General features: G+C 69.6%; 103 protein-coding genes, 1 tRNA gene and 1 pseudogene (2 of these 105 cut by a window edge). 63 read left to right on the top strand and 42 right to left on the bottom strand.

All coding sequences use genetic code 11. The features are described from left to right. Positions 1-15: the 5' end (the start) of an RNA-binding S4 domain-containing protein gene (locus J2Y46_RS01065; RefSeq protein ID WP_310239627.1), read on the bottom strand. The gene continues 213 nt to the left of window position 1, outside the view; the window shows 15 of its 228 coding nt (coding positions 1-15); its start codon is at positions 13-15; the stop codon falls past the left edge of the window. A 68-nt stretch (positions 16-83) separates the two neighbouring features. Next, positions 84-530 (bottom strand): pyridoxamine 5'-phosphate oxidase family protein, encoded by a 447-nt coding sequence (locus J2Y46_RS01060; RefSeq protein ID WP_310239625.1) that lies wholly within the window; start codon positions 528-530, stop codon positions 84-86. A gap of 183 nt (positions 531-713) precedes the next feature. Between J2Y46_RS01060 and J2Y46_RS01055 the strand changes: the two genes are divergently transcribed. Genes J2Y46_RS01055 through J2Y46_RS01045 form a run of 3 tightly spaced genes read left to right on the top strand, consistent with a single transcriptional unit; the run spans position 714 to position 3,425 of the window. After that, positions 714-1,856, top strand: coding sequence for a 3-oxoacyl-[acyl-carrier-protein] synthase III C-terminal domain-containing protein (locus J2Y46_RS01055; RefSeq protein WP_310239623.1), 1,143 nt, complete (start codon positions 714-716; stop codon positions 1,854-1,856). Next, positions 1,853-2,551 (top strand): iron-containing redox enzyme family protein, encoded by a 699-nt coding sequence (locus J2Y46_RS01050; RefSeq protein ID WP_310239621.1) that lies wholly within the window; start codon positions 1,853-1,855, stop codon positions 2,549-2,551. Before J2Y46_RS01055 ends, J2Y46_RS01050 begins: the two co-directional genes overlap by 4 nt. A gap of 22 nt (positions 2,552-2,573) precedes the next feature. Further along, on the top strand, positions 2,574-3,425 hold the full coding sequence (locus J2Y46_RS01045; protein ID WP_310239619.1) for a DUF6999 family protein: 852 nt from the start codon (positions 2,574-2,576) through the stop codon (positions 3,423-3,425). 10 nt (positions 3,426-3,435) lie between these two features. Here J2Y46_RS01045 and J2Y46_RS01040 read toward each other — a convergent pair whose 3' ends face one another. After that, positions 3,436-4,002: a TetR family transcriptional regulator gene (locus tag J2Y46_RS01040; protein WP_310239617.1), complete on the bottom strand. Its 567-nt coding sequence runs from the start codon at positions 4,000-4,002 to the stop codon at positions 3,436-3,438. A gap of 85 nt (positions 4,003-4,087) precedes the next feature. Between J2Y46_RS01040 and J2Y46_RS01035 the strand changes: the two genes are divergently transcribed. After that, a complete protein-coding gene (locus J2Y46_RS01035; RefSeq protein ID WP_045297832.1) occupies positions 4,088-5,281 on the top strand; it encodes an MFS transporter in 1,194 nt (397 codons plus the stop codon). A gap of 3 nt (positions 5,282-5,284) precedes the next feature. Here the strand turns inward: J2Y46_RS01035 and J2Y46_RS01030 are convergent, their stop codons facing one another. Further along, entirely contained in the window at positions 5,285-6,046 is a 762-nt protein-coding gene (locus tag J2Y46_RS01030; protein ID WP_310239614.1) for an MBL fold metallo-hydrolase, read from the bottom strand. A gap of 82 nt (positions 6,047-6,128) precedes the next feature. On the opposite strand from J2Y46_RS01030, the gene J2Y46_RS01025 reads away from it, so the two are divergent. The 5 genes from J2Y46_RS01025 (at position 6,129) to J2Y46_RS01005 (ending at position 10,043) form a co-directional block, all read left to right on the top strand. Further along, complete coding sequence (locus tag J2Y46_RS01025; protein ID WP_310239612.1) at positions 6,129-6,476, top strand: UBP-type zinc finger domain-containing protein; 348 nt, start codon at positions 6,129-6,131, stop codon at positions 6,474-6,476. A gap of 13 nt (positions 6,477-6,489) precedes the next feature. Then, the gene (locus tag J2Y46_RS01020; protein ID WP_310239610.1) at positions 6,490-8,142 is read left to right on the top strand and encodes an FAD-dependent oxidoreductase; all 1,653 of its coding nucleotides are present in this window, start codon (positions 6,490-6,492) and stop codon (positions 8,140-8,142) included. A 115-nt stretch (positions 8,143-8,257) separates the two neighbouring features. Further along, complete coding sequence (locus J2Y46_RS01015; protein ID WP_310239608.1) at positions 8,258-9,238, top strand: aldo/keto reductase; 981 nt, start codon at positions 8,258-8,260, stop codon at positions 9,236-9,238. 14 nt (positions 9,239-9,252) lie between these two features. Continuing rightward, positions 9,253-9,672, top strand: a complete 420-nt coding sequence (locus J2Y46_RS01010) for a cupin domain-containing protein (protein WP_310239607.1) — start codon at positions 9,253-9,255, stop codon at positions 9,670-9,672. After that, the gene (locus tag J2Y46_RS01005) at positions 9,669-10,043 is read left to right on the top strand and encodes a DUF2255 family protein (RefSeq protein ID WP_310239605.1); all 375 of its coding nucleotides are present in this window, start codon (positions 9,669-9,671) and stop codon (positions 10,041-10,043) included. Before J2Y46_RS01010 ends, J2Y46_RS01005 begins: the two co-directional genes overlap by 4 nt. A gap of 64 nt (positions 10,044-10,107) precedes the next feature. Here J2Y46_RS01005 and J2Y46_RS01000 read toward each other — a convergent pair whose 3' ends face one another. From J2Y46_RS01000 to J2Y46_RS00980, 5 genes are all read right to left on the bottom strand, one after another. After that, positions 10,108-11,004: a helix-turn-helix transcriptional regulator gene (locus J2Y46_RS01000; RefSeq protein ID WP_045297828.1), complete on the bottom strand. Its 897-nt coding sequence runs from the start codon at positions 11,002-11,004 to the stop codon at positions 10,108-10,110. Positions 11,005-11,118: 114 nt separating this feature from the next. After that, positions 11,119-12,801, bottom strand: coding sequence for a CHAT domain-containing protein (locus tag J2Y46_RS00995; protein ID WP_310239602.1), 1,683 nt, complete (start codon positions 12,799-12,801; stop codon positions 11,119-11,121). A 180-nt stretch (positions 12,802-12,981) separates the two neighbouring features. After that, positions 12,982-14,037: a DNA polymerase IV gene (locus J2Y46_RS00990; RefSeq protein ID WP_310241058.1), complete on the bottom strand. Its 1,056-nt coding sequence runs from the start codon at positions 14,035-14,037 to the stop codon at positions 12,982-12,984. A gap of 121 nt (positions 14,038-14,158) precedes the next feature. After that, positions 14,159-15,538, bottom strand: a complete 1,380-nt coding sequence (locus tag J2Y46_RS00985; RefSeq protein ID WP_045297827.1) for a permease prefix domain 1-containing protein — start codon at positions 15,536-15,538, stop codon at positions 14,159-14,161. 1 nt (position 15,539) lies between these two features. Continuing rightward, positions 15,540-15,914, bottom strand: coding sequence for a PadR family transcriptional regulator (locus J2Y46_RS00980; RefSeq protein ID WP_116196997.1), 375 nt, complete (start codon positions 15,912-15,914; stop codon positions 15,540-15,542). Positions 15,915-16,094: 180 nt separating this feature from the next. On the opposite strand from J2Y46_RS00980, the gene J2Y46_RS00975 reads away from it, so the two are divergent. Continuing rightward, positions 16,095-16,847, top strand: coding sequence for a DUF1684 domain-containing protein (locus J2Y46_RS00975; RefSeq protein WP_310239598.1), 753 nt, complete (start codon positions 16,095-16,097; stop codon positions 16,845-16,847). A 90-nt stretch (positions 16,848-16,937) separates the two neighbouring features. After that, positions 16,938-17,975 (top strand): potassium channel family protein, encoded by a 1,038-nt coding sequence (locus J2Y46_RS00970; protein WP_310239596.1) that lies wholly within the window; start codon positions 16,938-16,940, stop codon positions 17,973-17,975. Positions 17,976-18,002: 27 nt separating this feature from the next. Here J2Y46_RS00970 and J2Y46_RS00965 read toward each other — a convergent pair whose 3' ends face one another. Further along, positions 18,003-19,250, bottom strand: a complete 1,248-nt coding sequence (locus tag J2Y46_RS00965) for an MFS transporter (protein WP_310241057.1) — start codon at positions 19,248-19,250, stop codon at positions 18,003-18,005. A gap of 284 nt (positions 19,251-19,534) precedes the next feature. Then, a complete protein-coding gene (locus J2Y46_RS00960) occupies positions 19,535-20,524 on the bottom strand; it encodes a DUF5937 family protein (RefSeq protein ID WP_310239594.1) in 990 nt (329 codons plus the stop codon). 71 nt (positions 20,525-20,595) lie between these two features. Here J2Y46_RS00960 and J2Y46_RS00955 point away from each other — a divergent pair, with 71 nt between their 5' ends. Continuing rightward, positions 20,596-20,982 carry a cupin domain-containing protein gene (locus J2Y46_RS00955; RefSeq protein ID WP_045297822.1) on the top strand — a complete coding sequence of 129 codons (387 nt, stop codon included), beginning with the start codon at positions 20,596-20,598 and terminating at the stop codon, positions 20,980-20,982. Positions 20,983-20,993: 11 nt separating this feature from the next. Continuing rightward, complete coding sequence (locus tag J2Y46_RS00950; protein ID WP_045297821.1) at positions 20,994-21,284, top strand: DUF4287 domain-containing protein; 291 nt, start codon at positions 20,994-20,996, stop codon at positions 21,282-21,284. A 1-nt stretch (position 21,285) separates the two neighbouring features. On the opposite strand, the gene J2Y46_RS00945 is transcribed toward J2Y46_RS00950, so the two are convergent. From J2Y46_RS00945 to J2Y46_RS00930, 4 genes are all read right to left on the bottom strand, one after another. Continuing rightward, entirely contained in the window at positions 21,286-23,235 is a 1,950-nt protein-coding gene (locus tag J2Y46_RS00945; RefSeq protein ID WP_310239591.1) for a beta-L-arabinofuranosidase domain-containing protein, read from the bottom strand. Next, positions 23,232-24,125 (bottom strand): carbohydrate ABC transporter permease, encoded by an 894-nt coding sequence (locus J2Y46_RS00940; RefSeq protein ID WP_084695497.1) that lies wholly within the window; start codon positions 24,123-24,125, stop codon positions 23,232-23,234. Before J2Y46_RS00940 ends, J2Y46_RS00945 begins: the two co-directional genes overlap by 4 nt. 1 nt (position 24,126) lies before the next feature. Next, a complete protein-coding gene (locus J2Y46_RS00935) occupies positions 24,127-25,050 on the bottom strand; it encodes a carbohydrate ABC transporter permease (protein ID WP_045297819.1) in 924 nt (307 codons plus the stop codon). 94 nt (positions 25,051-25,144) lie between these two features. Beyond that, positions 25,145-26,440, bottom strand: a complete 1,296-nt coding sequence (locus J2Y46_RS00930) for a sugar ABC transporter substrate-binding protein (RefSeq protein WP_045297818.1) — start codon at positions 26,438-26,440, stop codon at positions 25,145-25,147. A 176-nt stretch (positions 26,441-26,616) separates the two neighbouring features. Here J2Y46_RS00930 and J2Y46_RS00925 point away from each other — a divergent pair, with 176 nt between their 5' ends. Further along, complete coding sequence (locus J2Y46_RS00925) at positions 26,617-27,648, top strand: LacI family DNA-binding transcriptional regulator (RefSeq protein ID WP_045297817.1); 1,032 nt, start codon at positions 26,617-26,619, stop codon at positions 27,646-27,648. A gap of 226 nt (positions 27,649-27,874) precedes the next feature. Beyond that, positions 27,875-31,213: a family 43 glycosylhydrolase gene (locus J2Y46_RS00920; protein WP_310239589.1), complete on the top strand. Its 3,339-nt coding sequence runs from the start codon at positions 27,875-27,877 to the stop codon at positions 31,211-31,213. 103 nt (positions 31,214-31,316) lie between these two features. Here the strand turns inward: J2Y46_RS00920 and J2Y46_RS00915 are convergent, their stop codons facing one another. Further along, positions 31,317-31,949 carry a DUF1992 domain-containing protein gene (locus J2Y46_RS00915; protein WP_045297816.1) on the bottom strand — a complete coding sequence of 211 codons (633 nt, stop codon included), beginning with the start codon at positions 31,947-31,949 and terminating at the stop codon, positions 31,317-31,319. A gap of 65 nt (positions 31,950-32,014) precedes the next feature. Further along, positions 32,015-32,863, bottom strand: coding sequence for an NAD(P)-dependent oxidoreductase (locus J2Y46_RS00910; RefSeq protein WP_310239588.1), 849 nt, complete (start codon positions 32,861-32,863; stop codon positions 32,015-32,017). Positions 32,864-33,188: 325 nt separating this feature from the next. Here J2Y46_RS00910 and J2Y46_RS00905 point away from each other — a divergent pair, with 325 nt between their 5' ends. Beyond that, positions 33,189-37,832, top strand: coding sequence for a discoidin domain-containing protein (locus J2Y46_RS00905; protein WP_310239587.1), 4,644 nt, complete (start codon positions 33,189-33,191; stop codon positions 37,830-37,832). Between the two features lie 393 nt (positions 37,833-38,225). Here the strand turns inward: J2Y46_RS00905 and J2Y46_RS00900 are convergent, their stop codons facing one another. Together J2Y46_RS00900 and J2Y46_RS00895 are read right to left on the bottom strand one after the other, a co-directional pair. Next, positions 38,226-38,609, bottom strand: coding sequence for a twin-arginine translocase TatA/TatE family subunit (locus tag J2Y46_RS00900; RefSeq protein ID WP_310239586.1), 384 nt, complete (start codon positions 38,607-38,609; stop codon positions 38,226-38,228). Between the two features lie 10 nt (positions 38,610-38,619). After that, entirely contained in the window at positions 38,620-38,850 is a 231-nt protein-coding gene (locus J2Y46_RS00895; protein ID WP_045297813.1) for a twin-arginine translocase TatA/TatE family subunit, read from the bottom strand. Between the two features lie 217 nt (positions 38,851-39,067). Here J2Y46_RS00895 and J2Y46_RS00890 point away from each other — a divergent pair, with 217 nt between their 5' ends. Further along, positions 39,068-41,368 (top strand): beta-L-arabinofuranosidase domain-containing protein, encoded by a 2,301-nt coding sequence (locus tag J2Y46_RS00890; RefSeq protein WP_310239585.1) that lies wholly within the window; start codon positions 39,068-39,070, stop codon positions 41,366-41,368. 25 nt (positions 41,369-41,393) lie between these two features. Next, the gene (locus J2Y46_RS00885) at positions 41,394-43,370 is read left to right on the top strand and encodes an OmpL47-type beta-barrel domain-containing protein (protein WP_310239583.1); all 1,977 of its coding nucleotides are present in this window, start codon (positions 41,394-41,396) and stop codon (positions 43,368-43,370) included. Positions 43,371-43,757: 387 nt separating this feature from the next. Here J2Y46_RS00885 and J2Y46_RS00880 read toward each other — a convergent pair whose 3' ends face one another. After that, positions 43,758-46,634: an immunoglobulin-like domain-containing protein gene (locus J2Y46_RS00880; RefSeq protein WP_310239581.1), complete on the bottom strand. Its 2,877-nt coding sequence runs from the start codon at positions 46,632-46,634 to the stop codon at positions 43,758-43,760. A 355-nt stretch (positions 46,635-46,989) separates the two neighbouring features. Between J2Y46_RS00880 and J2Y46_RS00875 the strand changes: the two genes are divergently transcribed. Then, on the top strand, positions 46,990-50,505 hold the full coding sequence (locus tag J2Y46_RS00875) for a family 43 glycosylhydrolase (protein ID WP_310239579.1): 3,516 nt from the start codon (positions 46,990-46,992) through the stop codon (positions 50,503-50,505). A 426-nt stretch (positions 50,506-50,931) separates the two neighbouring features. Here J2Y46_RS00875 and J2Y46_RS00870 read toward each other — a convergent pair whose 3' ends face one another. Continuing rightward, positions 50,932-53,637: a LamG-like jellyroll fold domain-containing protein gene (locus J2Y46_RS00870; protein WP_310239577.1), complete on the bottom strand. Its 2,706-nt coding sequence runs from the start codon at positions 53,635-53,637 to the stop codon at positions 50,932-50,934. A gap of 218 nt (positions 53,638-53,855) precedes the next feature. Here J2Y46_RS00870 and J2Y46_RS00865 point away from each other — a divergent pair, with 218 nt between their 5' ends. From J2Y46_RS00865 to J2Y46_RS00800, 14 genes are all read left to right on the top strand, one after another. Further along, positions 53,856-58,046, top strand: coding sequence for a beta-L-arabinofuranosidase domain-containing protein (locus tag J2Y46_RS00865; protein WP_310239575.1), 4,191 nt, complete (start codon positions 53,856-53,858; stop codon positions 58,044-58,046). Between the two features lie 434 nt (positions 58,047-58,480). Beyond that, positions 58,481-59,095, top strand: a complete 615-nt coding sequence (locus J2Y46_RS00860; RefSeq protein WP_045297809.1) for a hypothetical protein — start codon at positions 58,481-58,483, stop codon at positions 59,093-59,095. A 132-nt stretch (positions 59,096-59,227) separates the two neighbouring features. Then, positions 59,228-60,280: a hypothetical protein gene (locus tag J2Y46_RS00855; RefSeq protein ID WP_310239573.1), complete on the top strand. Its 1,053-nt coding sequence runs from the start codon at positions 59,228-59,230 to the stop codon at positions 60,278-60,280. Beyond that, positions 60,277-60,702 (top strand): hypothetical protein, encoded by a 426-nt coding sequence (locus tag J2Y46_RS00850; protein WP_310239571.1) that lies wholly within the window; start codon positions 60,277-60,279, stop codon positions 60,700-60,702. Before J2Y46_RS00855 ends, J2Y46_RS00850 begins: the two co-directional genes overlap by 4 nt. Continuing rightward, the gene (locus J2Y46_RS00845) at positions 60,699-61,715 is read left to right on the top strand and encodes a LacI family DNA-binding transcriptional regulator (protein WP_045297806.1); all 1,017 of its coding nucleotides are present in this window, start codon (positions 60,699-60,701) and stop codon (positions 61,713-61,715) included. Before J2Y46_RS00850 ends, J2Y46_RS00845 begins: the two co-directional genes overlap by 4 nt. Positions 61,716-61,961: 246 nt before the next feature. Next, a complete protein-coding gene (locus tag J2Y46_RS00840; protein ID WP_045297805.1) occupies positions 61,962-62,969 on the top strand; it encodes a substrate-binding domain-containing protein in 1,008 nt (335 codons plus the stop codon). A 123-nt stretch (positions 62,970-63,092) separates the two neighbouring features. Continuing rightward, entirely contained in the window at positions 63,093-64,700 is a 1,608-nt protein-coding gene (locus tag J2Y46_RS00835; RefSeq protein ID WP_045297804.1) for a sugar ABC transporter ATP-binding protein, read from the top strand. Further along, entirely contained in the window at positions 64,697-65,779 is a 1,083-nt protein-coding gene (locus tag J2Y46_RS00830; protein ID WP_045297803.1) for an ABC transporter permease, read from the top strand. Before J2Y46_RS00835 ends, J2Y46_RS00830 begins: the two co-directional genes overlap by 4 nt. Then, positions 65,776-66,846 carry an ABC transporter permease gene (locus J2Y46_RS00825; RefSeq protein ID WP_084695491.1) on the top strand — a complete coding sequence of 357 codons (1,071 nt, stop codon included), beginning with the start codon at positions 65,776-65,778 and terminating at the stop codon, positions 66,844-66,846. The genes J2Y46_RS00830 and J2Y46_RS00825 overlap by 4 nt, the downstream gene beginning before the upstream one ends. Continuing rightward, the gene (locus J2Y46_RS00820; RefSeq protein WP_310239562.1) at positions 66,846-67,565 is read left to right on the top strand and encodes an L-ribulose-5-phosphate 4-epimerase; all 720 of its coding nucleotides are present in this window, start codon (positions 66,846-66,848) and stop codon (positions 67,563-67,565) included. The genes J2Y46_RS00825 and J2Y46_RS00820 overlap by 1 nt, the downstream gene beginning before the upstream one ends. Further along, a complete protein-coding gene (locus J2Y46_RS00815; protein WP_310239560.1) occupies positions 67,565-69,163 on the top strand; it encodes an FGGY-family carbohydrate kinase in 1,599 nt (532 codons plus the stop codon). Before J2Y46_RS00820 ends, J2Y46_RS00815 begins: the two co-directional genes overlap by 1 nt. Positions 69,164-69,200: 37 nt before the next feature. Continuing rightward, positions 69,201-70,712 (top strand): L-arabinose isomerase, encoded by a 1,512-nt coding sequence (gene araA, locus J2Y46_RS00810; RefSeq protein WP_310239558.1) that lies wholly within the window; start codon positions 69,201-69,203, stop codon positions 70,710-70,712. Positions 70,713-70,850: 138 nt separating this feature from the next. Continuing rightward, positions 70,851-73,829: an immunoglobulin-like domain-containing protein gene (locus J2Y46_RS00805; protein WP_310239557.1), complete on the top strand. Its 2,979-nt coding sequence runs from the start codon at positions 70,851-70,853 to the stop codon at positions 73,827-73,829. Between the two features lie 133 nt (positions 73,830-73,962). Continuing rightward, on the top strand, positions 73,963-74,907 hold the full coding sequence (locus J2Y46_RS00800) for an aldose 1-epimerase family protein (protein ID WP_310239555.1): 945 nt from the start codon (positions 73,963-73,965) through the stop codon (positions 74,905-74,907). 71 nt (positions 74,908-74,978) lie between these two features. Here the strand turns inward: J2Y46_RS00800 and J2Y46_RS00795 are convergent, their stop codons facing one another. Both J2Y46_RS00795 and J2Y46_RS00790 read right to left on the bottom strand, forming a co-directional pair. Next, complete coding sequence (locus J2Y46_RS00795; RefSeq protein ID WP_310239553.1) at positions 74,979-75,170, bottom strand: hypothetical protein; 192 nt, start codon at positions 75,168-75,170, stop codon at positions 74,979-74,981. A gap of 190 nt (positions 75,171-75,360) precedes the next feature. Beyond that, positions 75,361-76,209, bottom strand: coding sequence for an SDR family NAD(P)-dependent oxidoreductase (locus tag J2Y46_RS00790; protein WP_310239551.1), 849 nt, complete (start codon positions 76,207-76,209; stop codon positions 75,361-75,363). Between the two features lie 101 nt (positions 76,210-76,310). Between J2Y46_RS00790 and J2Y46_RS00785 the strand changes: the two genes are divergently transcribed. The 5 genes and pseudogenes from J2Y46_RS00785 (at position 76,311) to J2Y46_RS00765 (ending at position 78,995) form a co-directional block, all read left to right on the top strand. Then, the gene (locus J2Y46_RS00785; RefSeq protein ID WP_045297796.1) at positions 76,311-76,940 is read left to right on the top strand and encodes a hypothetical protein; all 630 of its coding nucleotides are present in this window, start codon (positions 76,311-76,313) and stop codon (positions 76,938-76,940) included. Between the two features lie 31 nt (positions 76,941-76,971). Then, positions 76,972-77,364 carry an MmcQ/YjbR family DNA-binding protein gene (locus tag J2Y46_RS00780; protein WP_310239547.1) on the top strand — a complete coding sequence of 131 codons (393 nt, stop codon included), beginning with the start codon at positions 76,972-76,974 and terminating at the stop codon, positions 77,362-77,364. 113 nt (positions 77,365-77,477) lie between these two features. Then, positions 77,478-77,550 (top strand) — tRNA-Arg (locus tag J2Y46_RS00775). A gap of 945 nt (positions 77,551-78,495) precedes the next feature. Beyond that, the gene (locus tag J2Y46_RS00770) at positions 78,496-78,759 is read left to right on the top strand and encodes a ribbon-helix-helix domain-containing protein (protein WP_045297794.1); all 264 of its coding nucleotides are present in this window, start codon (positions 78,496-78,498) and stop codon (positions 78,757-78,759) included. Further along, positions 78,756-78,995: pseudogene (locus J2Y46_RS00765) on the top strand (toxin). The gene J2Y46_RS00770 and the pseudogene J2Y46_RS00765 overlap by 4 nt, the downstream one beginning before the upstream one ends. A gap of 797 nt (positions 78,996-79,792) precedes the next feature. Here the strand turns inward: J2Y46_RS00765 and J2Y46_RS00760 are convergent. Beyond that, positions 79,793-80,434 carry a nitroreductase family protein gene (locus J2Y46_RS00760; protein WP_045297793.1) on the bottom strand — a complete coding sequence of 214 codons (642 nt, stop codon included), beginning with the start codon at positions 80,432-80,434 and terminating at the stop codon, positions 79,793-79,795. 359 nt (positions 80,435-80,793) lie between these two features. Further along, on the bottom strand, positions 80,794-81,846 hold the full coding sequence (locus J2Y46_RS00755; protein ID WP_045297792.1) for a hypothetical protein: 1,053 nt from the start codon (positions 81,844-81,846) through the stop codon (positions 80,794-80,796). 469 nt (positions 81,847-82,315) lie between these two features. Between J2Y46_RS00755 and J2Y46_RS00750 the strand changes: the two genes are divergently transcribed. Next, positions 82,316-82,690, top strand: coding sequence for a hypothetical protein (locus J2Y46_RS00750; protein ID WP_045297791.1), 375 nt, complete (start codon positions 82,316-82,318; stop codon positions 82,688-82,690). 94 nt (positions 82,691-82,784) lie between these two features. On the opposite strand, the gene J2Y46_RS00745 is transcribed toward J2Y46_RS00750, so the two are convergent. Both J2Y46_RS00745 and J2Y46_RS00740 read right to left on the bottom strand, forming a co-directional pair. Beyond that, a complete protein-coding gene (locus J2Y46_RS00745) occupies positions 82,785-83,135 on the bottom strand; it encodes a metallopeptidase family protein (protein ID WP_045297790.1) in 351 nt (116 codons plus the stop codon). Between the two features lie 63 nt (positions 83,136-83,198). Beyond that, positions 83,199-83,438 (bottom strand): hypothetical protein, encoded by a 240-nt coding sequence (locus J2Y46_RS00740; RefSeq protein WP_045297789.1) that lies wholly within the window; start codon positions 83,436-83,438, stop codon positions 83,199-83,201. 154 nt (positions 83,439-83,592) lie between these two features. Here J2Y46_RS00740 and J2Y46_RS00735 point away from each other — a divergent pair, with 154 nt between their 5' ends. The 4 genes from J2Y46_RS00735 to J2Y46_RS00720 all read left to right on the top strand — a co-directional run bounded on the left by J2Y46_RS00735 (position 83,593) and on the right by J2Y46_RS00720 (position 87,867). After that, entirely contained in the window at positions 83,593-83,994 is a 402-nt protein-coding gene (locus J2Y46_RS00735) for a hypothetical protein (protein ID WP_310239543.1), read from the top strand. Positions 83,995-84,064: 70 nt separating this feature from the next. Further along, a complete protein-coding gene (locus J2Y46_RS00730) occupies positions 84,065-84,817 on the top strand; it encodes an SDR family NAD(P)-dependent oxidoreductase (RefSeq protein ID WP_045297787.1) in 753 nt (250 codons plus the stop codon). Between the two features lie 199 nt (positions 84,818-85,016). Further along, the gene (locus J2Y46_RS00725) at positions 85,017-85,742 is read left to right on the top strand and encodes a Type 1 glutamine amidotransferase-like domain-containing protein (protein ID WP_045297786.1); all 726 of its coding nucleotides are present in this window, start codon (positions 85,017-85,019) and stop codon (positions 85,740-85,742) included. 118 nt (positions 85,743-85,860) lie between these two features. Beyond that, positions 85,861-87,867 (top strand): ATP-dependent helicase, encoded by a 2,007-nt coding sequence (locus J2Y46_RS00720; RefSeq protein WP_169748679.1) that lies wholly within the window; start codon positions 85,861-85,863, stop codon positions 87,865-87,867. A gap of 150 nt (positions 87,868-88,017) precedes the next feature. Here J2Y46_RS00720 and J2Y46_RS00715 read toward each other — a convergent pair whose 3' ends face one another. After that, the gene (locus J2Y46_RS00715) at positions 88,018-88,659 is read right to left on the bottom strand and encodes an LON peptidase substrate-binding domain-containing protein (protein ID WP_045297784.1); all 642 of its coding nucleotides are present in this window, start codon (positions 88,657-88,659) and stop codon (positions 88,018-88,020) included. A 94-nt stretch (positions 88,660-88,753) separates the two neighbouring features. Between J2Y46_RS00715 and J2Y46_RS00710 the strand changes: the two genes are divergently transcribed. From J2Y46_RS00710 to J2Y46_RS00690, 5 genes are all read left to right on the top strand, one after another. After that, positions 88,754-89,050: a hypothetical protein gene (locus J2Y46_RS00710; protein ID WP_310239535.1), complete on the top strand. Its 297-nt coding sequence runs from the start codon at positions 88,754-88,756 to the stop codon at positions 89,048-89,050. Positions 89,051-89,127: 77 nt separating this feature from the next. Continuing rightward, positions 89,128-89,355: a hypothetical protein gene (locus J2Y46_RS00705; protein WP_045297782.1), complete on the top strand. Its 228-nt coding sequence runs from the start codon at positions 89,128-89,130 to the stop codon at positions 89,353-89,355. A gap of 34 nt (positions 89,356-89,389) precedes the next feature. Then, entirely contained in the window at positions 89,390-89,758 is a 369-nt protein-coding gene (locus tag J2Y46_RS00700; RefSeq protein WP_310239534.1) for an SdpI family protein, read from the top strand. Then, positions 89,755-90,354, top strand: a complete 600-nt coding sequence (locus J2Y46_RS00695; RefSeq protein ID WP_310239533.1) for a nuclease — start codon at positions 89,755-89,757, stop codon at positions 90,352-90,354. The genes J2Y46_RS00700 and J2Y46_RS00695 overlap by 4 nt, the downstream gene beginning before the upstream one ends. A 92-nt stretch (positions 90,355-90,446) precedes the next feature. Then, the gene (locus tag J2Y46_RS00690; RefSeq protein WP_045297779.1) at positions 90,447-90,716 is read left to right on the top strand and encodes a hypothetical protein; all 270 of its coding nucleotides are present in this window, start codon (positions 90,447-90,449) and stop codon (positions 90,714-90,716) included. Between the two features lie 45 nt (positions 90,717-90,761). Here the strand turns inward: J2Y46_RS00690 and J2Y46_RS00685 are convergent, their stop codons facing one another. The 3 genes from J2Y46_RS00685 to J2Y46_RS00675 are packed head-to-tail and all read right to left on the bottom strand — an operon-like array spanning position 90,762 to position 92,221. Next, positions 90,762-91,223, bottom strand: coding sequence for an SRPBCC domain-containing protein (locus J2Y46_RS00685; protein ID WP_045297777.1), 462 nt, complete (start codon positions 91,221-91,223; stop codon positions 90,762-90,764). Positions 91,224-91,233: 10 nt separating this feature from the next. After that, positions 91,234-91,881 carry a dihydrofolate reductase family protein gene (locus J2Y46_RS00680; protein ID WP_310239530.1) on the bottom strand — a complete coding sequence of 216 codons (648 nt, stop codon included), beginning with the start codon at positions 91,879-91,881 and terminating at the stop codon, positions 91,234-91,236. 1 nt (position 91,882) lies between these two features. Then, entirely contained in the window at positions 91,883-92,221 is a 339-nt protein-coding gene (locus J2Y46_RS00675) for a metalloregulator ArsR/SmtB family transcription factor (protein WP_310239528.1), read from the bottom strand. A 213-nt stretch (positions 92,222-92,434) separates the two neighbouring features. Here J2Y46_RS00675 and J2Y46_RS00670 point away from each other — a divergent pair, with 213 nt between their 5' ends. Continuing rightward, positions 92,435-92,962 carry a DUF1269 domain-containing protein gene (locus J2Y46_RS00670; protein WP_310239526.1) on the top strand — a complete coding sequence of 176 codons (528 nt, stop codon included), beginning with the start codon at positions 92,435-92,437 and terminating at the stop codon, positions 92,960-92,962. A 74-nt stretch (positions 92,963-93,036) separates the two neighbouring features. Here the strand turns inward: J2Y46_RS00670 and J2Y46_RS00665 are convergent, their stop codons facing one another. Further along, the gene (locus J2Y46_RS00665; protein WP_310239524.1) at positions 93,037-94,728 is read right to left on the bottom strand and encodes a substrate-binding domain-containing protein; all 1,692 of its coding nucleotides are present in this window, start codon (positions 94,726-94,728) and stop codon (positions 93,037-93,039) included. A 215-nt stretch (positions 94,729-94,943) separates the two neighbouring features. Here J2Y46_RS00665 and J2Y46_RS00660 point away from each other — a divergent pair, with 215 nt between their 5' ends. The 3 genes from J2Y46_RS00660 to J2Y46_RS00650 all read left to right on the top strand — a co-directional run bounded on the left by J2Y46_RS00660 (position 94,944) and on the right by J2Y46_RS00650 (position 97,862). Continuing rightward, the gene (locus tag J2Y46_RS00660) at positions 94,944-96,011 is read left to right on the top strand and encodes a winged helix DNA-binding domain-containing protein (protein ID WP_045297772.1); all 1,068 of its coding nucleotides are present in this window, start codon (positions 94,944-94,946) and stop codon (positions 96,009-96,011) included. Positions 96,012-96,083: 72 nt separating this feature from the next. Beyond that, positions 96,084-97,115 (top strand): alpha/beta fold hydrolase, encoded by a 1,032-nt coding sequence (locus tag J2Y46_RS00655; protein ID WP_045297771.1) that lies wholly within the window; start codon positions 96,084-96,086, stop codon positions 97,113-97,115. A gap of 75 nt (positions 97,116-97,190) precedes the next feature. Next, positions 97,191-97,862, top strand: coding sequence for a class I SAM-dependent methyltransferase (locus J2Y46_RS00650; RefSeq protein ID WP_045297769.1), 672 nt, complete (start codon positions 97,191-97,193; stop codon positions 97,860-97,862). Positions 97,863-97,899: 37 nt separating this feature from the next. Here the strand turns inward: J2Y46_RS00650 and J2Y46_RS00645 are convergent, their stop codons facing one another. Continuing rightward, entirely contained in the window at positions 97,900-98,631 is a 732-nt protein-coding gene (locus J2Y46_RS00645) for an alpha/beta fold hydrolase (RefSeq protein ID WP_045297768.1), read from the bottom strand. A gap of 225 nt (positions 98,632-98,856) precedes the next feature. Here J2Y46_RS00645 and J2Y46_RS00640 point away from each other — a divergent pair, with 225 nt between their 5' ends. Next, a complete protein-coding gene (locus J2Y46_RS00640; protein ID WP_045297767.1) occupies positions 98,857-99,582 on the top strand; it encodes a histidine phosphatase family protein in 726 nt (241 codons plus the stop codon). Between the two features lie 4 nt (positions 99,583-99,586). Further along, a complete protein-coding gene (locus tag J2Y46_RS00635; RefSeq protein ID WP_396653138.1) occupies positions 99,587-100,405 on the top strand; it encodes an NAD(P)H-hydrate dehydratase in 819 nt (272 codons plus the stop codon). Positions 100,406-100,456: 51 nt separating this feature from the next. Here the strand turns inward: J2Y46_RS00635 and J2Y46_RS00630 are convergent, their stop codons facing one another. Further along, on the bottom strand, positions 100,457-100,867 hold the full coding sequence (locus tag J2Y46_RS00630; RefSeq protein ID WP_045297764.1) for a GreA/GreB family elongation factor: 411 nt from the start codon (positions 100,865-100,867) through the stop codon (positions 100,457-100,459). A gap of 97 nt (positions 100,868-100,964) precedes the next feature. After that, the gene (locus J2Y46_RS00625; protein WP_157005434.1) at positions 100,965-101,135 is read right to left on the bottom strand and encodes a hypothetical protein; all 171 of its coding nucleotides are present in this window, start codon (positions 101,133-101,135) and stop codon (positions 100,965-100,967) included. Between the two features lie 104 nt (positions 101,136-101,239). Between J2Y46_RS00625 and J2Y46_RS00620 the strand changes: the two genes are divergently transcribed. The 3 genes from J2Y46_RS00620 to J2Y46_RS00610 all read left to right on the top strand — a co-directional run bounded on the left by J2Y46_RS00620 (position 101,240) and on the right by J2Y46_RS00610 (position 103,916). Next, the gene (locus tag J2Y46_RS00620; RefSeq protein WP_045297763.1) at positions 101,240-101,611 is read left to right on the top strand and encodes a VOC family protein; all 372 of its coding nucleotides are present in this window, start codon (positions 101,240-101,242) and stop codon (positions 101,609-101,611) included. A gap of 107 nt (positions 101,612-101,718) precedes the next feature. After that, entirely contained in the window at positions 101,719-103,320 is a 1,602-nt protein-coding gene (locus tag J2Y46_RS00615; RefSeq protein ID WP_045297762.1) for an L-serine ammonia-lyase, iron-sulfur-dependent, subunit alpha, read from the top strand. A 143-nt stretch (positions 103,321-103,463) separates the two neighbouring features. Continuing rightward, positions 103,464-103,916, top strand: a complete 453-nt coding sequence (locus J2Y46_RS00610; RefSeq protein ID WP_045297761.1) for an Hsp20/alpha crystallin family protein — start codon at positions 103,464-103,466, stop codon at positions 103,914-103,916. A 59-nt stretch (positions 103,917-103,975) separates the two neighbouring features. On the opposite strand, the gene J2Y46_RS00605 is transcribed toward J2Y46_RS00610, so the two are convergent. Then, positions 103,976-104,560 carry a thymidine kinase gene (locus tag J2Y46_RS00605; protein WP_045297760.1) on the bottom strand — a complete coding sequence of 195 codons (585 nt, stop codon included), beginning with the start codon at positions 104,558-104,560 and terminating at the stop codon, positions 103,976-103,978. A 90-nt stretch (positions 104,561-104,650) separates the two neighbouring features. Then, positions 104,651-105,775 (bottom strand): low temperature requirement protein A, encoded by a 1,125-nt coding sequence (locus J2Y46_RS00600; protein ID WP_310239516.1) that lies wholly within the window; start codon positions 105,773-105,775, stop codon positions 104,651-104,653. Here J2Y46_RS00600 and J2Y46_RS00595 point away from each other — a divergent pair. The 3 genes from J2Y46_RS00595 to J2Y46_RS00585 are packed head-to-tail and all read left to right on the top strand — an operon-like array spanning position 105,765 to position 107,520. Continuing rightward, positions 105,765-105,923, top strand: coding sequence for a hypothetical protein (locus J2Y46_RS00595; protein WP_169748677.1), 159 nt, complete (start codon positions 105,765-105,767; stop codon positions 105,921-105,923). The genes J2Y46_RS00600 and J2Y46_RS00595 overlap by 11 nt on opposite strands. Continuing rightward, the gene (locus J2Y46_RS00590) at positions 105,920-106,789 is read left to right on the top strand and encodes an ABC transporter ATP-binding protein (RefSeq protein WP_211255875.1); all 870 of its coding nucleotides are present in this window, start codon (positions 105,920-105,922) and stop codon (positions 106,787-106,789) included. The genes J2Y46_RS00595 and J2Y46_RS00590 overlap by 4 nt, the downstream gene beginning before the upstream one ends. Beyond that, on the top strand, positions 106,786-107,520 hold the full coding sequence (locus J2Y46_RS00585; RefSeq protein ID WP_045297759.1) for an ABC transporter permease: 735 nt from the start codon (positions 106,786-106,788) through the stop codon (positions 107,518-107,520). Before J2Y46_RS00590 ends, J2Y46_RS00585 begins: the two co-directional genes overlap by 4 nt. 9 nt (positions 107,521-107,529) lie before the next feature. On the opposite strand, the gene J2Y46_RS00580 is transcribed toward J2Y46_RS00585, so the two are convergent. Beyond that, positions 107,530-107,970 carry a MarR family winged helix-turn-helix transcriptional regulator gene (locus J2Y46_RS00580; RefSeq protein WP_045297758.1) on the bottom strand — a complete coding sequence of 147 codons (441 nt, stop codon included), beginning with the start codon at positions 107,968-107,970 and terminating at the stop codon, positions 107,530-107,532. 42 nt (positions 107,971-108,012) lie between these two features. Here J2Y46_RS00580 and J2Y46_RS00575 point away from each other — a divergent pair, with 42 nt between their 5' ends. Beyond that, positions 108,013-109,812, top strand: coding sequence for a DUF2207 domain-containing protein (locus tag J2Y46_RS00575; protein ID WP_310239509.1), 1,800 nt, complete (start codon positions 108,013-108,015; stop codon positions 109,810-109,812). Between the two features lie 34 nt (positions 109,813-109,846). On the opposite strand, the gene J2Y46_RS00570 is transcribed toward J2Y46_RS00575, so the two are convergent. From J2Y46_RS00570 to J2Y46_RS00555, 4 genes are read right to left on the bottom strand one after another with little or no spacing between them, the layout of a single operon-like run. Then, positions 109,847-111,328 (bottom strand): cation acetate symporter, encoded by a 1,482-nt coding sequence (locus J2Y46_RS00570; protein ID WP_045297755.1) that lies wholly within the window; start codon positions 111,326-111,328, stop codon positions 109,847-109,849. Beyond that, the gene (locus J2Y46_RS00565; protein ID WP_310239506.1) at positions 111,325-111,738 is read right to left on the bottom strand and encodes a hypothetical protein; all 414 of its coding nucleotides are present in this window, start codon (positions 111,736-111,738) and stop codon (positions 111,325-111,327) included. Before J2Y46_RS00565 ends, J2Y46_RS00570 begins: the two co-directional genes overlap by 4 nt. After that, complete coding sequence (locus J2Y46_RS00560; RefSeq protein WP_045297753.1) at positions 111,735-112,478, bottom strand: LytTR family DNA-binding domain-containing protein; 744 nt, start codon at positions 112,476-112,478, stop codon at positions 111,735-111,737. Before J2Y46_RS00560 ends, J2Y46_RS00565 begins: the two co-directional genes overlap by 4 nt. Continuing rightward, positions 112,475-113,713 (bottom strand): histidine kinase, encoded by a 1,239-nt coding sequence (locus J2Y46_RS00555; protein WP_310239499.1) that lies wholly within the window; start codon positions 113,711-113,713, stop codon positions 112,475-112,477. Before J2Y46_RS00555 ends, J2Y46_RS00560 begins: the two co-directional genes overlap by 4 nt. 181 nt (positions 113,714-113,894) lie before the next feature. Here J2Y46_RS00555 and J2Y46_RS00550 point away from each other — a divergent pair, with 181 nt between their 5' ends. Continuing rightward, a complete protein-coding gene (locus J2Y46_RS00550) occupies positions 113,895-114,263 on the top strand; it encodes a DUF485 domain-containing protein (protein WP_045297750.1) in 369 nt (122 codons plus the stop codon). Further along, on the top strand, positions 114,263-115,343 hold the 5' portion of the coding sequence (locus tag J2Y46_RS00545; RefSeq protein WP_310239493.1) for a sodium:solute symporter family transporter. It continues 536 nt past the right edge of the window; 1,081 of the gene's 1,617 nt are visible here — the first part of the coding sequence; its start codon is at positions 114,263-114,265; the stop codon falls past the right edge of the window. Before J2Y46_RS00550 ends, J2Y46_RS00545 begins: the two co-directional genes overlap by 1 nt.

Genomic DNA, 115,343 nt, shown 5'->3' with positions numbered 1-115,343 from the left:
CGCCGGATTCGTCATCCCCGAATGTTAGCCGACGGATGCATGTCGGGCGGTCGAGATCGCTCGGCGTCGACCCCGCGAAGCGCCTACGCGCCCTCCTTCGACGAGGCCTTGTAGCGGTCAGGCTCCGGAGTTCGTGCGAACCACCGCCCCGTGATCTGCGTCGGCACGATGCGCACCCACCGGTACTTGAGGGTGGGGATCCAAGGGCGGAGCCCGAGCGCGTCGGCCTCGTCGATCTCGCGCTGCAGTTCGAGCCGCTCTGCTACGCCTTTGACGATCACGCTCGAGGCGTACGTGTCGTCGTACTCGTCGACCTCGAACGCGACCCGAGGGTGCTGCGACAGTTCCGCGAGCTTGGAGCCGGGAGCGGTGCGGAACAGCACCCGGGGTCCGTCGATCACGTAGTTCACGGGGAAGATGTCAGGATCGCCGTCCGCATCCAGGGCGAGATGGCCCAGCTCGCCGCGAGCGAGCATGTTCCAGCATTGCTCTTCGCTGAGTGTCACGACCGCATCGTTCGTGTCTTCCATGGCGCCATCTCCGTCGATACTCGTCCGCCGCAGCACGACCCTTCTGCGCACACCTTAGTTCTTCCCGGCGCAAAGCGGACCGGGTCCCTGTGACGGCGATGATGCCCCTGAATCGGACGCCACGGACGGGATGACGGATGCTGCGGGGCACGGCATCCGTGTCTTCCCTTTAGTCTTCTCACCATGGGCGCGACGGCGAATGCCTATCTGACCGGGTTCGGCCGGTACCTGCCGGGAGAGCCGGTCGACAACGACGGCATCGCGGCGCGCCTCGGCGGTGACGACGCGGTCACCCAGCGCATCCGGCGGCGCATCCTCGACTCGAACGGGATCCGGCAGCGGCACTACGCGCTCGACGAGCAGGGCGAGCCGACCGAGCTCAACGAGGAGCTCGCGGTGAAGGCCCTCCGCGCGGCGTTCGACGATCGAGGCATCGACGCCCACGACATCCGCATGCTGGCGTGCGCGACCACGATGGGCGACGTGCTCGTTCCCGGGTTCGCGTCGATGGTGCACGGGCGACTCGGCGGCGGGCCGATGCAGCTGCTGTCGGCATCCGGGGTGTGCGCGTCCAGCCTCGTGGCGCTCGATGCGGTCGTCAGCAAGATCCGGCTCGGCGATCACCCGCGCGCGGCCGTGGTCGGCTCGGAGCTCGCGAGCCGGAGCCTCCGGCAGCGCCGCTACGAAGGCATCCGTGCCGGGATGGACGCCCACTTCCTTCGCTGGATGCTCTCGGACGGAGCCGGTGCGGTCGTCGTCGAGTTCCAGCCCCACCCGAGCAAGCCGTCGCTGCGGGTCGACTGGGTGCGGCACGTCTCGCTCGCTCACGAGCAGGACGTGTGCATGCGAGCAGGCATGGTCGGCGCCGAGCCGGTGGTCGGCGGAACCTGGCAGGACGTCGGCATCGCCGAGGGGGACGCGGCCGGCATGTTCCTGCTGCGGCAGAACGTGAGCATGCTCGACGACCTCGCGGATGCCGGCATCCGGCAGTTCGAGGAACTCGTCGACATCGGGCTCGTCGACGTGCGCCACCTCGACCACGTCGTGTGCCACTACAGCACGAACATGTTCCGCGACGTCGCGTTCGAGGCGCTGCGGCGTCGCATCCCGACGCTCGACACCGATCGGTGGTTCTCGAATCTCGAGACCCGCGGCAACACGGGCTCGGCGAGCATCTTCATCGCACTCGAAGAGGCATGGCACACGGGGCGCTTCGCGCCGGGGGAGACCGTTCTTCTCGCCGTGCCCGAGTCGGGCCGGTTCTCGTTCGCCTTCGCCCATCTCACCGTGGTCGCGCCGCGCGACCAGCAAGGAGCACCGACATGAGCACCACCACGACCGTCTCCGCCGAGACCACCCCGGGTGGCACCGAGACGCTGTTCGAGCGGCTCGCTGGCGTCTGGGTCGAACTCGAGGAGCGTCTGGATCAGGTGCCCGTCCTCGCGCGCCTCGCCGACGGGACGGTAACGCTCGAGGACTACCGACGTCTGCTGTTCAACCTGCGTCAGCAGGTGGTCGACGGGTCGCCCTGGATCTCGCGGGCGGCGTCCAGCTTCGACATCGAGCATTTCGAGCTGCGCGCGGCCGCGATCCGCCATGCCGAGGAGGAGCACCGGGACTACCTGATGCTCGAGCGCGACTACGTCGCGATCGGCGGCTCGCTCGAGGAGCTCCGCCGCGGACGCAAGAACATCGGGTCCGAGGCCCTGTCGGCTTACATGTTCCACTATGCGGGTCAGCCGAACCCCGTCGGGCTGCTGGGCGCGATGTTCATCATCGAGGGCCTGGGCGCGAAGCGCGCGGCGGGATGGGCGGCGCGGTTCCAGGAGGTGCTCGGTCTCGCCGACAGCCAGGTGCATTTCATGCGCTATCACCAGGATGCCGACGCCGCGCACACCGGGGACATGGAGGCGATCCTGACCTCCGGCATCATCGACGACCGCGATGCCGACGACATCGTCCGCTGCGCGCAGGTGGTGGCGCGCCTGTACGCGCTGCAGCTCGAGGAACTGGACCGCTGACGTGGCGGCGCCGCGACCGAGCATGCCGGAGTTCGTGCGCTCCGACCCGAGCATGTGGGAGGCGGTGTACGCGGATCCCTCGGTGCCGCTGGACCGTGCGCTGGTGCGTCAGATCATCAACGACCAGCGACGCCTGTCTCGGCGCTGGCTCTACCCGATCGCGCGGATCGTCTCCCGCGTGCTCGTCGCGGTGATCTCGATCGTGAAGCGCGTGCTGCCCTTCCGATGGATGCCGCTGAGCACGATGGATGCGCTGTGCGTCTGGTTCCTTCGGCGCTTCGTCTCGCCGGGCGCGGTCGAGCTGCTGATCCGGCACTTCGTGGTCGAGACGAACCTGGTGAACTTCATCATCCGCAACACCGCGGTCGACATGGCACCGGTGACCCTCCGGCCGGAGACCCTCGCAGGGCTGGGCGACTCGGCCGTCGTCGAGCACGACGTGAATGTGTACGACGTCCTGATCGCCCTCGACGGTGTTCCGCTCACGCGGCCGCAGACGCTCGACTTCGCGCAGCTCGACATCCCGGCCCTCGACGCCGAACGCCGGCGCCGACGCTACCTTCGGCTCGACATCCAGACCGCGCTGTGCTTCATGAACATCCCCTTCTCGATGGCGCTCACCGTGGAGGAGTACCGGCGGGCGGTGCACTCGATCCGGTTCGACGACTCGTTCCTCGAGATCCTCGCCCTCGTCACCGGCGACGACACGTTCCGCCACTGGAAGCTCGCCGGCATGAGCCTGTGGATGGACTCGAACGTCGACGTTCCGCGCATGGTCTACCGGCACGCGCTCGTGTGCGAGTACGCCCACGCCCAGCTCGTGAAGCTTGCCGGCGGCATCTACCCGCGCGACACCGCGATCGAGCTCGATTGACCCGGCGAGATCAGACGACGTCGCGTGCCGGCTCGAACCGGTCCACGAGCGCCTGCACGACCGCCGCGACGTAGTCGCGGTCGAGCGGCTCACCCTCCCACGCCTGGTGCATCGGGAAGGCCTCTACGAGCGCGTCGAGAGCGCGGGCGGTCGGCTCGGTGAAGTGCAGGCCGAGGCTCGCGCGGCTCACGAGCAGCCAGTCGCGGCAGAGGTCGTGCACCTTCGCGTCGTAGTTGCCGAACGAGTACATCTCGAAGAGCGCGCGCACCTCGTCGGTCGTCGCGTACGACCCGCAGATCAGGTCGACCACCGCCGCGCATGCCTCATCGCGGGACTGCGCGCTCTCGAGACTGGCGCGGTACTGCTGCGCCATGCGGGCCGCCAGCGAGGCGAACGCCTGCTCGAGGATGTCGGACAATCCGTCGAAGTAGTAGGTGAGGGAGCCGAGTGGCACCCCCGCCCGTGCAGCGATGACGCGGTGGCTGGTCTGGTGCACACCGCGCTCGCCGATCACCTCGAGCGCCGCCGCGACGATCCGCTCGCGTCGGTCCGGGTCGTTGGCGCCGCGTGCGACCATCCGAAACCTCATCTCGTCGCGATCAACAGTTGTGTACGATAGTACAGATCGCTTGTGTACGATCGTACATACTTAAAGGATGCCGATGCCCACGTCTCTCCGCGCGCGCCGTCTCGCCCTCGCGACGCTCTTCTTCGTCCCGGGCGTCGCGATCGCGTCGTGGGTGACGCGCACTCCCGACATCCGTGATCTGCTCGGGGCATCGACCGCCGAGATGGGGCTGGTGCTGTTCGGCCTCTCGCTCGGCTCGATGATCGGCATCCTCTCCTCCGGGGCACTCGTCGCGCGGCTGGGCGCGCGCCCGGTGATCGCCGTCGGCGCCGCCGGAATCGTGCTCAGCATGCCCCTCATCGGCATCGGCGCAGCCACCGGGGCCCCGTTCGCCGTGGCCGCCGGACTCTTCCTCTTCGGCGCAGGCATGGGCGGCGGCGAGGTGGCGATGAACATCGAGGGTGCGGACGTCGAGCGCGTCACCGAACGCTCCTTCCTGCCGACATTGCACGGATGCTTCAGCCTCGGCACCGTCGTCGGCGCCGTGGTCGGCATCGTGGCCACGGCCGCCGCATTCCCGGTGGTCTGGCACCTCGTGCTCGTCGGGGCGGCGTCGCTGGTCGCCGTCGTGCTGGCGGTGCCCGCGCTGCCGCCCCACACCGGTCGCGCATACGGCGGCGAGACGACGACGGTGCGCGAGGACCGTCGCGCGCTCTGGAAGGACTCCCGCCTGCTGCTGATCGGCGTGATCATCCTGGCGATGGCGCTCGCCGAGGGAACCGCCAACGACTGGCTCCCGCTGGTGATGGTCGACGGCCACGGGTTCGATCCCGCCCTCGGCTCGACGATCTACGCCGTCTTCGCGGCCGCGATGACGATCGGCCGCTTCGCCGGCGGCTGGTTCATCGAGCGGTTCGGCCGCCCGGCCGTGCTCTGCGCCAGCGGCGTCTTCGCCGCCGTCGGCCTCGCGCTCGTGATCTTCGTGGACAGCCAGGTCGTGGCCGCCGCCGCGGTGCTGCTGTGGGGACTGGGCGCCTCGCTCGGGTTCCCGGTCGCGATCAGCGCGGCCGGCGACTCAGGGCCGGACTCGGCGGCACGCGTGTCGCTCGTGGCGACGGCCGGCTACGTCGCCTTCCTCGTCGGACCGCCCGCGCTGGGCTTCGTCGGGGACGAGTACGGATTGCGCGCCGCACTCCTGATCCCGCTCGTGTTCGTCGTCATCGCCGCGATGGTCGCGCCGCTCATCGGGGGGAGGCGCGCCGCGCCGGTCCTGGTCGAGGAGGCCTGAGGATCAGGAGCCCGCGGCGGCGACCAGGACCTTGAGGCGCTCGTACTCCTCCGTCATCCCCGGGTTCGCGAGGCGCGGGTCATCCGGCCGGCGCGCGGCGACCACATCGTCGAGGTAGCGGCGATCCGCGTCGAGGCGCCGGACAGCGTCGGAGCCGGGCGTGCCGTGGCCCGGGATCACGACGTCGGCCTGGGTGGCGAGCGGTGCGAGCAGGTCGAGCGCCGCGAGGTACGCCGGCAGGTCGTCGGGGTCGAACGGGAGCGGCAGCTCGAGGTCGCTGAGCATGTCGCCGGCGATCAGCATCCGCTGTTCGCGCAGCCACACGGCGGTGTGTCCGGGAGCGTGGCCGTCGTGCACCACCAGCTCGGGGGCGAAGCCTCGAGGAACGGACGAGGGCGGGATCTCAGCATCCGTGCCGTCCACACGACCCATCAGCTGCACCAGCTCGGCCGGGAAATCGGCTCCGAGTGCGGCGACGAGAGCCTCCCGCTCATCGCGCGCGAGCGCCGCCGTCGCCTCCGACGCCGAGCGGGGCGCGGAGCCGAAGCGCGGGTGCCACAGCAGGTGGTCGTGGTGGGCGTGCGTGGCGAAGCCGCCGATGACGCGGAGACCGCGCGCGTCGAGCTCATCGGCGATGGCGTCCAGCTCGTCGGGCATCCACGCCGGATCGACGAGCAGTGCCTCGCCGTCGCGGCACAGCACGGTCGAGGTCGTCGACATCACGCGGCTCGTGGCGACGAGCACTCCTTCGGCGACCTCGATCATCGCGGCCACTCTAACCGACCCCGCTCCCGCCCTGGCGCGTTAGCATCGCACCGACGGAACGCGAGCGACGAGAGGCAGGCGCATGAGCCTGAGCGAGATCGACCCCACCGTGCCGCCCTCGGGTGAGGGCTGCGCCGACTGCGACGACGTGGGCGGATGGTGGGTGCACCTGCGGCGCTGCGCGGTATGCGGCGATGTGCGGTGCTGCGACACCTCGCCCGCGCAGCACGCGACGGCGCACTTCCGCGCGACCGGTCACCGGTACGTCCGCAGCTTCGAGCCGGGCGAGGAATGGTTCTGGGACTACGTCGGCGAGGACTACGTCGACGGGCCACGGCTCTCTCCGCCCGAGTCGCGGCCCGCCACGCAGCCGTCGCCGGGGCCGGAAGGCCGTGTCCCGGCCGACTGGCGCGAGCTGATCCACCGCTGAGGAAGGGACTGCGATGGGCAACGCGAAGATGACGCAGCGCGAGTTCGAGCGCATGATGAAGCCCGCGCTCACCGACGCCCAGTGGGAGCGCCTGCTGTCGTTCGGTGAGCCGCACGACGTCGAGGCGGGCGAATACCTGTTCGAGGCCGGCGACCTGGACTACGACCTGATCCTCGTCGACACGGGTGAGCTCGAGATCGTCCGCGTCGCCTTCGGCTGGGTGGGGGAGACCCACGTGGGCACGATGGGTCCGCGCAGCTTCGTCGGCGAACTCGGCCTGCTCAACGGGCAGGGCGCGTTCCTGTCGGCACGGGCGACGAAGGCAGGACGGATGCTGCGGGTCAGCCGTGAACGGCTTCGCGTGCTGATGGCGGAGGACGACGAGCTGTGCGACATCATCCTCCACGCGCTGTGGGCGCGTCGCGAGATCCTCCGCACCGGTCCCGCTGCGCTGACCCTCAAGCTCGTCGGACCCCGATCGTCGCGCGATTTCCTGGCGCTGCGGCGCTTCGCGGAGCGGGTCGATCTCGTGCACACGGCGATCGAGCTGGCTCCGGGCGACCTCTGGACGCTCGGCGAGCATGGCATCGGCCTCGACGACCTGCCGGTCGCCTTCATCCAAGGTGAGGCGATGAAGAACGCGACGCCCGGCATGGTCGCCGAACGGCTCGGACTGAGCTATCAGGGCCGCGCCGACGAGGTGGTCGACCTGGTCGTCGTCGGCGGCGGACCCGCCGGGCTCGCCGCCGCGATCTACGGCGCCTCCGAAGGGCTGAGCACCGTGCTGCTGGATGCTGTGGCCCCCGGTGGGCAGGCGGCGGCGACGTCGCGCATCGAGAACTTCCTGGGCTTCCCGTTCGGCGTGAGCGGTGGCGACCTCATCGGCCAGGCGTCGCTCCAGGCGCTCAAGTTCGGGGTGCGGGTCTATGCGCCCTGCGAGGCGGCGGACCTCCGCCCGGCGGGGAGGGACCTCGACGTCACCCTCACCGACGGTCGCGTCATCCGCGCGCGCACGGCGATCGTGACCTCCGGAGCCGCATACCGAACGCTCGACCTCGAGCGCTGGAACGAGTTCGAGGGTGCCGGCATCTACTACGCCGCGACGCCGCTCGAGCTCCGGCAGGTGTTCGAGTCGCCGGTGGTCGTCGTCGGTGGGGCGAACTCCGCAGGACAGGCGTCGTTGTATCTCGCCGCGAACGGGTGCCCCGTGCACCTCGTGGTGCGCGGTTCCGACCTCGGCAGCCGCATGTCGTCGTACCTCGTGGACCGGCTGCTCGAAGACCCGCGGATCGACGTGCACACCGGGTCCCGCGTCACGGCGCTCGGCGGCGGGTCGGCCCTGGAGAGCGTGAGCATCGACTCGATCGGCGACGTCGCGGCCCGTGGCCTGTTCTGCTTCATCGGCGCCGAGCCGGCGACCTCCTGGCTGGCTGAGCTCGACCGCGACGCCGACGGGTTCCTCCGCACCGGCACGGACGTCTCGGTGCAGTCGCTGGAGCGCTGGCAGGGGATGGGTCGCGAACCGCTGCCGTTCGAGACGTCCGTACCTCGCATCTTCGCCGCCGGCGACGTGCGCCGCGGCTCGATGAAGCGCGTCGCCGCGGCAGTGGGCGAGGGCTCCAGTGCGGTGGCATCCGTCCACCGCGCGCTCGCCGACATCCGCTGACGCCGGCGGGAGGGGTTCTCGCGGTACCTGGCACACCGGGGTCTCCCGCGAGCAGGCTGTCGGGAGTGAGATGGAGGATGCCGCGGGCGAGCGCTCTGCGACGCGAGGAGGAACCATGCACACCAGACAGCTCGGCCAGGGCCTCGAGGTCTCGGCGATCGGCATCGGCGCCATGGGGATGTCGATGAGCTACGGCCCGAACCCCGGCGACCGCGACGACATGATCGGCGTGCTGCGCTACGCGGTGGATCAAGGGGTCACGTTCATCGACACCGCTGAGGTGTACGGCCCGTACGACAACGAAGTGCTCGTCGGCGAAGCCATCGCCCCGATCCGCGACCGTGTGGTGGTCGCGACGAAGTTCGGCTGGGACATCGTCGACGGCAAGATGGTCGGGACGGACTCGCGCCCTGAGCAGATCCGGCGGGTCGCGGACGCGTCGCTCCAGCGCCTCGGCGTCGATGCGATCGACCTGTTCTACCAGCACCGCGTCGATCCCGCGGTGCCCGTCGAGGACGTCGCCGGCGCGGTCGGCGAGCTCGTCGCGGCGGGCAAGGTGAAGCACTTCGGGCTCTCCGAGGCGGGAGCCGCGACCATTCGTCGCGCGCACGCCGTCTTCCCCGTGACGGCCGTTCAGAGCGAGTACTCGCTGTGGACCCGCGACCCCGAGGCCGAGGTGCTGCCGACGTGCATCGAGCTCGGCATCGGATTCGTGCCGTTCAGCCCGCTGGGCAAGGGGTTCCTCACGGGCACGGTGACAGCAGACGCCACGTTCGGCGCGGGCGAGATCCGCGGCCGTGTCCCGCGGTTCCAGCCCGAAAACCTCCGCGCGAACCAGGCCGTCGTCGACGGCGTGCGCGACGTCGCTGTCGCACGCGAGGCGACGCCCGGCCAGGTGGCCCTCGCGTGGCTGCTGTCGAGGCATCCGTCGATCGTCCCGATCCCGGGAACCCGCCGTCGGGAGCGCGTCGACGAGAACGCCGGCTCGACCGCCGTCGCGCTGTCGGCCGATGACATCGCGACGCTCGACGCGCTCGCCGCGGTCGTGGCGGGCAACCGCTACGACGACGCCGGCATGGCGATGGTCGGGCTCTGAGAAGGGAGCGCACGATGAGCACGAGCAGGCAGCCGCAGGCCGCGACGGTCAAGGGACCCGCCGAGTGGTTCAGCGGCGACGTCTACTTCAACGCGTACTACCGCGGTGAGGAGCCGTCGCGCACACGCTTGAATCTGGTGCGGTTCACGCCCGGCGCACACACGGCCTGGCACCGGCACGCGGTGGGGCAGACGCTTCATGTGACGGAGGGCGTGGGCTGGGTGCAGACGCGCGGCGAGGAGCTGATCGAGCTGCGCCCCGGCGACACCGTGTACACGCCGGCGGGCGAGTGGCACTGGCACGGCGCCGCCGTCGACCAGTTCATGTGCCACCTCGCTCTCTGGGAGGCGCCCGCCCCCGACGCCGCCGAGCCTGAGACGCAGTGGGGCGACAAGCTCACCGAGGCCGAGTACCCCTCGGGAGGCGCGTCGTGACCGCCTGGGATGCGATGGAGCTGCGCCGCATCGGCGCGGCCACCGAGCTGCGCATCTCGTCGCGGCGGCCCGACGGGACGCTGCGCCCCGCCGTCACGATCTGGCACGCAGCCGTCGGCGATGCCCTCTACATCCGGTCGGCGCACGGCCCCGAGAACGGATGGTTCCGCCGAGCGCTGCGTTCGGGCACCGGCCGTGTGACGGCGGCCGGCGTCTCGAAGGACGTGACCTTCGAGCCGGCCGACGAGGCGGTGGCGCCCGCCGTCGACGCCGCCCTGCACGCGAAGTACGACCGCTACGGGCCTGGTCCCGTCGGCGCGATCACAGGAACGGATGCTGCGAGCACGACCCTGCTCGTGATGCCGGCCTGATCGCGGGTCGAAGCGGCCGCGCCCTCGCGGCGGCGCCGAACCCCGCGTCGGCGGTGGCCCTTGCTCAGCGAGCAGCGGCCGCGGTGGCGGACGCGTCGTAGGCCGCGAACTCCGCGGACTGAGTGGCCGCCCACGAGGCCAGGAGCTTGAGCGCATCGGCCGAGGCGGAGTTCGCCGGGGCGGTGTACACGTTCAGCACGAGTCCGGGTTCGCTGGGCAGGTCCATCGACTCGTAGTTCAGCTCGAGGTCGCCGACCACGGGGTGGTGGAGACGCTTGAGGCCGCTGCGGTGGAACTTCACGTCGCGCGAGGCCCAGCGGTCGCGGAACAGCTCGCTCTGCGTCGACAGCTCGCCGACGAGGCGGATGAGGTCGGGGTCGTGCGGGTTGCGCCCCGCCTCCATGCGCAGCATCGCCGCGGAATCATGCGTGATCTGGTCGTAGTCCCGCCAGAACTGGCGGGCCGCGGGGTTCAGGTACGCGAACCGCGTCGTGTTCACGGGACGTCTGGGATCGTCGAACACGGGGGAGTAGAGGGCGCGGGCGAGCAGGTTCGCCGCGAGGATGTCGTGGCGGCCGTTGCGCACCCAGGCCGGAGCCTCGGTGAATGCGTCCAGCACCTGCTGGACGGCCGGTCTGACCGTCGCCGACGGGCGGCGAGCGGGCTTGCGCCCGGGGCCGGCGGCGCGCGCGAGGTCGAACAGATACTCGCGCTCGGCCTCGTCGAGCTGCAGCGTGCGGGCGACGGCGTCGAGCACGCCCTCCGACGCGCCGGCGAGATTGCCGCGCTCCAGGCGCACGTAGTAGTCGACGGAGACTCCCGACAGCATCGCCACTTCTTCGCGGCGGAGGCCGGCGACCCGGCGGTTGCCGCCGAACGCGGGCAGCCCCGCCTGCTCCGGAGTGAGCCGGGCGCGGCGGGAGCTCAGGAACTCCTTGACTTCGGCGCGGATGTCAGCCATGACTCCACGCTACGTCGCAGGATGCCGCGGTGACAGGCTCTGCGAGTGCCCGTCAGGGCGCCTGTGCGGGGTCACCTGCCGCCGCGGGCGTCGGGGCGTCGGGGCGTCGTCCGGTCAGCCGAAGCCGTTCGAGACCTGCACCGTGATCACCTGGTCGAAGCCCAGGGTGGTGCCGGCCGGTGGGTTCGTCGAGACGACGGTGTTGCCTGTCTGGTCGGACTCGACGTATTCGGCGGCGATGTTGACGAACCCGGCCTCGCGGAGCGTGTTGAAGGCGAAGTCGACAGCGGACCCCGTGACGTCGGGCACCGTGCCCTCCGTGGGCACCTCGTCGGGTGGTGTGTCATCCGTCGGCGTGACCCGCGAGTTGCCGGGGGTGCCCGGGATCCACGGCAGATCCACCCCGAACACGTTCTGGACGACGAGAGAGCCGAAGAAGACAACCACACCCACCGCGAGTACGGCGACGACTGCCCAGAGAGCACGGACGGGCCCCGGTGTAGGCGGGGTCGTGCGGCCGCCGCCGGTGGGGGACGGCGGGAGCACGGGCGGTGACGGTGCCGGCGGAGGAACGGGGCGCGGCGGTGTGCCGGAACCGGAGCCGCCGGCGGAACCGGAGCCGCCGCCCGGGGAGAAGTCCTGCGGCGGGGCGGGCTCCGGTGGGGTCGGCGCGGGTGGATCCGCGACCGGGGCGGCGCCGTCGAACAGACGGGTCTCCTTGCTGCGCAGGAACAGCACCGGGGTGCCGATCTCGGAACTGCTTGCGGCCGCGTCGATCGCGCGGCGCGCCGGCCCGATCGCCGCGTCGATCGAGGCGCCGTTGGCGATGCCCGTGTAGAGGCTCCGGCTGAAGGCGATGGCAGCCGCGTCGGTGATCTCGAACTGCATGCCGACGACCGCCGGAATGTCGAACTCCAGCAGACGCGTCGCGACGCCTGAGAACGGGTCGACGACCGAGGTGCGGGCGCCCTCGCACGAATTGAGCACGACGAGCCGAAGACTTCTCTCGTCCTGGAGCATCGTGCCGAGGCGCTGGCCGCTCACGTCGTCGGCGCGCCCTTGCGCGGTCTCGAGTACGAGGATGCCGGCATCCGTCGCCTCGTCGTATGCCCCGTGTCCGATGTAGTGCAGCACGTGGATGTCGTCGGGCTCGGCGATCCGCTGCTCCAGATCGGCGATCGTCGCGCGGTCCAGCCACGTGAGCTCTGCACGCCCGCGGCTCGTCAGCGGCTCGATCGCCTGCTCGAGATTGCGACGTTCGCGTTCGGAGTCGAGCTCTGCGTAGCCCGCGGGGTGGCTGATGATCCCGAGGATCCGCAGCGGCCCGGTGAGCGGAGGTGGTTTGTGCGCCGACGGGAGATCGAGGGTGCGGACGAGCGGGGTCCGCTCCGACTGGGCGATGAATCGCGGATGCCGGTACATCAGCTCCCACGGAAGCCGCATGAGCTCAGGGGCCCCCGAGAGGCGGAGGGTCAGCCGCATCCCCCGATCGTCTTTCGCATCCGCCCTCGACTGCGCCGCCTGGTAGAGCGAGCCGACGCGGTCGGTCATGACGGCGTCGAACAGTCGGGCCCCGAACGCGCGCATCTCGGCGTCCCGGTCGACGACGGTGCTTCGGCTGCGGACGAGGCCGACCCGCTGCACGAACGCATGAAGCTCCTCGCTCGTGAAGGGAATCGAGAACGTGCCCGTGGCGGCGGGGCCGTCGCTCGATGTGACGACGACGCGGTACGTCCCGTCCTGCTCGGGGTCGAAGCGGAGCTCGAGGTCGTCGAACGACAGTCGCGACGCGCTCATCGTCTCTCCCCGTCGGCGCGGACCCGCTCGTCGACCGCGGCCTCGAAGGACGCGCCGACGACGGGCGCGGGCCGTTGCAGATCGCACATCCGATCCCCCCAGCAAGGCGAGACTTACCCAGATGATGCACCTTCGACGGGATCGGCGCCAGAGGGCATGCGCTGTGCGCGGGCGCTCGGGTCACCAGCCGCCGCGGGTGGGCGTGTGGCCGTCGCGGGCATCGTCGGGCATCGCCATCTCGGCACGCACACCGAGGAGGCGGAGCGGCCGGCCGGCCTCGATCTTCGCGACGAGCTCCATCGTGCGCGCCAGCACGACCTCGCGGTCGGACGTCGACGGGATCTTCTTCGTGAACGTCTTGGTGAGAAACGGCGCGTAGCGCACCTTCAGCCCGAGCCCGACGACGGGGCGGTCGTCGGCGGCGACTTCGTCGAGCACCTCGTCGAGCAGTCTGCGGGCGGCCGCCTCGATCTCGTCCGGCTCGACGATGTCGACCTGGAACGTCGTCTCCTTGCTGTGGCCCCGCGCGACCCACGGCGTGTCGTCGACCACGTTCGACCCGTCGCCGCGACCGAGCTGGCGGTACCAGAGCCCCATCTTCGGCCCGAACTCACGGATCAGGGCGTCCGGGTCGGCGACGGCGAGCTCTGACACCGTCTCGACTCCCAGCAGCGCGAGCCGCTTCGAGATCTTCGAGCCCACACCCCAGAGCGCGATGGTGGGGCGGTGGCCCATGACTTCGAGCCAGTTGTCGGCGGTCAGGTGGAAGGTGCCGCGCGGCTTGCCGAAGTCGGTGGCGTTCTTCGCCCGGACCAGGTTGTCGCCGATACCCACGCTGCAGTGCAGGCGGGTGCGGTCGAGCACATCCTGCTGCAGACGGCGGGCGTATCCTTCCGGGTCGTCGGTCTCGACGCCGACGAACGCCTCGTCCCATCCGAGCACCTGCACGACCGCGCCTGGCTGCGCACGCAAGGTCGCCATGACCTCCTCGGATGCCGCGAGGTAGAGCGGAGCGTCGACCGGCAGGATGACGGCATCCGGGATCTTGCGCGCGGCGATGCGCAGCGGCATCCCCGACCCGACCCCGAACTCGCGCGCCTCATACGACGCCGTCGAGACGACCGCGCGCTCGGTGGGATCGCCGCGGCCGCCCACGATGACGGGCTTGCCCGCGAGTTCGGGGTTGCGAAGGATCTCGACGGCCGCGATGAACTGGTCGAGGTCGACGTGCAGCACCCAGCGCCGCGGTGCGGGCGCGGCGATGTCGCTCACGATCCCGTCCTTCGCGACCGGCGCATGACACGAGACTAGGCGCCGACGCCGACACCCGCGCGTACTCGCCGCCCCGAGGCATCCCTCACGCGAACGCGAAGAGCGGCGGGAAGACCACCACGACGATCGCCGCCCATGCGAGGTAGACGGGCATGAAGCCGGTCTGCCATCGCTCCAGGCGCTCGTAGGGAGCGCGATGCATCGCGAAGCGCAGCTGGAGCCATGCGGCGCCCGTGAGGTTCGCGAGCAGGATGATGTTGAGCCCGAGCGACGCGAGCTTGTTGGGGCTCGCGCCCCACTCGGCGATACGTCCGATCATCGCGACGAGCACCATGATGTCGACGACGAGCGCCGCGACGACCATGAGCAGCTGCATCCGGTCGAACCAGGAGGGCGGCGTCAGCGGATCGCGCGCCGAGAGGGCGTACAGCAGCAGGCCGACCACGACGACGAGCACGATGTCGAAGAGGATGAGCAGGTCGCGCTGGCCGAACATCTCGGTCGAGCTGTCGTCGATGAGGTTGCCCTGGATGAAGCCCGCGACGATGAAGGCGAGCAGCAGCAGCGTGAACAGCGGCGTGAAGAGCTTCGTGAGCACCGGGGCGATGTTCTCGATGACGCTCTGCTTCGCCTCGACCAGCCACGCCGCGATGATGATCGCGCCTGCGAGGCCGCACGGGATCATGACTTCTTCGACGAACCAGCCCGCGTCGAGGTCGATCGCGGCGAAGACCCCCATCGTGAGTGCGATGAGCACTCCGCCGCCGAGGGCGATCAGCGCGAGGTAGACCACCCACTCGCCGGTGAACCGGATGAAGTCCATGCGGGCGCGGCTCGACCGGACGCGTCCGTTGACGTAGCCGATGCCGGTGACGAGCCACAGCGCCACGACGAGGTGCGTCGCCGCGAGCATGAGCGTCGCGCCGCCCGGGGCGAACGGGTAGACAGCCATCACGACGGCGGCCGCGACGAACGGCACCGCCACGACCGCGATGGTCGGCAGCACCGCCTTGCGCCGTACCAGGAAGTACGCCGCCAGGAACGGCAGCACGAGCAGCGCGTACCAGCGACCGTAGAAGTCGCCGTCCTCTGCGAACTGGATGCCGAACAGTGCCGGGATCTTCACCGCCAGCGCGGCGCCCACCGCGAGGCCGACCGCGAGCAGCAGTCCGCCACCGGTCCGTCGGGCGCGCGGCTCGTCCTGGAACATCAGCTGCTTCCAGAGTCGCTCGGAGTGCTCTCGCGCGAACTCGCGCGAGAGGTCGTCGAGCCCGCCGAGCCGCTTCACCGCCACGAGGAAGGCTTCGTCGCCGTCGAGACCGGATGCCTCGAGCCTGTCGATCTGGCCGCGCAGATGGTCTTCGAGCTCGTCGACGTCGCGGCCGTCGATGGCCTCCGGGCGCGAGACGTACGCGCGCCACGTCGAGATCTGTTCTTCGATGCGCGGGTCGAGGTCTTCGGTCATGTCAGGCCCCTCCGAACGCGGGGATGCCGGCGAAGTCGGTGCCGCCGTCGCGGTCCGACCACACGCGCTGCAGTGCCCGGCTCACGACGGCCCACTGCTGCCGCTGCTCGGCGAACGCCGCGCGGCCGGTCTGGCTGAGCCGGTAGTGCTTGCGTGGTCGCCCGCTCGGGGACGCGCCCCACGACGACTCGACGTGCCCGAGCCGCTCGAGTCGGTGCAGCAGGGGATACAGCATGCCGTCGCTCCACTCGAGCTCTCCGCCCGACAGCTCGCCCACCCGCTGCAGGATCGCGTAGCCGTACGACTCGCCCTCCGCGAGGATGCCGAGCACCATCGGTGTCGCCGCGGCGGCGACCAGGTCCTTGCCGATCTTCACGTCGCCTCCATGCCTAGAAGTTCTAGGTACATAGAAGTACAAGTTACCTTGAACCGCAAGGTATGCCCGATGACGCCGCGTGACACCCCGCGTCGCCGAGGGGCTCACCGCGGGAATGCGGTCGCCCGCGCCGTGTTGGGATGGAAGGGCGAACCGCCCCTCCCCGGACGAAGGAATCGAATGACCCTCCCCGCGAGCACCCCCGACACCGTCACCGACGCGCGCTGGCGCGCCGTGTCGAGCGAGCACGGCATCGCCGCACTGCGCCACACGCACTGGCTCGACACCGAGCCGCGCGCGTACGACGGGGCACCCGGGGTGTGGCGGGCGGTCGACGGCAAGGTCGCGGGCACGGGGCTTCGCGCCGACGCGCCCGGTGCTCCGGTCGACGACATCGTGCTCGCCCCCGGCGAACACCTCGATGCGGGCGGCGTCAGGCTGAGGGCCATCAGCCGCGAGGGCTCGCCGGCGCTGCGCGTGTTCGACCCCGAGACGCCCGGTCGCACGCGACTGCGCGGCATCCTCTCGTTCCCTCATGACGACGCGTGGGCGCTGCCCGGGCTCTTCCGCCCCGCCGCCGAGGGCGAGATCAACGTCATCCGCAGCGTCGACGGCTACGAGCGCGAGGAGCCCGCGGTGGGCACGATCGCGCTCGAGGTCGACGGGGCCCCAGTCGAGCTGACGGTCACGGGCGATCCCGCCCAGGGACTCAGCGCGGTCATCGCCGATGCCACCGGCAACGTCGACGCCTACCGGTTCCGGTTCCTCGAGATCGATGCGCCCGCAGCGGACGGCACCGTGACCGTGGACTTCAACCAGGCGTACCTGCCGCCGTGCGCGTTCAGCGACCACTACGTGTGCCCCCTCCCGCCCGCGAACAACCGCCTCGCAGTCCGTGTCGAAGCAGGGGAGCGGGCGACCGAACTCGCCTGAGAGTGGTGCTCGCACCCCGGGGCGGGGTGCGAGCACAATGGGGCCACAGCCGGAGCGCGTCCGGCTTCGCCCGACCCGAGGAGCCTCGCCATGGCCCGTTCCCTCTCCGAGATGCGCGAGCGGTCCCGCGCACGCGCCAAGGCCCGCACCGAGGCGCGGTCCGAGCTCAAGAACACCGCGTACGAGATCTTCATCGGCGCGCTGTCGATCCTGTCGATCCTCAACCTCGTGCTGATGTACGCGATCGCCGGCGACAGAGCGCTGGAACTCGTGCTGTCGGTCATGAACGCGCTGTTCAGCGCGATCTTCCTCGGCGACTTCATCTACCGGATCTCGACCGCGCCGAAGGCGTCGCGCTACTTCTTCCGCGGCTTCGGCTGGGCGGATCTGCTCGCCAGCCTCCCGTTCCCGCAGTTCAAGATCCTGCGGCTGTTCCGCCTGCTGCGGGTCTTCAGGCTGCTGCGCGAACTCGGGCCCCGGACGGTCTGGACCACCCTCATCCACGACCGCGCGAACAGCGCACTGATGACGCTGCTGCTGATGGGCATCCTGGTGCTGCAGTTCGGCAGCATCTCGATCCTGTACGTCGAAGAGGACGCCGACGGCGCCAACATCACGTCCGCCTCCGACGCGCTCTGGTACACGATCGTCACCATCTCCACCGTCGGCTACGGCGACCAGTACCCGGTCACCAACGCCGGCCGCATGATCGGCACGCTCATCATCGTGGTCGGCGTCGGAATCTTCGGCACCTTCACGGGTTACCTCGCGAACCTCTTCCTCGGTCCTCGCAAGGCCGACGAAGATGCGGAGACGGATGCTGTGGCCCCGGCGACGACCGACGGCCCGGCCGCGGCCACCGCGACCGCGCCGCCGTCGATCGCCGATCACGCCGCGAAGGGCGTCGCGGCGGGAGCCGTGGTGGGCGCCGTGAAAGCCGGGGCGACCGCGGGCCAGGGGAGCGGCCCGGGAGCGCCGATCGCGGGCACGCCGGAATCACCCGGGCTCGAGCCCGAGGTCCGCGAGGCAAACCCCGAGGACACCGTCGAGCGACTGCGCGAGCTGCTCGCGCAGTCGGAAGAGACCATGGCAGAGATGCGCCGGCTCCTCGCCGACGCGACCCGTTAGCAGCCCCGAGGCGGAGCGGACGCATGGTCAGTGGCGCGAGGCGAACGCGTTCCAGATGCCCGCGCCGAGCACGACGGATGCGGCGAGCAGGGGTGCGACGAGTGCGGTGCCGGCTCCGGCGGCGTCGGCGACGAGACCGGTGAGCGCGGATGCCGCGGACTGACCGACGACGATGGCAGAGCCGAGCATCGTCATCACGGTGGCGGAGCGGCCACGCGGACTGAACGCCGCGGCGAGGCTGTACTGGGTGACGAGGGTCGGTCCGATGCCGACGCCGATCACGAGGAGGCAGATCGCGATCGCGCCGATGCTGCCGACGAACGGCAGCGCGATGGTGCCCGCGACCAGGATCGACGCGAACGTCAGCCACCGCGCGCGCAGCGTGAAGCGCGCAGGGAACAGCGCCACCCCGAGCGCGAGGGCCGCCGAGCCGATGCCCATCGCGCCGTAGACGAGTCCGGCCTGCTCGGGCACGCCGCGTTCGGCCATGAAGGCCGTGAGCGAGGTCAGCATCGCGCCGAAGAACAGGCCCATGCCCAGCGCCCCCACGACCGGGGCGAGCACGCGCGGACGGAAGAGTTCGCGCACGGGCGCCTGCTCCGGCCGCGCGGCACCGACGGCCGCAGTGGCGGTCTGCGCCGTGGGGTGCAGCGCGAACGCGCTCACGAAGACCAGGCCCAGCACGGCGGCGCCGATCACCGGCGCGGCGGGGTTGAGGGTGGTTGCGAGCAGGCCCACGATCACCGGGCCGAAGACGAACACGATCTCGTCGGCGGCGGACTCGTACGCCATCGCCCCGTTGACCACGGGGGTGCGACGCCCCTTCGGGTACGCCCGGCCGATGATGCCGACGAGGCGGCTGCGGGAGAGCGGGGCGACCTGGGGCATGGTCGCGCCGATGAAGAACGCGACGGCGAGGAGCGCAGCATCCGGAACCGGCGCGAAAGCGAGCCACGCCATCGTCGCGAGCATCGCACTGTTCGCCGCGCCGGCGATCAGCAGCACACGGCGCTGGCCGAAGCGATCGGCCGCGGCTCCGAGCAGCGGGCCGACGAGGGCGGTGCCGAGGCCGGTCATGGCACTCGTTGCGCCGCCGAGCGCGAGCGAACCGCGCGCCGAGACGACGAGCGTCAGGATGCCGACCACCATCATCGCGAACGGCAGGCGCGCGATCAGCGCGACGGGGAAGTAGGCGTAGCCCGCCTCGCGGATGAGGCTCGGGCGCCGGACGGCGGCGCGCGCAGCGGTGTCGGTCTCGACGAGTGTCGTGTGCATCTTGCTCCTGGCCATGCGCCGAGGGTCGGCGGCTGTTGGTGCCGCCTTGTGCGCAGCCGGAAGCCGCAGACAGGTAGATGCACATCGAAATGGGCACGGAGAGTCTACCGCGGCCCACCTGGGCAAGGCCTGGCCGGGCCCTACGCCCTGACTTCTCCGCGTTCGGGGCGCATCGCGCGCGTTCGGGGCGCACGGCGCGCGCCCCGATCGCACGGCGCGCGCCCCGATCGCACGGCGCGCGCCCCGATCGCACGGCGCGCCCCCCGAACGCCGGCCGGCCCGGGTCAGAGCACAGCGCCGACCATCGCCTCGCCGAGCGGGGTGCGCCGGTGCAGCACCCGGGCGCCGTCGCGCGCGCTGGCGACCAGGCCCGCGTCGCGCAGCACGGTGAGGTGGTGCGACGCCGTCGAAAGTGCGAGGGCGGTGTCTCGCGCGACCTGCGAGGTCGTGCGCGGTTCGTGAGCGTCGAGCAGGATGCGCGCGCGTGCGGGGCCGAGCAGCGCGCCGAGCGCCGACGCCACGTCGGCGGGATCGCGTGCCCAGGTGGCGGTCACCCCCTGCGCCGGGTAGAAGAGCGTCGGCTGCGCCGGCGGTTCGGTGAGGACGAAGCATCCCGTGGCACCCATCACCGACGGCACGAGAACGAGTCCGCTTCCGCGGCAGTCGACCACTTCGCTCCAGATGCGCATCGTGACGCGCACGGCTCCGTCCGACCACGCGACGCGGTCGTGCAGGCCCCGGATCATCTCGCCGATGCCGCTCTCGGCGATGCGGCGCGAGCGCACCGCGATGTCGGCGCGCAGCAGCCGCTCGAGCTGCGTCCAGACCGGGGCGATGCCGGCGTTCCACACCGACAGCCACGCCTCGGCGATCATCGCCCGTGCACGGTCGGGCTGCTCGAGCATCCGCTGCACCGCCGCGCGGCGCGCGCCCTCGCTGCGGACGAGCACCTTGGCCATGTCCACCGCGAAGCGCTCGTCGTCGATGTCGCGCAGGCGCGCGGCCTCCGCCTCGGGGGTGAGCTCCCACGTCGGGGTGGCGGTCAGGAAGTCGGGGAAGTAGCCCTCGTCGCGGATCAGCAGCGCGAGCACCTCGAAGTCGTCGCGCGGGATCGCACCACGGGTCGCCCGCATCCATCCCCATTGCAGCGGGTATTCGTCGGGCCGGAGCATCGCGCGCACGGCGTGGCAGAGCTCGTGGCCGGGCGAGATCCCGAACCGGATCGCCGTGAGGTCGTCCGGCGCGAGCTGGAAGTCGACGAACTTTCGATCCACATCGAAACTATAGGGTCCGCATGCGCCGGCGACGAGGCTGGGATCACACCACCGACAGGACGGAGCACTCCATGAGCATCGCGATCCCGGACATCGTGCCGGCCGCCGACACCCGCGTCGGCACGGGGCGCCTGCGCCGCTTCATCGGCGCCGAGCACGGCGCCGCCGTGTCGTACTTCCTCGTCGACAACGAGCCCGGACAGGGTCCCGACATCCACCGCCATCCCTATCCCGAGACCTGGGTGCTGCTCGAGGGCGAGGCGCGCATCACGGTCGACGGCGAGACGCTCCACGCGGTCGCCGGGGACACGGCCACCGCGCCGGCGGGCGCGTGGCACGGATTCAAGAACAGCGGTGCCGGGCGGCTGCGGGTGCTGTGCATCCACGCCTCCGACCGCATCATCCAGGAGTGGCAGGATGCTCCTGGAGTACTCGACATCCCCACGACCGGCAGCTGAGGAGATCACACATGACGTTCCAGGCATACCTCGACAGCATCGAGACGAAGACCGGGCTCACGCCGCGTCAGCTCATCGAGAAGGCGCACGAGAAGGGATTCGACGAGAACACCAAGGCGACGCCGATCGTCGAGTGGCTCGCGTCCGATTACGGTCTCGGACGCGGCCACGCGATGGCCCTCGTGCACGTCATCACCAAGGGCCCGCAGATCAGCGACAAGCACGTGGGCACCGGCACCACCCACTCCGACCCGTCGAACACGCTCTGGCTCGACGGCAAGGCGACCAACCCGAGCCCCTGAGTCAGGTCGCGGCGGGGATCCACACACGCATCGTGGAGGGTCCCCGTTCGGCCCACTCGTGATACCGCACGAGCGGGACGGCAACGGATGCTGCGCCCCCGCGCTCGTCGACCCGTTCCCCGTAGGGCCAGCCGGCGTCGCTCCCGCTGTGCCGCACGACATCGATCCACACGCGGCCGTCGCGATCGACGGGCGCGGCGCGGGGTGCGAGTGCGACCTGGGCCACGTCGTCGACGCCGGCGACGGCGAGGTCCACCGATTCGAGGGCGAACACCTCCGGGCCTCGCTCGATGGCGAGGCATCCGCGCACGGCGTCGATGCGCTCATCGGGCGCGGTCAGCCGGGGAGCCATGGGCAGATCCAGCTCCACCACATCGCCCGGGCGGAACGCGCGTCGCACCTCGACTGCGCCGGGAGCTGCATCCCGCTCCTCGGCAGCGCCGCCGTCGGCAGGCACCACCCGCACGCGGGCGCCATCGCCCCACGCGGGCACGCGGAGCGTGAGGGTCCACTCGGCGCCGGGGGCGGCATCCGTTCTCGAAATCACGCGGATGCGGCCCGACACCGGATAGTCCGTCTCGACGTCGAACGCGATCACGCGACCGTCGGGGAGCGCGGTGCGCACGCGCGCCGGAGCGTACTGGTGAAGCTGCACACCCTCGTCGTCGGCGGTCGCGATGTACGCGTCGAGGCTCGCGAGCGTCCGTGCGACGTTCGGCGGGCAGCACGACACCTCGAACCAAGGGGCGCGCAAGGAGGACGACGCCCGCGGCGAGGTGGCCTCCGGATCGGCGGGAACGCCCGGCACGCGCTGGTGCAGCGTGTTGGCGTAGAAGAACGCGCGACCGTCAGGTGCGGGCGACGTGGCAACGACGTTGTAGAGCGTGCGCTCGATGAGATCGGCATGGCGGGCGTCGCCGCCGGCGAGCAGCAGCCGCCACGAGAACATGATCGATCCGACGCCCGCGCAGGTCTCGGAGTAGGCGCGATCGGCGGGCAGCTCCCAGTCCTCGCCGAACGCCTCGTCCTGATGGTGGGAGCCCTGGCCGCCCGTGACGTAGGTGCGGCGCGCAGCGGTGCGGTCCCACTGGCGACGCAGCGAGGCGAGGAGTTCGTCGTCACCGGTGTCGATCGCCACATCGGTGGCGCCCGAGGCGAGGTAGTTCGCGCGCACGGCGTGGCCCCGCAGGGCGCCGGCGTCGCGCACCGCGACGTCGTCCTGGAAGTATCTGCGCCCCCACTCGATGTCGCGCAGGGTCCCCTGGCCATGCCGCTCGACGAACAGGCGCGCCTGCTCGAGGTACCGAGGCTCACCGGTCACACGAGCGAGTTCGGCGAGCCCCACCTCGACTTCGGCGTGACCGCAGATCGCGTCGCGCCCCTGCGCGCCGAACTCGATGCACACGAGGTCGGCGGCGCGCACGGCGATGCCGAGCAGCCCGTCGTCGGCCCCCGGCCGGGTGCGCTCGCGCGCGACCGCGGCCTGGAACAGATGGCCCAGGCAGTACAGCTCGTGCCCCCACTCGAGGTCGGACCACCGCGAGCCCTGTCCGGGGCGGCCGAACCTGGTGTTGAGGTAGCCGTCGGCCTCCTGTGCCGCGGCGACCCGCGCGACGACCTCACGGAAGCGCTGCTCCAGCGCAGCGTCGTCGGTGCGGCCGATCTCCCAGGCGAGCGCTTCGAGGTACTTGTAGACCTCCGAGTCCGAGAACTCACGGCCGCGGCGTCTTTCGGCAAGCCCGCCGACCACGGCGAGATCGAAGTTGGGGAGCCATCCCTCGGACTCGAGGCGCGCGCCGATGTGCCGCAGCGTTCCCGCGGCATTGACGGACTGCCGGTCGCCCCAGAAGCCGCCGGTGATGCGGACCTCGTTCTGGCCGAGCGGGCGCAGGCGTCCCCTCGAAGGGGCGACGGGCGCCTGAGGTGCGGTGGAGGTGATCTGCATGGTCATCCCTTGAAGGCTCCCGACATGAATCCGCGGACATAGTGGCGCTGGAGCACCAGGAACAGGACGACGCAGGGGAGGGCGAGCACGACGACTCCCGCTTCCGTCGCGCCGTAGTCGATGACGCCCATCACCTGGCCCCGGAGGTTCGCGACTGCCAGGGGCAGCGTCATCCGGTTCGTGTCGGTGATGAGGATGAGGGGCGCGATGAAGTCGTTCCACGCCGTGAGGAAGGCGAACAGCCCCACCGTGATGAGGCCAGGCTTGACTGCGGGCAGCAGCACGCGCCACAGCGCCGAGAAGCTGTTGCAGCCGTCGACCAGCGCCGCCTCGTCCATCTCCTTCGGGATCGATTCGAACGAGATGCGCATCATGAACATCGAGAACGGCAGCTGGAACATGGTGAGCACCAGCGCCACGCCGACCAGCGAGTTGTTGAGGCCGATCGCGTTGAGGATCACGTACAGCGGAATCAGCAGAGTCGCGTACGGCACCATCAGGATCGCGAGCACCAGGAGGAACAGCAGGTTCTTGCCGGGGAACGAGAAGCGCGCGAACGCGTAGCCGCCGAGGAAGGACGTCACGAGCGTCAGGATCACGGTGAGCAGTGACACGAACAGAGAGTTGCCGAGGTAGACCCAGATGCCGGCCTGGAAGTTCGCGAGCGACTCGTAGTTGCCGAAACCCCAGCCGTCGGTCTGGGCAGAGCCCGCCTGCGGGCTGAAGGACGACACGGTCGTCCACACGAGCGGGTAGAGGAAGATGATCGCGAGCGCGCCGGTGAAGACGACGTACGGGATGCCGTAGACCAGGCGCCCGCGCGGGCGACCCGCGCGCGTCGGCCGGTAGTCGGGTGCGACGATCGTGCGCGTCGAGGTGGTGTCGGTGAGGGTCATGTCACGCCTCCTCGGGCTTGCGGAACGCGCGCAGCTGCACGACGTTGATGACGATGAGGGCCAGCAGCACGATCACCGACAGCGCGGCTGCGATGCCGAGGTCGTTGCGCCCCTGGAAGGCGACGTTGTAGATCAGCTGGACGATGGTCATGGTGCTGTTGTCAGGGCCGCCTTTGGTCAGGATGTAGAACTGGTCGAACGCCAGCAGCGACCCGGTCACGCAGAGCACGATGGTCAGGGCGAAGGTCGGGCGAAGCAGCGGCACGGTGATGTGGCGGAACGTCTGCCAACGCGACGCGCCGTCGATGCGAGCGGCCTCGAAGACGTCGTCGGGGATGCCCTGGAGCCCGACGAGCATGAGAAGCATGTAGAACCCCGCGTACCGCCACACGATGAGGAACACCGTCGACCACAGCGCACCCTCGGGAGTGCCGAGGAAGGTGAAGCCCCACGTCTGCATGAGGTCGGCGAAGGGGCCGGCGAACGGCGAGTAGAGCACATAGAACAGCAGCGAGGCCGAGGCCAGGCCGAGTGCGCTCGGGATCAGGAACGACGTACGGAGGAACCCCTTCCAGGCGCTCGACTCCTGCACGAGCAGAGCAAGACCGAGTCCGAGGCCGATCAGCAGCACCGTCGTGATGATCGTGTACTTCAGGGTGAACCAGATCGAGTCCCAGAACAGCCGCAGGTCGACCGCGTCGGCGTAGTTCTGCGGGAAGTTCCATCCCATGTTGCCGCGCAGCAGCGGCCAGTCCGAGCCCGACATCTGCAGTACGAGCACGAGGGGGATGAGGAAGAGGGCCACGACGAACAGTGCCGTCGGCAGGGCATAGAGCCACCCCTGCACGGGGCCGCCGAGGGCGCTCCGGCTCGGGCGGTTCGCGCGCGGTGCTCTCGCGCGGCGCGCAGTGGTCGTGAAAGCCACGTCAGTCCTTCGTTCGAGGCTGGGGATCAAGGAGCGGGAAAGAGTGCGGGGCGCATCGCGCGGCCGGGTGCCGGCGATGCGCCCCGCGGGTGTATCACTGGTCGAGGACGGCCGTGATCTCGTCGTTGTCGGCGTCGACGGTGTCGGTGCCCTCGAGCACCGCGTTGCGCACGAGGGTCAGCCACGGGCTGCCCGGCGCGTTGAACGCCTGCTGGAACTGCAGGGCGACGGGGGTGTCACCCTCTCCGGCGACCTCGTTGATCGTCACCAGACGCGGGTCCTCGGACGAGTACTCGTTGTTGGCGAGGTCCGAGCGCGAGACCGCGTTCCCGTCCTTGGCGAGCACTTGCACCTGCGCGTCGTCGGACATCATCCAGGCGAGGAAGTTCCAGGCCTGCGCGGACAGCTTCGAGTCCTTCGAGATGCCGATGCCGTCACCGCCGACGAACGTCGATACGCCACCGTCGACCCCGGGGATGCCGGCGACGCCCGCGTCGAACTCGAGGCCCGACAGGAGGGTCGCGGGGTACGGCATGATGCCGACGTTGCCCTCCTGGAATCCGGCGACCCAGGTGGCGCCGGTCTCGTCGGCCGAACCCGGCGCGACCGCCCCGGCGTCGTAGAGGTCCTGCCACGTGGAGTAGACCTCCTGCGCGGCCTCGCCGTTGAGCAGCGACTCGGTGCCCTCCGCGTTCATCACCTGATCGCCCGACGCCCAGACGCTCGGGAACCACGTGAAGACGAGGCATCCACCGCAGTTGAGGCCTGCGGACGTACCGGAGACGCCGTCCTTGCCGAGCGCCTGCACGGCCTTCGCCGCCTCGGCGAACTCGGCCAGGGTCTCAGGCGCCTTCTCGGGGTCGAGCCCGGCCTCGGCGAACAGCTCCTTGTTCCACATCAGCATCGACAGGTCGAGCACGAAGGGCAGCACGTGCTCCTGGCCCTCGTAAGTGCCGGCCGCGAGGTGGCCCTTGTTGATCGAGTCCTTGTAGTCCAGGCTGTCGATCTGGTCGGTGATGTCGGCGAACAGGCCCTGCTCGACCCAGTTGGGCACGTAGACGATGTCCGCGGCGAAGAGGTCGGGAAGGCCTCCCGAGCCGGCGGCGGCGCCGACCTTCGCGACGTAGTCGTCGTTGGGGACGACGGTCAGCTCGACCTCGTTCTCGTGGCTGTCATTGTATGCCTCGACCAGGAGCTTGGCCTGCCGCTCCATGGGGGCGCGGGTCCACAGCGTGAGCGTCGAGCCGTCGTCCGTTCCCTCAGCGGGAATGGATGCGGCCGGCGCGGGGCTGTCGCTGCCGGCGCAGGCGGCGAGGCCGCCGATGAGGGCGCCCGCCGTGACGAGGGCGGTCGCCGCCCGCAGTGCGGCACGACGTCGGGTGGTGATCATGCAACTGTCTCCTCTGGCTCTTCTTCGAGCGGATGACGCTGGACGGGTCGGCATCGCTGCGAGTGGGTGCAATGGATGAAAACCGAAATCGGCGAAATCCATTTCGAGCAAGCTATCGTGGCCATTGCAAGACCGTCAAGTATGGTCTTCGATAACGTTTGAGCACGAGAGGGAGGATGGCCGTGGCAACGAGCGAAAACGGGTCGCGCGCCGCGACACTGAGCGACGTGGCTCGGCGTGCGGGAGTGTCGATTGCGACGGCGTCGAAGGCGCTCAACAATCGCGACGACGTCGCGGTCGCGACGCGGCAGCGCGTGCTGCGCGCAGCCGACGAGCTGTCGTTCACCCCCAACGCCATGGCGAAAGGGCTGCTCGCCGGCCGCACCGGCACCGTGGGACTGCTCACGAGCGACTTGGAAGGCCGCTTCATGATCCCGATCCTCATGGGCGCCGAGGACGCCTTCGGGGCGGGGCAGATCAACGTGTTCCTGTGCGATGCGCGCGGCGACGCCATCCGCGAGCAGCACCATCTCAAGGCTCTCCTCAGCCGCCGCGTCGACGGGATCATCGTCGTCGGGCGCCAGACCGACCCCCGCCCATCGCTCGGCCAGGACCTCCCGGTTCCCGTCGTGTACGCCTATGCGCCGTCCGACGACCCCCGCGACCTCTCGCTGACCCCCGACAACTACGCAGGCGGGCGCCTCGCCGTCGAGCACCTGATCGCCTGCGGCCGGACCCGCATCGCCCTCATCACGGGCGATCCCGCATACGCCGCCGCGCAGGATCGCGTCGCGGGGGCCCGTGCCGGGCTCGCCGCGGCAGGGCTGGAGCTCGTGGGGGAGCCGATGTTCTCGGAATGGACAGAGCACTGGGGCCGGGATGCCGCGGCGATCCTGCTCCAGCGGCATCCCGATGTCGATGCGATCTTCTGCGGATCCGATCAGATCGCGCGCGGTGCGCTGGACACCGCCCGCGACCTCGGGCGCAGCGTGCCCGACGACCTCGCGGTGATCGGCTACGACAACTGGGAGGTGCTCGCGACCAACTCGCGCCCCCAGCTCACCAGCATCGATGCGAACCTGCAGCAGCTCGGGCGCCAGGCCGCGCAACGGGTGTTCGACGCGATCGACGGCGTGAACATCGGCCAGGGAAGCCACCATCTTCCGGTGCGGCTCGTGATCCGAGGGTCGACGATCCCGCGTCGATGACCCTCCGTGCCGTCATGGACGGCTCGGAGTTTCGAAATTCTCGAAAACGATTGCGCTGGCGCGTCGGTCACTGCCAAACTGCCCCTCACGCGGGATTCCAGCGTCGAGAACACCAATTGTGAGCGCCAACATCGCTGCTGTGGTGTCAACCGGTTTCGGTGCTCCTCGAGTCGCTGTCGCGTACCCGGCCGAGACCAGCCGCTGACGAAACAAAGGTGATTCACGCATGAACGACAACGTCCTGGCGCGGGCGGCGGTGGCGACTGCCGCAGCTGTCGCGCTGATCCTCGCGGGCGGCGCCCTACCGGCATCCGCCGCCGAGACCCCACCGCCGACCCGCACGATCACATCCGCAGGAAACCCGATCATCTCCGACGGTTCGCTGTACACCGCCGACGCCGCACCCCTCGTGGGAGCGGACGGCCGCCTGTACGTCTACACCGGGCACGACGAGGCGACGGCGCAGCAGGCGGGGTTCGCGATGCGCGACTACGCGGTGCTGGCGACCGACGACGTCGCATCGGGCGAGTGGGACGTCTATCAGAATGCACTCGACCCCGACGCCGTGTTCTCGTGGGCCTCGGGCAACGCCGCCTACGCAGGTCATGCCGTGCTGGGCGGCGACGGCAAGTACTACTGGTACGTGCCTGTGGAGTCGAAGGACACGACGCAGGCCAACCGCATGGCGATCGGCGTCGCCGTCTCCGACTCGCCGGTCGGGCCATGGACCGACGCGATCGGTGCGCCACTCGTGAGGTGGTCCGACGTCTTCGGCTCGAGCACCAACGGCCAGGAGGTGATCGACCCGCATGTGTTCACCGACACGGACGGCACGGTCTACCTGTACTGGGGCTCGTGGAGCGTCGCGCGCGTCGTGAAGCTCACGTCGTCGATGACCGCGCTCGACGGGGCGATCTCGACGATGTCGGGGCTCACCTCGTTCTACGAGGCGCCGTGGGTGTTCAAGAAGAACGGGCTGTACTACCTGCTGTACGACTGGAAGTCGGGTGGCAGCAGCTGCACGCCGTCGAACTATCAGGCGTGCATCGCGTACGCGACGTCGACGAGCCCCACGGGTCCGTGGAACTACCAGGGCATCATCCTGTCGGGCACGTCCGCGACGACGGTGCACCCGTCGCTCATCGACTTCAAGGGGAAGTCGTACCTGACCTACCACACGAAGGATGCAGTGGGCGGTGGCCACTTCCGCCGCTCCGTCGCGATCGACGAGGTGACGTGGGACGGCGCCAAGATCCTGCCGGTGACCCAGACCCTCGCGAAGGACCCCAAGCTGACCCCTTCGGCGAACCTCGCGCTCGACGCACAGGTGAAGGCGTCCTTCACCGAGCAGCCGCCGATGCGGACCACTGCGGTCAACGACGGATTCCGCGCCACGACGGCGCTGCTGCCGCCCGACCAATGGGGCAACTACCGGGGAACGACCAGCGCGAACGAGACCGACTGGCTCTCGTACCAGTGGACGACGCCGGTGCGCACCGGCTCGGTCGGCATCCAGTTCCACCAGGACTCCAACTGGATCCGCCCGCCCGCATCGTGGAAGCTCGAGTACCTCGACGCCGCGGGCGACTGGCGGCCCGTCGAGGGCGCGACGTACCCGACGACCGTCAACACCTGGCTCACGGCGAGCTTCACGCCCGTCACCACCACGGCGCTGCGCGCGACCTTCGCGGGGCGCGCCAGCGGGGCGTACTTCAACTCCGTGTCGGTTTCCGAGTGGGAGGTCTACGGTCGCGAGGCCGCGGCTCCCGCACCCGTCGACGTCCACACCAAGCCGGGGGTCGCACCCTCGCTGCCCGCGGCCGTGCGGATCACGGTCGACGGGGCGCAGCAGTGGGCGCCGGTGAACTGGCTGCCGGTGAAGGCGTCCGACTACGCACAGACGGGCACGTTCATGGCGACCGGCCGCGCGCTCGGTGTCGCCGCGGGGCTGGTCCAGGCGAACGTCATCGTCAGCTCGGACGACCCGCCCGCGCCGCCGGCCGACCACGATGCTCCGACCGTCACCCTGGCGGCCTCCGGGACCTCGGGTGCTGATGGCTGGTTCGCCTCGAACGTCACGCTGCGCGCCTCGGCTGAGGATGCGGTCGACTACCTCACCACGGTGTCGACGCGCATCGGCTCGGGCGCCTGGACGGCGACGCCGAACGCGCGCTTCGCCGAGGTCTCGGTGACCGCGGAGGGGACGAGCACCGTCACGGCCCGCGCCGAGGACTCGTCGGGCAACGTGTCGGCCGAGGTGAGCCGCACCGTCAAGATCGACAAGACCGCTCCGACCGCGAACGCCGCGCTCGACACGGCGGCGCGCACGGTGTCGATCACCGCGACCGACGCCGGATCCGGCGTGGCCGCGATCGAGTATCGCTTCGACGGCGCCGGGGCGTGGGTCGCGGCGACGGCGGGTACGGCGATCGCCGCACCCGACGGGCTGCCGCACCAGCTCACCTACCGCGTGCGCGACGTCGCCGGCAACACCGCCAACGGCTCGGTGACCATCCCGAAGGACCCGAACGCCCAGCTCACGGGCAACATCTCGTCGTACGCGACTGCCACCGCCTCGTTCACGAGCAGCTGGGAGAACGTCAACGGCCTCAAGGACGGCACCAACGCGCCGTTCGAGAACGCCGCGGCCAAGTACGCGACGAGCTGGGGCACCTGGCCCCAGGCGGGTCAGCAGACCGCACGGCTGACGTGGTCGTTCTCGGTCGACGTCGACTCGGTGGGTGTGTGGTGGTACCGCGACAGCCCCGATACCGCGAACGCCGGAATGATCCCGCCCAAGAGCTGGGTGCTGCAGTACCTCGACGCCGACGGCACGACGTGGCGCGACGTCGCTCTGGACGCCGGGCAGTCGTACGGTCGCACCGGCACCGGATTCGACCGCGTCGACTTCGCCCCGGTGAAGACGACGTCGCTGCGGATCGTCTCGCAGTCCTGGGGTGCCGCGGAGGGCGGCGGATCGACCGGCATCCGCGAGTGGCAGGTCATCGCCGCGGCCCCGGCCGCGACGCCCGCGATCGAGGTGCCGGCCACCGCCGTCACGGCGGGCTCGCAGTTCCCGGTGTCCCTGACCGGTGGCGCGGCCGACGCCGACTACGCGGTCACGCTCGAGCCGGGGACGGCAGCCCTCGGCACGATCCACACCGATGGCAGCGGTGCGGGCTCCCTCACGGCCACGGCAGGCGCCGGCCTCGCCGCGGGCGAGTACACGGTGCGCGTCGTCCGCGGCGACGTCGTGCTCGAGAAGAAGATGACGGTCGCGCTGCCTGCGCTGCAGCTCGAGGCCACCGCGACCTCTCGCTGTGTCGCCGGCAAGGTGCAGCTGGTGACCGTGGTGAAGAACGTCAGCGGCACGGCACTCGAAGTGGACGTGTCTTCGGCCTATGGATCGAAGTCGCTCGCCGTGCAGCCGGGCAAGTCGGCTTCGGTCGCCTTCGCCACGCGTTCCGCGTCGGTCGTCGGCGGCACGATCGCCGTCGCCGCCGCTGCGGAAGATGGACGCACGGCGCAGGCGGAGGCGGCCTTCTCGGCCACCGCTTGTCAGTGAGGGCTCGCGCTGAGCGCGTGAGCTCGTGAAGGGTGTGGCGTCCCAGACTCGGAGGATCCGGGTCTGGGACGCCACGTCCGGTGTTCGAGAGGGGATCCGCCCATCAGAGGACCGTCTCGCGAGGCTCGTCCTCGTCCGTCGTGATCTCCTCCGATCCCGCGCGGCGGGGGCGCCGCCACCAGGGGTGGCGGCGCGGGGGCGCGACATCCGTCTGCGCTACGGCGGCGGGTGCCGCGCGGCGGGCGCGCCATGCGACGATCTCGGCGTCGACGTCGCGGGTCGGCGTCACGACCGGCGGTCCGCCGAGCAACTGCCGCCGCGCTTCGATGACGCGCCGGTTGAAGTCCTCGAGTGCCTCGCGCACGTCGGCCTCGCGCGAGAGCTCGTCGAGCCTCGCGTCGAGCTCGGCGTTCTCGACGCGCAGCGTGAGCGCCGGCGGGCCTAGGCCGGTGAGCTGCTCGGTCTCGATCTTGCGGCGGATCCACCAGTCCGGATCGTGCGTCTCGCCGAGGCCCGGGATCGGCTTGCCCGCGCCGGGCAGGTCGTCGAATTCGCCCCTGCGGATCGCCTGCTGGATCGCCATCTCGACGACCGCCGCGCGATCGGCCGCCGAGTACGCCTGAGCTGCCCGCGATGGCGGAGAGGCAGCATCCGCCCGCTCAGCGTCGTCGTGGCGCTCGCCGTCGTCGTGCTCGGCGCGATAGCGCGCGGCGGCGAGGCGTGGGTCTTCGGACATCGGCGACCTCCTCGCGTACCGGGGTCCGCGTCGAGCTTACGTCGCCATGGTGCGCGTCGCCCTGCTCAGCGCACCTCGTCACGCCAGGAGTGCTGCGGGTCGTAGCCCAAGAGGCGCCGGGCCTTGTCGATCGACAGCAGCGTCTCGTGCTCGCCGAACTCGCGAGCCAGCGGCACGCCGGGGAACACCTCGGCGACGAGCTCCGCGTTCGGGCGCGACATCACGGTGTCGGCGGCGGCGATGATGTAGGTCTCGAAGCCCGGGGGAGCGACCTCGAGCGCGCGCTCGACAGCATGCGCGCCGTCCCGCGCGTCGATGTACCCCCACAGGTTCCACTTGCGCTGCAGCGCGTCGGCGTCGTACGACGGGAATGCCTCGTAGTCCTCCGGCACCATCACGTTCGAGAACCGCAGGCCCGTGATCGACAGGTCGGGGTGCCAGCGCACGAGTTCGACGGCCATGCGCTCCTCGAGCGTCTTCACGAGCGAGTACACGGACTCGGGCCGCGGCGGGTACTCCTCGTCGACCGGGATGTACGGCGGCGGCACGTCGAACGGCAGCCCCAGCACGGTCTCGCTCGACGCGTAGACGATGCGACGGATGCCGAGCCTCACGGCCGCCCAGAACACATTGAACGTCGCCGTCATGTTGTTGTGGAACGTCGCGACATCGGAACGGATGCCGGGGGCCGGGATCGCACCGAGGTGCACGACGGCGTCGAACCCGTCGTGCCGGTCGTTCACGGCGGCGAGGGCGTCGACGACCTGACCGTAGTCGGTGAGGTCGACCTGGACGAAGTCCGGGCCGCGGGTGCCGACGACGTCGATGCCGATGACATCGTGACCGGCCGCGCGAAGTTCGCGGGCGACGACGGTGCCGAGTTTGCCGGACGAACCGGTGAGGGCGATGCGCATGGGTCCAGCTTGCCAGTCCTGGCCGGCACCGGGGGTCGCTCGCGCAGCTCCTGGCCGCTCGGACGAGCCCTCCACGAGCCGCAAGGGTTTTCGCCTTGAAGCAGGGTGAATAGATACCGGTAACACGAAAACTCCGAAAAGCATTGCGCTCCGGCTTTCGTCACTGCTTTACTGGCGCGGACCCGGTTCGCCCCGACCGTCCACGCGCGGCGTCGCCGAGTCATCCGTTCCCCGATGGAGAGGATGGGCGATGTCGCCTACAACCAGGAGAAGAACGGCTGCCGCAGCGACGATCTGCGCGCTGACGGCAGCCACACTCGCGTTCGTGCCGACGAACGCATTCGGAGCCCCTGTGCCGGGCAACGAATCCGATGTCGGCGTCTACACGGACGGCCAGACCGACACGATGGACATCGGCGACCCGACGTACACCAACCTCGCGGAGGTCGAGCAGAAGCTCGTTCCCGGCGTGGACTGGACGGCGGAGAGCATGCATGGCGCGATCTTCGAGAAGGATCTCGCCGCAGGAGGCACCGACTACTACCTCGACCGCATCCTCGGAGTGACGGGCACGGCGAACAACGCCGTGCTCCAGACCCGCGGTCGCTCGCTGTACCTGCGCGGCGGCAGCACGTGGGGCGTCATGGGCTTCGCGGGCTCGACCTACGTCGGCGGACCGAACAACCTCGGATCCTTCTACTCGGTCATCGTGCCCGGGCAGACCATCACCGAGGTGGGCGCCCAGCGATTCAACGCGCCCAGCCACGCGAAGTCGCGGTACAACATCGGCACCACGGGCGTGGTGGCCGACATGAAGAAGTTCATCACGTACGACAACGTCGCCGTCACCACGATCGCGTTCCAGAACCCGGGCGGCGCCGCACAGACCTTCACCGTTCGCGCCGCATCGCCGCTGGCGACCGGTGCCGGTGACGCAGGCGACGAACTCGTCGGCACGCGCACCATCACCAGCGGTTCCAACAACGGCCTCAACGACACGGCGTGGTCGCAGGTCGACATCGCGCTCAAGGCGCCCGGCTTCACGCGGTCAGGCTCGAACCTCGACCGCGAGATCACGGTTCCGGCCGGCGGCACGGTCGAGATCTCCGTCGTCGGAGCGCTCTCCAGCGACGGCATGCCCGCCGGAGCGGAGCAGCTGCAGACGTACGCCGGTCTCGCGCCGGCGGAAGCGTTCCGCACGGGCGTCACCGAGTTCAACAAGCGCTGGGCCGAGGACATCCCCTACATCGATGTGCCCGACGCGGCGATCGAGAAGGCGATCGTCTACCGGTGGTGGGGTGAGCGCTACAACGCGCTCGACACGAACGAGTCGGGCTACGTCTACCAGTACCCGACGACGGTCGAGGGCTCGAACCTCTACCAGAACGCGGTCGTGCTGACGCAGCCGATGCACCTGCAGGACACCAAGTGGATCCGCAACCCGTACCTCGCGTACGGCCAGATCCTCAACGTGGGAGAGCTGTCGGGATCGTCGGCGTTCCTGGACAGCCCCGGACACACGAGCTGGAACAACCACTACTCCCAGTACATCGGCACCGCGGGCCTCGAGGCGTACAACGTCTACGGCGGCGGCCCGGCGATCGCCGAGAAGTTCGCGTCGTACTTCGAGGGCGACGGCGTCGGTCAGCTCGAGCACTACGACGGCAACGACGACATGCTCATCGCGTACGACACCAACTACATGCCCGGCAACGACTCCGACGCCATCACCTTCGGCTACCCGAAGACGAACGCCTCGGCGGCGGGGGCTCGCACGATCGAGCGCCCGGAATCCGCGTATGTGTGGGGCGCCTTCGACGCGGCCGCACAGCTCTACGAGCAGGCAGGCGCGGATCCGGCGAAGGTCGCCGAGATGCGCACCGCCGCCGACGGGATCCAGAGCGAGGTCCTTGACCGGCTGTGGAGCGAAGAGATGCGGATGTTCCTCGCGGGCACCTCGCACGGAGCCCAGGCGGCCGCATCCTCCAACGGCGGGGCCAACCCGCTGAGCGCCGCGGAGCGGGATCTGATCCCGGCCAAGGAGTCGAACCTCTACGACATCTACTCGGAGGGGCTCATTCCGAAGGAGGACGCCGAGAAGTACGTCGACGGCTACCGGTTCCTCCGGTACGGCGACAACTTCCCGATCTTCCCCTTCTACACGGCCAACCAGTACGACCGGGCGAAGTTCGGGATCGGCGGGTCGAACAACTTCTCGAACATCAACTTCACCGTGCAGTACCGCGCGGTGCGGGCGGCGCTGCGCGACTACGACCCGGAGCAGAAGTACATCACCCCGGAGTACGCCGAGCGCCTGCTGCAGTGGATGGCGTGGAGCATCTACCCCAACGGTGATGCCCGCGTGGCCAACCAGTCCGAGTACTACTCGAACTGGAACCCCGCCACGAAGACGTACAACCGAAACAACCCGAACCACGTGATGCTCGGCAACATGAACTACATCTACGTGGAGGACATGGGCGGCATCCGTCCCCGCGCGGACGACAAGATCGAGCTCTGGCCGATCGACCTCGGCTATGGGAACTTCATGGTGAACAACCTGAACTACCACGGCAAGGACCTGACGATCGTCTGGGACGAGGACGGCTCGAAGTACGGCCTGGGTGCCGGCTACAGCCTGTTCGTCGACGGCGAGCGCAAGGCGACCGCCGACGATCTCGGCCGGTTCGTCTACGACCCGGCGACGAACGAGATCGCCGAGGCGGACGCCGGACTGGATGTGGAGGTGGTCGCCGAGGACGGTGCCGACGTGCCGACGGCCGTCGACACCCCGATCCAGGACGAGCGTGTCGTGTCGTATCTCAAGACCGCGGGCATCGACCTCGAGGAGGACGCGGCCAACCTGGCCGCCGGAGCCACGCTGTCGTCGTCGGCGACCCAGCAGGGTGCGCGTCCCGCCGCGTGGCGCAACTTCCACACGCCGGGCTTCTCGACGGGGTCGATGAACTACACGCCGGGCGCCATCAAGGAGACCGAGCGGCCGGTGTCGCTGAACGCCGTCACCGACGGCATCACCGCGAACGAGCCCTACTGGGGCAACTACGGCACCGGTGAGGCCGGCGGCTACGTCGACCTCGACTTCGGCGCGCCGAAGACGTTCGACAACGTCAAGGTGTGGTTCGTCAGCGACCGTCAGTCCGGGGGCTACCACGAGCCGCAGGGCTACGCGATCCAGGTGCAGAACGGGGCGGGCGAGTGGGTCACCGTGCCCGACGCCTTCAAGGCTCCGAAGATCCCGGGGCCGAAGTTCAACGAGGCGCTGTTCGAGACCGTCACCGCGAGCAAGGTGCGCGTCGCGTTCACGAACACCCCGTCGTTCTCCACCGCGATCTCGGAGATCCAGGTCTTCGACTCGGGCCGCGAGGTCCCGGCGGTCGTCAACGACGCACCGGTGGTCACCGCGACCGCCGACCGCTCCCGCGACGGCAACCTCTCGACGACGCTCGTCGGGACAGCGACGGACGACGGCATCCCGGAGTCGGGCACGCTGACGTACAGCTGGTCGACAGTGTCGGCCCCTGCCGGTGCCGGCGTCATCTTCTCGGACCAGAACGCACTGCGCACCACGGTGACGGGCACCGTCGCCGGCGCGTACGTGTTCCGCCTCCAGGCGAGCGACGGCGCGCTCACGACGCAGCGAGAGGTGTCGCTCAACCTCACCGAGAAGGCCACGTCGGCCGAGTACGGCGCGGTCGCGACGATCACCTCGAGCGGGGTGGCGTCCTGGGAGAACCAGAACCGCGTCAACGAGGCGACCACGCCGTCCAGCTCGAACCCCGGAGCGGGCAACGGCTGGGGCACCTGGGGTCAGACGGCCAACGGCACTTCGGCGGCCAACGCCGCCTGGCTGCGGTACACGTGGCAGTCGCCGGTGCGGATCAGCTCCACGGAGCTCTACTGGTACGACGACAACGGCGGAACGCGGGCACCGCGGGCCGACACGTACGTCATCGAGTCCTCCAACGACGGCACCAACTGGACCCCGGTGACGCTCACCAACGGCTCCACCTACGCGGCGGGTCTCAAGCTGAACGCCTTCAACCGCTTCGAGTTCGAGGCGATCGAGGCGAGCCAGCTGCGCGTCCGCATCACGGGCGTGCAGACCGGCGGCGCGGGCACCGGCGTGCTGCGCTGGCGGGTCAACGGCGAGACTGTCGCGTCTGTGGATGCGCCCGTCGTGGTCCGCACGGTCGTGGGTGAGATCCCGCAGCTGCCGGGTGAGCTGGATGTGGTCTTCGCCAGCGGCGCGCGTGGCTCGGTGCCCTTCACCTGGCAGCCGATCACCGCGGAGCAGGTCGCCGAGACCAACGTCGAGCCGTTCACGGTCTTCGGCACCAACACGGCGTACGGGCTCATCGCCCAGGCGCAGGTGTACGTGCGACCGGAGAACTCGCAGGGCGGCATCTCGATCCAGGGAGCGCAGCAGTTCGAGCAGACCGTCGAGGTCGGCGAGCTGCCGTGGCTGCCGGAGCGGGTCGCGGTGTCGTACAACGACGGCTCACGTGACAACCGGGCGATCGGCGTCGAGTGGGACTTCGACGAGTCGATCGTGCAGACGCCTGGCGTCTACGAGGTCCGCGGTCAGCTGATCCTGCCGTCGTACGTCAGCACCGCCGGCACCACGTCGACGACGCTGACTCTGACGGTGGGCGACGGCGTCGCACCCGGACCGAAGGTGTCGGCGACCGTCGACACCCGCTGCGTGGCGGGCAAGATCCAGCTGGTCGTGAAGGCGACCAACGAGCACGACGAACCCGTCACGCTCGCGCTGGCATCCGACTACGGCACCAAGCAGGTCACGGGTGTCGGGGCCGGCAAGGCGGTAAGCAACGCCTTCGCGGTGCGCGCCGCGTCGGTGACCGCCGGCGAGGTGTCGGTGACCGCCACCGCAGCCGACGGCTCCACCACCACGGTGAAGGCGCCGTATACGGCGAAGTCCTGCGGCTGATCCACAGTCCGGAGGCGGCGACGGTCATCCGTCGCCGCCTCCGCAAGACCGACGCACCGCTGCCGGGTCCCGAAGGGGGCCCGGCAGCGGTGTTCCATGTGCCGCCGCACGCGATGGTGGATGTCATCTCGCGTGTCGCGCGACAAGGGCTCGTGTGGGGCAGCACGCGGGCTCGCAGGTGTCACTCGGGTGTCGTCCGACCGGAACGGGCTGCACCGCGCCGGGGGATGGCGAGTGAGCAGAGCGGAGTGAGCAGAGCGGATACTGCCACCCCGGCGGGTGCGGCGCTCAGCGCGGTCGGCTCCGGACTCCGGAGGGTCGTCGGTGCGTCGGTCGGGCGGCCGACGCCCGGGCGATCGACGGTCGGGTGGCCGACGGTCGGGCGGTCGACGGTCAGACGGCCGACGGCGCGGAAGGCGCGCCCCGTGACGCGGAGGCGGGCTCGGAGGGCGCCGCATCGAGGGCCACGGCTGCGTCCTCGGCCGCGGGCAGCGGGGGCGGCAGCGGCTGGAATGATGAGACCGGCTCGAGCAGGGCCTCGCGGACGATCCGGCGAGGGTCGTACTGCCGAGGATCCAGCTTCTGCCAGTCGACCTCGTCGAACTCCGGCCCCATCTCGTCGCGCACGCGCGCGGTCGTGCGCGCCAGTGCGGCCTTCGCCGCCCGCACCCCGTGGGCGAGCCTGCGCGACAGTTCCGGTAGGCGTTCGGGCCCGAGCAGGACTGCCCCGACCACACCGATCAAGAAAACCTTTTCGACGGTGAGGCCGAAGAACACCGCGCGCGCCTCAACTCGATGAGCGGGTGTCCGCTGTACGTGCCGCCGGCGCATCGTCGGCGATCGCGGGGGAGTCCGCTTCATCGCCTGCGGTCTTGGGGGCGTGGCGCATCTCGCCCTTCAGGATCCGCGCCGATTGCCCGACGCTCCTGGCCAAAGCAGGGAGACGGGCCGCCCCGAACAGGAGCAGGATCACCGCCAGCACGATCAGCAGATGCCAGCCGTTGAGGTTCGCGAGCACGTCGTGGTCTCCTTTGATCGACGGGCGCCGTGAGCACTGACACCACGCGGGAGTGCTCAGTATGGCCCGTCCCCCGACGCACGGTCAAGCAGACTTCCGAAAACTTTCGAAAGGCTTGTTAGCGCTCACTGGTACCGCTAACGTGCAAAGCGGGCCAGCCGAGATCTTCCGTGCTCGGGTGCGCCCAAGGTCCGAAGAAGAACCGAAAGGATCAGTGATGATCGGAGAGAACCCGTCAGGGCTCACTCGGCGCAGGGTGCTCGGCGGCGGACTCGCCATCGCGGGTGCCGTCGCGGCGACCAGCCTCCTCGACGCGGGCGGCGCGCAGGCTGCGGCGCCGGCACCCGGGGCGGCGTTGCGCACCGCGGGGGCGGCGTACCCCACGCGCATGGTGCGCGCCGCGCAGACACTCGTGTACCCCCAGTCGTGGAGCGTCCGGCCGTTCCCGCTCACCTCTGTCACGCTCGGGCAGAGTGTCTTCACCCGTGCGCTCAACCAGCACCTCGTGCTGTACCGCGCCTACTCGGTCGACAAGGTGCTCGCGGTCTTCCGCCGCAACGCCGGACTCCCGACGAACGGCGCCACACCTCCCGGCGGCTGGGAGGAGTTCGGCCCGAACCCCGACCTCCAGCGCTGGGGGCCGCGCGAGTACGTGCGCGGCCAGAACACGGCGGGCGCGGGCGGATGCCTGCGCGGCCACTATGGCGGCCACTTCCTGAGCGGCATCTCGATGGCCTACGCCTCCACCGGCGAGGTGGCCCTTCTCAACAAGGTCAACGCGATCGTCGACGGCCTCGAGGAGTGCCGCGCGGCACTCGCGGCCCAGGAGTATCAGGGCGCTCCGCGCTACTCGCACCCCGGCTTCCTCTCGGCCTACGGCGAGTGGCAGTTCTCGGCGCTGGAGGAGTTCGCACCCTACGGCGAGATCTGGGCGCCGTACTACACGCTGCACAAGATCCTCGCGGGCCTCCTCGACGCGCACGCCCTGGCAGGCAGCACGAAGGCCCTCGCACTCGCCGAGGGCATCGGCCACTGGGTGTACAGCCGGCTGTCGAAGTGCACGTCCGCACAGCTCGCCCGCATGTGGGGCTCGTACATCGCGGGTGAGTACGGCGGCATGAACGAGGTGCTGGTCGAGCTCTACTGGCGTTCGAACGATGCGGCAAAGAGCGAGTTCCTCGATGCCGCGCACCTGTTCACGCTGCACACGCTCGTCGACGCGTGCGCCGCAGGCACCGACACGCTCAACGGCAAGCACGCCAATCAGCACATCCCGCAGTTCCCCGGCTACATCAAGCTCGCCGCGCAGACCGGCGACGACCACTTTCTGGATGCTTCGAAGGGCTTCTACGACATGGTGGTGCCCGGGCGCTCGTACGCGCACGGCGGCACGGGCGAAGGCGAGCTGTGGGGACCGGCGAACACCGTCGCGGGCGACATCGGTCCCCGCAACGCCGAATCGTGCGCCGCCTACAACATGCTCAAGGTCGCCAGCTACCTGTTCTTCAACGAGCAGGACCCGAAGTACATGGACTACTTCGAGCGCACCGTGCTGAACCACATCCTGGGCGGTCGACGCAACCAGGAGTCGACCTCCGGCCCCGAGAACCTCTACATGTTCCCGGTGCAGCCTGGGGCCCGCAAGGAATACGGCAACGGCAACATCGGCACGTGCTGCGGCGGGACCGGGCTCGAGAGTCACGTGAAGTACCAGGAGGGCATCTACTTCCGCTCCGCCGATCAGAGCGAGCTCTACGTCAACCTCTACATCGCGTCGACCCTGGAGTGGGAGGAGACCGGGCTGGTGCTCGAGCAGGTGTCGTCGTACCCCGAGGGCGAGACATCCACTTTCACGGTCAAGACCGCCCCGTCGGGCCCGCTGACGGTGCACCTGCGCATCCCTGGCTGGTCGTCGGGCGCCGAGGTCCAGGTCAACGGCGCGCCGGCGGGAGTCGACGCCGTGCCCGGCACCTACGCGCGCATCTCCCGCGCATGGGCGGCCGGCGACACGATCACTGTGCGCATCCCGCTCACGGTGCGGGTGGAGGCCGCGATCGACCGGCCCGACATCCAGGCGCTCATGTACGGACCCGTGGTGCTGACGGCGACGAGCTCGTCGACCAGCTACCTGAAGGTGTCGCTCGCCGACCGGCTGGACCTGTCGGGTGACGTCACCCGCGGCATCTCGAAGACCGCGGCGAACGTCTTCACGATCGGATCGCAGTCGTATGAGCCCGCCTACAACGGGCGCGACGTTGCCTACCACATGTACTTCCAGCGCAATGAGCCGTCGGTCACGTTCGCCGGTCAGGACGCGGGAGTCGCCAACCCGAAGCGGTCGAACAAGACCCTGCTCGACGAGGTGTGGGAGCGGGCGCCGTTCGCCGACCGGTCCGCATTCCTGGGCGCTGTCGGCGAGGTCTCGGCGGCGTACGTCGCGGCCGGGCTGCTCACCGCCCGCAACCGCCAGAGGATCCTCCTCGCCGCAGGCCGTGCGCCGATCGACGGGGGCAACTGACATGTCGATCGCAGAGAGGACACCGATGCACACGCGTGCCCGCAGAGCCGGAGTGAAGAGGGCCGCGATCGCGCTGGTCGCGGCCGTGGCGCTCATCGCCGGGGGAGCAGCGGTGGCTGCGCCGGCGGGTGCCGCCGACGAGCCGCTCAACCTCGCCCTGGCCTCGGGTGAGAACGCGCCGGTCACCGAGGTCAGCTACGTTCCCAGCTGGAACTCCGCCGCCGCGCTCAACAACGGCGTCGTCGGCCCCACGAACACGCTCTCCGCCATGTGGGGAACGTGGGGTGCGCCCGGCAGCCCGACCCAGGACACCGCCACATACACGTGGGAGCGTCCGGTCACGGTGAGCTCGTCGAAGCTGTACCTGTGGCAGAACCACCTCACCTCGGGCGGCGATTCGGGCGTGATGATCCCGGCATCGTGGAAGGTCGAATACCGCACCAGCGCAGGGGAGTGGGCCCCGGTCACCGGCTCGGGCCTCACCTACCCGGTACCGGTTCTGAACACGGCCGCCCCGGTCGCGTCCCAGCCGGTCGTGCAGGCGGACTTCGACGCCGTCACCACCACCGCGGTGCGGCTCGTTCTCGACCGGCAGCTGTTCCAGAGCCAGCGCAAGGCGACGAGCGTGATCGAGTGGGAGGTCTGGGGCGTCAATGCGCCGGTCGTCGAGCCGGAGCCCGAGAACCCCGACGCCTTCATCGACGCGCAGTCCGTGGCGGTTCGCACCGTCACCGGCACGGCGCCGACGCTGCCCGACACCGTCTGGGTGATCGGCGAGAACGGTCCGCTGCGCTACGTGGACGTCGAGTGGGCAGGCGTCGCGGCGTCGAGCTATGCCTCGCCGGGGCAGTTCGAGGTGGTGGGCGACCCCGCCGGGTACGACGGGCAGACGGTGAGCGGCACGGTGTACGTGGCGAACAGCCTGTCCGACGAGATCGAGAGCGTCGACTATTCGGCGACCATCACGACCGCCGGCGTCGAGCCGGTGCTGCCGGCGACGGTGCGCGCGACCTACGAGGACGGCACCGCCTCCAGCGGAGTCGACGTCGAGTGGGACTCGATCGAGCCCGCTGCGTACGCCGAAGTCGACGCGATCTTCGACGTCGAGGGCGCGGTGGACGGCTACGCTCCCGGCGCGATCGCGACGGTGTTCGTGGTCGAGCCGGTCGACCAGAACGAGCCGATCGTGGCGCTGTCGTTCGACGCGGCACCGCAGGGCAGCGGCTGGTACACCACCGCTCCGACCGTGACGATCACGGCCGAGGAGACCGCGAGCCCCGTGGAGAGCATCGAGTACAGCCTCGACGGCGAGACGTGGACCGCCTACACGGCGCCCTTCGCGGTCTCGGCGCAGGGCGAGGTCACGGTGAGCGCACGCGCGACAAGTGAGGACGGCGCCGTGGGCGAGGCATCCGAGACGGTCAAGGTCGACACGGTCGCCCCCGTCACCGGAATCGATTGGATCGTCGTCGACGGCACGTCGGCCACCTTCACCCTGGTGCCGAGTGACGCCGCGCCCGGCTCGGGCGTGACGCGCACGGTGTGGTCCGACGGGCCCGACTCGTCGCCGACCGGCGAGCTGAACAACATGTACGCGACGTACGAAGAGCCCTTCTCGGTGCAGCTCACCGAGGAGCCCCGCTACGTGCACGTGCAGGCTCAGGACGCGGCGGGCAACATCGAGGACTACGTCACGATCGAGCTGCCCACGCTCGCGGCGAACGCGCTCGATCTGCAGCCGACGGTCACCCAGCGGTGCGTGGCCGGAAAGGCGTACCTCGCGGTGTCGGTGAAGAACGCCGACGATGTCGCGGCGGACGTCCAGATCGCCACCGCGTACGGCTCGAAGACCCTCACCGGTCTCAAGGCCGGCGCGACGGTGACGAGCACGTTCAACTCGCGACTGACGGCCGCGCCCGACGGTGAGATCGAGGTGACCGGCACGGCCGGCGACCTCACCTTCACCGGCACGGTGGAGTACTCCGCGCACAGCTGCGGCTGACGCGGCACGCACGAGGGAACGGCCCGCGGTCTTCGGACCGCGGGCCGTTCGTTCTCCCCTCCCCGCACTCGAGTCGCCACAACACGCCGGGCGCGACACTGGCCGTCAGGCGTGTCTTGGCGACTCGCGCGCGACTTCCGCCCGCGGTCCTGGCCCGGGCGCCTGGGCGCGTGCGGCGCGTCGTCGAGTCCGCCCCGGAGGTGCTCGCGGGCCGGGTTTCTGGTGGGCTCGACACGCTGATGGGGGACGGATGCCGTGTGCCACAACCCGTCAGCCGGGACATGGTCCGATCGGTCACCGTACGCGACACGACGAAGGCCCCGGCGGAACGGATCCGCCGGGGCCTCGGGTCGGCCGCGGGACTCAGGCCCGCGGCATCCGTTCATCTCAGCCGCACGAACGCGCGGTGTAGGCCGCCGCGACGGTGCCGGTCGCACCTGCCTGGGTCACCTCGACGGCGACCTCTCCCTGTGCGACCGACGCGGCGCGCGTGGTGAACGAGTAGGACGCGGACTTGCCGGCGGCGATCGTCGCCGACTTCGTGCCGTAGCCTGTCTCGATCTCGACGGTCGCGGCGGCGTCACCCGTGTTCGCGACCTTCGCCGTCAGCACGACCTTGCCGGCGACGCAGCGCGTCTCGGCGGTCACCTCGACGTCGATGGCCGCCTCGACGGTCACCGTCGCCTCGACGGGCATGCGCGAGGCATCCTGCGCGATGCCCGACACCGTGAACGTGCCAGGCGTGGCATAGTCGGCGGCGTCCACTGCGGCCCACTGCACCGCGACGGTCTCGCTCGAGCCGTCGGCCTTGGTGAGCTGCGCTTGCGGGAGAACGGGCGCGACACCGGTCAGGGTGTTCACATCGATCGCGCCGACCGAGGCCACCGCGAGGTTCGGCTGGTACGCCTCGAGCACCTTCTGGTACTCGGCGCGCGTGACCGGGATCACGGTGCCGTGACGCGGCTTGCCGCCGTCGGAGTTCTGCGGCAGGTTGGCGCGCAGCTTTGCGCCGAGCGGCTGCCACGAGTCGCCGTTGGTGATGTCGTTCGAGCCGAACGGGATGTAGTAGTTCGGGCCGCCGTGGTAATTCGGCTGGTCGATGAACAGGAACCAGTCGAGGTTGTTCACATCGCCCTCGTTAGCGGGGAAGATGCTCGGACCCTCGCCGCTCGAGTACGTGCCGCCCGGCTCGCCGTTCGGCAGGCCCGAGGCGACGCGCTCCTTGATCAGCGTCCACTGGTTCGCCGAGCCCGTGGTTCCGGGGAGCGCACCCGAGATGGTCGCGAGCAGGTCGGTCGACTTCTCCTGACGGATGGTCATGGATGCCTCGTCCTTGGTGAACCGGTAGTAGGTGTCGTCCACCTTGGCGACGGTCGAGTCGATGAGCCCCAGGCCGGTGCCGCGACGCACGTCGCTCCACACCTTCGCCTCGGAGAACGTCACGAAGTCGTCCGTGGTCGCATACATCATCCGGTTGTAGGTGACGGCGGTGCGGTCGGCCGCGTTCGTGGTCGGGTAGATGTTCGAGGCCCAGAAGACGACGAACGTGTCGAGCTCCTCGTCCCAGTACGCCTCCGGCGCCCAGGTGTTGCCCGCGTAGTCCGACGACACCTTGACGTGACGCTGGTTCGACCAGTTGACGAGGTCGTCCGACTCCCACACCTCGATGTAGCGCGAACCCGAGATCTGCGCGGTGGTGAAGCCGCCGGCGAGCCCGTCGATCTTGAGGTCGGTCGCGAGCATGTAGAACCGGTCGCCCTCCGGCGCGCGGATGATGAACGGGTCGCGGAGCCCGGCAGTGCCCTGGGTGGACGTGAACAGCGGCTGGCCGTTGTTCAGGGTGTTCCACGCGAGCGCGTCGTTGCCCTTCGAGGCCGCGAGGCTGACCTTCTCGGCGCCCGCGCCCTCACCCGTGAAGAAGGCCCACACGTAGGCCTCGGTCTTGCTGTCTCCGCCGGGCATAGGCTGCACCTTCACGCGGTACTCGCGGGTGCGTTCGGCCGAGCCGTTGCGGGCCGTCGCCGTGAGCACGACCTCGGCGGCAGCGCTTCCGGCGGCGGGGCGCTGGACCACCACGGTGCGCGAGCCGGCGGTGACGCCGTCGCGCAGCGACGCGTTCCCGCCGCCCGAGGCGACCGCCCACTCGACGGTCGACCCCTGGGGGCCGGAAGCCGGCACCGAGAAGTTGGTGCGGATGTTGTCGGCGCCGCGGATGGCGATCGCGTCGAGGTCGGCGTCGGCCTTCACGTCGTCGGCGAGGTCCTCGGGCACGACCACGTCGTACGTCTGGGTGCGCGACTCTGCGCCGACGGTGAAGGTCGCGGTGAGGGTCACTGTGGCGTCGCCGGAGCCCGCGGCGGGACGGGTCACACTCGCGGTGCCGCCGGTCACGGCGATCGCGGCGTCGTCGGACGTCCACGACACCGTTGCGCCGTAGCTGGTGGTGGGGACGGTGAAGTTCGCCGTCGCGCTGCCGGGCACCGAGACGGAGGCGACGGCGCGGTCGAGCGCCTCACCGGCGAACAGTGCCTGCACGTCGCCGTCGCCGAGCGCCTGGCCGTAGACGGCGAAGTCGTCGACCTGTCCGTTCCAGTTGGCGTCGTTGTAGGTGGAGCGGCCGATGTACGACACGAGCGACGAGCCGAACGACGACACGTTGCGCGCGATCGCGGTCTGCGAGATGCGGGAGCCGTTGACGTAGACGCGCAGCTGGCCGGTGGTGCCGTCGATGACGGTCGTGTAGAGCGACATCCCCGACGGAGTGCGCGCACCGGTGGTCGCGGCGTTGGTCGCGCCGGCGCCGACCTCGGTGCCCCACGGAGCGCTCGCGCTGACGGTGTTGGTGACCACGGACTTCACGTAGCCGCTCGGGTTGGTCGGGTTGAGCAGCCAGTATGCCGACGAGTACGACGCGCCCGAAGCGACGGGCGCGCCGATGAAGGCGGCCGCGACGTTGGCGGGACCGGTGCGGTTGGACATCCACGTGGAGATCGTCAGGTTCGTCTTGCCGACGAGGGCCGTCGTCGGGACCTCGACGTAGGCGGTCGTCGCGCGGGCGCCGCCGGGGAGATCCAGGATGCCGTTGCTGACGGAGCCGCCCGATTGGCGCAGCGTCGCGTTGTGGCCGTTGCCTGAGACGTCGGGGATCGTCGCGCCCGAGGTGGAGTCGAACGTGTAGTGGATGATCGGCTGGGCGTCGATCGCCGCCTGCGCGGCGGTGGGCGCGAGAGCGCCGGTGAGCGCGAGGGCGACCGCCGTCGTCACCGCCGCGCTTCTGGATAGGACTCGGGACCTCGTGCGCGTTCTCATGCGCGGTTTCCTCGCTCTCGTCGATCGCGGCGAGGCGTCCCTCCGCTCCAACGTTCGGTCGGGCGGACAGCTGTGCGTCATCGCGCAATCTTCTGACCGCTCGGGGGCGGCCCACGGACATGGTGTTACCGGGAACATTCCGGGTTCGGATCACGCTAGGGCCCCGCGCGCGGCTCTGTCAAGAAGGGTGCGGCCCAAAGCGTTATCGGTAACAGGATGTCGGTCCGAAAAGTTGCGCATCCCGCGCGAGACGCTAATGTGAGCGATAACAGCCTGTTCGACGAAGTTCAGTCACTTGATGGAGAGTGGAATGCGACTGTCCCTGCACCACCGCCGAGCCGCTATCGGGATCGCCGCCGTCGGCGCCATGATCCTCGGCCTCGGCGCCGCCACGACCGCGGCCGCCGCCGTCCCTGAGGACGGCTTGGTGGCGTCCTACGAGTTCGACCTCGCGAGCGGATCGTCGGTGCCCAACGAGGTCGCCGGCTCCGCGTTCGGAGACGCCACGGTCCGCAATGTCCAGGCCGCCGACTGGACCGGCTCGGCGCTCACCCTCCGCGGCGGCGCCAAGACGTCCACCGGTAACTGGGTGGAGCTGCCCGACAGCCTCCTCGCCGGCAAGGCGTCGGCCACCGTCGTGGCCGAGGTGAAGGCCTCGCAGGCGATGCTCAACGGCTTCCACTTCCTGTGGAACATCGGCAACGAGTCCTCGGCGACAGAGTACTTCTTCGCCTCGCTCAACTGCGCCTCCGGCCGCGCGCCTCTCGTGGGCATCAAGTCCGCCGGCGTCGAGCGGCTCGTGCAGTCGAACTCGTGCGGCGTGACTGCGAACCAGTGGGTGAACGTGACGTCGGTCGTCGACGGCGCATCGGGCACGGCGTCCCTCTACATCGACGGCGTCCGCGTCGCGAACGGCGGCGTCGATCGCACGCCGGCGAACATCGTCGACCAGTCGCTCAACACCATCGGCCGCGCCCCGTGGCCCGACCCGCTCTTCCAGGGCGCGATCTCGTCGTTCCGCGTGTACGACCGCGCGCTCTCAGCCGTCGAGGTCGCCGCGGGATCGGACGCCGACGCCCAGGCTCACGCGACCGAGCTGCAGGCGCAGGCCCAGGCGATCCTCACCGCGCTCGCGCTCGCCGACCGGGAGACCTCGAGCGACATCGACCTGCCGACGTCGGGCGGCAAGGTCACCTGGAGCTCGAGCGATCCCGCGGTCGTCGCGGCGGACGGCTCGGTCGCCGCACCGCTCGCCGGCCAGCCGGCCGTCGACGTGGAGCTCACCGCGACCGCGGCCATCCGCGGCATCACCGCCACGCAGTCCATCACGGTCACCGTGCTGCCGTCGTCCGAGACCGCCGAGCAGCGCGCGACCCGGCTGGCCGAGCTCTTCGTCATCCCCGCCGTCGTCGAGTCCGGCACGGCGCTGCCCGCAGCCCCCGCGGGCACCGAGGTCGACGTCACCTCGACGAGCGAGGGCATCACGGTCGATGAGACGATCGTGGCCGCAGGTGATGACGCCGTCGAGGGGCAGGTCGCGGTCGAGGTGACTGATGCCGCGACCGGGGTTGCGGCATCCCGCATCTTCGATGTCACCGTGCTCCCCGCCGACACCACCACGCGGCTGCTCGCCTACAGCCGCGTGCCCTCGACAGTGGCGCAGGCGAACAACGCCGACGTCGCGCTCAGCATGCACCTCGCCCTCGAAGACGGCGACGGGTGGGGTCCGCTCAACGAGAACTACGGCATCTTCTTCGCGAAGACCTCGGTCGCGGTTCCCGCGAACGGCACGAGCGACAGCATCATCCGGAGTCTCCGCGACCCGCACCTGTTCACACTCGAAGACGGCGGCTACGGCCTGGTCGCGACCCGAACCGCTCGCGGTGGCGGTGCCGACGGCACGCAGACCTCCAGCGTGCTCTTCGCCCGCAGCAGCGATCTGCGCAGCTACGACGAGGTCGGCATGGTGAACCTCGGCGTGACGAGCGGCGTCAACGAGCCGGCGGCCGTGTACGACTCTGCCTCCGACCGCTACGTCGTGACGTGGACATCGGATGCCGGGGCCTCGATGTACACCACGTTCACCGATCTCGCCGACCCGGCGACCCGGGGGGAGGTGCGCCGCGGGGCGGTGTCGGCGACCGCCGGCGCGGCCGGTGACGGCGTCCCGAACTACGACTCTGGCAACACGCTTCCCATCGACGCGCAGACCGTCGAGGCGCTCGAGGGGCGGTTCGGCCGCATCGCGAACACCGGCGTCGGCGAACTCGACGGCGTCGAGATCGAGCAGGGCGAGGAGCTGGATGCCGCGGCTCTGCCGAAGCGCGCGGAGCTGTCTTACGACGACGGCTCGAGCTCTTCGCGCGTGATCGCATGGGATGCGGACTCCCTCGCCGCGGTCGACACGGCGACCCCCGGTACCTACGAGGTCACAGGCTCGCTCAAGACCACCGAGTACGCGACGCCGTTCGCCGATGAGCGCGCCGACCCGTCGGTGTTCCGCTACGACTGGAACGGCCAGGAGAAGTTCCTGATGATCGCGACCGAGGACATCTACGGCGGCAACATCAACCCGCAGGGCGGCGCGCACATGCCGATCCGCATCGCGGACAGCATCGAGGACCTCTCCGATGAGGCCGTCAACGCCGGGCGCAACGTCGAGATCGACCTGCTGCGCAGGGGCGACACCGACGCCGACGGCGGCGTCATGACCGGCTGCTTCTGGGCACCGGAGTATCACGTCATCGGCGGGAAGCTGTCGATCCTGTTCATGCCCTGCTACAACGGCACGAACGGCCAGCCCGACATGTGGACGGGCCGCGCGAGCATCATCCAGCTGAAGCAGGACGCCCAGGGCAACGACCTCGACCCGGCGGTGCCCGCGAACTGGACGAAGGCGCAGAAGGTGCTGCGCTCCGACGGCGGCATCCTCAATCCGTCGCAGAACATCTCGCTCGACATGACGTACCTCGAGGACTCGGGCCAGTCGTACTACATCTGGCAGCAGCTCGGGGCCCTCTTCATCGCGAAGATGGACCCGGCGAACCCGACCCGCCTGACCTCCGAACCGGTGCGCATCATCGTGCCGGAGTACGCGTGGGACAACACGATCGCCGAGGGCCCGAACGTGTACGCCCGTGACGGCGTGCTGTACCTGATCTATTCGGGTTCGACGGTCGGCGACACGTACACCACCGGTCTCGCGACCGCGACGGCGGGGGAGGGCGTGGACCTCACCTCGCCCGCCGCGTGGAGCAAGCTCAACTACCCGATCCAGAAGTCCGGCGTCTTCAACGGCGACTGGCAGCTCGGCACCGGTCACGGTATGTGGTCGCACGACGAGGACGACAACCTGCTCTACGTCTTCCACGCGCGCACCGACAACAACGGCCTGAGCGGCCGCGACATGTTCGTCCGCCGCGTGCACTGGGCGGCTGACGGCCTGCCGGTCTTCGACATGGAGGCGGATGAGGAGGTCACGCCCGACAACCGCACGGTGTCGACCACGGTCACTGTCACGGCCGTCGCCGCCCCCGAGCTCGATGTGACCGGCAAGATCACTGTGCGCTGCGTGGCCGGCAAGGTCGTCCAGGTCCTCACGGTGACCAACGGTGAGGGCGTCCCGGTGACGGTCTCGGCGGCCGGCGCCTACGGGTCGAAATCGTTCGGCGCCGTGGCCGCCGGCAAGAGCACGTCGACGTCGTTCACGACCCGGCAGATCTCGATCGCGGACGGATCCGTGACTCTCACCGCCGCCGCGACGGTCGGCGGCACACCGGTCACGGTGACGACCGCGGTGACGTATCCCGCGGCGAACTGCGGCTGAAAGACCCGGAACCGGGCGGCGCGAGCGCCGCCCGGTTCCGTACCACGTCCGCGCGCCACGACGGCAGCCTCATCCTCGACATGACGGATGCCGAGTGGCTCGCCGCCGCGAACCGCACGGTGACCGCGAAGGTCACGGTCGCTGAGTCTGCGGATCTCGACGTGACGGCCGCCATGACCTCGCGATGCGTGGCGGGCAAGGTCGTACAGGTGGTCACCGTGACCAACGGCGAAGACGTGCCGGTGCCGCCGCCCTTCGTCGTGCCCACGCCGCGCGTCCGCTGCCGGTTCAGATGGGCGACGCGCCGCTTCGCGCGACGGATGCCGCGTGCTGCGCCCCCCGAATCCCATAGGGGCCGCGGTCCCCAGTGCAGTCGAGCGCCCCGCCGGCCGAAGCCGACGGGGCGCTCGAGGGACGCGGAGGCGGTCAGCCGCAGGAGGCCGCGGCGAAGGGCGCCGACTCCTCGGCGGAGTCGCCGCCGGCCGAGACGGCGACAGCCGCCGACCCGGACGGGATCGCCGCGAGCCGCGTCGTGAACGCGGCCGACGTGGTCTTGCCCGGCTGCACGGCCGCCACCGTCTTGGAGCCGTGCGGCGTCGTGATCGCGAGGGCGACGGGCGCATCGCCGTCGTTCGCGGTCGTCACCGTCAGCACGACCTTTCCGGCGACGCAGCGCGTGGCGGTGGTCACCGTCACCGGGAGCGGTGCCGCAGCGACGACGACCTCGGCCGTCACCGTGATCGCGGTGGAGCTGAACAGCTTCCGGTCCGCGGCGTTGTACGCCGTCGAGCCGCCCGCACCGACCCACTGGTTGAGGTTCGCGCCGATCGTGTGCACGACGCCGGTGACCTCGTAGGTGCCCGCGACGTCGGTGTCGACATCCGCCACGTCCCAGGCGACCGGCTGCGACGCGGTGCCGCGGCCGTACGCAAGCGTGACCTCGGCTTCGCCCGGCAGCGCCGTGCGTACTGCATCGGCCGTCGCGCCGGACTCGACGTCGACGCTGCCCAGATCGGACGCGACGGCACCCGTGGCGTCGGCCTCGCGGATCGTCTCGTACTGGCCGGACGTCAGCGGCACGATCCCGCCGTGCTTGGTGCTCGGCGCCATCGAGAAGCTGCTCGAGACGAGCTGCGCCCAACCGGCATCCAGATCCGTCGCCTGCATGGGCCGGTAGCCGGTCGAGGGGATGACGTCGACGTAGAGGTACCACTTGTCCTCGCCGTGCCGCTGGAACACCGCCGGTCCTTCGACGCCCCCGGCGTTTCCGCCCGACCACACCGCGCCGATGCGGGTCTGGATCTGCGTCCAGGTCGCGGTGGGCGCCCACCAATCCGCCGCGGGAGTGGATTCCATGTAGATGCCCTTGCCGGCGGAGTTGTCCTTGGTGATCCGGTACGTCTTGCCGTCGTCCTGGATGATCGTGGTGTCGATCGTGTTGCCGCCCGCGTCGATGAAGACCCCGCCGTACTCGTAGGTGTCCTGCGTGAAATCGGTCGTCGCGCCCCAGAGGATGCGCGAGTACGTCGAGCCCGTGTGGCCGGCGTTCGCGTACACGTTCGACGACCAGTAGACGACGAACGCGCCGCTGCCGTCCTCGTTGTACCCGGGGACCCATGTGGCCTCGGGCGCCCATGCCATGCCGAGCTCGGCGACCTCGGTGCCCGCGGGGGACTGGGCGACGTCGAACTGACGCAGGTCGCTCCACGTGACGAGGTCCTTCGACTCCCACACGTTGAGCTTCGTGCTGCCCTGCGACGACCAGTAGCACCACTCGGTGCAGCCGGTCACCCCGCGGTCGCCGCCGAAGACGCGCAGGTCGGTCGCGATGATGTAGTACGTCTCGTTCTCGGGGTTGTACGTCAGGTAAGGATCGCGGATGCCGGTGGTCCCCAGCTGCGACGCCAGGATCGGCTCCCCGCCGTTCAGGGGGTCCCAATGCTCGGGGTTGTCGCCCCGCGACACGTCGAGGTAGATCTTCTCGGCGTAGCCGGCGGAGTCCTCGATGAAGTGCACCATCGCGTAGCCGAACGCGTCGTCTTCGCCCGGGAGGGGCTTGATCGTCACCGGCACGGACTTCGACACGCTCGCACCGCGCACCGTGGCGGTCGCGGTGAGGGCGGTGGTCACGGGGGCGGAGCCCGTGGCGGGCTGGGTCGCCGAGACGGTCACGCCATCCGCCGCCACCTCGAGTGCGGGGTCGGCGGAGGTCCACGCCACGCGCCCGCCGTAGTCGGGCAGCGTCGTCCGCTGCTCGTCGATCGTCACCGGCGTGACGCCGTCGAGCACGGTCTGCGCGGCCTGCTCAAACGAGGAGGCATGGACGGAGGCATCCGCATCGGACACCTGGTCGACCTCGGCCGCGGTGAGTGCGCGGTCGTACACGCGGAACGTCGACACCTCGCCCTTGTACATCGGGTCGGGGTACGGGGCGCGGCCGATCGCGTTGAGCGTCTGGTCGGTGATGGATGCCGGTGTCAACGCCGTCGCGGTACGCGCGACCTGTTCGCCGTCGACGTAGAAGGTGATCGTGCCGGCCGCGCCGTCGATGACCGACGTCAGGCTGTACCAGCGGTCAGCCGACAGTGCGGTTCCGGAGCGGGCGTTGACCTCGCCGCCGCCCCCGCCCGTCGTGATCGTCGTGCGCGGGTTGTCGCGCACCGAGGCGAAGTAGTACTGCGTGGTGGAGTCGCTGCCGATGTTCCACAGGAAGTTCCAGTTGTTCTTCATCGAGGCGTCGAGCTTCGTCTCGATGGTGACCGTGGCCGAGGTCTTGCCGGCCAGCAGGTTGTCGGGCAGGCGCACCCAGCTCGCGGTGGGACTGGTCTTGGCGCCGCCGGTGAAGACCAGGGACGAACCGGTCCACAGGCTGTCGCTGCCGTTCATCACGGTGGCGGCGCCGATCGGTCCGACCGCGGAGTTCGGCACCGAGGAGCCGGCCGTCTCGTCGAAGACGTACTCGGCGAGGAGTCCACTGGTGGGCGCGGTGACCTGCCCTACGGCCGGAGCGGCCGCCAGCGGTGCCAGGGCGCCGAGGATCAGTCCGGCGCCTGCTGCCGACGCGATCAGCGCGCGGACGCGCCGTGGGGGAGAGATGGGCTTCGTGCGTGTCGAGGATCGTGCCGGGTTCACTCCAGCTCCTTTGCTCAGTCGAGTCTGTTCGTGCACGAGACGGGACGGCGAAGCGCGCGACTGAATGTTAGCGCTCACGTCACCGACGGGCAACGGTGCGAAAGAGGCCTTCATCTCCTCTTGACATCCCGGGAGTTCGCGCTAACATCGGACCCACAGCATCTGATAGCGCTAACAAGTGCGCATATCGCTCGACAGGACAAGGGAGCCCTGCAGCCTTGGCGAAGACGACTGACAGCATCCGCGGCACGAGGCAGCCGCATCCGCTCATCCGCCGCGCGCTCGCGCTCGGCACGACCGTCGCCCTCGGCGTCGGCGCGCTGGCGTTCGGGCTGCCGTCGGCCGCCGTCGCCGCAGACTCGATCTCGATCGCCTCAGCGAAGGTGCTCGACCTCAGGTTCGACGGCGACCTCGCCGACGCCAGCGCCAACGCCGCGGCGGTGACGATGCAGAAGGGCACCGCCGCGTACGGCGCGGGCGTCCGCGGGCAGGCTTTCAACCTCGACGGCTCCAACGCCATCCGCCTCGGTACCGCCGCCTACCTGCAGCCCGCGGACCTCACGGTGTCGTTCTGGTACAAGCCGAACGCCGCGATGTCGGGCGAGCAGGTGTTCGCCTGGAGCAAGTCGGTGTACAACTCCGACGGCTGGTACCTGACGTCGGAGGGCAACGGCACGCCGCTCGCCCTCTCGATCGGCCCGTCCTCGGGCCAGCCCTACAAGGTCGCCGTCGACGGCGCCCGCGCCGACTTCTTCCCCACCGGTCAGTGGACCCACGTCGTCGCGACGTACGACAAGGCGACCAAGAGCGTCGCGTTCTACCGCAACGGCGTGCGCCAGATCTCGACCGTGAAGTACGCCGCCACAGGTGCGGCCACCGGCGTCCTGGGCTCCGAGAGCACGACGGTGAAGACCCTCGGCTACAACGGGCCCTCTTACAACGGAGCCCACGCCAACGGCCTCCTCGATGATTACACCCTGTACAACGGCGTCGCCACGATCGCGGATGTCGTCGCGCTGACGAAGGAGAACAACCCGGCGTTCGATCCCGCCGCGGTGGCGCAGTCGGCGCTGGACGCCCTGAGCGTGCCGGCAACCGCGTCTGTGGACTTCGGCCTGCCCGTGGCCACCACGAGCGGCGCCGAGGTGTCGTGGTCGTCCTCCGACGACGACGTGATCTCGATCGACGGCGCCGCAGCATCCGTCACCCGCCCGGCCGGCTCCGACGCGACCGTCACGCTCACGGCCACGGCGGTTTACGGCGGCAGCGCGCCCGTGACGAAGACCTTCACCGTGACCGTGCCGAAGGATGGGGCATCCACGTCCATCTATGTCGAGGAGACCGACTTGAGCGAGGTGCTGCTCGAGGACCCGTACCTGGTCAACGGCAACCAGAAGATGGTCCAGTACCTGCTGAGCCTCGACCCGGAGCGCTTCCTGTACTCCTTCTATACGCAGGCGGGCCTGCCCACGACCGTCCAGCCCTACGGGGGCTGGGAACGCGCCACCGGCACGAGGTTCCAGGGGCACTTCTTCGGCCACTACGTCTCGGCGCTGTCGCAGGCGTACGCGACGGAGAGCGACCCCACCACCAAGGCCGCGCTCCTCGCCAAGCTCACGACGGCCGTCGACGGTCTCGACCGCGCTCAGCGGGCGTACGCCGTCGTCGACCCGAGCAACGCCGGCTACGTCTCGCCGTTCTCCACCTCGGTGCTGCCGAGCGGCGGCGGCGGGCTGCTCGTTCCCTTCTACAACCTGCACAAGGTACTCGCGGGCCTCCTCGACGCGCACCAGTACGCACCCGAAGCGGTCTCGGACAAGGCGCTCACCGTCGCGAGCGGGTTCGGCACCTGGGTGCGCACCTGGGCCGCGCGCCAGGCGAACCCGGCGTCGATCCTCAACACCGAGTACGGCGGCATGAACGAGGCCCTGTACGAGCTGTTCAGCATCACGGCCGACCCGGCGCACAAGCGCGCGGCGGAGTACTTCGACGAGGTCACCCTGTTCCAGCAGCTGGCCGCCGGCCAGGACGTGCTCGACGGCAAGCACGCCAACACGACCATCCCGAAGCTGATCGGCGCGCTCAAGCGCTACACGGTGTTCACCGACAACCCGCACCTCTACGAGATGCTGACCCCCGCCGAGAAGAGCAGCCTCGGCATGTACCGCACCGCAGCCGAGAACTTCTGGCAGATCGTGGTCGACGACCACACCTATGCGAACGGCGGCAACAGCCAGTCCGAGCACTTCCACGGTGCGGGCGAGCTCTACGAGCACGCGACCAACGGCACCACATCGGGCTACGGCGAGAACTCGACATCCGAGATCTGCAACGAGTACAACATGCTCAAGCTGACCAAGGCGCTGTTCCAGGTGAGCCCGGAGGTCAAGTACCCCGACTTCTACGAGCACACCTACATCAACGCGATCCTCGCGCAGCAGAACCCCGAGACGGGCATGATGACGTACTTCCAGCCGATGCAGGCCGGGTACGCGAAGGTGTTCGGCAACCCGGTGGACGAGTTCTGGTGCGACCACGGAACGGCGACCGAGAGCTTCACCAAGCTGGGCGACTCGATCTACTTCCGCAAGGGATCGTCGGTCTACGTGAACATGTTCCGCTCGTCGGTGTACACCGACGAGGCGCGCAACCTGCGGCTGACGCAGACAGCCGACGTGCCGGCCGACGAGACGGTGACCTACTCCGTCGACGCCATCGACGGCGGCGAGCTCGCCGAGGGCACCACGCTGCGCCTGCGCATCCCGAGCTGGGTGGCGCAGGCGCCGACCCTGACGCTCAACGGTGCGGTCCAGGATGTCGCCGCCCTCACGCAGGACGGCTACGTCGTGCTCGAGGTCGGGGCCGGCGACGAGCTCACGTATGTGCTGCCCGCCGAGGTGCGCGTGGACGACAGCACCGAGAACCCCGACTGGGTCGCGTTCACCTACGGTCCGGTGCTGCTGGCGACCGAGCTCAACCGCACGAACGTCGGCGCGACGTACGTCGCCGGTGTGCTGGTGCGCATGAGCGTCGCCGACAAGTCGGTCAGCAACGACGTCGTCGTCGACGACGCCGCGGCGTTCAAGGCGGGCATCGCCGACAACCTCGTGCGCATCGAGGATGGGGAGAATCTCAACGGCATCGATACCATGCGCTTCAAGCTGCGCAATGCGGATGCCGCCTCCGAGGCGCTGACCTTCGAGCCCTGGTACAGCCTGTACAACGCCCGCTACGCGATCTACATGGATCTGATCGAGCCCGACTCCCCGCAGGCTCAGGCGCTGATCCTCAAGAACAAGCAGCAGCTGCGCATCGCGGAGACGACGATCGACTCGCTCACGTCGTTCGATGACAACAACAGCGAGGCCGACAAGAACTACAAGTACAACAAGTCGGGAGTCGGGGTGTGGCTCGGCGAGGGCTACCGCGACGGCCAGATGGCGACGGATGCGTACTTCCAGTACGACATGATCGTCGACCCGACGCTGCCCAAGAACTACCTGGGCGTGCGATACTTCGGCGGCGACAACGGGCGCTCGTTCAACGTGTACGTCAACGACGTGCTGCTGAAGAACGAGCGCATCACCAACGCCGCGGGCGCGAACACCTGGTACGTCCAGTACGACGAGATCCCGGCATCCGTGCTCGCGGGCATCCAGGCGAAGGACAGCTACAAGCGCAACCAGGCGGGGCAGTACGTGCTCGATGCCGACGGCCACAAGATCCCGATCGTGACCGTGCGCTTCCAGGGCAACGGCACCAGCTACGTGGGCGGCGTCTACGGCGTCTACACCGCTTCGAAGACGACCTTCGGGAAGGATGCCGATCTCTCGGGCCTCTCGTTCGACGACGGTGAGCTCTCCCCGGCGCTGAAGAACGGCGTGTACTCCTATACGGCCACCGTCCCGGAGGATGCGACGACGGCGACCTTCGACGCGGACCCGGCAGTGCCGAGCGGGCTGGTATACGCCGGCGACGTGCTGATCGACGACACTCAGCCGCGGACGGTGGCGCTCGCGGCGGAGGGACCCACGGTCATCACGCTGCGCACGACCGCGCAGGACCACACCGCAACCGCCACGTACACGATCTCGATCGTGCGGGCCGAGCCCGAACCCGCGCTGCAGGTGACCGCGACGACCACCGCGCGCTGCGTGGCGGGCAAGGTCGTGTTGACCGTGCAGGCCGTGAACGGCTCCGAGGTGCCGGTGGCGCTCTCGATCGCCACGCCGTTCGGCTCCAAGCAGGTGGTGAGCCTCGCCCCGGGCAAGGCGACGACAGCCGCGTTCACGACGCGCCTCACGCAGATCGAGGCGGGCTCGGCCACGGTCACTGCGACGGGGTCTGCGGGCGGCGAACAGGCCACGCAGGCGGTTCCGGTGGCATTCCCGGCCTTCGTCTGCGGCTGACACTTCCCGGGGGGATGCCTGGACGGAGGCATCCTCTCGGGGGACCAACCCGAAAACAGCGAAAAGGTTATCGAAAAGGTTGTTCTCGCTAACCGTTATCGCTAACATCAATTCGAGCCCGAAGATCCACAGCCGGATCCAGAGCAAAGGTGCATGATGCTCACTCTCACGAACCGCCCCCGCCGGGCAGCGACGACGCCTTCGCGGGCGCGACTCGCCACGGCGCCGGCGGTCGAGCAGCACGCAGTTCGCCCAGGAGCCTGTGTTTCGCAGGCCGGGGGAGCGGATCCGGCGGGGGCGACGGGCGCAAACGACGTGCACTGGGGGACTCGCGGCGAACGCCGGGATTCCCGCGAGACCCGACGATCGGACGGACCGATCGCTCGCGAGTTCGGCGCGGCAGAGATGCCGGCCGGGAATGGAGACAGAGGCAAATGAACAAGAAGAGCTTCATCGCTCGCGCCGCAGTCGGCGTGGTCGGCGGCGCGCTGCTCCTCGGCGGCGCCGGCGCGGCGATCGCCGACGAGATCGACAACGGCGAGGTCGACGTCAACGTGAACATCGAGGCGCTGCCTCCGGTGGGCGCGCTGACGCTGAGCGTTGCGTCCGGATCCGCCACCCTGGCCGAGGTCGACTCGGGCGACGATGACGTCCGTCAGTTCAACGGCACGCTGCCGACGGTCACGGTGTCCGATGACCGCGAAGAGGTTCCGGTCGGGCAGTTCTGGTACGTCGTCGGTCAGTCCAGCGCGCTGACCTCGGGTGCGAACTCGATCGCCGCCGGCAACCTCGGCTGGACGCCGCGCCTGCTCACCGCCGAGGGCGACGGAGAGGTCGCCGAGGGCGGCCAGGTCGGCACTGTGCTCGACGGCGACATCGGTCTGAGCACCGGTGAGGACGTGCTCGCGTTGGCGCTCGACTCGGGTGACGCGGCGACCGTCGGCACCTGGTCGGCCAACGCCGATCTGTTCCTCAAGACGCCCAAGACCGTCGCACCCGGCGCGTACTCGGGCACGATCACCCTCTCGCTGTGGGAAGACGCGTACTGAACTTGATCGCGTTCTACGCCCACTCGTGCTGAAATCGGGTCGGGGTCGTCGACGGCGACCCCGACCCTGACATATCTGGATCCCACCGTGCATCATCTCCTCCGCGGTCCCGTCCCGACCGTCCGAACCGTCGTGGCACTCCTCGCCGCGCTGACGATCCTCGCCATGTCTGCCCTCTGGCCGACGGCCGCACGTGCGGCCACCGACGAGGACTCCGAAGTGCGGTGGTCGGTCGTGCCGGCCGATGCGTCCGGGCCCGACGGCAGAAGGGCGGTCGAGATCGAGATGGACCCCGGCGAGACGATCGAGGATCGCTTCGCCGTCCGCAACATCGGCGACGCAGAGGTGGTCTTCGCCCTCACCGCCGCCGACGGCTTCTACACGCGCAGCGGCCGGTTCGACATCCTCGCCGCCGACAAGGAATCGGTCGACGCCGGCACGTGGATCTCGCTTCCCGAGACCGTGACGGTACCCGGCGGCGGAACGGTCATCGTGCCGTTCTCGATCTCCGTGCCCGACCGGGCCGAGCCTGGCGACCATGCCGCCGGAATCACCGCGTCGATTCTGTCGGTGAAGCAGGCCGACGACGGCACCAGTGTCGGCGTAGAGAGCCGGGTAGGCTTCCGCGTCCTCACGCGCGTGTCCGGCGAGATCACCCCCGCCGCCTCGCTCGCCTCGCTGGCCGGCGGATACACCACGTCGTGGAACCCCCTGCGCCCTGGGGAGGCGACCGTCACCTTCGACGTCGTCAACGAGGGCAACACCCGTCTGCTCGCCGAGGGCTCCGTCTCGGCGGGCGGGCGCACCGTCTTCTTCCCTGGCGTCGGCGAGTCGCCCCAGGAGCTCCTGCCGGGTGACACCCGCACGATCACGGTCGTCGTGGACGACGTGTGGCCGCTGTTCGTCGTGCCGGCGACGGTCACCCTGGCGCCGACCGTCGTGACCATGTCGGACTCGTCAGATACTCTCGACCCCGTCACCGCCGATGCCGTCATCTGGGCCATGCCCTGGCCGCAGCTGCTGCTCCTCGCCGGTATCGCGCTCATCGTTTGGGCGATCCTGTGGGGGCACCTGCGCTCTCGCCGGCGGCTCGCCGCCATGCTCGACGGAGCACGGGCGCAGGCTCTCGAAGAGGGACGCGAACAGGGCCGCAGTGAAGCGAAGACCCCGGCGGGCATCGCGTGAGGCACAGGTACGGCCACCTGGCCTCCGGCGTGCTCGCCGTGATCTCGGCATCCGTTCTCCTCGCGACGCCCGCGAGCGCCGACGAGGTCGGCATCGAGGGCGGCACGGTCTCGGTCACGGTGCAGATCGACCCCCTCGAATGCGTGACCGGCTGCGGCGGAGGTTCCCTGCCCGGCACCGATCTTCCCGCCACCGGCATGGTGGGCATCGAGCCTCTGCTTTGGATCGCCATCGCGCTGCTCGTCGCCGGAGCGGTGTTCGCGCTCAAGGCGAGGACGGCGCGTCAGGGCCGGGCCCTCGCACTGTCGGCGTCGTCGACCGCCTACGCTGTGGACAGTGGCGAACGCGCTCCCATGGGGGAGGGTCCGTCGGCCGACGAGCCGTCCGTGCGCCGCCGGAGCGAACGAGGTGACCGAGCATGACCGAAGCGACGCGGGGCTGGCAGCGTCCCAGCATCTACGACGTCGCCAAGCATGCCGGCGTCTCGCACATGACCGTGTCGCGCGTCCTCAACGGTCACCCGAACATCCGCGAGTCCACGCGCGAGCGGGTGCTCAAGGCGATCGACGAGATGAACTACACGCGCAGCTCGATCGCGCGGGCGCTCGCCACGCGCCGCGCCATGCGCATCGGCGTGCTGGTCGACAGCCCTGTGCAGTACGGCCCCAACAGCACGCTGCGGGCGCTCGAGAGCGCCGCGCGCGATGTGGGCTATGCGATCAGCGCCTTCTCCATCTCGGAAGACGACGAGCTGCAGATCGACACGGGCGTGGTCGAGCTGGTCACACAGGGCGTCGATGCGCTGTGCGTCATCGCGCCACGGGCGTCGTCGCTCGACCTGCTGCGCCAGCAGAGCACGGGTCTGCCCACCATCGTCATCAGGGCTGAACCGGATGCCACGTGGCACACGGCCGCGGTCGATCAGCGCTTCGGGGCGACGCTGGCCGTCAAACATCTGATCGACCTCGGGCATCGGTCGATCGCTCATCTCGCCGGACCCCTCGACTGGTACGACGCACGCGAGCGGGAACAGGGCTGGCTGGATGCCCTCGCTGACGCGGGTCTGCCCGCGGTGCCCGCGATCAACGGCGACTGGACATCGGACTACGGCTACGAGTTCGGCCGCACTTTCGAGTTCGGCGACATCACGGCCGTCTTCGCCTCGAACGATCAGATGGCGCTCGGACTCGTTCACGGGCTCGCCGAACGTGGAATCCGTGTGCCCGACGACATCAGCGTCGTGGGTTTCGACGACCTGCCCGACTCGCGTCACTTCCTGCCCCCGCTCACGACCATCCGGCAGGATTTCGCCGCACTCGGGTCGCTGGCCCTCCAGCTGGTCATCGACGCGATCGAGGGGGAGGACGGCGCTCAGCACGACATGATCGCGCCGACCCTGATCGTGCGATCGTCGACGTCGGCACCGCGCGTCTGAACGCCGGTCGGGCCTTTTCCGGCGTCTCCGGACGGCCTGCCGCGCGCGGTGCGTCCGAGCTTCGTCACGCCCTGATGTTCTGCGGAATGTTCGCGGTAACGGAAAAGTAACGAAATCCCGGAACGGAGTTGCGCCAGAGGATTGTTAGCGCGCACAATGGGGTCACACACCTAAGGGTGTCCCGCTGGGGGACACATGGATTTCTCTCGGACGAAGAGCGTCGGGGAGTCTCAAGGAGGAGAAGAGATGGCAACCAAGAAGCGCATGCTGAGCGTTCTGGGCTTCGTGGGCGCGGGCGTGCTCGCGCTCGGTCTCGCCGGCTGCTCGGGCGGCGACGCCGGCGACGGCGGCGACAGCGGCGACAGCGGCAGCGACCTCACCACCGTCGGCTTCGTGGCGGTCGGCCCCGAGGGCGGCTGGCGCAACGCGAACGAGCAGGCCATCAAGGACGCGTTCACGGAGGAGGCCGGCTTCGACCTGAAGTACGCCCCCGCCGCGAGCCCGACCGACCAGAAGTCGCAGCTCGACGCGTTCGCGACGTTCGTGAACGACGAGGTCGACGTGATCCTGCTCACCGCCACCGAGGCGTCGGGCTGGGAGGACTCGCTCGAGCTGGCCCAGGAGGCCGAGATCCCCGTGATCCTGCTCGACCGCGGTGTCGACGCCAGCGACGACCTCTACGTCACCCGCATCGCCCCCGACAACGTGAAGGTCGCCGGCACCGTCGGCGACTGGGCCGTCGAGACCTTCCCGGAGGGCGCGAACTACTACGTGCTCGAGGGCGTCCCCGGCCTGTCGGTCGTGAACGAGCGCAACGAGGGCTTCGACGCGGCGATCGAGGGCCAGGACGGCTGGAACAAGATCGGCGCGCAGACCGCCAACTGGACCGCTGACGAGGGCAAGTCGGTCATCGAGACCGTGCTGAAGGAGAACCCCGACCTGCAGTTCGTGTTCGCGCAGAACGACGAGATGGGCATCGGCGCCGCCGCGGCCGTGACCGCTGCCGGTCTGGTTCCGGGCACCGACGTCAAGATCGCCACGATCGACGGCACCACCCCGGCGCTGGAGGCCCTCGCTGCCGGCGACCTGAGCTTCGTCGCCCAGTACAACCCGTTCTTCGGCGACCTGGCTGTGGACGCGGTCAACGACGCGCTCGCGGGCAAGACCGTCGAGAAGACGATCGTCGTCTCGGGCGAGACCTTCGACTCGCCCGAGGCCGCTCAGGCCGCGATCGACGCGGGCAAGGGCTTCTGATCCGACACTGCGTCGGCTAGGAGTAGAGCAGTGCGAGCGGGGGTTGCCGTTCTCGGCGGCCCCCGCTCGTCTTCGCCTGTCGTCCCGTAAGTCTGCACTGCAGCAATAAGGAGTCACCCAGCGATGATTGAACCGATCGCGATCGTCGAGGTACGCAACGCCTCGATCACCTTCCCCGGGGTCAAGGCGCTCGACGACGTCAGCTTCCGGCTGCTTCCCGGCGAGGTCCACACCCTGATGGGTGAGAACGGTGCCGGCAAGTCCACGCTCATCAAGGCGCTGACCGGGGTCTATCAGATCGACTCGGGCGAGATCGTCGTCGCCGGCCAGGTGCGCCACTTCACCGGCACCGCCTCGGCGCAGGCCGCGGGGATCTCCACGGTCTACCAGGAAGTCAACCTCTGCACGAACCTCACCATCGGTGAGAACGTCATGCTCGGCCACGAGGTGCGAGGCATCGCCGGCGTCAACTGGCGCAAGACGCACGCGCTCGCCCGCGAGGCCCTCGCTCGCATGGGCCTCGGCGACCTCGACCCGCGCGCGCCCCTCTCGTCCCTCTCGATCGCGATGCAGCAGCTGGTGGCCATCAGCCGCGCGATGGTCACCGACTCGAAGGTGCTCATCCTCGACGAGCCGACCTCGAGCCTCGACGCGAACGAGGTCGAGGTGCTGTTCGGCGTCATCCGGCGCCTGCGCGACCAGGGCGTCGCCATCCTCTTCGTCTCGCACTTCCTCGACCAGGTGTACGCGATCAGCGACCGCATCACGGTGCTGCGCAACGGCCAGTTCGTCGGCGAATACCTCAAGCGCGACCTGGACCGCACTCAGCTCATCTCGAAGATGATCGGCAAGGACTTCGAGTCCCTGCGCGCGCTGGGCTCCAATCGGCAGACCGAGGTGCGCGACCGCACCCAGACCCCGCTCTTCGCCGCCGAGGCGCTCGGGCGCAAGGGCGCCATCGAGCCCACCGACGTCGAGATCCACGCCGGCGAGGTCGTCGGCTTCGCCGGGCTCCTCGGTGCCGGACGCACCGAGCTCGCCCGGCTCATCGCCGGCGCCGACAAGGCCGACTCGGGCGCGGTGCGCATCCGTGGCAAGAAGGTCTCGCTGAATTCTCCGGTCGCCGGCCTCTCGCAGGGCATCGCCTACTCGACGGAGAGTCGTCGCGACGACGGCATCGTGGGCGACCTCAGCGTCCGCGAGAACATCATGCTCGCCGTCCAGGCTCGCCGCGGCTGGTTCCGCCGTGTGCCCGCCCGCGAGGTCGACCAGCTGGTCACCACGTACATGGAGCGCTTCAGCGTGCGCCCCAACGACCCCGACCGGCCTATCCGGCTGCTCTCCGGCGGCAACCAGCAGAAGGTGCTCCTCGGCCGCTGGCTCGCGACGAACCCCGACCTGCTGCTGCTGGACGAGCCGACCCGAGGCATCGATGTCGGCGCCAAGGCCGACATCCAGGAGACCGTGGCCGAGCTCGCCGAAGGCGGGATGGGTGTGGTGTTCATCTCGTCCGAACTGGAAGAGGTCGTCCGCCTCTCCGAGCGGATCGTCATTCTCAAGGACCACCAGAAGGTGGGCGAGGTCGTGAACGGTCCCGAGGTGACCGCGGAGAGCATCGTGTCGGTCATCGCGACCGAGACGGGGGACGAGGCCGAAGAGCAGGCCGATGCCCTCGCCGAAGAGGTCGCCGCCGGCGACGAGCCCACTGGAGTTGAAGGGAGCGCGTCATGAGCCGCGTGAAGTCCGCGTTCCGCACGCCCTGGTTCTGGGCGATCATCGGGATCGCCCTGCTGTTGCTGGTCAACACGATCAAGAACCCCGCCTACCTGGCGGTGAGCGTCAACCCGACGACGGGCCTGCTCACCGGCAACGTGCTCGACATCCTGCGCATCTCGGCGCCGATCATCATGATCGCGCTGGGCATGACGTTCGTCATCGCGACGGAAGGCATCGACCTCTCCGTGGGGTCGATGATGGCCGTCGGCGGCGCCGTCGCCATGCAGACGCTGTCCACGCTCGACTCGAACTCGGTGGGCGCGATGTTCACCGCGATCGGTCTCGCGCTGCTGCTGGCGATCGTGCTGGGTGCGATCAACGGCATCCTGGTGGCGGTGGTGGGCCTGCAACCCTTCATCAGCACCCTGATCATGATGCTCGCCGCGCGTGGCATCGCCCGCGTGATCACCGACGGCCAGAACACGAACGCGACCAACGAACCGTTCCGCCAGCTCGCGAACGGCCAGATCCTCGGGCTGCCGACCAGCTTCGTGCTCGCCATCGCGATCGTCGTCCTCATCGCGCTGACCATGCGACGCACCGCGCTCGGTCTCATGATCGAGTCGATCGGCATCAACCCGAAGGCGAGCCGTCTCGCCGGCATCCGTCCTCGTCCGATCCTGATCGGCGTCTACGTCCTGTCCGCGGCGCTCGCTGCGGTCGGCGGCCTCTTCAGCGTCTCCGAGGTGATGACGGTGAGCGTGGGGGGCACCGGAAACCTGATGGAGCTCGACGCCATCCTCGCCGTCGTCATCGGAGGCACCTCCCTGGCGGGAGGCAAGTTCTCGATCCTGGGCTCCACCATCGGCGCCCTGCTCATCGCGACCTTGAACAAGACCGTGCTGTTCCTCGGCATCCCCGCCGCGGCGACGCCGGCGTTCAAGGCGCTCGTCATCATCGCCCTGGTGCTGCTGCAGTCGGAGCGCGTCCGCTCGTTCGCGTTCTCACGCACGAAATCCTCCGGCACCCCGACCGGACCGGCGACGCCGGCCGCCACGGAGAGCACCCCCGTTTCGAAGGAGGTCGTGGCATGAGCACTTCACGCACGCTCGCTGAAGCCGTCCCGCCCGTCGCCGATCTGCCCGAGAGCAAGAATGCGGAGAACGTCACGCGCCTGTCGCGGCTGTGGGAGCGCAGTCAGACGCTCATCCCCACGCTGACGGCGCTGGTGCTGCTGTTCGGCATGCTCATCTACGCGGAGATCGCGTACGGCCGCGTGTTCCACGCGGGAACGATGTCGAGCCTGCTGGTCAGCTTCGCGCCGACCATCATCCTCGCGGTCGGCATGACCATCGTGATCGTCTCGGGAGGCATCGACCTCTCGGTCGGCGCCGTCGTCGCGTTCAGTTCGGTCGCCGGCGTGATGCTGATGAACATCGGCGTCAACGGCTGGCTGTCGATGCTGCTGATGATCGTGTTCGGCGCGGTCTTCGGGCTCATCGCCGGCGTCATGATCCAGTACTTCAACGTGCAGCCGTTCATCGCGACACTCGCGATGATGTTCCTCGCGCGCGGACTCGCGTCGATCCTCTCGACCACCCCGGTGATCGCGCCCGAGGACTCGCCCATCCTGCTCCTCGCCACCGACTGGAAGCTCATCGACGGTCCGAAGGTCAACGACTTCACGATCACTCCGGGTCTGCTCATCGCGGTCCTGGTGGTGCTCGGCGGACTGTTCTTCATGCACCGCACCCGCATGGGCCGCACCGTCTATGCGATCGGCGGCAACGAGTCTTCAGCCCAGCTGATGGGCCTTCCCGTCTCGCGGACCCGCGTCTGGATCTACATCGTCTCGGGTGCCCTGTCGGGGCTCGCGGCGATCGTGTACACCGCCGAGGTCGGCGGCAAGGCGCAGAACGTCACCGGCATCGGATGGGAGCTCGACGCCATCGCGGCCGTCGTCATCGGCGGCACCCTGCTGACCGGCGGCTACGGCTACATCCTCGGGTCGATCGTCGGCGTGTTCGTGATCGCGGCGCTGCGTCTCATCATCACCAAGGACGGCACCATCAACCCCGAATACCTGACGATCATCACCGGAGCCGTGCTGCTCGCCTTCGTGCTGCTGCAGCGGGTGCTGACGCGAAGGAGGTCGAGCTGATGTCGAACGAGAACCTTCAGGCGTCGATCGATGCCGTCCGCGCCGATGTCGCGAAGCTGCACGCGGAGCTGGTGCGCTACAACCTGATCGTGTGGACGGGTGGGAACGTGTCCGGTCGTGTGCCGGGTGCCGACCTGTTCGTGATCAAGCCGTCGGGCGTCTCGTACGACGACCTGACGCCCGAGAACATGATCCTGTGCGACCTGGACGGCAATGTGGTGCCCGGCACGCCGGGCAGCGACCGCAGCCCGTCGAGCGACACCGCGGCGCACGCGTACGTGTACCGCAACATGCCGGAGGTCGGGGGAGTGGTGCACACCCACTCGACGTTCGCGGTGGCGTGGGCGGCGCGCGGCGAGGAGATCCCGTGTGTGATCACGGCGATGGCCGACGAGTTCGGCGGTCCGATCCCGGTCGGTCCGTTCGCGATCATCGGCGACGACTCGATCGGCCGGGGCATCGTCGAGACGTTGACCGGGCACCGCTCGCGTGCGGTGCTGATGCAGAACCACGGGCCGTTCACGATCGGCACGTCGGCCAAGGATGCGGTCAAGGCCGCGGTCATGGTCGAGGACGTCGCCCGCACCGTGCACTATGCGCGTGAGGCCGGCCCCCTCATCCCCATCCCGCAGGATGCGATCGACCGCCTGTACGACCGCTACCAGAACGTGTACGGCCAGTCCTCGGACGAGCGCCGGGACGCGGAGGGCGAGCGATGATGACGGATGCCGCGGCTCAGGCGATCCGCGCGGGTCGCACAGCGCTCGGCGTCGAGTTCGGCTCGACGCGCATCAAGGCGTGCCTGATCGACCTCGACGACCCGTCTCGCGTCTACGCGACCGGATCGCACGCGTGGGAGAACCGCCTGCAGGACCGCAACTGGACGTACGCGCTCGACGACGTCTGGTCGGGGCTGCAGGCCGCGTACGCCGCGCTCGTGGATGAGGTCCGCGGCACCTACGGTGTGGTGCCTGAGACGTTCGGGGCGATAGGTGTCTCGGCGATGATGCACGGGTACCTCGCGTTCGACGCCGAGGGTGAGCTGCTCACGCCGTTCCGCACCTGGCGCAACACCTCGACCGAGCGCGCCGCGGCGGTGCTGTCCGAGCTGTTCGGCACCAATATCCCGCTGCGCTGGTCGATCGCGCACCTGTACCAGGCCGTCCTGAACGAAGAGGACCATGTCGCCGACATCCGGTTCCTCAACACCCTGGCCGGCTACGTGCACTGGAAGCTCACCGGCCGTGCGGTGCTGGGCATCGGCGACGCGTCGGGCATGTTCCCGATCGACGCGGCGACCCGCGGGTACGACGCGGGCATGCTCCGGAAGTTCGACCGGCTCGTCTCGGACCGCGCGCCCGGTCTCGACGTCTCCGCCCTCCTGCCCGAGGTGCTCGTCGCGGGCCGGCCCGCGGGCGAGCTGAGCGCCGAGGGTGCGCGACTTCTGGATCCGTCGGGCGCGCTGCGCCCCGGCATCCCTTTCTGCCCGCCCGAAGGCGATGCCGGCACCGGCATGGTCGCGACCAATTCGGTCGCCCCGCGCACGGGCAACGTCAGCGCGGGCACGAGCATCTTCGCGATGGTGGTGCTCGAGCGCCCGCTGCGCGAAGCGCACGACGAGCTCGACCTCGTGATGACGCCCGCCGGCGACCCGGTCGCGATGGTCCACTGCAACAACGGCGCGAGCGAGCTCGCGGCCTGGGTCGGATTGTTCGAGCAGTTCGCCACGATCGCCGGCGGTGGCCTGGACGCGGACGAGGTCTTCGAGGTGCTGTTCCGCGAGGCGCTCGACGGCGACCCCGACGCCGGGGGACTGCTGGCATACAACCACCTCTCCGGTGAACCGATCGCCGGGCTGCCGGAGGGCCGCCCGCTGTTCGTCCGCACACCCGACAGCCGTTTCACCCTTGCGAACTTCATGCGCGCGCAGCTGTACGGCGTGTTCGGCACGCTCGCACTGGGCATGCGCGTGCTCGAAGCGGAGGGAGTCGCTCTGGACCGGATGTACGCCCATGGCGGCGTCTTCCGCACGGCAGGAGTCGCCCAGCGATTCCTCGCCGGCGCGCTCGGCGCGCCGGTCGCGGTGGCCGACACCGCTTCCGAGGGCGGTGCCTGGGGCATCGCCGTCCTCGCCGCGTTCGCCGTCGACACGGCGGACTCGGACCTCGATGTGTTCCTCACGGAGCGCGTCTTCGCGCACGCCGGGTTCGATTCCCTCGAGCCCGATGCGGAGGATGTGCCCGGCTTCGCCGCGTACCTCTCCCGCTACCGTGCAGGCCTGTCGATCGAGCGCGCCGCGATCGCGGCGAAGCTGTGACGCCGGTCACCACCCCTGCCAGATCTGAAGGAAGACCATGACCCGCTCGCCCCTCTCCACCACGCTCGATTCGTATGAGGTGTGGTTCGTCACCGGCAGTCAGAACCTGTACGGCGAGGAGACGCTCCGCCAGGTCGCGGAGCAGTCCCAGGCCGTCGTCGACGGCCTCGGCGGTCTGCCGGTGAGGGTGGTGTGGAAGCCGGTCCTGAAGGATTCGGATTCGATCCGCCGTCTCGCCCTCGAGGTCAACGGCCGTGACGATGTGATCGGTGTGATCGCGTGGATGCACACCTTCAGCCCGGCGAAGATGTGGATCTCGGGGCTGGACGCGCTGGCGAAGCCGCTGCTGCACCTGCACACGCAGGCGAACGTGGAGCTGCCGTGGGCCGATATCGACTTCGACTTCATGAACCTGAACCAGGCTGCGCACGGCGACCGCGAGTTCGGCTACATCCAGACCCGTCTCGGGGTGGCCCGCAAGACCGTCGTCGGTCACGTGTCGAACCCGGCGGTCCGGCAGCAGATCGAGGACTGGCAGCGCGCCGCCGCCGGCTGGGCCGCCGCGCGTACGCTCAAGCTCGCCCGCTTCGGTGACAACATGCGCTACGTCGCGGTCACCGAGGGCGACAAGACCGAGGCCGAGCTGCGGTTCGGCGTGCAGGTCAACACGTGGGGTGTGAACGAGCTGGTGGAGGCCGTCGATGCCGCGTCCGACGCCGACATCGATGCGCTGGTGCAGGTGTACCTCGACGAGTACGACGTGGTCGATGAGCTCAAGCCCGGCGGTGCCCGGCACCAGTCGCTGCGTGACGGCGCGGCGATCGAGCTCGGGCTGCGCTCGTTCCTGGAGGAGGGCGGCTTCGGTGCCTTCACCACGAGCTTCGAGGACCTCGGCGGTCTGAAGCAGCTTCCCGGTCTCGCGGTGCAGCGCCTCATGGCCGACGGGTACGGGTTCGGCGCCGAGGGCGACTGGAAGACCGCGATCCTGGTGCGTGTCGCGAACGTGATGGGCGCGGGCCTTCCCGGCGGCGCGTCGCTGATGGAGGACTACACGTACGACCTGGTCGCGGGCGATGAGAAGATCCTCGGCGCCCACATGCTCGAGGTCTCTCCGACGCTGAGCTCCGCGAAGGCGCGTCTGGAGATCCACGCGCTCGGCATCGGCGGCAAGGAGGACCCGGTGCGCCTGGTCTTCACCGCCGACCCCGGCCCCGCCGTGGTGGTGGCGATGAGCGACATGCGCGACCGGTTCCGGCTCGTCGCGAACGTGGTCACCAACGTCGAGGCCCCCGACCTGCCGAACCTTCCCGTGGGGCGTGCGGTGTGGAAGCCGCAGCCCGACTTCGCGACCAGCGCCGCGTGCTGGCTGGAGGCCGGCGCCGCGCACCACACCGTGATGTCGACCGCGGTCGGCATCGAGGTGTTCCGCGACTTCGCCGAGATCGCCCGCACCGAGCTCGTCGTCATCGACGAGGACACCACCGTCCGCGGCTTCCGGCGCGAGCTGCGCTGGAACCAGGCCTACTACCGCCTCGCCCAAGGACTCTGATCCACCTGCCGCGGGGCGTCCGGATCCGGTCCGAGCGCCCCGCGGCATCCCCGTTCCACCACCGCACAACCGAACACCGCACCCGAACTGACGCGCCCCGTCCGGCGACGTCGCCACCCGAACGAACAGGAAAGCTCGATGAAGAGACATCGCTCCACCCTCCCTCGGAACGGAACACGGCGGCCCACCGCACGGCGCACCATCGCGGCATCCGTGGTCGGCGCGCTGGCTGTGACGACGATCGGCCTCTCGGCTCCGGTCGCGGCGTACGCGGCCGACGTGCCGGCGCCCTCCGCCCACTACGACATGACGCACTCCGGCACGAGCCTGATCGACGTGTCGGGCAACGGCCGCAACGCGACGCTCACCAACCTCACCGACGCGTCGTTCGTCGACGCCGGCGGCGACGACGTGCTGCGCTTCAAGGCCGACGGCTACGCGTCGCTGCCGAAGGGTCTCGTGACGGGCACCGACAATAACTTCACCGTCGAGTACACGGTCTCGACCCAGACATCGGCGAACCACTTCGGCTGGGTCATCGGCGACGGCGTCGGACCGTGGAACACGACCCAACTCGGCAACCACATCTTCCTCAGCCCCCGCTCGTCGCAGGGTGGTTACACCAACCAGGTGCTGTCGGCCATCCGCGTGAAGTCGGGCACCGACAACGGCGAGAGCCGGCTTCCGGCGGGCGGCGGCCTCAACCCCGGCTTCACCACGCTCACCATGGTGGGCTCGGGCAACACGCTGACGCTGTACCGCGATGGTGCGGTCATCTCGACGCTCGCCCACACCCGTGCGATGAGCTCGATCATCCCGAGCGGCGACGTGCTGGGCTACCTGGGCCGGTCGCTCTACCAGGGCGACCCGCTGCTGCGCGCCGACGTCTCCGACGTCAAGTTCTGGGATGTGGCGCTCACGGCCGAGGAGGTGTCGTCGAGCATGCCGACTGCTGCGGAGAAGACCGCTGCGACCTCGGCCCTGCTGCGCGGAGACGTGCTCGCGACGATGCTCGGGGCGAACTCATCGCTCGACGGCGTCTCGAGCAACCTGATTCTGCCGTCGACGGTCAACGGCGTCGCGCTCTCGTGGGCGTCGTCTGCGCCGTCGATCGTCTCGACGGCCGGAGTCGTCTCGCGCTCGATCATCGAGAACACCCCCGTCACACTCACCGCGACGACGTCGCTGGGGACCCTGACGTTCGATGTCACCGTGCTGGCGCCGTCGGTGTCGGCAGACCTCGATGCCATCTCGCTCGCGACGCGCACGACCGAGAACCTGCCGCTGGCGACGAAGGGCGCGATCAACGGCGCCGCGATCACCTGGACGTCGTCCGACGACGCCCTCGTGACCGAGACGGATGCCGCGTACGCGGCGCCCGCCGTCGGTGCAGCAGACCCGTACGCGGGTGGCGGCATCGTGACGCGTCCCGCGTACGGCGAGGGCGACCGCGAGGTCACCCTCACCGCTCGCGCGACGCTCAACGGCCAGACGGCGGAGCGCACCTTCGAGGTGACCGTGGCGGAGAAGGGCCGCTGGGCTCCCGACGCCGGCTACGCGGCGGCCTACTTCAAGTCGGACGGCGACGAGAAGATCTACCAGGCGGCGACGTCGGGCAACGACTTCTTCACGTTCTCGCCGGTCAACGGCGGCAACGCCGTGATCACGTCGACGGCCGACACGAAGGGGCTCCGCGACCCCTACATCCTGCGTTCCAAGGACGGCGACAAGTACTACATGGTCGCCACCGACCTCTGCATCAGCTGCGGAACAGGCTGGGGTCCGGCCCAGTCTGAGGGCAGCCTCAAGATCGAGGTGTGGGAGTCCACCGACCTGGTGGACTGGAAGCGCACCAACGGCGAGAACACGGGCATCACGATCAACCAGCCCGCGGCCGGCATGACCTGGGCGCCTGAGGCGTACTGGGACGACGAGTTGCAGTCCTATGTGGTGTTCTTCGCCTCGCGCCTGTACTCGGACGCGACCCACACGAACTCCGACAAGCTGTACGCCCGCATGTTCTACGTCCTGACGCGCGACTTCAAGACGTACACGTACCCGCCGGCGAGCTGGCAGGACACCGGTTACGCCCGGATCGACTCGACCGTCACGAAGATCGGCGACTACTACTACCGGTTCACCAAGAACGAGGAGGGTGGTGCCGCAGGCCCTCTCGAGGCAGGCAAGGACATCTTCCTCGAGCGCTCGAAGGTGCTCACCGCGCCGACGACGCAGTCCAGCTGGACGGCCGACCCGAACTCGACGTGGCAGCTCACCGATACCCGCATGACGAGCCTCGAGACCGGCCAGGCCGGTGAAGGTCCCGAGATCATCAAGCTCAACGAGGGCGACCCGAACAACGCCGGCGACGGGTACGTGTTCCTCGTCGACAACTACAGCGCGGGTGGATACCGGGCGTTCCTGACGACCGGCGCGGCGATCGCGTCGAGCCAGCAGTCCGATCGGCTCTCCCAGCGTGCCGCGTGGAACGTCCGCCCCGTCGGCGGACTGCCCGCCAGCCCTCGCCACGGAGCGTTCGTCAGCGTCACGCAGTCGGTGCTCACCGCGATGCACGAGTGGTCCGGCGTGAAGGCCGTCGCCTCGACGACCTCGCTCTCGGCTTCGGGCAGCACGCTGACGGCCGAGGTCGAGGCGGCGGACGGCGGCGACGTCGTCGGCACCGTGACCTTCTCGGGTGGTTCGTGGAGCAAGACGGTCGACCTGGAGGATGCCTCGGCGTCCGTCACGGCTCCCGCAGGAGTCGGCAGCGTCACCGCGCACTACGACGGCTACGCAGACGGGCTCGTGAAGACCTCGACGTCGGCGGCGGTGTCGATCGCCCTCGACATCACAGCGACCGGCACCACGCGGTGCGTCGCCGGAAAGGTGACCGAGGTCCTGACCGTCACCAACCGCGACGATGTCGCAGCCACGATCGTGATCGCAGGCGCCTACGGCTCGAAGACGGTCACCGTCGCCGCGGGCAAGAGCGCCTCCGCCACGTTCACCACGCGCCTGGCCTCGATCGCCGCAGACACCGTGTCGATCACCGCCCAGTCCGCGGACGGCCGGAGCCACGCGTCCACCGTCACGGTCGCCGCAGCCGGCTGCAACTAGCGCACACGTGAGGGGTTCGCGTCTTCGGACGCGAGCCCCTCACCACGCGTGGCGCCTCGGCCGATTGGCCCGCCACGTGCCGCGCGAACTACTGTGACAACGTCCCCGCTCCCGTGAAGAGGATCGAAAACCCATGGCACGTCCCCCCGCATCCGGAACCCAGCACGCCCTGCGCGCCGGCGACTACGAAGCCGTCGTGGCGAGCGTCGGAGCGACGCTCCGCTCGCTCACGTATCGCGGCCGCGACCTCGTCGTGCCGTTCGAGGCCGACGAGGTGCGTCCCGCGCACCGCGGCGCGACCCTCGCCCCCTGGCCGAACCGCGTGGTCGACGGACGCTACTCGTTCGGCGGCCGCGACTTCCAGCTTCCGCTCACCGAGCCCGCGCGTTCGCACGCGCTGCACGGCCTCGCCACCTGGCTCGACTTCGAGGCGATCGACAAGGGCCCCGACCACGTGACGCTGACGGCCGTCATCCAGCCGCAGACGTTCTTCCCGTGGCGCCTCGTGGTCACCACGACGTTCTCGCTCGGCCCCGACGGCCTCACGCAGTCGGTGACGGCGCACAACGAGAGCGACGAGTCCGCCCCGTGGGGCACCGGCCCGCACCCGTACCTCGTCGCCGGTGACGGCCGCGTCGACGGCTGGACGCTCGAGCTGCCCGCCGCTCAGGTGCTCGCGGTCACGCCTGATCGCCTCATCCCGACCGACCTCGTCGCCGTCGACGCCGACGACCCGCCGCGCTTCGACTTCCGCTCCGCCCGCGAGATCGGCGCGGCCGAGATCGACCACGCGTACTCGGGACTCATCCGCGACTCCGATGGCACCGCCACGGTGCGCGTGACGGATGCCGCGGGCTCGGGTGTCGAGATGTCATGGGATGCGGCGTGCCCGTGGGTCCAGATCCACACGGCCGACAAGCCCGACCCCGCACAGAGTCGCCTCGGTCTCGCCGTCGAGCCCATGACGTGCGCGCCCGACGCGTTCAACGCCGAGTCGTACGACTACGACGCGGGGCTGATCGTCATAGAGCCCGAGGCATCCGTCACCGCTTCGTGGCGCATCGCCGCGATCGACTGAGTCTCCCGCACGCGCGACACAGCGAAAGCGGAGCCGGCCCCCCGGTCGGCTCCGCTTTCATCGTCTGCGGATCAGGTGCTGTCCCGCAGGTCTTCCTTGATGTCGTTGCGCGTTTTCACCGAGTCGCGCTCCGCTTCGGCCTTCTTGACGTTGGCATCAGCCTTCATCTCGTCGACCTTGTCCCCGACTCGATCGGTGGTGTCTTCCCACGCGTCTTTGATCTTCTCGCCGACGGCCTCGGCCGTCTCCTTCGCGTCTTCCATGAATCCCATCGATCTCTCCTCTCATGAGGGATGACACCGACGCTACGCGCGAGGCGCAGGGCGGGGCAGGGGCTTGATTCGGCGCCTGGCGCTTGATACACGGATGGATGCTGCCGCCCTGGGTGGCGCCGCACGGCCGCGGTGGCCGGCGCGCTCTGCCGGCGGGGTGCTTGCGCGGGCGGGTGAGGCGTCAGCCGATCGGCGTCGTGGTGTCGATCGCGTCGCGCAGCGGCCGGCGCATCGGCGCCCAGTAGTGGGTCGGCGTGACGCGTGCCAGCACGTCGACCAGTCGAGCCTCGCGGCCGATCATCGTGCGCGGGCGCCGGCGGATCGTGGCGTCGACGATGCGCGCCGCCGCGTCTGCGGGCTCGGTGTGGTACATCGCGGCCTGCGCGGCCGCCGCGCGCTGGGCGACCGCGGGGTCGATCGCCGCGGCGTACCGACCGTGCAGGATGATGCCCGTCTTCACGCCCGCAGGGTAGACCGCGCCGACAGTGATCGTGGAGCGCTCGAGTTCGTGCCGCAACGACTCGGTGAACCCGCGCACCGCGAACTTGCTCATCGCATAGGGGATGCGCCCCGCCGGAGCCGCGAGCCCGTAGATCGAGACCAGGTGCGTGATGTGGGCGGCCGGCTCGCGCCGCAGCGCGGGCAGCAGCGCCTGCGTGACGTTGACGGTGCCCCACAGATTCACGTCCATGAGCCAGCGCATCTCGGCCATCGCCAGTTGGTCGATGTCGCCGAGCATCGACGATCCGGCGCACGTCACGAGCGCCTGGATCCGCGGATGGGATGCCTCGACCTCCGCCACGACGGCGGTGACCTCGGCGTCGTCGGTGAGGTCGATCGCGTGCGTGGTGTGCCCGGTTCCGTCGAGGCTCGCGGCGACCGCGGCGAGGCCGTCGGCGTTGCGGTCGAGCAGGGCGAGGCGCGCTCCGCGCGCGGCCAGCTGCCGTGCGACGTCGGCGCCCATGCCAGCGGCTGCGCCGGTGATGACGGTGGTGCGCCCGCGCACGTCCAGGGGTCGCTGCTTCGCCATGTGGTGCCTCTCGGTCCGGTCGTCGCCGTCGACGAGCCGCGCCTACGATTCTCGCTGACTCGGGATGGCCCCGCGGACGCTAGCCTTTGAGGGGAGGTGCGATGGGCAAGACCGCAGAGGCGATCGCCGAAGGGGTGTCCATCGCGTCCGCCGCCGCGCGGCTCGCGATCCGCAACCGCATCCTCGTCGAGACGATCGCGCACGATGAGCAGTTCGACGTGGTCGCGTTCACGCCGTTCGCACGCGAGACCCTGCTGGGCCTCGCGGCGGAGCAGGACGAAGCGGCCGCTCTCGTCAGACGCCAGCGCAAGAAGGCGTGGGGCAAGTTCACCGACCCCGACGGAACCCACGACTACCGCGACCGTGACACGCGCAACCTCCGTAAGCGTGGCCGGCAGTACGCGGGTGTCGCGAAGGCCCTGCGCGCGATGGCCGACGACCCGCACGTCGTGCGCACCTTCATCGAGCAGTCGCGCGACGCCGCGTGGGGGGATGTCGAGGCCAACCTCCAACGGCGATTGCGCGTCGAGGGCATGCGCCCCGAGCTCGACCCCGACTACGACCGCATGCGCGCCGCCCGCATGCAGTCGATCCGCCTCGTCGACCTCCCGCGTCTCGCGGCTCACAAGCGCCATCAGGACGATCCCGAGACGGATGCTGCGCCCCCGGCCGAGCCCGCGGCACACTCGCCCCGCATCTCCGGCATCGATGTCAGCGAGCTCGAGTCCTGACGTCACCGGACGCGGCGCGTAACCTCGACCCGTGATCGACGACGCGCCACCACCTCCGATGCGCTTCCCGATGGATCATCCGCTGACCCGGCGGGTGCGTGAGATCTGCCTGCCGTTCCCGGAAGCCACCGAGGTCCTCGCGCACGGGCGTTCCACGTTCCGCGCCGGCAAGCGCCAGTTCGCGATCGTCGGCGCCGCCCACGACGACGTCGGCGCGGTCGAGTTCATCCCCGACGAACTGGAGCGTCCCGCGCTTCTCGAGCGCGACGACGTCTTCGTGCCGCCGTACGAGGGGGCGTACGGCTGGCTCGCGCTGCGTGTGGAACCGGATGCCGGTGACTGGGTGCTCCTCGCCGAGCTCATCGACACGTCCTACCGACAGATCGCGCTGCAACGACAGCTGCGTGCTCTCGACGGTGGCTAGGGGAGCGCTGGTGTGCGCGGACACGCCCGGGCGACCAGCATCCGACCGCCGATTCGCGCGCCGCGCATCCGTCAGGTATTGTTGACGACGTTGTGCGCGAGAGCGAGCAACATGCGCCCGTAGCTCAATGGATAGAGCATCTGACTACGGATCAGAAGGTTAGGGGTTCGAGTCCCTTCGGGCGCGCACTGTGTTGAGACAGTAAGCATTGAAAACCCGCGGACTGCCGCGGGTTTTCGTGTTTCGTGGGTGGCTCACTTCCTTCTGATTCCGCGGGCGTGCCGTCGGACCGCGAATCAGCATGGTCGGACGGACGAGCCCTGATTTTCCCCGGATGCCGTGAGCGACATCGTTGGAATCAGACGGGGTGCCGTTCGCATGTGTGCACCTATGTGTGCACTAGAAGGTGGCCGCTGCGCAGTGGTCGTGGTCGATGCTTCGAGGGAGTGCTCGGGACCCTCTGGGGCGCGGCACGTGCCGTCGGTACGGAACCGCGCGTCGGCCAGCGTTCGGATGCCGGTCGACGCGAGGGCGGTGCGCGCTTGAGGCGCGTGGCGTGCCGGTCGGACTGCATTCGGTTGGGGCTCCGGCAGCGAGCGGCGCCCAAGGTGTGGCCGGGTTTCCTGGCTCTACGCCAGATTGCGCCCCTGGTTGATCGCGTGCGTGAATCGCACGGCAACCTCATCGGATCGGTCCTGCATGCTGACGAGCGCGGTTTCGAGTCCTGATCCATTCGGGACGTCGAAGAATCTGAAGGGGACGTCGAGGAGTAGCCGCCCTCGTCTTTATGGGTGCGACCTGGATCTGGTTTCGCGCGCTTCGCCGACGGGATGCGCGAGCGTCTCACGCCAATCGGAGCGAGTAGGCCTCCGTCCCGACCGCGCCCCCGGCCACCGCAACGGAACCACTGCTCGCATGAGGGTCCATCGGCGGGCCTCGGGGTGAGCCGCAGGGGAGTCTCGCTCCACGTGATGGTGGATGAGGTCGCCGCTAACGGTCATGCACCCATGACCGGGACGCTGAGATGTCCGATCACGGACGGCCTTGCGAACGCTCACTGCCCGGCGTCCGGGCGCGCGATTTCGCCGTTCGCGTCTGGCCTGTTCCTGATTTTCGTATTACGCTTCTTGCATGAGCGCGGGCGAAACGATCAATGGCGTGCCGGTCACCGAGCAGCAGGTCTCGGAGTGGGCGGCGGAGGCCGAAGCCGGCTACGACGTTGACGCGCTGAAGAAGCGCGGACGAGGCCGCCCCGGGCGCGGCGCAGAGCCGTCGCAGGTCGTCGCACTGCGGCTGACGAGCGAGGAGCTTGCCGAGCTGGACGCACGTGCAGCGCGAGCGCACAAGACGCGATCCGAGCTGATCCGAGACGCGCTCGCCGCCTACGCCGCGTGAACATCCACGGCTCAGCGCTCAAACACGGCATCTCGGAAGACGACGCGAGGCAGGCGGCATCCTGGCCTCTCTGGATTGAGGACCTCGACGAGGATTAACCGTCCCGCCAGCTGAGGCTCGGGTTCGACACCCAGGGGCGGCTGCTCGAGACCGTCGTGCTTGTCTTCGACAGTGGCAACGAGCTCGTCATCCACGCCATGAAGGCGCGTCCGCGGATGCTCGACCTGCTCCCCTGAGGCCGATAGCGATGTGTGCACGCATGTGTGCACAAGGGCTCGAAATCCGCGGAATCACGCGGAGGTTCGCCGCGTCCCGCTTGACTACGGATCAGAAGGTTAGGGTTCGAGTCCCTTCGGGCGCGCACTGTGTTGAGACAGTAGCTATCGAAAGCCCGCGGATCTCCGCGGGTTTTCGTGTTTCCTGGGGTGGGTTGAGTCCCTTGTGATCAGCAAGCTGTCGGCGGATCGCCGCCATGAACCGACGGCATGAACAGTGACCAACGGTCAGCTCGGTCGGTCGTCTGGTGCAAGCTCCCGTCGCATGACCCAGCGCTGTGCGCCGCCGGAGTGGGCGTCCGTCGCCTGTATCCGGACGAAGCCGTGGGCCTCGAACAGGTGAACTGTTCCGACGTAGCCGCTGATCTGACGACCCGTTCGCCGGTATCTACCGGATACCCCTCGACGATCGTCGCGCCGCCCGTCCGCGCATGTTCTGTCGCACCGGCCAGCAGGTCGTGCCTGAGCCCGCGCTTGCGAAACCCGCCCCGGACAACGAAACAGACGATCGATCAGGGTTCGCGTTCCTCATCCAAGTGGGGGATCGTGCGCGAGTTCATGAGTCGCCGGTACGTGGATTTCGGAGCCACCGAACACCAGCCCGCGACGTGGTGGAATGGGACGGGACGGCAGTGTGGACATGGGAAGCTCCTTCGTTCGTCTGCTCACGTTGCCCGACAATCAGCACAGCGCCGGTCCTCGGTTCCCACCAGGAGGACCGGCATCGGTCGGCGCGTTCGGGGATGACGTCCCGACCGTCACCAGGCGTTGATGTGCAGGACGTCGTCGAGCGGCGCGCGATGCGCGGCTCGGAAGTCGGTTCCCACGGTGTACGCGACGGGAAGCAGCACGCCTTGGCGCACGGTCGACGGGATGCCGAGCAGCTCTGCGATCTCGCGCTCGTACGCGAGGTGCAACGTCGTCCAGGCGCTGCCGAGGCCGCGAGCCCGCAGCGCGAGCTGCAGACTCCAGGCGGCAGGGAGGAGCGACCCCCACAGACCGGCCTGGCTTCCCGGCTCGAACTCCTCGGCCCCCGTGAAGATGGCACCGATCACGAGGACCGGGACTTCCCCCATGTGCTCAGCCAGGTAGTCGGCGCTCGATGACACCCGCTGCTGAACCGCTTGGCGCGTCGGGTCGGCGTAAGTCCGGGAACCGGATGCGCGATAGCGGGCAAACGAGCGCGCGTACAATCTGGCGATGGCCTGGCGCTTCTCCACGTCGGTGACGATGATCCAGTGCCATGTCTGGGCGTTGCTCCCTGTCGGCGCCTGCAGCGCCACCTCGAGTGCTTCCCTCACGATCTCGACAGGGACGGGACGTCGAAGGTCGAGCCGTCGTCGCACGGATCGGGTCGTCGTCAGTAGCTCGTCGGGGCTCAACGGAAGGCGGTCGCTCATAGCCCGACGGTAGCTGCCGCCGGAATTCGTCGACCCTCTGCTCTGCCTCGAGATGTCATCCGGCGTCGCAGAGAGGGACCCGGCTTCGATCCGTAAGCCGAAGCGTCGCGTCCGGTGGGCCTGCGGCCTGTCGCGCTGACTCGCAGATCGCACACACAAAGAAGAAGCCCCGACCGTTACCACACGGCCGGGGCGAGACGAATGAGAAGTTCGCCTATCCCCATCACCGTACCTTGCGCACCTGGGAGGTCGCTCGGCGCCGGACCGGTCTGGCTGGGACCGCAATCGAACTCAGTTGGCGTGCGCTCGACGACTGGTCTGAGTGCGCCCGATCGCCGTGCCGAGGGTGGTGAACGTCGCTACGCAGCGGTCGCCAGGTCCTGGCGAAGTTGCGCTGCGGCAGCAGTCCCCGGTTCCGGAAGCGTGGTGATGCGCTCGTTCCATCGCTGTCGCGTCTGCATGGCCCAGAAGACGGCGAACAGGGTCAGCCCCACCGCCTCGCCGAACAGCACCTCCGGGAAGCCAGGGATCGCGTCTTCGATGCCGAACTGCGCCACAACGGCCAGCCCGACAAGGAAGAGGATGTCGGCGGCCATCGCTATCGCCAGGATCTTGTACCAGAGCTTCTGGGTGTCAGTCGCCGGGGTGCGGTCCTCCGGGTCGTTGTCGCGGATGCCGCGGATCCAGACCACCGTGGCGAACGCGGCGAAGAACAGGAACGTGGCGATGTAGTGGATGCTGAAGCTCCACGGGCCGATTCGGAAGTACGGGAACGCGCCGTTCGCCACGAAGGTGAAGAGGAAGAGGGCGACGGCGGTGACGGCGGCGGTCACGGGGACAACGAGTGCGAACCGCTTCCGCTTCTCCTTGCGCTGCACGATCAGCATCACCACGACGACCACCACGAGGGTGAGGATGTAGGTGAGGACCGCGTTCTGCACCTCGGGAAATGCGGCCTTCGGCAGGCAGCTCTGCTCCTCGCCCTCGCAGGTGAACGTGGTCAGACCCTGCTCAGTGGCCTTCACGTCAGTGGGCACGATCGCGATGAGCGGTCCGAAGATCGCAGCGAAATCGAGCAGCGTCGAGGGGCTGGGGAGTGTGAGGGTCCGCCTTCCCAGCGGGATCTTCGCCGCACCTCCTCGGCCGTTGAGGGCGAGCATCGCGAGGGATGCCGCGATCAGGACGCCGACGAACACGTTCCGTGCCGGGGTCCAGTAGTAGTAGCTGATCGACCCCTTCACGTAGCCGCCGGCCACCGAGGCGATGATCACGCCGATGAAGAGGGCTGCGACGGCGAAGACGAACGATAGTCGCAGATAGCGGTGGGTCTTCAAGGCCGCCGTGATGAAGTCCGGCTGCTCATCCTGGGCTTGCCGTTGGTGGGCGAGCTTTCCATTCGTCGTGTCCGTCATCACTGCTCCAAATGCAGAGAAAATGACTCGCCGCGACGCGTTGTGAGTCTGATTGCCGCTGTCGCGACTTGCGCTCTCCCCCAGCGGAGCGCCTGCGCGTCATGGTACCGCTCCCGGTATGGCGACGGCAGTCCCGGCAAACTGTGATTCCTCCTTTCGAGGAGTTGGGACCGGAGTGCTGGATCCTGGTGTGGACGAACCAGCGTGTGCCGGACAGGTACGGAGTAGAACCACTTCCCGTCTGGAGGCGCCATGACCCCCGATCCCCTGGACGCTCGGCTCGAGCGGTCCGCGCCCGCCGTCCGCGCGGCTGATCCTATCGACCTGCAGGCGATGATCGCCTCCGCGGCGCAGGAGGTGAACCCCCGCGGCGCCGGCGCATCGGCATCGCCGCGGCGCTCCTCTCGCTCCTGCTCGTGGGCGGCGCGGGGATCGCGACCGCGTCCTCGCCGTGGCTGTGGGCGCGGGGATGGAGTCGAACCGCAGCTACACGTACACCTCGCCGACCTGGGGCCAGTGCGAACTGCGGCAGGGCAACTTCGTCGCCGCAAACCCCTTCCGACAATTCGAACTCGATCGGGTCATCGACGAATGGTTCGCGAAGGCCGACCTGTCGGCAGAGGTCGAGCCGCTGATGGGGAAGTACCTCGACGTGATCGAAGACTCACAGGCGAAGGAACCGGAACCCATCACAGATCCGCGCTTGCCCGATCTCAACTACTGGAGTGCCGTCGACCTGGCCGTGAGCGAGGCGCTGTACGTGGAGCTCCGCGCGCGCGGGTTCGGCCAAGGAAGCGTCACGAACAGCAGCAGCCAGGTGCACTGCGAGGGCGAGCAGTGGTGACGCGTGCCCTCGAGACCGCCTTGGCCGCGGCATCCCCGTGCCTCCTCCCTCAGCTGCAGACCGGAGCGCGCCAGACGGCGGGCGCGTCCGCGTTCTAGGCCCACCCGAGTTCGCGCAGGCGTGCGTCATCCAGCCCGAAGTAGTGTCCGATCTCGTGCACGAGGGTGATCCGAACACGCGCCCGAAGGGCATCGAGATCCGGACTGTGCTCCTGCATGTTGTTCTTGAAAAGGGTGATCCGGTCGGGGAGCTCCCCGTAGCCGTACACGCCACGTGTCTTCAGCGGGCGCCCGCTGTAGAGCCCGAACAGCCGCGGCCGCTCGCCCGCGGGCTGGTTCGCGATGAGGATCGCCACGTTCTCGAGACCTCTCACCATGTCTTCGGGCAGAGCGTCGTACTCTTCGGCGACCATCGCCTGGAAGTCCGCGTCGGAGATCTCGACCATGGGACCTATTGTGCGCGGCTTGCCGCAGGTGCACGTGCGAGGCCCGTCTCAGCACCCGCCAGCTCACGATCTGGTGTCGTGCCAGACGCCGAACTCCCGTTTCACGTCGGCGAAGTCCTGGACCTCTTCCTCAAGGCGACGGGCGAGCCACTCTCCGTCGCGCAACCACTTCTGCAGGTTCGCGTCGCTGTCCCACCCGTCGAACGGGTCGGCGTGCTGCTCGAAGAAGGCCTGCCATCCGGCGAGGTCCTGACCGAGCTCGTGACTGAGTCCATAGGTCGCGGGCGTGGTGGCGTAGCCCACGTCCGAACAACGAGTCGACGAACCTCACCGCTCGAAGATAGCCGCGCTTCCCTCGGATTGCGGCGGCGTGCTCGCTCGCAGAGCGACCGCGCAAGGGGCCCGGGACGCAGCGGTCCGCCTCGCCGGTGCCGATGAGCCGCTGTATGGTGCGGAGATGCGATCGCGAGCAACGGCCGTGCTGGCCCTTTTCTCCACCTTGGTTCTCGCGGGTTGCTCGCCTACGACGCTTCCCGAGTTCGAAGCGGTGCAGACAGATCGCGACCTCCTGGTCGGCGCTGACTCGCAGGATGTCGACGCCGATAGCACCCGCTACGTCGGCGAGGTCGAAGGCGCGGATATCTACCTTGCTCGCGGCACTGACGACACCCTGTGCCTGATCCACATCCGCGATGGAGAGTGGGAGCACACGGGATGTGGGGCGGGCTTGGGTATCGGAAGCACACTTGAGACAGGCACTCGCATCGAAGCAGGGACGTTCACGTTCCCCGATGACGAGGTCGCAGGCGGGAAGCGCACGCGGCTCAGCGACAGTGTGACGGTGATCTCTTACCGCTGACGACCACGCCATCACCGGTGCGCGTCGCGCACTCGAGGACAGGCTTCGGAGGGAATGACTGAGGAGCGACATGGAGTACTTCGGACTGACCGGCCGGCGAGCGCTGGTCACCGGCGGCAACCGCGGTCTGGGTCTTGCGATCGCGCACGCGCTCGCGGCCGCAGGCGCCCACGTGGTGCTGGGGGTCCGCAATCCGGAAAGCGCGGATCAGCCGCTCCGGGCGATTCGGGCTGAGGGCGGTTCCGCATCCTCGATCGCCCTCGATGTCACGCGGCTCGATGAGGCCCGAGCAGCGGTCGACGCCGCATCGGAGGGTGGCGCGTTCGACATCCTGGTGAACAACGCCGGCGGCGGGATCAACGCGCCGGCGATCGACGTCACGGAGGCGGACTTCGATGCGGTGTGGTCGCTGAACGTCCGTTCGGCGCTGTTCCTCTCGCAGCACGTCGCGCGCTCGATGCCGTCCGGGGGCGCGATCGTGAATGTCGCATCGCAAGCAGGCATCGTGGCGCTGCCCGGCGAGTCGTCGTACTGCGTGGCAAAGGCAGCGATGCTGCATATGACTCGCTGCCATGCGCTCGAGTGGGGTGACCGGGGCATCCGCGTCAATGCGGTCGCCCCCACGTTCATCGAAACCGACGGCACGGCCGACGCACTGTCTGACCCCGCGTTCCGCGCCGACGTCATCGACCGGATCGCGGCGCTGCATCGGATCGGCAAGCCCACAGAGGTGGCAGGAGCGGTCTTGTTCCTCTGCTCTCCCGCGGCGTCGCTCGTCACCGGCCAGACACTGGTCGTCGACGGCGGGTGGACCATCCGCTGAGGGACCGGCCGCTTCCGATCGGTGATCGGCGTGCATGCACGTGTTCGCGGGTCCCCGGGCTCGACCCCCGGCCCGCGTAGGCTCTCCGGATGACCTTCGATGCGAACGACGCGGGCAACGGCGTCGACGGAATCCTCAGTCGTGACCAGCTCGGCGATGCGGCACCATCGCTTGCCACCGCAGCTGGGAGTGGTGTCGCGTGAGCGTGCACCTCATCGGCGGCGGCGCGACCACGGCTGCGGATGCCCCGCTCTATGCGCCGTTCGTCGCTGAAGCGGTGGCGCGAGCGGCCGACGCGGGCCGCTCGCTGCCGCGCATCGCGGTGATCTCCCTGCACCCCGAGGCAGCGGAGAAGGCGGTGGCACTCGGCGAGCTTCTGGCCGAGGCCGCAACGGGATCCGCGATCGACGTGCACCTGACCGCGGGGCGCCACGGCGAGCCGATCGGGCCCGGCGCGATCGCCGACGTCGACGGCATTGCGGTGGGTGGCGGCGTCGTCGAGGACGTGCGCGCCGGGCTCGAGCCGGTGTTCAGCGAGTTGCGTCGGCTGGTTGCCGGCGGTGTGCCGTACCTCGGTGTCTCGGCCGGTGCGATGATCGTGGCGGAGGGCTCGCTCGGAGGCGGTTCGCGCATCGGCGGCGTGGTCGTCTCACCGGAGGACCCCGACGAAGCGGGGGACGAGCTGGAGATCGAGGCCGGCATCGGCCTCGTCGACGTGGCCATCGAGGTGCACGTCGCCCAGCGCGGCATGCTGTCCCGTTTGGTCGCCGCCGTCGAGTCGGGGATGGTCGCGGGTGGGCTCGGCATCGACGAGCGCACAGCCCTGATCGTGGGTGACAGCACGCTCCGGGTCGAAGGAGAAGGCAGCGTTTGGCGGGTGCTGCCGACCGACGGCGGCGTGCTGGTCTCCACCATCGGTACCTGAGGGCGTTCCGGCGTCCCTCGCCTCTGCGAGATCTCCCACTCTTCGCGGACTTCGACAGGCCACGCCGGGCTGGCGGCCGCTGGCTGAAATGTCCGGGGTTCTCGTTACCGTCACCTGCGTGGCAGTAAGCGATGCGCTTGCCGGGCTGGATCCGGCACAGCTTCAGGCAGTCGAGCACGGTGAGGGGCCGCTGGTGGTCGCCGCAGGGGCGGGCACCGGGAAGACACGCGTGCTCACCGCTCGGGTGGCGCGGCTGCTCGAGGCCGGGGTCGTGCCGGAACGCGTCCTCCTGTTGACGTTCACCCGGCGCGCGGCGGCCGCGATGCTCTCTCGCGCTGCGGTGATGTGCGGCGACGCGCAGGCTGCGCAGCGTATCGCCGGTGGCACGTTCCATGCCGTCGCGCACCGCATGGTCGCCGAGCACGCACAGCACCTGGGGCCGGAGGACATGACGGTGATCGATCCCGACGACGTCATCGACCTCATCGACCTGCTGCGCGCCGAGCACGGGCTCGACGGCACCGAGGTTCGCCTGCCCACGACCCGCACCATCGCAGACATCGCCTCTCGCACGATCAACACTGCGACCCCGGCCCGCACCGTCATCGAAGACCAGTTCCCGTGGGCGCTCGAGCAGGCCGACGCGATCGCCGGCCTGCTGCGTCACTACCGCGCCCGCAAACGCGAGCGCGGCTTGCTCGACCTGGATGATCTGCTCATCGCCTGGCGGGCGCTGGTCGCCGATCCCGACGTCGGGGCACGGCTGCGCGCGCGGTGGGACTGGGTGCTGGTCGACGAGTACCAGGACGTCAATCAGCTTCAGGTCGACATCGTGCGCGGGCTGAGTCCCGACGGCCGCGGGCTCACGGTCGTCGGCGACGACGCACAGGCGATCTACGCCTTCCGGGGCGCGAGCGCCGGGCACCTGCTCGAGCTCGTCGATGCCTACCCCGACGCCACGCTGGTGCGCCTCGAACGCAACTTCCGTTCCACGCAACCGATCCTCGACCTCGCGAACCAGGTGCGGCCGGGCGAGCTGAGGTTGCAGCTGGTCGCCGACCGTGCGCAGCCGGGCGGCCGGCCGACGCTGGTCACGTGCCGCAACGCCGACGACGAGGCCCGCACGATCGCTGACCGCATCCTCGCCGCTCACGTCGATGGCACGCCCCTGCGTTCGCAGGCCGTGCTGATGCGCACCGGCTCCCACAGCGCGCAGCTCGAGGTCGAGCTCAAGGTGCGGGGGATCCCGTTTCACAAGTTCGGCGGGATCGGCTACCTCGAGACGTCGCACGTGCGCGACCTGCTGGCGAGTTTCCGAGTGGTGCTCAATCCGGCGGACGAGGTGTCCTGGTATCGCCTGCTCACCCGGCACCGCGCGATCGGCAAGGCGAGTGCGCGGGGACTGGCGAAGATCCTTGCGGACGGGGGCGTCGACCGCGCGGCGGACGCGGTCGCGGCGGCACCGGCGAAGGCGCGCACAGGGCTCGCGTCGACCCTGTCGCTGCTTGGCTCGGTCGACTCCACGACCGCCGTGCCGGAGCTGGTCGAGGCGTGCCGAGGCGCGGTGGACCCGTTGCTGCGCGCGCACTACCCAGACTGGCACCGTCGGGTGACCGAAGCCGACGGCATCGCGCAGGCCGCCGCCAGGCAGAGCGATCTCCGCATGTTCGTGAGCGAGCAGGCGATCGACCCGGTGAACGTCGCGGGCGACTGGGCGAAGCAGCCCCACCTCGACGAGGACTGGCTGACCCTGTCGACGATCCACTCCGCCAAGGGCCTGGAATGGGACACGGTGCACCTCATGCGGGCGAACGATGGCGCGATGCCCTCGGACATGGCACTCACCTCGCGCGCCGGCCTCGCCGAGGAGCAGCGGCTCTTCTACGTTGCGCTCACCCGCGCACGGGACACCCTCGACGTATACGTGCCCTCGCAGCTGCCCACGCACCCCACTGCGTTCCTGGCCAAGCATGTCGCCGCCAAGCCCAGCAGATTCCTGACCGAGACCGCACGCGCTCTCATGGAGCCGGTCAGCACCGCCGCCGTCACCCCCGAGCCGGCGCTCAGGCGGGCCGTCGCGGCTCCGCGTGTGCGTACGGACGCGTTCGACGAACTGTTCGCCTGATCTCCGTCGGCAGTCGCGCGCCGAGCGTGTGGACCGGCTCCGCCGGAAGCCGCCGCGGCGTCTCTGTCGGCCGCCGCTGGCTCCTCAGCATCCGGAGCAAGGATGCGGGCGACACGTGCAGTTTCGTGTCGTTCTTCTGCGCCGCCTTGGTCAGGGGTTGCCGGCACCCGAGTCGCGCGCATCGGCGACGCGCGCGATGAGCGCTGGCTCCTCCTCGAGGCACAGGTCGAGGATGCCGCGCAGCAGGCCGCCGAGACTGGTCGAGTTCAGCAGTCGGAACCGGTCGTACTCGCCCAGCGGAGCGATGGCGGCGAGCTGCCAGGACGACTCCACCGGGTCTTCCGAAAGGTCCGTCCCGGGATCCCATCGAGCCTCATCGAGGACGGAGGCGAGCGTCGCGAGGCGGCGCACGACCTGCTCGGCCTCGCGGTGGAGTGGTGTGAGCGCCTCGTCCCACACGAGCGGGGCCATCGTCGACACGTCGGCCACCGGGTGCGGGTCTTCTTCACCCCATCGGTCGACGATGATCCGCTCCCCGCCGACGGCGACCACATACAGGTCCGCGGCGCCCGCCTCGATCTGCAGGATCCGCGCCATAGTGCCGACGGAGGAGCGCTGATCCCCACCGCCTGCCTCGAGACCCCGCTCGATGAGGACAACCCCGAACTCCGGATCCTCCACGTCGAGCAGGCGCCCGATCATGGTGAGGTATCGCGGTTCGAACACCCTCAGCACCAGCGGTGTGTACGGCAACAGGACACTGCCCAGCGGGAACATCGCGATGGCGTCCATAGGCACCAGTCAATCAGGCGGACGCGTTGTCGGAGCGGGCGCCGTGAGCGATCGCAGTTCGCTGTGAGGCAAATCGGCGCACGAGGAGGCTCGCGTGAACGTCGTCTCCGACCGTCGCCTCATCGGCAGACGCGTTCCATCAACGCTGGCGCGTGACGTCGATAAAGTCCGTTGCATGGCATCGGACGTGACGCTCTACATCGGGCCGGAGACGGCTTACAGGAAGTTCCGCTTCACGGACGTGAGCGAGTGGGAGACGGTTCGTTCCCAAATCGTCGCGGCGATGGAGGCGGGCAGGGGGTTGATCGAAATCCCTTGGAAGGGCGACACCGTCGTGTTCGTCTACAGTCCGTATCTCATGGTGACCTGGGTGGAGAAGCGTCCCGAATAGGCACTGTGCGTGAGGGCGGCCACCCTTGGACAGGGGCTCCTCTTATGCTGGCAGCCGTGAAGTGAAACCCTACCGTCGTGGAGGGTATCGAGTGGTGGAAGTCCCTGGACGCGGGGACGAGAGACTGGCTGATCGCGCATAATGGCGAGGCGCTGCCTGCCGATGTCGTTGCCAAGGTGGTTGCGGCCGGCGGGAACGTGGCGTCCGACGCATGGTGGGTCGGTGAGGAAGGTCCCGACGGCTTGTACTTGTCGGACGAAGCCGTGGACTGGATCGAAGCAGTGGGGAACGCCGAAGCGACGTAGGGCGGCTGATCGGGCGCGGGATAGCGTCGAAGCTGTGGAGAACGAGTGGGTGACGAGGCTGGTCTTGTTCGTCGTCATGGTGGGCGCCGGCGTCCTCTTGATCTGGATGGCGAATGCGGCGGCGTCCGGGCGTCTCAAACGGAATCGACTCGCCGGGATCCGGATTCCCAGCACGATGGCGAGCGAGGAAGCCTGGCTGGCCGCGCATGTACGAGCGCGACGCGCGACGGTCTGCTCGGGAGTTGTGAGTGTCCTCGGTGGCGTATTCGCTCTGATCCCCGTTCCCATGCCCGTGGTGAGTCTCGGGGTGCTGGTCGCCGCTGTCGGCATGCTCGGATTCGTCGCCTACGCGGCTCGAGTCGGCAGCGTGGCCGCGAAGGCCGCGTCCTTGCGCCACATATGATTCGCTCTGAACTGCTCACGAAGGAGACGGATTTGTCAGCGGCAGGCTCTCGAACAACATGGGTGCTCGTGGACGGCGAGAACATCGACGCGACTCTCGGAACTTCGATTCTCAACCGGCGGCCGCAGCCGGACGAGCGGCCGCGATGGGATCGACTCCTCGCATTCGCAGGGAGAGAGTGGGCCCAGTCGGCGCGGGGCGTCTTCTTCCTCAACGCGTCATCGGGTATCCCGATGGCGTTCGTCCAGGCGCTCAAGGCGATGGACTACATCGTCGTCCCGCTGTCCGGCGAGCCAGACGAGAAGGTCGTCGACATCGCCATCCAGCGCACACTGCGCGCACTCGACAGTCGTTCTGCCGACGTGATGCTCGTCAGCCACGACGGCGACTTCATCGAAGACATCGCGGGCCTGATCGGTCCACCACGGCGGGTCGGCGTCGTCTCATTCGCAGAGTTCCGAAACGTCGGCTTCAACTCGCTCGCCGGTCTGGAGAAGTTCGACCTCGAGTATGACGCGCGGGTCTTCGACGCTCCGCTGTCCCGGATCCGGGTGATCCCGATCGGCGAATTCGACCCGACCACGTTCCTGGATTGAGAACCGCCCCGGCGGCTCGCTGGGCGACCGGCACGCGCATTCGCGGTGAGCCGCGTGCCTCCGGTGGTTCCCCTGCACGCGATGATGGAACCATGTCTTCCTCCGTCGAACGCCGTTCCAACCCGACGGCCTGGGCCGCGTTCTGGTTCGCGCTGGCCGGCCTCGTGCTCATGCCCATCCCGCTGTTCATCGGGCTGATACTGGGCGGCGGCCTTTCCATCGTCGCTGCCGTCCTCGCGGTGATCGGCCTTCTCAAGGGCCTCGCACGCGGCGGTACGGGTATTGCGCCGGTCGTGTTCGCGGCCATCTTCATCGCGCTCACGTGGGGCGGGATCTCGATCGGCGGCGGCACCGTCTGGTAGGTCTGGTCCGAAGACGCGAGGGCGCGGCATCCTGCCGCCCGGACGCTAGTCGAGGTGACGGGCGAGGGCTTCGAGCAGGCCTCGGGTGCCTTCTTCGCGGTTCAGGCCGTCCGCCCAGAACCTGTCGAAGAAGACGCCGTGTTCGACATGCGTGAGCCTGGTGCCCTCGTCCGTCTGCTCGAATTCGAACGACGCCACCGACGTGGACATGTGCGTGCCGTCGAGCCACATGTCGTAGGTCGTGACGATGCGGACGTGGTCGACGATGTCGGTGTAGACGGCCTCGTACCGTGAGAGCGGTCCGCCGTGGAACCTCGCCTCGTCGATGTCGCGTCCGCCGACGCGGAAGTCGAACGTCCATTCGCCAGGCTCGAACGCGTCCCCGTCGCTGAGCCAGCGACGCTTCTGCTCCCCGTCGGCGAACGCCTGCCAGACCCTGCTGACAGGTACGGGGTAGTCGCGGGTGAGAGTGAAACCGGAGTGGGCGAGGCGTCGGTCGGTCGTCATCGGGGTTGTCCTAGCGAGTGAAGGTGACGTGGATCGTGCCGCTCTCGGCGACCTGGGTCTGCACCCTGTGGGTCGATTCGAAGCCTCGGAGGTCGTCCCATACGGGGGCGCCCCGGCCGAGCACGATCGGCGCGATCGCGACGTGGAGGTCGTCGACGAGTCCCGCGCGGAGGAATTCGCGCGCCGTCCGCACCCCGCCCCCGACACGAACGTCGAGACCGCCCGCGGCGATGGTCGCCTCGGCGAGCACGTCCTCGATCGCGCCGGTGCGGAATTCGAACGTCGTCCCGCCGGCCATCGGGATCGACGGCCGCGGCGCGGAGTGCGTGAGCACGTAGACGGGGTACCCGAACGGCGGCTGGTCGCCCCACCAGCCCTTCCAGTCGGGGTCATCGGGATACGCGTGCAGACCGAACATGGCCGCGCCCATGATCTCGGCGCCCACGCCCGTGAAGAACGAGGCGGCGAACGACTCATCGAGCCCCGTCGTCCCCGCGCCGCTCGTGTCGCCGAAGACCTTCTGTCGGAAGGTGCGCGTGGCCGCGTAGGCCGCGGTGAGTGGCCCCCAGTCCTCGCCCATGGGGTTGTCGGCCTCGGGATCAGGCGCAGCGGTGTAGCCGTCGAGTGACGAGAACAGGTCGACGCGAACGCGGGTCATTTCAGATCTCCTTCGGGGTGGTGCGGGCCAGGTGGATGCCGAGGCGGTCCGCCTGGCGTTCCGCAGAGGTTCGTTGCTCGCCGAGCCAGAGATGCAGGACGTCGAGCGCGCCCGGTCTCAGGCTCACCGTCCGGACGCGTCCTTGCTTGCTCGAGGTGACGACTCTGGCGTCCTCGAGGATCCGCAAATGCTGAAGCAGCGACGGGAGCGCCATCGAGAACGGGGCCATCAGGTCGGATACGACGGCCGGGGATTTCGCCAGACGTTCCACGACGGCGCGGCGTGTGGGGTCCGCGAGAGCTCGGAGCACAGTATCCAGCTCTCCCGAATAGTTAGGCATATGCCTAACTATTCCTCACGGGTCGGTGCCCGTCAACCTCCCGCCGATCGAGCGTGCAGGTCGTGGAACGGAATCGACGCACAAGACGGCGAGAATTCACCCGCCTGAGCCTCGCCGGCGCGCACTGCCCGCAATAGGATCGCAGCACCCTGATGACCCAGAGTCCGGAAGCGGCCGGCCGGTCGCCTCCGAGTGCAACCGAAGGAGAGATCGATGGGTACGGAGAACCTCGCACTGGTGGTCGGTTCGTACGACGACACCGCGGCCGCGTCGGACGACTACAAGGCCCTCCGAAACGGCCAGGACGCCGGCGGCTACGAGATCATCGGCGCGGTCGTCCTTGTCCGCGACAAGGACGGCAAGGTCCAGGTCGAGGAGCACGGCGACAGATCTGTCGGCAAGGGCGCCGCGTGGGGTGCCGGTGCCGGCGTTGTCGTCGGCCTGTTCGCACCGCCGCTGCTGGCGGCCACCGCGGTCGGCGCCGGCATCGGCGCGATCCTCGGGAAGATCAAGAAGAACCGCGAGGAGAAGCAGTTCGGCGTCGACGTCGACGAGTACCTGGCCCCGGGAACCTCGGCGGTCGTGGCCGTCGTCGATGATCGCTGGGCCGACAATGTCGAGAAGGCGCTCCAGCGGTCGGACAAGCGCATCAGCAAGGCGATCGACGCGGACGACTACGAGAAGCTGCGCAAGGCCATCGAGGATTCGGCGGACGACGTCGTCGAGCAGATCAACTCCTAGACGAAACCCACTTCACCGCCGCGGCGCTCCGCCCGGCACAGCGCTAGCGACTGCCGCCGCCCGGAATGCGGCCCTCAGCCGCAGTTCGGGCGGCAGCCGCGCTGGGTGACCGCATCGATCAGCACGGTGCCGATGTCGGTCGGCTGGAAGGCTTGATACGCCGCGCCGTCGGTGGCGGCCGCGATCTGCTCCAGAGCGGCCTGGTCGGTGTCGGGTCCGTAGCCGATCGCGATGACGGCGACGGGTTTGGCCGGATCCCGCAGAGTCTCGAGCTGCGCAAGCAGTCCCGGCAGGTCCAGGCCCTCGTCATCCTCGTTGACCCCGTCGGTGTTGAGGAGCACCAGATGCACCTGCCCGGGGACATAGGTGTCGCGCATGTACTGCACCGCGGCGAGCACGCTGTCGTACAGGCCCGTGCCGCCGCCCACGAGGCTGTCGAGCCCGTAGGCCGTGTCGATCGTGCGCTGCTTGTGCGCCGGATCGCCGAGCGGGCCGAACGGGACGATCTCCTGCCAGTCCTGTCCGCCGATCCGTCGGCTCGAGAACACCCAGGTCGCGAGATACGAGTCGTCCGACAGCGAGTTGACGGCGCGCACGGCGGCCTGCTCGAACAGGTCGATCCGCCGCATGTCGGCGGTCGCCGGCTGGAGCATGGAACCCGAGACGTCGTTGAGGGAGAGCATCCTCGACGGCGCGGTCAGCATCTGCCAGGTACGCAGCGCTTCGGCTTGGTTGGCGCTGTCGGTGGGCTCGGCGACGACGGCGGCGTCGTCAGAGTCCGCAAGCGAGTCCGGCGCATTCCCCGCCGCGTCGCGCAGTCCGTGCTCGGCGAGGTAGTCGCTTCCGCCCGCGACGGCGGCGGCGAACATCTCGACGGCGTCGAGAGTGTCGGCCGAAGTGTCTGCGAGAGTCACGAGGGGCACGCCGAGCACAGGCTTCACGTCGGCCGGATAGATCGGCACGAGTGCGGTCTGCGCTTCGCGGCCGTACTCCAGCAGCGCCTGCTCCGTGGTCACGGCGATCGTCGGCGTCGCTGCTGCAGATACTGCCGCGAGCGCATCGGCGGCGGTCGGGACGACGCCGGTGTCGAGGCCGAGCACGAGCGCCGTGAATGCACGAGCATCCCCGCCGACGGCCGTCTGCAGCGCGAGCAGCGCGGCGGAGCTCGCCGCGACCGCCGCCGGATCCGGCAGCACGGCCGCTACCGCGCGCCCCGCGATGCTCGAGAACCCCGCGCCCGCGGACTCGAGCGCAGCCGCCGTGGGCTCCGTCGCCGCGAACACGACCGGGGTGCTGGCCACGGGGGCACTGACCGCCAGCTCCGCCGCGTCGACGCCGGTGAGCTCGGCCTGGCGGGTCGCTCGCTCGGGCCACATCGCGGAGTCTGGCACCCAGACGTCGAAGTCCGGCGCGGACCCGGCAGCCAGCGCCGCCGCTGTGGCGGAGCTGTCTTCGGCGACGATGGTCACATCGAGGCAGTCGGCGCGGGTGTCGGGCAGATCGGCGACGATCGCCTCGAGCGCTTCCGCGAGCGCCGGATCCGCGGTGACGCGCAAGCTCGAAGGCACGCACCCGCCCGTCGAGGCCGGTTCGTCGTCGGGCTCGGTGCCTGTCCCGCCCGTGAGGAAGATGCCGAGGACGACCGCGATCGCCACGACGAGGACGAGGATGACACCGAGAAGCAGCAGCGAGCGCCGCCGCCGCTGTGCGGCCCGGACTGCCGCGCGCGTGGGGGCATCACTGCTGACGGGCGTGTTCGGCTGCATTCGAACCACATGCACTCCGATGGACGGCGGGTGGGGCCCGCTTCGGGGATACGTCGACGTATCTGAGGAATACGGCGTCGTATTTGGGGGGATACTTCAGTGGAGTATAGGGGACGGGCAGTCTCGATGCCCCGGTCACGTGGGCTGCCCCCGCATCGCCCTGGGCTCGCCGAGGCGCCGTCGACCGGGGCGCGTCCGCCGCCTACGCTCGTCGTGTGCTCACCGATCGCGACATCGCACGCTGGCGATTGCAGTCTCAGCATCTGGCGGCAACCGTCGACGGTGCGGAGGACGTCGTGCGGTCGCTCCTCGCCGTGCAGGCGGAGAATCCGTCGCAGTCGGCGTGGGCCGTTGCCACCCGCACGCGTGACCCGCAACAGTCGGACCTCTCCGGGCTCCTGGAGAGCGGGCGGGTGCTCAGGACGCACGTCCTGCGTCCGACCTGGCACTACGTCCATGCCGATGACGTGCGGTGGCTCCTCGAGCTGACGCGCGATCGGGTGCTGCCCACGGTGGATCAGCAACTCGTCCCGCTCGGCGATCGTGTGCGGGTCGTCGCCGACGCGGTGCTCGAGACCCTCGCCGAATCGCCCGATCGCACCCGCGCCGACCTCGCCGACGCCTTGGCGCAGCGCGGACACGAGCTGACGGGCATGCAGCTCATGCTCCTGGCGGCCCACCTGGAGCTGCACGCCGTGATCTGCAGCGGCGTTCCGCGCGACGGCGAGCACACCTACGCGCTGTTCTCCGACCGGGTCGACGCACCTCGGCAGCTGGATCGCGAGGAGGCGCTCGTCGAGCTCGCGCTGCGCTACTTCACCTCTCATGGCCCCGCCACCGCGCGCGATCTCGCCTACTGGGCGACACTCACCCTCTCCGATGCCCGCCGCGGGCTCGCGGGTGCCGCCGACCGACTCGAGTCGTTCGATCACGACGACCGGACCTACTGGCACGCCCCCGGCCGGCCCGCAGCATCCGTATCGCCGAAAGGCCACCTGCTGCAGGTGCTCGACGAGATGTACCGCGGCTATCAGGACTCTCGCTGGGTGCTCGATGCCGACGGGCTGCTGTCGCGGGGTCGCGAGACGGCGATCGGCATGGCGCTCGTCGACGGGCAGGTGGTCGCCGGGATGAAGCGCACGCTCACGAGGCGGGCGGTGACCTTCGAGATCCGCAGGCTGCGGCGCCTCGCTTGCGACGAGGAGGACGCGATCCAGGATGCTGCGGCCCGCTGCGCCCGCTACCTCGGACTCGAGCCTCGCCTGGCGTGGCAGGAACCGTAGAGCCTCGATCCGCGGTGGTGCGGCGCGCTCGGTGCCGGTGCGGCGGCGAGGGCTCGTCGCCATAATGGGCGTGTGCAGCAACGCATCGGTCGGGTGTCGACGGCTGATGGCACCGAGATCGCGTACGCCTCGGTCGGGGAGGGGCGCCCGCTCGTGTATGTCGGCGGGTGGCTCAGCCATCTGCAGCTGAGCTGGGAGATGCCGCAGGAGCGAGCCTTCTACGAGAGCCTCGCCGAAGGCGGCCGGCTCGTGCGTTACGACCGCGCCGGGTGCGGCCTGTCCGCGTCTTCCGATCGCCCGCCCTCGCTGGCCTACGAGCTGGAGCAGTTGGCTGCGGTGGCGGATCTCATCGGCCCGGAGCCTTTCGACGTCGTCGGGACATCGATGGGCGCGCTCGTCGCGGTCGCGTGGGCAGCGGCCCACCCGGAGACCGTGCGGCGGCTCGTGCTGTACGGCGGATGGGTCTCGGGCGCGAACATCTCGCCGCCCGACGCGCGCGATCACGTGCTGGGCCTGGTGGAGTCGCACTGGGGCCTCGGCGCCGACGTGCTCACCGACATCTTCGCGCCGGACGCGACGTCGGCGATGCGACAGGGTTTCGGCCGGTATCAGCGCGCCTCGTCCTCCGCTGCGACCGCGCGTTCCCTCCTCGCGCTGAGCTACGACCTCGATATCAGCGACCTCCTCTCGCAGGTCCGCGCCCCGACGCTGGTCGTCCATCGGGCCGAGGACCGCGCCGCCCCCGTGGCGGAGGCCGCGGCATTGGCCGACGGCATCCCCGGCGCGACACTGGTGGTGCTGCCCGGTCGTTCGCACCTGCCCTACATCGGGGATGCGAACGCCGTCGTGGCGCCGATCCGCAGGTTCCTCGGAAAGCGCGGCCTGCGGCGCTCGCCGCGGGATCTGACTCCGCGCCAGGCGCAGGTCGCGGGCTTGATCAGCGAGGGGCGCACCAACCGCGAGATCGCGCAGACGCTGGGCATCGACGAACGGTCCGCCGAGGGGCACGTCGAAAGGATTCGGTTGCGCCTCGGCTTCACCTCGCGAGCGCAGATCGCCGCCTGGTTCGTCGCACGGCGTGAAGGCCCCGAGCCGTCGAAGTGAGGTAGTTCCACGCCTGCCGGCGCGGGCGTGGCCGCGCAGGCTGGTCTCATGCGAAGCCAGACCCCAGGAGGAGACATGGCCGACACCACGACCGCTGACGACCGCACGACCGCTTTCGAGTTCTCGCAGCACACCGCGCGCGGCGCGTTCAACGCGACGTTCTTCCGCGTGATGGATCCCTACATCGAGCACAACCTGCGCCGGCACAAGCAGCGCGTCTTCGCGGACCTTCCCGCCGAGGTGGTCGAGATCGGTCCTGGCGTGGGCGCCAACCTGCGATACCTCGCGGCCGGCAGCACCCTCGTGGCCGTCGAGCCCAATCGATCCATGCACGGCCCGCTGCGAGACGCGGCTCAGCGGTATGGGGTGGGCCTCGATCTGCGCGAACGCATGGCCGAAGCGACGGGGCTCCCTGACCGCAGCGCCGACAGCGTGATCTCCTCGCTGGTGCTGTGCTCGGTGCAGGATCCCGCCGTCGTGCTCGCCGAGATCCGGCGCATCCTCCGCCCGGGAGGAACGTTCCGCTTCCTCGAACACGTCGCGGCCCCGGAGGGCACGACGACCCGCGCCGCGCAGCGGATTCTGCGCCGCCCGTGGGCGTGGACGTTCGAGGGCTGCTCGTGCGAACGGGATCTGGAGCAGGCCGTCCGAACCGCCGGGTTCGAGAGCCTGACGATCGAGCGCTACCGGATCCGGACCCCGTTCCTCCCGTTCAACACCCACATCGCCGGTGTCGCACGGGCGTAACCGCGTGCGGCACCGGCGATGCGCGTGGCGAGGAGGATCAGCTGATCGAGGCCGCCGCCGCGCGGATCGCGTCGAGCGTCGCCTGCGGCTGCGACACCATCGAGACGTGCGACGCATCCACCTCGGTGATCGTGGCGCCGGCCCGTTGCGCCATGCGGCGCTGCGTGTCGATCGGGATGACGCGGTCGTCGGTGCCGAGGACGGCCCAGCTGGGGATCGACTTCCATGCGGGTGCGGCCGACGGCGTCACGTTCGCGACGAACGACGCCGGACGCTGAGTCGCGACGATCGTCCATCGGTCGGCCTCGGGGAGGTCCTGTGCGAACGCGTCATGCACGGTCTGCGGCTTGAGGAATGCCTCGGCCGCGCCCTCCGGAGCACCCGGGTAGCCCGCGACGTCGAGGACCGTGGTCGGATCCGCGACCGCGAGCGCGGAGCCCGATCCCTCGAGGATGCCGACGACGGTCTCGCCCTCGTCGGGGATGAACGCGTCGACGTACACCAGCGCCTTCACGTCTCCGCCGTGTGCGCCGGCGTTCGTGATGACCGCGCCCCCGTACGAGTGGCCGACGAGCACGACCGGCCCGGTCGTCCGCTGCGCGAGGAACGACGCGATGTACGCCGCGTCGGACGTCAGCCCGCGCAGCTCGTTCGGCGGGGCGAGGACGGTGTACCCCTCCGCCTGGAGCGGAACGCTCACGGCGTTCCAGCTGGATGCGTCGGCCCACGCGCCGTGCACGAGGACGATCGTCGGCTTGCTCTCTGACATTCGACTTCCCATCTGTTGCGCCGCCCCAGGCGGCTGCGGATGATCAAAGTCGCGTCGTGTGCTGTCCTGGACGCGCTGTCCGACACCTTAGGGCCGCACGCCGCGTCGGCGCCAGCGTCGCCGGCTGATGCGCCGTGAACGATTGCCGAAGCCCTTGTGCGACACCGCCCGTCGCCGGCTGTCAATGGGGATCCGCGACCTGGCCGACGTCCCTAGCCTGGGGCGATGGCAGTGAGAGAGCTGTGGCTGATCCGGCACGGTGAGAGCATCGGCAACGTCGCGGCCACCCGCGCCGAGATCGAGGGCCTCGACGCCATCCCGCTCGACGTGCGGGACGCCGATGTCCCGCTGTCGCCCACCGGGCAGGAGCAGGCCGCCGCGCTCGGCGGATGGCTCTCCCACCACCTCGACGACATCGACCTGTACGGGGTGTCGCCCTATGTCCGGGCCAGGGAGACGCTCGCGATCGCCCTGGGGGAGGGCTCGGCGGGCCGGACGATCTTCGTCGACGAGCGGCTGCGCGACCGCGAGCTCGGGATCCTGGATCTGCTCACGAGGCAGGGCGTCGCCCGGTTGCACCCCGAAGAGTTCTCCCGGCGTCGCCACCTCGGCAAGTTCTACCATCGGCCGCCGGGCGGAGAGTCGTGGGCGGACGTCGCGCTGCGGCTCCGGTCGTTCCTCCGTGAGACGCTCGAGGGCGGTCCCGAGACGGCAATGCTCGTCGTGCACGACGCGGTGGTGATGCTGTTGCTCTACATCCTGCTGCCGCTGGGGGAGGGTGAGCTGCTGGGCTTCGCCGACGACCACACCGTCCTGAACGCCTCGATCACCCACCTGATCAGGACTGAGGCCGGCTGGGAGCTCGCGGCCTTCTCGGATGTCGCCCACCTCGAGCGCGAGGGTGCCGACGTCACGGCTCATCCCGGGGATCCCGATGTCCAGCCACGTTGAGGCGGTGACCGAATCGCTCCTTCGGGAGTGGGGCCTGCCCGACCCGGGCGAGTCGAAGAAGTCCCGCGGCGATGTGGTGGTCGTCGGCGGCTCGCGCAGCTCACCGGGTGCCGTGCTCCTCGCGGGCGAGTCGGCGCTGCGCGTCGGCGCGGGGCGCGTCGCGCTCGCGGTGCCGCAGTCGATCGACGCCCAGGTCGGCATCGCCCTTCCGGAAGCGGGCATCCTCGCGCTCCCCGACGATGCCGAGGCGCCGCTGAGCGCAGAGCTGGGAGAGAAGGTCGCGGCCGCCGACGCCGTGCTGGTCGGACCCGGCTTCAGCGACGCCGACGAGACGCGGGCGACGCTGCTCGCCGTCGCTGCGACGGGTCCGCGCCTGATCGTGCTCGATGCGTTCGCCCTCGGGGTGCTTCCCGAGATCGATCGGGGCGGCCTCCCCGATGAGGTCATCCTCAACCCGAACAGGGACGAGGCGAGGATCCTGCTCGGCCGCGAGCTCGCCGACGACGTCGCCGACGTCTGCGAGATCGCCCGGAGGTTCGATGCCGTCGTCAACTGCTACGGCGTGGTGGCGCGCGCCGACGGGCGCACGTGGCGGATCGACGAGGGCGACGGCGGATTGGGAACGTCGGGGAGCGGCGATGTGCTCGCCGGCGCGATCGCGGGAATCGCCGCGCGCGGCGTGGACCCTGCCCGAGCGGCCGTGTGGGGTTCGTGGGCGCACGCCCGGGCGGGCGTCAGGCTCGGCGAGCGCATCGGTCTCGGCTACCTGGCGCGTGATCTCGCGAGCGAGTTGACCCTGGCCGTGCACAGCCTCAGCCGGTGACGAGGGCAGCCAGACCGCCCCTGCGATCGCCGGGACTGTGTGCAGCGATGCTCAGCTGTGCGGGACCGCGTCCACCACTGCGCCCGCGATCGTCGCACCGCTCGGCGCGGCGTACGAGAAGCGGTCGCCGGGGAGCAGGCCCGCGATCGCCTGGCCGAGCGGCGAATCGGGGGAGTAGACGGCGAAGTCGGAATCCGCGCCGAGGAGGGTGCGCGAGCCGAGCAGGAACGTCTCCCGCGATCGGTCCGCGTCGAAGTCGACTGTCACGCGCATGCCGGGCTCGACGATGCCGTCGTCCGGGCGCTCGCCGACCTGGGCGCGGCGGATGATGCCGCGCAGCTCCAGCGCGCGGACCTGGGTCTGCTCGTCCTCGGCGCCCTCGCGCACGAGCAGTTCGAGCTCCTCCTGCAGCTGACGCAGAGCGTCCTGCGTGAGCCAGATCGGCTCCTCCACAACAGACACGGCAAACCTCCACAGCCGGGACAGATGAAGTTCCCGAGCCTAGCGGTTCGCGTCGTGGGGTGCACGGCGAGCAGGCGAGCCGCCCACTCGCGCTCGCCTACCTGCGTTGTTCGAAGGCTCCCGCGGTGACGGGAATCGCGACGGCCGCCACGATGCAGAGCAGGCCCACGACGAACACCAGCGCGGGCAGGACCGGTGACGCGAACGACAGCCCCAGGATCACCATCCCGCCGACCATGAGGATCAGATAGAGCACGAAGAGCAGCATCGCCAACCTCCAGGATCGCCTTCCTCATTGATACTCCTCACCGGCCCGTCGCGGGAGGGGCGCCGTCCCTGGCATCGGACTCGGGTGGGCGCGAGAATGACGCCATGAGACTTGTGCAGGTTGCTCAGCACGCCGATGACCTCGATCGCGCCGCAGGCTTCTACAGCTCTCTCCTCGGCGCCGACGCGACGGCGGTGTTCGATCCGCCGGGCCTGCTGTTCTTCGACCTCGACGGCGTGCGGCTGCTGCTGGACCGCAACGCCCCGACCGCGCTGCTGTACCTGCACGTCGACGACGTGGCCGCCGCCCTGGAGCGGATCGGCGATCGGGCCGAGGTCGTCTCGGCGCCGCACGTGATCTTCACCCACGAGGACGACACCCTCGGACCGGCAGGTCACGACGAGTGGCAGGCATTCGTCGAGGACTCCGAAGGCAACACCGTCGGCCTCATCTCGTTCCGGCCCGTCGCCTCCTGAGGGGCGCCATGGTGCACGACGGATGGCCGTGAGATGAGGCATCCTGCTCGTATCGAGTCGGTAACGGGAGTCAGAGTGCACGCTCCTGTCGCGTTAGCCTGGTCGCGATGAGCGCCTACGTCTCGGCGTTCGAGCTGTTCTCCATCGGCGTAGGACCCTCGAGCTCCCACACGGTCGGTCCCATGCGGGCCGCCCACGATTTCGTCGTCCGCCTGCGCGAAGGAGGGGTTCTGCCGCAGGTCGGCCGCGTCACCTGCACGCTGCACGGCTCACTCGGAGCCACGGGCATCGGCCACGGCACGCCCGACGCCGTCGTCGCGGGGTTGCAGGGTCTCGAACCCGAGACGGTGGATCCGGATGCTGTGCGCTCCGCGTGGAGCGCCTGGCCCGACGATCGCGCGCTCGAGCTCGCCGGCACGCACGCGGTCCCGTTCCGGCGCGGCGACGTCGTGTTCGCGCCGCGCACCAGGCTGCCCGGCCACCCCAACGCCATGACCCTCCAAGCGTGGACCTCGCCCGGCGACGGACCTGCGCGTGCGCTCTCCGCGCCCGGAGTGCGCGAGACGGGCTCGTCTGCGGCTCTCGAACCCGCGGCGGCGACGGATGCCGGACTCCTCGTCCGCGAGACCTACTACTCCGTCGGCGGCGGCTTCATCCGCCGCGAAGGTGACGCTGCGCCCGGCTCAGCGGCCGCAGGGGAGCCCGCACACGCGTTCCCCCTGGACTTCTCCAGCGCCAAGGAGCTGCTCGCCGTGTGCGACGAGCGGGGCATCACGATCGCCGAGGCCGCGCGCATCAACGAGGAATCGCTGCGCCCCGACGAGGACATCGCCGAGGGGCTGGACGCGATCTGGGACGCGATGGCCGCGTGCGTCGAGGCGGGTCTGCGGGCCGGGGGCCTCCTCCCCGGGATGCTGGGCGTCAAGCGCCGCGCCGCGTCGATCCGCGCGCAGCTCGAGGCGGCCGAGGCCGACGGCCGCCGGGAACTCCCAGGCGAGTGGCTCGGCGCCTTCGCGCTCGCGGTGAACGAGGAGAACGCGGCCGGCGGCCGTGTCGTGACGGCGCCGACGAACGGCGCCGCCGGCATCGTCCCCGCCGTCGCGATGTACTGGTGGCGCTTCCTGGCGGACTCCGGTCTCGGCGCCGGCAATGCGGTGACACCGTACGGCGAGCTGGTCGGCAGCGCCCTGCTCGGGTATCACGGGCACGCTGCGACCGCCGAGGAGGCCGCAGGCTGGGACGACGAGCAGGTGGCGGAGGCGAACCGTCGCCGAGGCATCCGTCGATTCCTCCTCACCGCCACCGCGCTGGGCTCTCTGTTCAAGGCCAACGCGTCGATCTCGGGCGCCGAGGGCGGGTGTCAGGCCGAGGTGGGATCGGCGTGCGCGATGGCCGCGGGCGGCCTCACCGCCGTGATGGGCGGCACGAACCGGCAGATCGAGAACGCCGCCGAGATCGCCATGGAGCACCACCTCGGCCTCACCTGCGACCCGGTGGGCGGACTCGTGCAGATCCCGTGCATCGAGCGCAACGCGATCGCCGCGTCGACAGCCGTCACAGCCGCGCGCCTCGCCCTGCGCGGCGACGGCTCGCACTACGTCTCGCTCGACGCGGTGGTCGAGACCATGCGCCAGACCGGCATCGACATGTCGCACAAGTACAAGGAGACGAGCGAAGGCGGTCTCGCGGTCAACGTCATCGAGTGCTGAAGCCGAGTGCTGGCCTCCGAAGGCCGGCGGTGGTCTCGTTCGTTCACGGCGAACGCTCCACGGCTTAGCACTCGCATGTCGAGAGTGCTAATCTGGTCCCAGTTGAGCCGGTACGGCTCAACTTTCGACGAGAGGAGATAATCATGGCCACCAACGACCCGTTCCGGGACCTCGACCGCCTTGCTGCCGGTCTCTTCGACACGCGCCGCGGCCCCCGCCGCATGCCGATGGACCTGTACCGCGACGGCGACCACTACATCCTGACGGCCGACCTTCCGGGCATCGACCCGGGTTCGGTCGACATCGACGTCGACGGACAGCTGCTGACCATCCGCGCGGAGCGCACGCTGACGAGCGGCGACGACGTCAAGTGGATCACGCGCGAACGAGAGGCGGCGAGCTTCCTGCGCCAGCTCAACCTGGGCCAGGGCATCGACACCGAGCGCATCTCCGCGAGCTACAACAACGGCGTGCTGAGCGTGACGATCCCGGTCAGCGAGAAGGCGAAGCCGCGCAAGATCGAGGTGATGTCCGAGGGCGGCGCGCCGACGATCACGGCGCATGAGTCCGACGCGCCCCAGCCGATCGAGCAGTAGGACCATCCCAGAACGGATGCCTCCCCGCCGACGCGGCGGCGAGGCATCCGTTCTGTCGTCTACGCTCGTGCGGTTCCGGTGAAGTGCCTGCGGCACCGGGCCTGGTAGGACTCGATCCCTCCGACGTGCGCCGGCGCCGGCACGCCGGCATCGCCGGTGGGAGCCTCGGCGATTCGCTGGTGGAACGCGGCGTCTTCGCCGCAGACCGCGCACACGGCGGTGAGCTTTACGACGTCCTCGGCGATCGCCATCAGCGCCGGCAGCGGCTCGAACGGCCGGCCGTCGAACATGACGCACAGCCCTGACACCACCACGGTCACGCCATCGGCGACCAGCCCGTCGACGGCGGGGACGAGGTCGGACCCGAAGAACTGCGCCTCGTCGATGGCGACGAGGTCGAGCCCGCGGCCTTCGACGCCAGCGACGAGCGAGGCTACGTCGGGCACCGAGCGCGAGGGCACGCTCAGCCCGGAGTGGGAGCTCACCAGTCCCGCGCCCCGCCGATCGTCCAGTGCGTGGCTCACCACCTCGACCTCGAGCCCCGCGATGCGCGCGCGGCGGACGCGGCGCAGCAGCTCCTCCGACTTTCCGGCGAACATCGGACCGCACACCACCTGTAGCCGGGACTGCCTGGTCGCACGCATGCCGCCACCCTATGTCCGGTTCTGCGCGAGGCGCATGAGACGACGCGCGAACGACGGTCGCCATGGGCGCCGGGGAGCGAGGACGGCGGATCAGCCCCCCGCGCGGCGTCCTCGCCGCACACGGCCGACCGTCTCCCCGGCGGCGACGCCGGTCAGCACGAGGCCCGCGGCGATCGAGAGGGTGAGCGTGTCGAGCACGCTCGCGGCGGTCGCGAGAAGCGCGAGCGCGAGCACCCCCGCGAGCTGTGCGCGCGCCCAGCGCCGCTCGAGCAGGTGGCGGAAGAGCACCGTGCCCGCGAGGAACAGCATCGGCCCGCCGATGACCGCGATCGCCGCGGCGACGTCGTGGTCGTGCGGGTGCGCGAGGGCGTCCTTGTCGCCCACGCTGATCACGACGATCCCCGCCACGATCGGGAGGTGCATCCACGTGTAGGCGGTGCGTGCCAGGCGACCCGGCGTGTCCGACGCCTCGATGGTCTCGGCGCCGACCCGCTCGCCGTGGTCGAAGTAGATCCACCACGCCGCCGCCGCGGTCGCGAACGCGGTGACGAGCGCGGCCACGGATGCCGGCGACGACTCGGTCTCGGCGAAGACGAAGCCGGTGACGAGCATGCCCTCGCCGAGCGCGATCAGCACGAAGAGCGCGGTCCGTTCGGCGATGTGGGGGCCCGACAGGTCCCAGCGGTCGAGGCGCACCTTGCCGAGGCCGGGGACGGGGAACGCGAGGAGCGTCCCCGCGAGCTCGATCCCGAGCGCGAGCGCCCACAGCGGCAGCTGCCACGGCAGCGGCAGCAGCGCGCCGACCACCCACAACACGGCGCTCGCGACAGTCCAGGCGAGCACCGCGGTGAAGTCCCTCGACACGGCCGGGTCATGGCGCGCGGTCGCCCATACGATGAACGCCGTTCGCCCCACCTGGAGGATGACGTAGGCGATCGCGAAGGCCCAGGCGCGCTCGCCGAAGGCTTCGGCGATCGAGACGCTCATGACCAGCGACACGAACGCGAGCCCGATGACGGCGCCGCGAACCGGCAGCGTCACCGGGTCGAGCCAGTTCGTGACCCAGGTCGTCGACACCCACGCCCACCACAGCGCGCACACCATGATCACGCCCTCGAGTACTCCGAGAGGGCTTTGATTCTCGTAGAGATAGGCCGACAGCTGCGTCAGCGCGAACACGAACACGAGGTCGAAGAAGAGCTCGATGTACGTCACCCGATCGGCGCGCGGAGTGTCCGTCGGCCTCATCACGTTCCGCGTCATCCCGAAGGGCATGCCCCACATCCTGTCATCGCGCGCCGGCGCGACGGCGATCTCGCCCCTGGACGGCGTGCCAGCCGCAGGGGCACTATTCATCTCGTGACGAACAATGCGGAGACGGATGCTGTGAGCGTGCGTGGTCTGCACGTCAGGCGCGGCAAGACGGAGGTCTTCACCGGGCTCGATCTCGATATCCCGCGGGGGCAGATCACCGGACTGCTCGGACCGTCGGGGTGCGGCAAGACCACGCTGATGCGATCGATCGTGGGTGTGCAGAAGGTGGCGGGCGGCGAGGTGACGGTTCTCGGCGAACCCGCCGGTTCGCGCGCGCTGCGCAAGCAGGTCGCGTACGACACGCAGGCGGCCTCGGTCTACGGCGACCTCACCATCCAGCAGAACCTGCGCTATTTCGCGCGTCTGGTCGACGCGCCCCGCACCGACGTCGATCGCGTCATCGAGCAGGTCGGTCTCGCCGACCAGCGTGACCAGACCATCGACTCGCTCTCGGGGGGACAGGAGAGCCGCGTCTCGCTCGCGGTCGCCATGCTCGGGGCGCCCGAGCTGCTCGTGCTCGACGAACCCACGGTGGGCCTGGATCCGCTGCTGCGCGCCGAGCTGTGGGGAGTCTTCCGCGGCCTCGCCGACGCCGGCGCGACGCTCATCGTCTCGAGCCACGTCATGGACGAAGCCCTCCGGTGCGACCGCCTCGTGCTCATGCGCGCGGGCCGGATCATCGCCGACACGACCCCCGACGGGCTCTTCGCCGACACCGGGACGACGGACCCGGATGCCGCGTTCCTCACGCTCATCGAGCGCGACGCCGTTCGCCCAGCCCAGGGACCGGAAGAAGCGGCTCAGGGACCGGCGCCATCGGCCGGTGAGCCTGCCGAACCCCACCCGCTCACGCGTCGTGAGGCGCGCGAGCAGGCCGAGCATGCGCACCACGCGGACGAGGGGAGCACCTCATGAACGGTGTGCTGACGCTCGCGACCGCCGGGCGCGTGTTACGGCAGCTCAGCCACGACCCGCGCTCGATCGCGCTCATGCTCGTGGCGCCGAGTCTGCTCGTCGGCCTGTTCGCGTGGCTGTTCAGCGATCAGGAAGGTGTCTTCGACCAGTTCGGCGGTCCGATCCTGGCGCTGTTCCCCTTCATCGTGATGTTCCTGATCACCTCGATCACGACGCTCCGCGAGCGACGGTCGGGAACCCTCGAGCGCCTCATGACCACGCCCATCGCGAAAGCCGACTTCATCGTCGGCTACGGGCTGGCCTTCGGGCTCATGGCCACGCTGCAGGCGGTCATCACCGTCACCTTCGCGGTGTGGGTGTGCGGGCTCCAGGTCGACGGGCCGCTGTGGCAGCTCGGCCTCGTCGCCGTCGTCGACGCGATCCTCGGCACCGCGCTGGGACTCCTGGCGAGCGCGTTCGCGCGGACCGAGTTCCAGGCGGTGCAGTTCATGCCGCTCATCGTGTTCCCGCAGATCATCCTGGGCGGCCTGTTCATGCCCCGCGAGGACATGCCCGAGGCGCTGTACCAGATCTCGAAGATCCTGCCGCTGAGCTACGCGATCGACACGATCAACGCGGTCACCGACGGCGACGAGGGCTGGGACGTCTTCGGTCCACTGCTCATCGTGGTCGCGTTCGCCGTGGGCGCGCTGATCCTCGCGTCGCTGACCCTTCGGAGGCGGACTCCGTAGCCCGACGGCTCAGCAGCTGGGCCGCTTCTTGCGCAGCTTCGCGGTCAGGTCGCGCAGCTGGGAGAGCTCGTCGTCCGAGAGCAACGACATCCGCTCCGCGATGGCCTTGCCGTGGGCACTGGCGATGCGGCGGAACAAGGAGGCCCCGGCATCCGTCGCGTGCACGAGCGCTCCGCGCCCGTCGTCGGGGTCGGCGCACTTGGTGATCAGTCCGCGCGCGACCATGCGGTCGACGAGCCGTGAGACGCTCGGCTGGCTGATGAGCATGTTCGCAGTCACGTCGCGCAGGCGCGCGGTGAGGTCGTCGGCGCGGGTGACCGTCAGGAGCACGTCGTACTCGGCCTGACTCAGCGTCTCGTCGTCGAAATCGTCGTTGATGTCGCCGAACACCTCGTGCTGCGCGCGGAAGAGACTCTCCCACGCGTCGATGGCGAGACGGCGATCGGTCATAGCGTCAAGATTAGAGCCTCGCACCGACCCTAGGCTGGCCCCATGGCGTCTTCTGCAGTCGGGTCGTGGCGCACGCATCGTCTCGGAGCCGTGGGGCTCGTGCTCGCCCTGCTCGCCGGAGTGCTGCTCGCCGGCCTGAACCCGAGCCCGGCGCACGCGGGCGTCGACGACTTCTCGTTCGAGAGCCTCGACGTGCAGTACCAGCTGGGCCGTGCCGAGGACGGCACCAGCACCCTGACGGTCGTCGAGACGTTCGTGGCGCTGTTCCCCGAGTTCGACCAGAACCGGGGCATGCGCCGCGCCATTCCCGACAGCTACCTGGGCGCACCCCTGCACCCCGAGCTCGTCTCGATCACCGACGAGACCGGCGCGCCCCGCGCGGAGGAGACGGAATCGGAGGACGGCTACTACTCGATGACGTCGCGAGCCGACGACTTCGTCCACGGCCGTCAGACGTACGTCTTCACCTACACGCTCCAGAACGTCACGCACCACTTCGCCGACACCGGGGTCGACGAGTTCTACTGGAACGTCAACGGCGTCGAGTGGCCGCAGCCCTTCGGCCGCATCACCGCGCGCGTGACGATGCCGGCCGACCTCGGGGCCGCGCGAACCGGCGCGCAGGCCTGCTATGTCGGCTACCAAGGCTCGACGCAGACCTGCCCGATCGACGATGCCGACGGGACGACCGTTGCCTCGTCCCTGAACGTGCAGCCGTACCAGACGATGACGATCGCGATCGGGTTCGAGCCCGACACGTTCACCGAATTCGACCCGGGCTACTTCGTGTCGCCGTGGGGCTGGCTGCAGAGCGGGGTGGCCGTGCTCGGACTCGGCACCGCGGTCGCGCTGGCTGCCGTCACCCGCCGTCGTCATCTGCGCGACGAGCCCGGACGCTCCGTCATCATCGCGGAGTACACGCCGCCGCGCGGCATAGACGCCCTCGAGAGCGCCGTGCTGCTCGGCCGCACCACGAAAGCGATCCCGGCCGAGGTGCTCGAGCAGGCGGTGGTGGGCAGCATCCGTATCGAAGAGGGCCCGCCCAAGTGGTTCGGCGGCACGAAGCTGAAGGCCGTGCTGGTGGACCCGTCCCTCGCCGACGGAGACGGACGGATGCTGCTGCCCGGCCTGTTCCCGACGGGCGTGCCGGGCGAGGAGTTCGAATTCGGCCGCTCCGACACGAGGTTCTCGACGACCGCGCAGAAGGTGCTGAAGGCGGCCGCGTCGGAGCTGTCGGCGCGGGGCCTTCGGCGCAAGGTGCCGATCAGCGCGCGGGTGTGGCCGGTCGTGATCGCCATCGTGTCCGCGGTGCTCGTGCTGCTCTTCGGCATCGGTGCGCTGGCGGGCTACGTGACGGCGTGGATGCCGATCCTGCTGATCATCGGATCGGTGCTCGTCGTGCTGCTGGTGGCGGGGATGGTGTCGCGCAAGCCGCTCACCGCCGCCGGCGCCGAGACGCGCGACCACCTGCTCGGGCTGAAGCAGTTCATCGAGTGGGCCGAGGCCGACCGCATCCGCATGCTGCAGTCTCCGCAGGGGGCTGAGCGCGTTCGCGTCGACGTCTCGGACCCGCGCATGAAGCTGAAGCTGTACGAGACCCTGCTGCCGTACGCCGTGGTGTTCGGTCAGGAGAAGAAGTGGGCCGAGGAGCTCGCTGTGCTGTACGGCTCGGGCAACTCCCCGGGCTGGTACTCGGGATCGACCGGATTCAACGCGGCGGCGTTCTCGGCCGGGATCTCGAACCTGTCGACGTCGGCCTCGTCGTCGTCCACGTCCGGCGGGTCGTCGGGCGGCGGCTCGGCGGGCGGCGGCGGTGGCGGAGGCGGTGGCGGGGGCGTCTGATCCGGGATGCTGCTCCTCGGAGACGACGCTCGGCTCAGCCGTCGCGCGGGTGAGAGGGCATCGGTTCCGGCACATGCAGCCGGGTGAGGAACCGGTCCGTCCCGCGCGGGATGCCGCGGCGATCGCCGAGCGAGACGACCACGGTCACGGTCACCGCGACGGGGACGGTCCACGCGGCGGGCTGCTCGAGGAACGGGCGCAGAACGGGGAACCCCGCCGTCACGAGGCCGCCGCCCAGGATCGCGACGCCGGAGAGGATCGCGCCCGTGAGCATGCCCGCGATCGCGCCGCGGGCCGTCAGGCCCCGCCACCAGATGCCGAGCAGCAGCACGGGGCACAGGGTGGACGCGGTGAACGCGAAGACCAGGCCGACGCTGCCGGCGAGCCCGGCCGGCTCGGTGGCCAGCGCGACGACCAGGGGGACGAACGACGAGAGCACGGCCGCGATGCGGAAGCCGCGCACGCTGCCGCCGAGCAGGTCCTGGCTGATGACGCCGGCGAGGGACACGACGAGCCCTGACGACGTGGAGAGGAACGCCGCGAACGCCCCGGCGATGACGAGGGCCGTCAGCACATCGCCGAGAGGCCCGGCGACGAGCCGGCCGGGCAGCAGCAGGATGAGCGCGTCGGCATCGCCCGACTGCGCGAGATCGGGCGCGAACGCGCGGCCGAGGAACCCGAACGCGGTGGGGAACAGATAGAACACCGACAGCAGCACGAGCACGATGACGGTCGTGCGACGTGCCGCGACGCCGTCGGGGTTCGTGTAGAAGCGCACGAGCACGTGGGGGAGTCCGAGGGTGCCGAGCAGCAGCGCCACCATGAGCGACACCGTGCGGTAGACCTCGAGGTCGCCCGGTCCGGCGCTCGGCGGGAACGCCTCGACCGGAGGCAGTGCGGGCTCGACGCCGCCGGCGAGGAGGAGGATCGCGACCACCGGGATGGCGAGCGCCGTGAGCTTCAGCCAGAACTGGAACGCCTGCACGAAGGTGATCGAGCGCATGCCGCCCGCCGCGACCACGACCGCGACGATGACCGCGACGGCGAGCGACCCCACCCAGGAGGGCAGACCGGTCGTGATCCGCACCGTGAGGGCCGCGCCCTGCAGCTGGGGCACGATGTAGAACCACCCGATGACGATCACGAGCGTGCTCGTCACGCGCCGAGCCCACAGCGAGTCCAGCCGCGCCTCGGTGAAGTCGGGGATCGTGTACGCCCCCGAGCGGCGCAGGGGTGCGGCCACGAACAGCAGCAGCATGAGGTATCCCGCCGCGTACCCGATCGGGAACCACAGCGCCGACGAGCCGGTGAGAAGGATGAGGCCGCCGATGCCCAGGAACGACGCGGCCGACAGGTATTCGCCGCCGATCGCCGACGCGTTCCACCAGGGACGCACGGTGCGGCTCGCGACGTAGAAGTCGCTCGTCGTGCGCGACACCCGCAGGCCGTAGAAGCCGATCAGCGCCGACGCGACGGCAACGGCGGCGATGGCGACGTAGCCGATCGCGGCGTTCACTCGTCCTCCGCGAGCGCCCGGTACCGGGCCTCGTTGCGCGTCGCCGTGCGCACGTACAGTCCGCCGACGGTGATGGCGAGCGGGTACACGCCGGCCCCCAGCAGCAGCCACGACAGCGGCACGCCGAGGACGAACGTCGTGTCGAGCTGGGGCACGAGCGCGATGGCGAGCACGAACAGGGCGGTGGCGACGACGAACCCCAGTGCGAACACGATCCCGAGCCGCAGCTGCGAGCGGATCAGCGAGCGCACGTACACGCCGGCGATGTCGCTCGTGGGTCCTCCATCCGCCTCCCGCGACGCGGAACCGACGGATGCGGCAGGGGAGCCCGCGTGCGGAGCTGTGACGCGTACCCGGCCCGGGGCGGGCGGCTGCCGGTCGGAGGGTGTGTCGGCGTCGCTCGTGGTCATGAGCGGGGCCGGATCGTCGTCGACTCCAGCCTCTCGCGGAGCGCCGGCAGGCACCGCCTGCTCACCGGCAGCTCGGCGCCGCCCACCGTGACGCTCGGGTGGTCGCCCCCGAGCCGGAGGCGCGCGAGGTGGGGGATCGCGACGAGGTAGGAGCGATGGATCCGCACGAACGCGTCGGACCACTGCCGCTCGAGATCCGACATCGGCACGCGCACGAGGTAGCTCGCCTCCTCGGTGTGCAGCCGCGCGTAGTCGCCCTGAGCCTGCACGTAGCGCACCTCGTCGCGCCGGATCATGCGCGTCGTGCCGCCGAGCGTGACGGCGATGAGCTCCGGCTGGGCGGCGGCCGCGGCATCCGTCGCCGGCGCAGCCTGCGCTTTCATCGCCTCGATGACGCGCGTGACCGAGCGGTGAAGCCGTTCGGTGCGCACAGGCTTGAGCAGGTAGTCCACCGCCGCGAGGTCGAAGGCCTCGAGGGCGCTCTCCTCGTCGGCCGTCACGAAGACGAGGGCCGGCCGACGCTCGAACCGCTGCAGGGCGCGCGCGAGGTCGAAGCCGCTCAGACCGGGCATGTGGATGTCGAGGAATGCGGCGTCGACGCTCTCCCGCGTGAGCAGCCGGATCGCTTCGGCCCCCGAGGGCGCCTGGTGGATGACGCCGATGCGCGGGTCCTGACCGAGCAGGAACGCGAGCTCCTCGATCGCGGGCTGCTCGTCGTCGGCGATGAGGACGGAGATCACGGTTCGCGCCTTCCCTCGGGCCGCTCGAGGGTCGCCGTCGCACGCACGGGACCGGTGGATGCCGCGACCCGGCCGGGCTGCGACTTCGGCACCCGCATCCGCACCAGCGTTCCCGCACCCACGTTCGTGTCCACGACCAGCCCGTGTTCGTCGCCGTAAACCTGCCGGAGCCGTGCGTCGACGTTGCGCAGACCCACGTGCTCGCCCGGCGCACCGCCGGCGAGTGCGCGCTCGAGCACGACCGGGTCGATGCCGACGCCGTCGTCCTCGACGCTGATCTCGGCGAACGCTCCCAGATCCGAGGCCTCGATCGTGATGCGTCCGCCGCCCTCCTTGCCCTCGAGCCCGTGGCGGACCGCGTTCTCGACGAGGGGCTGGATCGACAGGAACGGCACCACCGTCGACAGCACCTCGGGCGCGATCTGCAGGGTGACCCTCAGGCGGTCGCCGAAGCGCGCGCGCTCGAGCTTCAGGTAGCTGTCGATAGAGCGGAGCTCCTCGGCGACGGTCGTGAAGTCGCCGTGCCGGCGGAACGAGTACCGCGTGAAGTCGGCGAACTCGAGGACGAGCTCGCGCGCCTTCGCGGGGTCGGTGTTGATGAAGGAGGCGATCGCGTTGAGCGAGTTGTAGATGAAGTGCGGGCTGATCTGCGCGCGGAGCGCGCGGACCTCGGCCTCGGCGAGCGCGGTCCTCGACGCGTCGAGCTCGCCGAGCTCCACCTGGGCGGCCACCCAGTCCGCCACCTCGCCGGTCGCGCGCACGAGCCCGGCCCGCACGCGCGGCGCGAACGCGACGATGGCCCCCGCGGGCACGCCGCCGGCGAGGATCGGTGCGGCGACGGCATCCGTCTCCCGTTCGCCGATCCGCGCCCGTCGTTGCATCTGTGTGCGGCCCGACGCGCGGGCTTCGGCGGCCAGCCGCCCGGCGATCTCGCGCACGGCGTCGTCGCCCTCGACGGTCACCTGCCCCGACGGGTCGACGAGCGCGAGCGTGTCGCACCCGAGGAGGGCCCTGAGGTGGCGACCGGCGCGGGTCGCGTCGCCCTCGGCGATGCCCCCGCGCAGGTGCTTGGCGGCCCGGCTCGCCAGGTGGAGGGTCTGGTACGTCGCCTGCTCGACGTCGGTGCCGAGCTCCTTCGATGCCACCACGATGCGCCGGAGCAGGATCACGACGCCGACCGCGAGAGCCCCGGCGACGACGCCGGCGGCAGCGGCGAGCAGCATCGACTCGGGCATGCGGCCAGCGTAGCCGTCGTTCGTCGTCCGTCGGCCGCCGTTCGTCGCACCATGGGCGCCGCTCACCGACGACGAACGGCGACGGCCCCCGGCCCCACCGGCCGAAGACGAGCATGGTCGCACTGTCAACGCAGCGGCGCGGCCGACGGGCGCGCCGATCCCGCTCGAAGGAGAGACGCCCATGGGCAACGAAGCCCCCAGCGCCGCGACGGACCTCGCAGAGGTCGACTACAGCGCGGTCCAAGCATCACCCGAATTCCAACGGCTCCGGCGCACACACCGCAGCTTCGTCTTCCCGGTGCTGGGCGCGTGCCTGGCCTGGTACTTCGCGTACGTCCTCCTCGCCAGCTACGCCCACGACTTCATGTCGATCCGGGTGTTTGGCAGCGTCAACATCGCGATGGTCCTCGGCATGGCGCAGGTCGTCACGACCTTCGCCGTCACGACCTGGTACGTCCACTACGCCAACAAGCGCCTCGACCCGCTCGCGGAGGAGATCCGCGACGAGATCGAGACCGGCGAGTTCGAGAAGGCAGGGGAGGCGCGCTGATGCGGCACTTCGGAGAGGCGGCGACCACGTCGCCCGGTGAGCCCTGGCTCAACATCGCGATCTTCGGCGCGTTCGTCGCGGTCACGATGGTGATCGTGTTCCGCGCCAGCCGGAACAACAAGACCGCGGCGGACTACTACGCCGCCGGTCGCTCGTTCACGGGCGGCCAGAACGGCTCCGCGATCGCGGGCGACTACTTGTCGGCGGCGTCGTTCCTCGGCATCGTCGGCGCGATCGCGATGACCGGCTACGACGGGTTCCTCTACTCGATCGGCTTCCTCGTCGCCTGGCTCGTCGCGCTCCTGCTCGTCGCGGAGCTGCTGCGCAACACCGGCAAGTTCACGATGGCCGACGTGCTGTCGTTCCGCCTCAAGCAGCGCCCGGTGCGCATCGCCGCGGCGACGACGACGCTCGTCGTCTGCTTCTTCTACCTGCTCGCGCAGATGGCGGGCGCCGGTGGCCTGGTGTCGCTGCTGCTCGGCATCGGCGACCAGCTCGGCCAGGCCGTCGTCATCACGGTGGTGGGCGCGCTGATGATCCTCTACGTGCTCATCGGCGGCATGAAGGGCACCACCTGGGTGCAGATCATCAAGGCCGTACTCCTCATCGCGGGCGCCGGTGTGATGACGGTCTGGGTGCTCGCGCTCAACGGCTTCGACTTCTCGGCGCTGCTCGACAAGGCCGTGGCCGTCGCCGAGAACCCGGCGATCCTCGACCCGGGCCTCAAGTACGGCGTCTCGGACACCTCGAAGATCGACTTCCTGTCGCTGGGTCTCGCCCTCGTGCTCGGCACCGCGGCCCTGCCGCACGTGCTGATGCGCTTCTACACCGTGCCCACGGCGAAGGAGGCGCGCAAGTCCGTCGTCTGGGCCATCTGGCTCATCGGCATCTTCTACGTCTTCACGCTGGTCCTCGGCTATGGCGCCGCCGCTCTCGTCGGGCCGGCGGTCATCGCCGCGGCACCCGGCGGCCCGAACTCGGCCGCTCCTCTGCTCGCGTTCTCGCTGGGCGGACCGCTGCTGCTCGGCCTCATCTCGGCGATCGCCTTCGCGACGATCCTCGCGGTCGTCGCGGGCCTCA

It is taken from the genome of Microbacterium sp. BE35 (assembly GCF_031457705.1).
Classification (GTDB): domain Bacteria; phylum Actinomycetota; class Actinomycetes; order Actinomycetales; family Microbacteriaceae; genus Microbacterium; species Microbacterium trichothecenolyticum.
The sequence above is the reverse complement of the archived record's forward strand: the minus strand, read 5'-3'. Positions and strand labels throughout refer to the sequence as shown.

Coding starts and splice junctions, on each gene's coding strand:
- J2Y46_RS00830 (WP_045297803.1), top strand. CDS start 64,697: ATGAGCCGCGTGAAGTCCGCGTTCCGCACGCCCTGGTTCTGGGCGATC.
- J2Y46_RS00845 (WP_045297806.1), top strand. CDS start 60,699: ATGACCGAAGCGACGCGGGGCTGGCAGCGTCCCAGCATCTACGACGTC.
- J2Y46_RS00860 (WP_045297809.1), top strand. CDS start 58,481: ATGAACAAGAAGAGCTTCATCGCTCGCGCCGCAGTCGGCGTGGTCGGC.
- J2Y46_RS00625 (WP_157005434.1), bottom strand. CDS start 101,135: ATGCTGCTCTTCGTGCTCTATCTGATCCTCATGGTCGGCGGGATGGTG.
- J2Y46_RS00885 (WP_310239583.1), top strand. CDS start 41,394: ATGCACACGCGTGCCCGCAGAGCCGGAGTGAAGAGGGCCGCGATCGCG.
- J2Y46_RS00785 (WP_045297796.1), top strand. CDS start 76,311: ATGGGCAAGACCGCAGAGGCGATCGCCGAAGGGGTGTCCATCGCGTCC.
- J2Y46_RS00770 (WP_045297794.1), top strand. CDS start 78,496: ATGAGCGCGGGCGAAACGATCAATGGCGTGCCGGTCACCGAGCAGCAG.
- J2Y46_RS01030 (WP_310239614.1), bottom strand. CDS start 6,046: ATGATCGAGGTCGCCGAAGGAGTGCTCGTCGCCACGAGCCGCGTGATG.
- J2Y46_RS00995 (WP_310239602.1), bottom strand. CDS start 12,801: ATGAGCGCGTCGCGACTGTCGTTCGACGACCTCGAGCTCCGCTTCGAC.
- J2Y46_RS01010 (WP_310239607.1), top strand. CDS start 9,253: ATGAGCACGAGCAGGCAGCCGCAGGCCGCGACGGTCAAGGGACCCGCC.
- J2Y46_RS00920 (WP_310239589.1), top strand. CDS start 27,875: ATGAACGACAACGTCCTGGCGCGGGCGGCGGTGGCGACTGCCGCAGCT.
- J2Y46_RS01000 (WP_045297828.1), bottom strand. CDS start 11,004: ATGGCTGACATCCGCGCCGAAGTCAAGGAGTTCCTGAGCTCCCGCCGC.
- J2Y46_RS00675 (WP_310239528.1), bottom strand. CDS start 92,221: ATGCCTAACTATTCGGGAGAGCTGGATACTGTGCTCCGAGCTCTCGCG.
- J2Y46_RS00715 (WP_045297784.1), bottom strand. CDS start 88,659: ATGGACGCCATCGCGATGTTCCCGCTGGGCAGTGTCCTGTTGCCGTAC.
- J2Y46_RS00975 (WP_310239598.1), top strand. CDS start 16,095: ATGACCCTCCCCGCGAGCACCCCCGACACCGTCACCGACGCGCGCTGG.
- J2Y46_RS00965 (WP_310241057.1), bottom strand. CDS start 19,250: ATGCACACGACACTCGTCGAGACCGACACCGCTGCGCGCGCCGCCGTC.
- J2Y46_RS01045 (WP_310239619.1), top strand. CDS start 2,574: ATGCCGGAGTTCGTGCGCTCCGACCCGAGCATGTGGGAGGCGGTGTAC.
- J2Y46_RS00645 (WP_045297768.1), bottom strand. CDS start 98,631: ATGTCAGAGAGCAAGCCGACGATCGTCCTCGTGCACGGCGCGTGGGCC.
- J2Y46_RS00665 (WP_310239524.1), bottom strand. CDS start 94,728: ATGCAGCCGAACACGCCCGTCAGCAGTGATGCCCCCACGCGCGCGGCA.
- J2Y46_RS00755 (WP_045297792.1), bottom strand. CDS start 81,846: ATGACGGACACGACGAATGGAAAGCTCGCCCACCAACGGCAAGCCCAG.
- J2Y46_RS00730 (WP_045297787.1), top strand. CDS start 84,065: ATGGAGTACTTCGGACTGACCGGCCGGCGAGCGCTGGTCACCGGCGGC.
- J2Y46_RS00735 (WP_310239543.1), top strand. CDS start 83,593: ATGCGATCGCGAGCAACGGCCGTGCTGGCCCTTTTCTCCACCTTGGTT.
- J2Y46_RS00670 (WP_310239526.1), top strand. CDS start 92,435: ATGGGTACGGAGAACCTCGCACTGGTGGTCGGTTCGTACGACGACACC.
- J2Y46_RS00890 (WP_310239585.1), top strand. CDS start 39,068: ATGATCGGAGAGAACCCGTCAGGGCTCACTCGGCGCAGGGTGCTCGGC.
- J2Y46_RS01040 (WP_310239617.1), bottom strand. CDS start 4,002: ATGGTCGCACGCGGCGCCAACGACCCGGACCGACGCGAGCGGATCGTC.
- araA (WP_310239558.1), top strand. CDS start 69,201: ATGACCCGCTCGCCCCTCTCCACCACGCTCGATTCGTATGAGGTGTGG.
- J2Y46_RS00745 (WP_045297790.1), bottom strand. CDS start 83,135: ATGGTCGAGATCTCCGACGCGGACTTCCAGGCGATGGTCGCCGAAGAG.
- J2Y46_RS00820 (WP_310239562.1), top strand. CDS start 66,846: ATGTCGAACGAGAACCTTCAGGCGTCGATCGATGCCGTCCGCGCCGAT.
- J2Y46_RS00575 (WP_310239509.1), top strand. CDS start 108,013: ATGGCGTCTTCTGCAGTCGGGTCGTGGCGCACGCATCGTCTCGGAGCC.
- J2Y46_RS00650 (WP_045297769.1), top strand. CDS start 97,191: ATGGCCGACACCACGACCGCTGACGACCGCACGACCGCTTTCGAGTTC.
- J2Y46_RS00790 (WP_310239551.1), bottom strand. CDS start 76,209: ATGGCGAAGCAGCGACCCCTGGACGTGCGCGGGCGCACCACCGTCATC.
- J2Y46_RS00690 (WP_045297779.1), top strand. CDS start 90,447: ATGTCTTCCTCCGTCGAACGCCGTTCCAACCCGACGGCCTGGGCCGCG.
- J2Y46_RS01035 (WP_045297832.1), top strand. CDS start 4,088: ATGCCCACGTCTCTCCGCGCGCGCCGTCTCGCCCTCGCGACGCTCTTC.
- J2Y46_RS00925 (WP_045297817.1), top strand. CDS start 26,617: ATGGCCGTGGCAACGAGCGAAAACGGGTCGCGCGCCGCGACACTGAGC.
- J2Y46_RS00915 (WP_045297816.1), bottom strand. CDS start 31,949: ATGTCCGAAGACCCACGCCTCGCCGCCGCGCGCTATCGCGCCGAGCAC.
- J2Y46_RS01020 (WP_310239610.1), top strand. CDS start 6,490: ATGGGCAACGCGAAGATGACGCAGCGCGAGTTCGAGCGCATGATGAAG.
- J2Y46_RS00910 (WP_310239588.1), bottom strand. CDS start 32,863: ATGCGCATCGCCCTCACCGGTTCGTCCGGCAAACTCGGCACCGTCGTC.
- J2Y46_RS00795 (WP_310239553.1), bottom strand. CDS start 75,170: ATGGAAGACGCGAAGGAGACGGCCGAGGCCGTCGGCGAGAAGATCAAA.
- J2Y46_RS00565 (WP_310239506.1), bottom strand. CDS start 111,738: ATGACCACGAGCGACGCCGACACACCCTCCGACCGGCAGCCGCCCGCC.
- J2Y46_RS00945 (WP_310239591.1), bottom strand. CDS start 23,235: ATGACCATGCAGATCACCTCCACCGCACCTCAGGCGCCCGTCGCCCCT.
- J2Y46_RS00875 (WP_310239579.1), top strand. CDS start 46,990: ATGCGACTGTCCCTGCACCACCGCCGAGCCGCTATCGGGATCGCCGCC.
- J2Y46_RS00760 (WP_045297793.1), bottom strand. CDS start 80,434: ATGAGCGACCGCCTTCCGTTGAGCCCCGACGAGCTACTGACGACGACC.
- J2Y46_RS01060 (WP_310239625.1), bottom strand. CDS start 530: ATGGAAGACACGAACGATGCGGTCGTGACACTCAGCGAAGAGCAATGC.
- J2Y46_RS00750 (WP_045297791.1), top strand. CDS start 82,316: ATGGAGTCGAACCGCAGCTACACGTACACCTCGCCGACCTGGGGCCAG.
- J2Y46_RS00835 (WP_045297804.1), top strand. CDS start 63,093: ATGATTGAACCGATCGCGATCGTCGAGGTACGCAACGCCTCGATCACC.
- J2Y46_RS00680 (WP_310239530.1), bottom strand. CDS start 91,881: ATGACCCGCGTTCGCGTCGACCTGTTCTCGTCACTCGACGGCTACACC.
- J2Y46_RS01050 (WP_310239621.1), top strand. CDS start 1,853: ATGAGCACCACCACGACCGTCTCCGCCGAGACCACCCCGGGTGGCACC.
- J2Y46_RS00800 (WP_310239555.1), top strand. CDS start 73,963: ATGGCACGTCCCCCCGCATCCGGAACCCAGCACGCCCTGCGCGCCGGC.
- J2Y46_RS00815 (WP_310239560.1), top strand. CDS start 67,565: ATGACGGATGCCGCGGCTCAGGCGATCCGCGCGGGTCGCACAGCGCTC.
- J2Y46_RS00805 (WP_310239557.1), top strand. CDS start 70,851: ATGAAGAGACATCGCTCCACCCTCCCTCGGAACGGAACACGGCGGCCC.
- J2Y46_RS00640 (WP_045297767.1), top strand. CDS start 98,857: ATGGCAGTGAGAGAGCTGTGGCTGATCCGGCACGGTGAGAGCATCGGC.
- J2Y46_RS01015 (WP_310239608.1), top strand. CDS start 8,258: ATGCACACCAGACAGCTCGGCCAGGGCCTCGAGGTCTCGGCGATCGGC.
- J2Y46_RS00580 (WP_045297758.1), bottom strand. CDS start 107,970: ATGACCGATCGCCGTCTCGCCATCGACGCGTGGGAGAGTCTCTTCCGC.
- J2Y46_RS00620 (WP_045297763.1), top strand. CDS start 101,240: ATGAGACTTGTGCAGGTTGCTCAGCACGCCGATGACCTCGATCGCGCC.
- J2Y46_RS00685 (WP_045297777.1), bottom strand. CDS start 91,223: ATGACGACCGACCGACGCCTCGCCCACTCCGGTTTCACTCTCACCCGC.
- J2Y46_RS00595 (WP_169748677.1), top strand. CDS start 105,765: ATGTACGTCACCCGATCGGCGCGCGGAGTGTCCGTCGGCCTCATCACG.
- J2Y46_RS00585 (WP_045297759.1), top strand. CDS start 106,786: ATGAACGGTGTGCTGACGCTCGCGACCGCCGGGCGCGTGTTACGGCAG.
- J2Y46_RS00550 (WP_045297750.1), top strand. CDS start 113,895: ATGGGCAACGAAGCCCCCAGCGCCGCGACGGACCTCGCAGAGGTCGAC.
- J2Y46_RS00840 (WP_045297805.1), top strand. CDS start 61,962: ATGGCAACCAAGAAGCGCATGCTGAGCGTTCTGGGCTTCGTGGGCGCG.
- J2Y46_RS00950 (WP_045297821.1), top strand. CDS start 20,994: ATGACGTTCCAGGCATACCTCGACAGCATCGAGACGAAGACCGGGCTC.
- J2Y46_RS00615 (WP_045297762.1), top strand. CDS start 101,719: ATGAGCGCCTACGTCTCGGCGTTCGAGCTGTTCTCCATCGGCGTAGGA.
- J2Y46_RS00955 (WP_045297822.1), top strand. CDS start 20,596: ATGAGCATCGCGATCCCGGACATCGTGCCGGCCGCCGACACCCGCGTC.
- J2Y46_RS00930 (WP_045297818.1), bottom strand. CDS start 26,440: ATGATCACCACCCGACGTCGTGCCGCACTGCGGGCGGCGACCGCCCTC.
- J2Y46_RS01055 (WP_310239623.1), top strand. CDS start 714: ATGGGCGCGACGGCGAATGCCTATCTGACCGGGTTCGGCCGGTACCTG.
- J2Y46_RS01025 (WP_310239612.1), top strand. CDS start 6,129: ATGAGCCTGAGCGAGATCGACCCCACCGTGCCGCCCTCGGGTGAGGGC.
- J2Y46_RS00985 (WP_045297827.1), bottom strand. CDS start 15,538: ATGACCGAAGACCTCGACCCGCGCATCGAAGAACAGATCTCGACGTGG.
- J2Y46_RS00605 (WP_045297760.1), bottom strand. CDS start 104,560: ATGCGTGCGACCAGGCAGTCCCGGCTACAGGTGGTGTGCGGTCCGATG.
- J2Y46_RS00695 (WP_310239533.1), top strand. CDS start 89,755: ATGATTCGCTCTGAACTGCTCACGAAGGAGACGGATTTGTCAGCGGCA.
- J2Y46_RS00825 (WP_084695491.1), top strand. CDS start 65,776: ATGAGCACTTCACGCACGCTCGCTGAAGCCGTCCCGCCCGTCGCCGAT.
- J2Y46_RS00555 (WP_310239499.1), bottom strand. CDS start 113,713: ATGCCCGAGTCGATGCTGCTCGCCGCTGCCGCCGGCGTCGTCGCCGGG.
- J2Y46_RS00970 (WP_310239596.1), top strand. CDS start 16,938: ATGGCCCGTTCCCTCTCCGAGATGCGCGAGCGGTCCCGCGCACGCGCC.
- J2Y46_RS00940 (WP_084695497.1), bottom strand. CDS start 24,125: ATGACCCTCACCGACACCACCTCGACGCGCACGATCGTCGCACCCGAC.
- J2Y46_RS00610 (WP_045297761.1), top strand. CDS start 103,464: ATGGCCACCAACGACCCGTTCCGGGACCTCGACCGCCTTGCTGCCGGT.